Source organism: Bacillus sp. OK048, assembly GCF_900103525.1.
In the GTDB taxonomy this organism is placed as follows: Bacteria; Bacillota; Bacilli; order Bacillales; family Cytobacillaceae; genus Neobacillus.
Genome location: NZ_FNHN01000004.1, coordinates 230,686 through 346,028 on the forward strand (window position 1 = coordinate 230,686; position 115,343 = coordinate 346,028).

The window sequence follows — 115,343 nt, forward strand, 5'->3', positions numbered from 1 at the left end:
ATCCTCCTTTATTCTGCATCTGCTACCTATCATATGGTAATAGCGAGAGATCATGTCATTGCGTTTCTAAGACGACTCGACCATTCAATGATATTTATATTAATCGCAGGCACGTACACACCTTTTTGCTTTATTAGTTTGAATGGAACAACAGGCAATATTCTATTTTCTATTATTGCCGCGGTAGCTTTAGGCGGAGTTGTTTTTAAGATGTTTTGGTTTAATTGTCCACGTTGGATTTCAACAGCATTGTATCTTGTAATGGGCTGGATGATTGTGTTTGTCTTCTCTCCATTAGCAGGGAGCATGGACTCGAAGGGTTTATTTTTATTAATACTCGGAGGTATCTTTTATACAATCGGTGGTGTCATTTACGGGGCTAAGCCAAAATTCCTCCAATCAAAATACATGGGTTTTCATGAAATTTTTCACATCTTCATTATGTTAGGAAGTTTATCTCACTTTTTATGTGTATTCTTTTTTGTAATCTAATATGGAAAATGCCTTCTGCAACACCAGAGGCATTTTCCATTTTTTTATGAGTTCTTTTTATTATCTCTCGCAGCTTGTTTCCTAGCCTTTTTACTTAGCCCTTGTTCTGCACCAAATTCCGTATCACTAGCTTTGCTTCCACCTGTATGCGGTTGGTTACGATTGTTATTGCGGTTCGTCAATTTACTTCCTCCTCTTAAGTATTGTTGTAGCAACATCTTTATCCTGCATTACTTAATAGGGAAATATACCCAATTTATCTTTATTCTTTTATCAGAGTGAATCATTGTCATTAAAACTACATAATTATTCTCCTGAAATTAAATACTAAAAATAAAAAACAAAGAGGGTAAATAAAATGAAAAAGCTTTGTATATGCATATTTTTAATATTAATCTTTCCCCAAAATTCTCTTTTTCCAATAAATTCAATTCAAACTGCATTTGCACAACAAAAGCCAATCCCTCCATATGCTAAGTGGGGGCAAGTGGCCGTCAAAGAAACACAAAAAAAGTATCCGGATGCTCGAGTCGTCGATTATCTCCATATTGGAAAAGTAAGTGGCGAGCATTCATCAACGGAAAAATTCAAATTATGGTTAAAAGGATCCCAAAAGGAATTCGGCGTTTTTGTAGATATTGAATTTAACAATCAAACCGAAAAAATCATGAAAATTACATATCGAGAAACACCTAGATAAATCCGTCAACGATGGCATCCGGTGCTTTATCGGACACAAGATTCAAAACGACTTTATGCTCAAGCAGCGCCTTTAACCCACAGAGCACCATCGTATATCCTCCCATTGAATCAATAGCCCGAGCAACCATTTCATCGCCACTCCCTGAAAAACCTGTGTTCGTTATCGATACAAATGTTTCATTGTCTTTTCGGGAAGTGAAAACCCACTCTGTCTCGGTGCCGTCAGACCAAACGATCCTAATTTCTTTGTTTGGATCTAGTTTCTTTACATTTAAATCATCCCCAACACCGTACATCTCCCAATCCCACCTGATACGCTTACCCTCTTCTAATCTCCCGCTGCTTTTGGTAAACCAGAATTTTGTTGTTATGGCTGGGTCGATAAATGCTTCAAATACTTCTTCAACCGGTCTGCGAATGAGCATTTCTGCTGTTACTACTGGTATTTGTGTCAAAGTTTCCATCTTGATTTCTCCTTCTTTAAGAAAAATGCAAAAATAACCGCATGTGAACTTTGGATGTTATTCTATTAGTTTGTTAAGCTCTTCTTGCAACACGATCGCATGATTAAATACAGGATCCTTTGCTCCATATAAGAGTGTAACCATTCCTGTGGCTGCCATAGTTTTTATTTCATCAATAATCTTTAACTTTTGTTCATCCGTACGTAATTCCTCTAGATATTTCCTTCTAAATTCCTCAAACAACTCTGGCTTGTGACAAAACCACTTACGAAGTTCGGGACTCGGGGCAATATCCTTTTGCCAAGCCGTCAATTTTGCAACATCCTTCGAAATTCCACGTGGCCAAAGACGATCAACCAAAATCCGAAAACCATCAGATTCTTCATACGGTTCATAAACCCTCTTCAAGAAAAACTCACCCATTTAACCCCCTCCTTATCATTCTATTGAGAAAATTGTCCATACCAGGTGGACACTGTCCACGAGCGGTGACAGGCACCAAAATTAATCTAGTCTTCGTCCTTGATGTCGAGGTCTTCGGGGACGGGTTCGTTTAGGATTTCTTCGACTAGGTGTTTGTATTTTTCGATTTGTTTTAGGTGGGTGTTGAATTGTTCTTTGTTGATGATCCAGGTTTCGCCGTCATGGATGGCGCGGATTTTCTTTTGTTTAATTAGGTCTTCAATTGTTGAAACAGGCATGGATAAGTATTCTGCTGTTTCTTTAATGGTTAGGTACATATTTTTCATTCCTCGTCCGTTATGGTGATTTGATTTACTAATGTTAACCCATGTTTCTTTCCTTTATCTTAACACTCCTGGCCGGTGGTCGAGGAAGTTCTGATAAGCGAATCCTCTCACTTCATTCTCTTTGAAGTGCTTTAGTAATTCATTAATGAGATTTTGTGATTTAGAAGCGTCCTCTAAATTTTTGATAAAAACAGAAATACCATCAAAATCTGAACCTAGCCCAATATGGTTTACACCGCCTAATGTACAGAAGTGATCGATATGTCTCACAAGATCATTGATGGTGACTACTCCGGACTCTTTTACAAAAGGTGGATAATAGACCACATGAATCATCGCATTTCTCTTAAACATCGCCATCGCTTGTTCATCCGTTACATTACGTAGATGATTACAGAGAGTACGTGAATTAGAGTGGCTGGCAATAGGGTATTTAGCTAATTCAATTACTTCCCAGATTCCCTTATCACTTAGATGAGATATATCCGTTAAGATTTGGTGCTCGTTATTAAACTTTACAATCTCTTTTCCAAAAAGCGTCAACCCGCCACCGCGCGGTTCGCCAGCCCCATCGGCAGCTAAATTGGCATTATTCCAGGTCAATCCAACCGAACGAACTCCTAACTGGTAAAGTATATGAAGTTTGGTTATATCGTTTCCAATGGCATCTACACCCTCAAGCGTTAACATGGCGCCGATTTGTCCGATATTGATCTTTTCAAAATCGGACCATTCTTTAATATGAACCATATCGGGATTCTTCCCGAGGACTTCCTTGTAAAAATAATCAATTTGTTGAAGAGCTACCTGGAACTTCTGGTCTGATGGTATGTCTGGTTCAATAAATATCGCAAAGCACTGGACCTTGACTTGCCCTTTATGCAAACGAGCTTTGTTCGTTTGCAATTCTTTTGAATCCGCAAAACGGAGGGTGCCTTCTCCTTCAGAGAGTTTAAGTAATGCATCACAATGCAGATCAATTATTTTCATTTAAGCGACTCCTTTTTTTACAAATTTTATCATAAATACGATAGAAAGATTAAATTTTGCTCTTATTAGAAACACTAACATTCGTAGGAATCGAAAAACAGTTGCTTTCAATGGACTTACCTGTCAAACTTAGAGAATATTGACTTCAAAGAAAGTAAATGTAGGTGACGAACATGATAGAAGTAAAATCTTCAAAACTCAGCGATGGAGAGTTCAATAGAGGCATATTTGCAACACGTGATATAAAAAAAGGTGAACTTATTCATGAAGCACCTGTAATCGCTTATCCAAATGCGGAGCATGAGCATATTGAAAAAACATTGCTAGCCGATTATGCGTTTGAATATGGCATCAACCATACATGTCTTCTCTTAGGTTATGGCATGCTATTTAATCATTCCTATCAGCCAAATGCCACCTATGAAATAAATTTTCCAAACCATACCTTTGACTTTTTTGCTTACAAAGATATAAAAGCTGGAGAAGAGATACTTATCAACTATAACGGCGATGAAGAGGATCAAGAACTGCTTTGGTTTGATAAAGAAAAGCAAGACAAATAGCAGCCCTACTTGGGTTGTTATTTTTTTGTATTCCAATCATCTTTTTAGGTAAAAAGAACCATCTTTGGTATTTTTGTAAATATTTCAAAGTTTGTTCAATATTTCACAAACTTTCAATAAAAATCAATGTTATTATTAGTTTATCAAAGGCACAAGGAGTGATATGGCATGATGTTATGTGAATGGAGATCTTTTTCTACAGATTCTGAGACTTATACAAAAGAAGCATTTGAGAAAATTGTTGGCGACGAATTTGAGGCAATGATGATAAAGGATAATGAAAACATCCCATGTTATATTTGGACAGTAAATTTCGTCATCATTGTTAAAAGATTTTCAAAAGTCCTTACAGATATATCCTTTGAAAAAATACCACGAAATCCAGTTTGTGAATAACACTGTAAGATCCTCATAATTAGTTTGTTATTATTTTTTTATCTTTATTTGTGAAATATTTCACAAACTATCAAGTTATTGGAGGAATTAAAATGGCAGTGGCAGAAAAAACAGGCAAGGAAATGCACAGTGTAACATCCATGATTGATGTCTTGGTGGAAAACGGTCTAAATGCCTTAGAAGAATTCCGCAGCTTTGACCAAGAAATGATCGATACGATTGTGAAGCAAATGGCCTTAGCTGGTCTTGATCAGCATATGCAGCTTGCAAAACTTGCTGTTGAGGAAACCAAACGAGGTGTTTATGAAGATAAAATCATTAAAAATATGTTTGCAACTGAATATGTCTATCATAATATCAAATATGATAAAACCGTAGGCATCATTAACGAAAACGAACACGAAGGAATCATTGAAATTGCCGAACCGATTGGTGTGATCGCTGGTGTTACACCTGTAACCAATCCAACATCTACAACGATGTTTAAAGCACTGATATCCATCAAAACGAGAAATCCAATTATATTTGCCTTCCATCCCTCCGCCCAAAAATGCAGCAGTGAAGCGGCAAGAATCCTTAGGGATGCGGCTATAATCGCAGGTGCTCCTGAAAATTGCATCCAATGGATTGAAACGCCTTCAATTGAGGCTACACAAGCACTGATGAATCATTCAAAGGTATCGATGATTCTTGCAACTGGCGGCGCAGGAATGGTCAAATCTGCTTATAGCTCCGGTAAACCAGCCCTCGGCGTTGGACCTGGAAATGTCCCATGCTATATGGAGAAATCAGCCAACATTCAGCAAGCCGTGAATGACTTAATTTTATCAAAGACTTTTGACAACGGAATGATATGTGCTTCTGAACAGGCGGTTATTATTGATCAAGAGATTTATACAGCTGTCAAAAATGAGATGATTGCAAATAATTGTTATTTTTTAAATGAGGAAGAAAAAGAAAAAGTTGAAAAATTAGTGATTAACGAAAAGTCATGTGCAGTTAACCCGAATATTGTTGGGATGGCTGCAAGCAAAATTGCCTCTTTGGCAGGAGTAACGGTTCCTGAAAACACAAAAATTCTTGTGGCTGAATTAAATGGCGTCGGACCAGGGTACCCGCTTTCAAGAGAAAAATTAAGCCCTGTCCTAGCCTGTTACAAGGCAAGCAATCTTGAAGAAGGCTTAAAAAGAGCAGAAGAAATGCTAGAGTTTGGCGGTTTAGGACATTCAGCAGTAATTCATTCCCAGGACCAAAATGTAATTAAACAGTATGGCTACCGGATGAAAGCTGGAAGAATCATAGTCAATGCCCCATCTTCACAGGGTGCCATCGGTGATATTTACAATGCTTATATGCCATCTCTTACACTTGGCTGTGGTTCATATGGAGGAAATTCAGTTTCCACTAACGTTGGTGCGATTCACTTAATCAATATTAAAAAAGTAGCCCAAAGGAATGTTAATATGCAATGGTTTAAAGTTCCTTCCAAAATCTATTTCGAGAAAAATTCAACTCAGTATTTAGCTAAAATGCCGAAGATTTCTAAAGCATTCATTGTAACCGATCCTGGAATGGTGAAACTAGGCTATGTTGATAAAGTACTTTATTATTTAAGGAAACGTCCTGATTACGTACATTGTGAAATTTTTTCAGAGGTGGAACCAGATCCATCCATTGATACAGTAATGAAGGGTACCGAAATGATGGCTAAATTCCATCCAGATGTAATCATTGCCCTTGGCGGCGGTTCAGCGATGGATGCTGCCAAAGGTATGTGGCTTTTCTATGAGAATCCAGAAACAGATTTCTTTGGTTTAAAACAGAAATTTCTTGATATCCGAAAACGAATTGTGAAATATCCTAAGTTAGGAGAAAAAGCTCAATTTGTAGCGATTCCAACAACATCAGGAACAGGGTCAGAAGTAACGTCATTCTCGGTTATTACCGATAAAGAAGCAAATTTGAAATATCCACTTGCCGATTATGAATTAACACCAGACGTAGCGATTATTGACCCACAGTTTGTTATGACTGTTCCGAAACATATTACAGCTGATACCGGAATGGACGTATTGACTCATGCCATTGAGGCCTATGTGTCCTGTATGGCTAATGATTACACAGATGGGCTTGCGATAAAAGCAATCCAGCTTGTATTCGAATATCTGCCTAGAGCTTATCGAAATGGCAATGACGAACTAGCACGTGAAAAAGTCCATAATGCTTCAACCATTGCTGGTATGGCCTTTGCGAATGCTTTCCTTGGAATCAACCATAGCCTTGCCCATAAGCTAGGCTCAGAATTCCATATCGCTCACGGACGTGCAAATACAATCTTAATGCCACATGTTATCCGTTATAATGCGGCTAAACCAAATAAATTTACTGCATTCCCGAAATATGCACACTTTGTGGCAGATAAGCGTTATGCAGAAATTGCAAGAACCCTTGGACTGCCTGCGAATACAACGGAAGAAGGAGTGGAAAGCCTTGTTCAAGCAATCATTCGCCTTGCAAAAGAGCTTGAGATTCCGATGAGTATCGAGGCAAATGGTGTTGATGCAGCACTTTTCGAAAGCAAGGTTGACTACCTCGCAGATAAAGCATTTGAAGACCAGTGTACTACTGCTAATCCTAAACTTCCTTTAGTAACAGAATTAGCTGAAATTTATCGTAAAGCATATAAGGGAGTTTAAAATCGTTTAATGAAATCAATAAAAAAATAACAGCCAAATCGGGCTGTTATTTTTTTATGCCTTATGATGGGTTGTCCCCCTTCTAACAGAAGGGGGTCTCCTGCCCGTCAAGAGTGAGATGTAAGTCTTTGCTCCTGTTTGAGCAGGGTTCTGTTCTCTTCGTACTGTAATTGGATACTTTTCGTAAAACAGATGTCTTCACATAATGAACAATCTAAACATTTGGCTGGTTGGAGTGTAATGGATTGACAATTATTTTCGGTTTTCATTTTCAATGCATCTGTTGGACACAAAATCGTACAAGCACCACAAAAATTGCAATCAGCCGTAATAGTTGGAAGCCTGATATCCTTTTGTATTTGTAAGGCTTCATTTTCCTGCAATTGAGTCAAAAGAAAAGCTCGTTTATTCATATAAGGAAGAGCAGATTCATTTGTCACTTTCTCATATAAATGATGGGACACTTCCTCCAACTCTCTTTTAACCTTTGAAAGTGTAGTCTCCTGCCTTTTTTCTTGGTAGGATAAAACTTCAGAACTTCCTAATAGTTCTTTAAATGCTAACTTATTCGTTGCTTTGATTTCATTAAAAAAGCTGGATAGGAAAGCCCGTCGATCTTTATCAAACGGTTTTTGTTTCGTTGAATGAGTGATAGTAGAAGTGATGTTCATAGAAGAACCTGTCATCGTTTCTCCAACATGAAGCTCCTTTTTCCACACTTTTTCACCAGTTGTGATCTCACAGCCGGTACAACCCGAATCTGAATGGTAGATGGTAAGATTTTTACACTTACTTAGCATGGTCACCCACGCTTCTCTTGGAATCATCCCTAAGCAAGGCACCGTTACAGATATTACATCCTTATCTGAAACAGGCATTTTTTTACAATGCAGGTACACTTTTTCATTTTCATTTTGTTCGCACTTATGCACAAGTTCTGAAATGACTTGTTTGAGAGGGGGGCGATTAAATAGAATGGCATTGGTTGGACAAACAGTTGAACAAAGCCCGCATTCCAAACAATTTTCATCTATCTCAATCTGTTTTTTTGTTAGTGAAATACTCTTTGTTGGGCAATTTTCAACGCAGCTATGACACGAGCTTTTTGGTGAAATCAAATGCACACATAGATTGGGTTCCACATTCAATGACGTTACTTTTTGATCAATCACCCTAACCAATTTGAACAAATCCATTTTGTATCCCCCCTCTCATCTATCTTCCTACAAATGAATCGCTGTTACATAAAATAGAAATCTGCCTAAAAATTCACTGACGAGTAATACCGTAAAAGCTGCTGAATAGATGATTACATTTCTCCATTTGCTATTTTTATAGGATAAAAATAATAACGTAAAGCCTGCCACAAACGTCACAATCCTGATCCAAAAGAATACATGTTTGAACGTTAATGTAGCTGTTTCAACGGCCTCTGGCAGACCAGCAAGCAGTGATGAAAAATAACCAACCATCACAATCGCTGTGACAGCCAGCGTTAAAACCAAAAGACCAGAAATATTAACATTTAGTTCTCCTCTAATCGCTAAAATCGCAGCCACGAATAGTGGACCTAATAAAATTGATGTTAGAAAGAAAGCGAAAAGAGTACTAACTCCAGCCCAAGCAGGAATGGCCGGGATCATGTAGATTTTGGCGGATGAAAAGATCGCGATAACTCCGATAATAGAAGCGATCCCGCCAATCATGCTGCGCTTTGTGCGATCTTCCTTATACCAAAACCATGTATATAATAAAATCAACCCTACAAATGTTCCATAAAATGCTACCTCACGACTTAGCCATGAGACTCCAATATTTAATATTGCACGATATGCGAAGAAAGGTTGACCTAAGTGGAGCATGGAAACTACTAGTGAAAGACCACCAAGAATAAGGAAAGAAATTAATATCAGTAATCCTGTTTTTCGTGATATACCAGCTTTTTTTCGATCTATCCACCATAGTGTCACAAATCCGCCTAATATAAGCTGTGACAAAATGGTAAAGATCACAAGTGGAAGATCATGCATCATTATGCCCTCCTAAACTGTTTGCCTGGTTTTGGCAAAATGAATTGAGTAGTTGGATGAGTAATAGATGGATCGGCAAAAGTCGGCACCACGTTCACCGCACCAGAAAGTTTTGCTTCATTGTAATCCACAATTTCAATGGCCTCCATTGGACATTTCGATACACAAATGGGTGATTCCCCTACATCCAGCCTGTCATAACACATACTGCATTTGTCCATTTTCTTCTTAACAGGATTGTATTGTGGAACACCATATGGACAGGCCTTTCCGCACATTTGACATCCGATACAAAGATCTTGATTATGAACAACAATTCCATCCTCGTCACGTTTCGTATAAGCCCCAACTGGACAAGCCTTTTTACAGGCAGGCTCATCACAATGGTTACAAGCAGTTGATACAAAAGCACGGACGGGAGAACCTACAAGATCCTCCGGCAGCTCCCGTACCGTTCTCCTTCTCATAGATGGTTCAAGCTGATAAAAGCTTTTACAAGAAATTTCACAAGCATGACAGCCAATACAACGTTCAATATTTACTAAAAAACCTAGTTTTTTCGCCATTGTTTCTCCCTCCTCTTTACGCCTTTTCTATTTTGACAAAATTATCATGGAAGGCGATTCCGCGCTGGCCTTTTTTATAGTCACCCATATCGGAAGGCAATGCCTTTACATTAAAGTTCTCGGTATAATTCACATCTTTCCACCAGCCCTCATACATGACAACCGTATCCGTTGGAATGGTTTTTGTTAATTTGGCCGGCAGCGTCAAATACCCTGCTTCATTTCGGACGTTGACCATATCATTCTCGCGAATAGCATATTTCTTTGCCAAGTCTGGATGCATTTCAACAAACGGATGCTCATGGATCGCACCTAACCAATCGATATGTTGAAATTGACTATGAATGCCTAATTTCCAATGTGGTGACATGCAACGAATCGGATATTCTTTTGTTGTTTTATACTCCTCAACAAATACCGGAAGTGGATGGTGACCATATTCGACTGCCTTTGTAGAGAAAAATTCATACTTACCCGATGGTGTTCGGAACTTCAGGTCCTCCCAGGCAACAGTGACTTTCTCATTGGCCTTAACGGTTCCACCATTTCTTCGTAATTCGTCCCAACTTTTGACCCCGAATAACTCTCGAATGTCATCGTTAAATTCTTTTTCAACCCATTCAACTAGATTACCTGAAACTGGGAATGTACAAGAACCTGATTCTAACTCATTCAATTTCTTCGATAGCCCCATGGCAATCTCTAAATCACTTTTCGTTTCATATAACGGCTTGATTGCCTGCTCATTCACATTCATCCAATAATGCCAATAGCTCACGTTGATTCCAACTGTCTCAAATGGTGTAGTGACAGGCAGTACAATATCCGAATATTCCACTGTTTGATTCATATATAGATCAGCTGTTACAATCAAATCCATTTGATCAAATGCCTTCTTGACTACATTTGGCTCTGGGTCCTGAGCAATTGGATTACGGCAGGCAATCCACATCATCTTAATCGGAGGATCATTGGCATCAAGTACTTGCGCACCAAAATTATTCATATTAACAAATCGATCAGCTTCGCCTACGGTTCCTTCAGGTACTCCAAAGCTCATCGTGTGGTAATTAAATCCCCAGGTTTCTCCCCCGATATAATTAACACCGCCGCCTCTTTTACCGACATTGCCGGTCATGGCAGCAAGTGCATCGATGGCACGAACCATCGAACCTCCATTTGTATGGCGCTGCATCCCAAACCCAATCCAAATATTGGCTGGTTTCGCTGTGGCGTATTCACGAGCAATCCGTTCAATCAAGGGTTGTGGCACACCTGTTTTTTCAGAAGCCCATTCAACTGTAATATTCTTTTTTACATAAGACACAAATTCATGAAACCCTATGGAATGGTTATTTACCCATTCCTCATCAAATAAGTGTTGGTCGATAATATAACGAATCATTCCAAGTGCTAAGGCACCATCTGTACTTGGTTTAATTTGAATATACTCATCTGCCTTCGATGCGGTTTGTGTAATCAAAGGGTCAATAACAACAAGCTTTGTCCCTTTCTCTTTCGCCTGCTCAATAAAGTACATCGAGTGGGCAGACGTCCAAGCAGGATTGGCTCCCCAAAGAACAATATACTCAGCATCCATAAATTGCTCCGGATCATTGTTATAAGCCGTCCCCATATCAAAGGCTTGGGCATCCGAACCGGCTGGATCACAAGGTGTTCCTTGAGCACGTGTGGTATACCCGATACTTGACAGCATTCCTTCGGTTGCGTAGTTCAAAATATTGAAGTTTCCAGAATATTTATTCAAGCAAATTGGCAGCGTGTTTCCATACTCTTTTTTGATGGAGAGAATTTTCTTGGCAATGATTGTATAGGCTTCATCCCAACTAATTCTTTCCCAATTTCCAGTTCCACGCCCTTTTTGCCTCATAGGATATTTAATTCTGTCTGGAGAATAGACAACTCTTGGATACGTATTGCCCTTTACACAAAGTCTTCCTTTTGTGTATTGGTTTTTTTCGTTTCCAGTAATAAACGTAATCCTGCCGTCTTCTACCGTTGTGACAATCGAACATGTGTCATAACAATTTCGAGGACAGGCATTGTAAAATTGTTGTTTTTGACTATTAGACTGCGCAGAGACGTGCGGAACAAGTCCTTTCGTGGCTTTACTACCGATTGTCCCAAGTCCTAAAAGTGTACTTAATGCAGCAGAACCCTTTATAAAAGTTCGGCGAGAAAAATTTTCAGTTAACATCTTCATTCCCACCTTCCATCATTATTCTTTCAAGTTGTAAAAATTCTTTTAATAAAACAGCCATCGCGTGTGTGATGGGATTTTGACTATTTTCTATGATTTTTTTACAATGCTTGAATATCCATTGCATGAGATGCTTTTCTAAAAACATCTTGTAAATTTGTCTATTTTCTTGAATCGTTTGATCACTTAATACATGTAGAATGAATTCCAATTCAAATTGAATGTGATCATCGGGAATCTGCCCTTCATTCGCAACTTTAACTCCAACAAAATGGTAAAAGTTTCGTACGTTCAATGTTTCCTGTTGCAAAACGTTTCCTTCATAGTTCCGATAACTAGATTCAAATGGTGACGCTAATAACTTATTGGGACCCACAAATAACCGATTGTAATCATGTTCAAAAGTTTGAATCGTGTTCTCTTTTACTTCTTCTAATACTCGTAAGCTTTTCGCCACTTCGTCTATTAAACTAGTATTTTGATATTCTTTTATAATACGGACTACCTGTCCCCATTTTTCTGGGGGCAGTTGAAGTAAATCGCCCCGATAGTAATGACAAAACAACTGATAATAGAACAATCGTTCTTCTTGTTTCATTACGGTTTCTTGGATGATCGTCATATTATTCAACCTCGTTTTTTAACTGGATTTCCTTTTGAAGCTTCTCGAATTCTATTTTTTCTTCATACGTTAATTTCATTTCTTTCTTTACGGTAGGATTCGGGTTCCCCACATATTCTTCATTTGGAACCATTTGAATTTTTTCTTTTATGCTTTCTTCTGCTTGCTGTTCACAGCCTAACAGGGATACGGCAATCATTAAATTTATTAATAGGAAAAGAATAGTTTTCATATATCTTTAACTCCCTTCTAATTTCTAATTTAGAATACCATGTGAAATAGTGAGCAAGCATATAGGTGTAAACAGACTTTAAGCTTCACTGGTGTAGAAAAATGAAATCAGGACTTCTAGAAAAACAACATTATCCATAATTTCACAATGCATACAGTACATATTCCTATAAAACGAGTATATAGTAAAAGTCTTAATTCTAAGGACGAAATAATGGCAAAAAGGTGAAGATATTATGAAATAATTATGTATTTAGTTTAAGGATCTGTTGATTTTCGTGTAGATAAATTTTTAAGCGGAGAATTTCCGGCTAATGACGATAGTGGAGGCTTAAGGAGCAGATATAAGCGGAGATATTCCGACTAACTGTTCACAATAAGACAAAAGCCATCGTTTTGGAACGTATAACCGGAAAAACTCCGCTTATTTTAAGGGAAATATGGGGATTTCCCGAAATAAACGGAATTTCTCCGCCTATTTTTCAAATTGAGTGAAATCAACATTTACCTTTAACACAGCCTAGTTTAAAAAACCGCCCTCATTTTAAAAATGAGAACGGCAAAGTTGTTACTCTGAGTTTCCAGCCAACTGATTATAGTCAAATATCTAAGTTATACCATTATTTTACAAATATCATTTGTAAATTCTACTGGATCTTGGATTGGCAGGCCTTCAATTAGCAGTGCTTGATTGTATAGTAATTTTGTATAAAGATCTAATTTTTCCTTATCGTTTTCAAATGCTTCTTTTAACGATTGGAATACTTCATGATTTTTGTTGATTTCTAAAACCTTGTCCGCTTTGATATTTTGGTTATCAGGCATAGCAGCAAGAATTTTTTCCATTTCGATCGAGATATCACCTTCTGTAGCTAAGCAGACAGGATGAGACTTTAACCGTTTTGAAACCCTAACATCCTTAACTTTTCCAGCTAAAATATCTTTCATATAGTCAAAGATTTCTTTGTTTTCCTTCTCGTCAGATTCAGAATCGTCCTTGTTTTCTTCCCCTTCGATTCCTAAATCACCTGAGGAGATTGATTTGAATTCTTTCTCCTTGTAAGTCATTAACATTTTGATGGCAAATTCATCGATATCTTCAGTGAAATAAAGAATCTCAAATCCATTTTCAGTAACGAACTCTGCTTGTGGTAGCTTATCAATTCTGTCAATGGACTCACCGGAAGCGTAATAAATATATTTTTGGCTTTCAGGCATTCTTGAAACATATTCATCTAGAGAAACTAGCTTCCTCTCCTTTGAAGAATAGAACATAATGAGGTCCTGTAAAGCTTCTTTATTTGCACCAAATTCACTATAAACCCCGTATTTTAACTGACGGCCAAAAGATTGATAGAATTCCTCATACTTTTCACGTTCATTTTTTAACAGGTTTTGCAATTCGCTTTTGATCTTTTTGTTAATGTTTTTAGAGATTAGCTTTAATTGGCGATCATGCTGAAGCATTTCTCTTGAAATGTTAAGAGAAAGGTCCTCTGAATCAACCATCCCTTTGACGAAGCTAAAATGGTCTGGCAGCAGGTCTGCACACTTGTCCATAATTAACACGCCATTGGAATAGAGTTCTAGGCCTTTTTCAAATTCCTTTGAATAGAAGTCAAATGGTGTTTTTTCTGGAATATATAAAATCGCATTATAGCGGATTGCCCCGTCGACGCTGATATGGATATGTTTAATTGGCTTGTCAAAACCATAACGTTTTTCTGCATAGAAGTTCTCATAGTCAGCATCAGTTAGTTCACTTCTATTTTTTCTCCAGATTGGAACCATGCTATTGATAATTTGTTCTTCTACATAGTCCTCAAACTCATTTTCGCTGCCTTCTTTTGGTCTGCTGCTCGAAACATCCATTTTAATTGGATAGCGAATAAAGTCGGAGTATTTCTTAATAATTGACTTTAAACGATACTCTTCTAAAAACTCATCATAATTTTCATCTTCGGTATTTTCTTTGATTTTTAAGACAATTTCAGTTCCAACCGAATCTTTTTCGGTAGGGTCGATGGTATAACCGTCTGCTCCATTCGATTCCCACCTGTAAGCTTCTTCACTGCCTAATGCTTTACTGCTAACAGTCACCACATCAGCAACCATAAACGCAGCATAGAATCCTACACCAAACTGACCAATGATATCGTAGCCATCTTTTAATTCCGTTTCCTTTTTAAAGGCTAGCGATCCGCTTTTAGCAATGGTACCAAGGTTATTCTCGAGTTCTTCCTTCGTCATACCAATACCAGAATCAATAATTTTCAAGGTTCTAGTTTCTTTGTTGGGGATTACTTTAATAAAGTAACTTTCCTTGTCGAAGTTTAACGTGTCATCCGTTAATGCTTTGTAATAAATTTTGTCAATCGCATCACTTGCATTTGAAATTAACTCTCGTAAAAATACCTCACGGTGGGTATAAATAGAGTTAATCATCATTTCTAACAGCCTTTTAGATTCAGCCTTAAACTGTTTTTTTGCCATAGAAACCTCTCCTTACTCATATTGTATAAATAGCTTTTTGAGTCATTAGCACTCTCGACTTCAGAGTGCTAACATCAACATAATTTAAATAACATAAATCCTGTTACGATGTCAATAAAATAGCGACACACTTTTTGGTGTGCCGCCTACTCTTATTTTTGGCTTTGAAAGTCCAATTGTAAACCTAAACCAATATAAATGAATCCCACGACTTTTCCCTGCCAACGCGCCATCTTGTTATTTTTTACAAATAGCTTATTACCTAATGAACTAGCAAGAAAGGCTAAGGTCGAGGTGTACAAAATACTCATTAATACGAAAACTAGCCCAAGGCTTAAAAGTTGAAAGACCACTGGGGGACCATCTGTTTTTACAAATTGCGGAAGAAACGCTAGGAAAAATAATGCCGTTTTTGGGTTAAGTAATTCAATTAGTAATGCTTGGCGAAAGGATACTGCGGGATTCTCTTTTTTGGCTATAGGCTGTTCCTGTTCTTTTGTTTTTTCAAGCAAGGCCTTAATTCCTAAAAATATCAAATAGGCTGCTCCTAAATATTTTACGACTTCAAAGGCTAGTGCTGAGGTCATTAGGATGGCAGAAAGTCCAAGAACGGCTGCAAACGTATGAAGTAAGTCCCCTACCGCAATACCAACACCGGTAATAATTCCCGCCTTTAATCCGCCTTTAACGGTTTGAGTTAAGGTTAAAAAAACAGCTGGACCCGGGATAATAAATAAAACCAATACCACTAGAACAAAAGCCCACATATCCCTCTCTCCTATACAAGTGTTTACCAATATCTTATCACATTATTCTTAAATTTGGCTTTTTAATATTATTGAAGAAAGAATGTCCGAGAGCTAAATGCTCACCGGGCATACCAGACTTTCCGCATTGACCCATATGCCTTTTCTACATGCTCTTCGGTCGCTCCAGGCTCCCGGCATTGACCCGTATGCTTTTTCTATATGCTCTTCGGTCACTCCAGACCTCCTGCATTGACCCAAATGCTTTTTCTACATGCTCTTCGGTCACTCCAGACCTCCTGCATTGACCCATATGCCTTTTTCACATGCTCTTCGGGCACTCCAGACCCCCTGCATTGACCCATATGCTTTTTCTGAATGCTCTTCGGTCACTCCAGGCTTCCTGCATTGACCCATATGCCTTTTTTTCATGCTCTTCGGTCACTCCAGGCTCCCTGCTTTGACCTATATGCCTTTTTTTCATGCTCTTCGGTCACTCCAGGCTCCCTGCTTTGACCTATATGCTTTTTTTTCATGCTCTTCGGTAACTATGAACCTCTCATAGTTTCCCAAACTACTTATTATTCCATCTCGCGGTCACTATAAACCTCTTATAGTTACCCAAATACCTTATTTCTCCATCTTTTGGTCACTATAAACCTCTTATAGTTACCTAAACACCTTATTTTTCCATCTTTCGGTAACTATGAACCTCTCATAGTTACCCAAACTACTTATTATTCCATCTCGCGGTCACTATGGACCTCTTATAGTTACCCAAACCCTTTCATTTCCTATCTTGCGGTCACTATAAACCTACAGCAAAGAAACCGACGTTAACTATTGTCGGTTTCTTCTGTTTTTATGACGCTCAAACTATTTTCACTAGGGTTTTCAACAATATGCTTAAGGATCGAAAGTTTATTTGCCCAGAATTTTTCGTAAAAGGAGAGCCATTGTTTAAGTTCTGTTAACGGCTCTGGCTGCAAACGATAAATTTTTTCTCTCCCAACCTTTCGTCCGATTACTAATTCAGCTTCCGAAAGGACTTGCAGATGTTTGGCAATGGCCGTACGGCTCATCGGAAAATGAGATGTAATTTCTGAAATCGGTCGGTCTTTTTCCGCGAGCAATTTCAGTACTTCTCTCCGAGTGGGGTCAGCAATCGCTTGAAATACATCATGCTTTTGTGCTTCCGCTGTCACTTAGTTCTCCAAAAGCGTACGCAGTTTTTGAACGATACCAGCCCATCCCTGCGACATATTCTCGCGAATAGCCGATGCCTTTTGGTTGGCCTTGCCAATAATCGCATCAGATTGTGGCCAGCCGCCATGGATAAGAGTAAATTCTGTTTGACCGTCGCCTACCTCTTTTAAGCTAAAGGATAAAAACCAGCCATCCGTATCCCATATAAATGAAAGCCCATTAGGGGGATTAAATTCTGTTACTTTACAAGGAGATGGCCCGAATGGAGATTGGATATGGAATTCAGCTCCTACTTCTGGTTTAAAATCATTTGGCATGAGCCATGCAGCAATCCCTTCTGAAGTAGACACCTGATCCCATACCTTTTGAATGGGTGCGTTAATGACAACTGTTTGCTTAATATCTTGTAATATATTTTCCAATGATTTCTCCTACTTTCACTTTTTAATACAAAACCATTTGGTTTCACTTCTTAAATTATATAAAACCATTTGGTTTCATGTCAACGAATAAATTTCTTCATCTACTTTTCCCGTTACTGCCTGATTGCATCCAAAAAGACTTTTTACTATTTCGGCATTCAAAACAGATTCCATAGAACTTTCACTGTAATGAGGTATAAAAGTTACATTAAAATCTGCATTATTTCGGGCTTATTAGGGGTGTCCTTTATTGTTGTTATCGAAAATGGAGGAATTAGTGATATTTCAATCGGTGATATCTATGTGTTTCTTTCGATTCTAACGCAATCCTTCAGCTTTGTGATGATTAAAAAATTTCCAAAACCTTGGATCCCCGCTTAATGACTGGATATATGCTGCTGATAGGATCTTTTATTCTTTTTATCATTGGCCTATTTAAGGAGCCGCAAGGATTAAGCACGCTCACAAACGGGTCTCTAAGTGTCTGGCTGATTTTTTTAGGCTCCGCAATTATTGGAACCGCGTTCGGTCATACGATATATAACGATTCAATTGGAAAAGTCGGGGTGTCCGAAGCTGCTATATTCATTAACCTGAACCCCTTTTTTGCACTGATTAGCGCTGTACTTTTCCTCGGAGAGGTCATTATTCCTACTCAAATCATTGGGTTCGTATTCATATTATTTGGAGTCTTACTTGGATCAGGTGCAGTAGATGAGTTTATACGGCAGACAAAGCAGAAAAAGAAAATCCCATACAGCTCGGTTTAAGCAGTGATAACACACTGCTTTTTTTCACTGCCTAATACGTCTCAAGTCTTAGAAATAAATAAATCTTTAGTACATTGGTAGTTAATCAGGAAATCGCATATTATTAAACTATAAGAAGTGAAGGGCAGGGATTTAAAATGAAAAAAATTGTGATTCTTCTATTGATTATTACTGGGCTATATATTGTTTTTAATCAGTCGGTCCAGTTTGATGGTTTTACGGTGGGCGGCAGTAAAGAAGGCAGGGCTACTCTATCAAAAACAATAGACACCATAGAGATAAATGTGGGTTCCGTTCAGACCACGATAATTCCCGAGGACCGAAATGATGTAGAAGCGGTGTTATCTGGCAAAGGATCGCTTATTGTTAAAGAAACCGATAACAGGCTCTTAGTTGAGACGAAAAGCAAAATGTTTAATTGGTTCTCTTTTTCCGAAAAAAGACAACTAAAAATCTATATTCCTGAAGATTATAATCGGAATATGAACATTCAAATTGGATCAGGCAGCTTGAATTTCTCCGGAGAATCAATGAAATTAAATAAACTTTCTTTAGATATTGGTTCAGGAAATGTAAATCTCGATCATTTAGAAGTGGCAGAATTTACACATGATGGTTCTTCTGGCAATGTTAAAATTGACACTTTAACCACAAAAACAGGTACCTTTGACCTTAGTTCTGGAAATTTAGATATTAAACATTATTCCGGCGCCATTAATGCAGATGTATCATCAGGAAAGTTTTCTGTACAAATGGATAATTTAGAGGGTTCAATTGAAATTGACCTTAGTTCTGGTAATGTAAACCTTGATTTGCCTGATAACGCTGATTTCAGCTTAAATGGCCATGTAAGCAGTGGAGATATAAAGAGTGAGTTTCCTTTAACCACTACTAGTAGCGATAAGAAAAGTCTTAATGGAACCCATGGTTCAGGTAAACATAAGATTGATATTTCCGTTTCAAGCGGCGATGTAGATATTTTTTAGTACTAAAAGAGCGCAAGGATTCTAAATCCATGCGCTCTTTACATGTAACCAATGTAGTTCCACTATCATACCGTATATTGCCTTGTGTTTTAACTAAGGAAGGAGCGTTATGATGTATTATTACCATTATCCTTACCCACTACATCCTCGGCCACCTGTTTACTCGGATTATCAATATTATCATCCCCTGCCTCGGCAATATCCCCAGGTAGATGTAAAAATTTTCAAGAAGTCCATTAAATCCTATCGGTTATTAATGAACCAAGGGAGCATCCTTTTGGACAGATTAGGAGATTCAGATTTTGATGTTAAGTTAATGTCAGCTGCACAGCAGGGAAATAAAGCAGAAGTAGATTCCCTTATAAAATCAATTGGACTTAGCGTGCCTGTGAATACAAAATTTACGCCAACCGGTGTGACTTTTGAACTTACAGTACACACAGACCAAAATGCACCCATGAACTGCTGTACATTAAAAGTACAATTACAATGGGGAAACTAACAGACCTTTTCATCGAGGTCTCCTTTTTGGAACAAAAAAGGACGGCGAGTTCCGCCCTTTATCACCCCAATTGAGTAGGGAAATTACCTTTTAACAGAAATTCTTCCATCTTCTCTGCAGATAATGGTTTGCTATAGTAGTAGCCTTGTCCGATTTGGCATGCATTCCTAGTTAGAAACTTAACCTGCTCTTCTGTTTCGATCCCTTCTGCAATGACGGAAAATTTCAAATTCATACCCATATCAATGATGGTTTTCACCATCATTCCTTGATTCGAATGAGAGATAATGTCATCGACAAAGGATTTATCAATCTTAATTTTATCAATTGGAAGATGTTTCAAGTAGCTTAATGAGGAATAGCCAGTCCCAAAGTCATCCACCGATAACTGTACACCTAAATCCTTGAGTCGATTTAGAATAATGGTTGAGTTTTCTAGGTTCTGCATAAGACTTTCTGTAATTTCGAGTTCCAGATAATTTGCCTCTAGTCCAACCTCTTCGATCATCTCGGAAATGAATGGGATAATATTTTCATCTTGAAATTGCCGTACAGAAACGTTCACTGCTATTGGAAAATCCTCATATCCGGCATCCTTCCACGCCTTCCTTCGTTCAAATGCCTCTCTTAATATCCACTTTCCAAGTGGAACGATGAGGCCAGTCTCTTCTGCGAGTGGTATAAATTCAGACGGAGCAATATATCCATATTCCGGATGATTCCAACGAATTAATGCTTCCACCCCAACAATTTCACCTGTACCAAGATCAAACTGCGGCTGATAGTGAAGTGCCATCTGATTCTGTTCTATCGCTCTACGTAACCAGTTCTCTAATTTCATTTTCCATGTTGAAATGCCGTCAAGATTATTTGAATAAAATTGATAGTTATTCTTTCCACGGTCTTTCGCTTGATACATTGCTGTATCAGCATTTTTAATAAGTGCTTCCTCATCTCTTCCATCTTTTGGATAGATACTAATGCCGATGCTTGGAGTGACATAAAATTCATCTCCATTCACTTCAAATGGGTTGGAAAATTCATTTAGAATTCGTTTCGCCACTTGTGAAGCATTTTCTTTGTCAATATCTTCTAATAAAATAATAAATTCGTCCCCACCCTGTCGGGATACTAGTCCTTCATTTTGTACGGCATTCTCTAATCGTCCTGCCACCTTTTGAAGAATAATGTCGCCAACGGTGTGACCTTTCGTATCATTGATGATTTTAAACCGATCTAAATCTAAGAAAAAAACCGCGTGGGTTTTATTCACTTGATTGCGTAATACTTCATTTAGATGGTTTCTAAATTGATTTCGATTCGACAAACCCGTTAATGTATCATAATAGGCCATAAATTTGATCGTTTGCTCCGATTTCTTCCGTTGAGTGATATCCCTACCCACTACTTGAACAGCAAAGCGACCTTCATAGAGAATAGTTCTTGCTGCCATCTCGACATCAATACTTTCACCATCGATTCTTCTTACCTGAAACTCAAACATAAATCGCTCATTTTCCAATTTATCTGTAGAAAATACTTTACTCTTAATTAAATCTGTAATTTGTGAAGTAACAAACGTTTTAGCCGATTGGCCAATCACTTCCTCCAGGCTATCCGCCCCAATTAATTTACAGCCTGCTTCATTTATATATTCAATTTTTCCATTATATACAACTGCAATGATATCCGGTGACATCTCTACTAAACTTTGATAGAGTCCTTCACTTTCTTTCCGGTCAGTAATATCGAATAACACACTATTAAAGTCTATAAAATCTCCTTTTTGGTCAACAGTTGGAATCCCTCTATCCTGAATCCAGCGGACTTCCCCATCTGGTCGAATGATTCGATATTGGCTAGTAACTGCTTGTCCCATTGCAAGCTTCTGTGCTCTTTCCTCTAAAACATGTAAATCCTCTGGAAAAATCACTTCTTTCCAAAGATTTTTATCTTCGTAGAAATTTTCCATCTTATAACCATATAACTTTTCAATTCCTGGAGTAATGAGTAATCTGTCCGTCTTTAAATCATGTGACCAAATGGCAACATCGAGGGTATCAAAGATATTTTTCATTTTTTGTTGGCTTTTTTGATATTCATCCGCTTTCTTATCATATTGCTTTAATAGGTAGAAAATAATGAATAGCGTAGCTATATAAATGGCAATTGTAACGTAACTAACTATTTTGATAGAATGAATGACTTCAGGAAATACACTATCTGCTGCTTCAAAAGCAATTAATAAACAAAAAATGAGGATAAATATAAACCTATTTACATTTCCTTTTTTTATCATCTTTGTCTCCAATTTTTAGTATGTTATAAATTAAAAATAACAAATTACTTACTAGATAACAATTCAATTATTTTTCCATACAGTTTTTTATAATTTGGGAAAAGTCTATCATTGATAGAGCAGCTTTTAGGTTTGTGCTCTATTATATTTATACCCAGCTTATAGTAGCACGTTAAATTAGTGGTCAGCAATTTGACCTTGCCTTAAAACGTGGAATTAGCACATTAAAGATATCTATGCTTGCTTCAACCATTGCATCACTAGTCCTAGCCTATGGCGGGGAAACCATTTTAGCTTTATTTACTGAGGACCCATCCATCATTATGATCGGACTTCCAGTGTTATGGGCCATTGTCTTTGTTGAACCCGGAAGAGCAATGAATATTGTCTTAATGAGTTCGTTAAAGTCTACAGGGGATGTTCAATTTCCATTTATTATTGGAATTATTTCCATGTGGGGAATTGCAGTAACGCTAAGTTATATCCTTGGGATTCATTTTGGCCTGGGACTTTTAGGCGTATGGCTTGCTCAAGGTATAGATGAATGGTTGCGTGGCTGCTTTGCTTTAAATCGCTGGCTGAGCAAACCTTGGGAAAGGTTTACTAAAGCAGTACTAAATTAATTCCTGAAAAAGCAAGAGAAACCATAAGGTTATCCCTTATGGTTTTATTTAAATAGGTACACCCTTGTTTCATATGGCTTAAGAGTAACATCCTTCTTCAGCTTCTGATGGGCACCACTATAATTATGAAGTACAAGTTTAGAAGTTGAATAAGGCATACTGCCTGGAACACTGAATCTAGTTGGTTTTTCACTAAAATTATTAATGACAATTGCCTTGCGGCTTCCTAATTTACGCGCATAGACAAAAAGATTTGGATGGTTTGCTAATAACAATTCGTAAGATCCATAGACAAATAAAGGATGATCTTTTCTTAATTGAATTAACTTTTTATAGAAAGTTAAAATCGAGTCTGGATCATTCACCTGATTTTCTACATTGATTTCACGATAATTAGGGTTTACACCCAGCCAAGTTTGGTTTGAAATTGTAAAACCACCATTGGTGGTGGAATCCCATTGCATAGGTGTCCGTGCATTATCGCGACATTGATCCCAAATAATTTCCATGATTTTATCATGAGGTCGGCCTTTTGCAGTTTCAACCTTATAGTAGTTAACCATACCAACATCATTGTAATATTCTATAGAAGGAAATTGAACGTTGGTCATGCCTATCTCCTGACCTTGATAGATAAACGGAGTGCCTTTCATAAGGAAATACATGGCACCAAGCATTTTCGCACTTTCTTTCCAATATCTCTTGTCATTTCCCCAGCTTGAAACACGACGAGGCTGGTCGTGGTTTTCGATAAACAATGCATTCCAGCCCTTACCTTCTAATCCATTTTGCCATTTGGTTAAGTTCTTTTTCAACGCAGTGATATCGACTTTTCCCTCTGCATTTTTATCCCAAAGGCCTAAAAATTCAAATTGAAAGATCATGTTAAAATAGCCGTTTTCTTCACCGACCCATTTATCGGCATCATCTAGTCCCACACCATTAGCCTCGCCAACGGTCATGATATCATAGTTTTTTATTGTATTTTTGGAGAGTTCTGTTAACCATTCATCAATTCCATCGACATTCATCATGTAAGGAAAGCAAGGTACATAATCTAAATTTTCCGGATTAGGCATATCTGGGAAACTTGGTTTTTTTCTGATATGAGAAATCGCATCGACACGAAAACCGTCGATTCCTTTATCCAGCCACCAGTTCACCATATCGTATAAAGCATTTCGAACCTCAGGGTTTTCCCAATTTAAATCAGGCTGCCTTTCAGAAAAAATGTGCATGAAATATTCTTCAGTCATTTCATCATATTTCCATGCAGAACCACTGAAAATGGATTCCCAGTTATTCGGTTCCTTCCCATCCTCGCCCTCACTCCAAATGTACCAATTCCGTTTTGGATTGTTTTTTGAAGAGCGGGACTCAATAAACCAGGGATGTTCATCACTCGTGTGATTGATGACCAAATCGAGAATTAATTTCATACCACGTCTGTGAACTCCATCAAGCAGTTCATCAAAATCTTCCATTGTTCCGAATTCATCCATAATATCCTGATAATCTGATATATCGTACCCATTATCGTCATTAGGAGATTTGTACATTGGCGACAGCCAAATAACATCAATGCCTAAATCCTTTAAGTAATCTAACCTTGAAGTTACTCCCTTTAGATCACCAATTCCGTCACCATTGCTATCCATGAAGCTTCTAGGATACACCTGATAGGCGACGCTTTCTTTCCACCATTTTTTGTTCATGTCTGCACCTCTATGTTCTTGATGTTTACACCCACCACATTTGTGATACTGGTTGCTCAATCAAAACTGATTTCAAATTGGTTACGGCTCGTTTGAAGCCTTCATCAATTGACATTATTGGATCCTCATGCTCGATGCTGACCACATAATCGTAGCCATAGGTGCGTAGCGCACTCATCATGTCTGACCACTCTTTTAGGCCATGCCCGCAACCAACAGAACGGAATGACCATGCCCGCGTTCTTACTTCCCCATATGGCTGCATATCCGTTAATCCATACATATTCACATTTTCCTGATCAATGTATGTGTCTTTCGCATGAAAATGATGAATCGCATTTTCTTTTGCCAGAATTTTGATTGCCGCAACAGGGTCAATACCCTGCCACCATAGATGGCTTGGGTCTAAGTTGGCACCAATCGCATCACATGTTTCTTCACGCAATTTTAATAGTGTATAAGGCGTATGTACTAAAAAGCCGCCGTGAAGTTCAAGACCTATTTTTACATTATGCTCTTTTGCATACAGTCCAACTTCTCTCCAGTATGGAATCAACTTTTCTTCCCATTGCCACTTTAACACATCGCCATATTCGTTTGGCCACGGTGTAACCGGCCAGTTTGGATATTTTGCACCTTCATGATCTCCCGCCGTTCCAGAAAAACAGTTTACAACCTTTACACCTAGTAGGGATGCAAGTTGAATTGTTTTTAATAATGTTTCGTGAGAGTTTTTTGCAAATTCCACTTCAGGGGAAATAGGATTTCCATGACAACTGAAAGCACTTATGATTAAATCTCGTTCCTCGACTTTTTGAATGAATTGTTTACGGGCTTCTTCACTCTCTAGTAAAGCGTCCAAATCACAATGGCTATTCCCCGGATAACAGCCAGTACCGATTTCAACTGCATGGAGTCCAGCTTCTTTTACAGTGTCGAGCATTTCCTCAAAAGATTTCTCAGCAAATAAAACAGTAAATACACCTAGTTTCATAATAATCCCCTCACTTACCTATATTTGTAACGGAAACGTTCAATTCCGCTGGTTCCTTAAAAGTTTTATTAGTTTCTCACTCTTACAATCTGCTTCTTTTCATTCGATTCAAGCGCAGCCAAAATTACCTCCAAGGATTTCATGCCTTCATCACCGGTGACAGGCACCTCTTTATCCTGAATTACAGAATCAACAAAGTAGTCAATCACATGTGAGGTACGCTGCCCACCCTCTTCATTGGACTGAATTTTGCCGAGCTGATAATTGACCACGTCACCGTTTGCATATTGTACGACAAGAGAATTGGCCGGGTCATCCTCTAAACGAAGAATAGCTTTTTCCCCGTAAATAATCGTAGAGTTATCTTCCTTACCTACGTAAGTCCAGCTCGCAGCCAGTGTACCAATGATGCCGCTTTCGGTTTTTAGTACACAAACCGCATTGTCATCGACATCGGCGAAGTCCTTTGCACTTGTTGCCACAAAGGAGCCCACTTCAACAATTTCTTCTCCTAATACATATCGTAATAAATCTGTTTTATGAACACCTAAATCACCCATTGCACCGACAAATGCTTTCTCCTTTTGGAAAAACCAGCCCTCTTTCCCTTCAACGCTCCAGCCTTCTGGTCCACCATGTCCAAAAGCTGTGCGGAAGCTATAAATCTTCCCAATTTCTCCACTTTGAATTAACTTGCGAGCCTTTTGGTGAGAAGATACAAACCGCTGGTTATGCCCAATCATTAATTTCTTGTCGCTATCATTGGCTGCAGCAATCATTGCTTCCGCTTCTTCTTTTGAAGTAGCCATTGGCTTTTCACATAAAACATGAATCCCAGCTTTTAAGGCTGCAATCGAAATCGGCGCATGAAGATAGTTAGGTGTACAAACGCTGACAGCTTCCACCTCACCACTATCTAATAAATCTTGATAATCAGTATAGGAGAGAACTCCATATTTTTCAGCTACTTCTAATGCTCGTTCTTTATTAATATCACATACTGCAACTAGTTCAACATTTAGATTCCCTTGATATTCTGGTAAATGACGATGCTGGGCAATACTCCCGCAACCGATTACTCCAATTTTTAATTTCCCCATTGTTATTTCGCTCCTTTAATGGTTTCTAATGGTTTTGCATTCCCATATACTGGACGATCACGCTTCACTGGCTGCGCCCATTTTACTGCATTGGTTATCACACGCTGAATTTGTTTGTTGTGATAGGTCGGATAGGTTTCATGTCCTGGTCGGAAGTAGAATACCTTTCCATTACCGCGGATGAATGTACACCCGCTGCGGAATACTTCACCGCCTTCAAACCAGCTTGTAAAAATCACCTCGTCAGGCTGTGGAATATCAAAATGCTCCCCATACATTTCTTCTTGCTCTAATTCAATATATTCAGAAATACCTTCTGCAATTGGATGGCTCGGACTCACAACCCAAAGACGTTCCTTTTCATTTGCTTCCCGCCACTTTAAATCACAGCTTGTACCCATTAATGTTTTAAAGATTTTTGAGAAATGACCTGAGTGTAGAATAATTAGTCCCATTCCATCAAGAACACGCTGCTGCACCTTTTGCACAATTTCATCTTTTACTTCTCCATGTGCGAGATGGCCCCACCACACTAAAACCTCTGTATTCGCTAGTACTTCGTCTGTTAAGCCATGCTCTGGCTCATCAAGAGTAGCACTACCTGCTTCAAACCCTTCATTTTGAAGAAATTCAGCAATTGCACCATGAATTCCATTAGGATATATGTCCCTTACAATCGGATTTTTTTGTTCGTGACGATTTTCATTCCATACTGTTACTTTTACCAAAATCAGTCCACTCCTTTTTCTAACTTTTACTTTACCTTTTATTTTAAAGAATAAGAATTTTAATGAAACTGCTTACATTGACAACCAGGGTGTAAAATATTGAACTTACTTGGTGTCTTTCCCTTTTTCTGTCAACTGCCAATAAGTTACTTAACAGTGCTTTATTGAGATAACTGACAAATCCAACGCGCCATGATAACCAAGCTCTGCCACTTTCTTCAATGTGCCTGCAGAATCTTCCTGTGATTCTTTTCTTAAAGTGAACATTTGTACAGCTACTGGTATTTCTATCATCCATATCCCCATTCCTATAACATTAGGTTTTTGATTACATCTTATATTGTATTTTTGTAATTAAACATAGATGATATAATTAAAACATCTACTATTTTGCTATTTTTAGAAAAGGAAGATGGACGTTGACGAATATATTTTTTTGCGGCTATTCTTATCACTTAAACGGATATCATTCCCAACACAAATCGGGGTATCCGTACTATCTTTTTAGACTACAAATTGAAGGGCTTTGTGAAGTCGTGGTGAGAGGGAGAAAAATGGAGCTTGGGATAGGAGACCTTCTGCTCATTAAGCCGGGTGATCACTATGAATTGCTCGTTAAGGAAGGACAAAGTAGTGGAGACTATCACTTAGTCTGTGATGGAGCTTGGATAGGCGAATGGTGGAATCGTTCAGAGAAGCCAGCTGTCCACCGAATCGACCTTGATGAAAAGCTGATTTCCTTATGGCGCCATATCATGATTGAAAAACGCCGTCCAGCTTCTAGTGAAAATGTAGAACTTACGGGCTATTTGCTTAAAGCACTCTGTTTATCCTTGGAAAGGGCAGTCAGTGAAACCGTCGCCGCCTTCCATCACCCCTATCCTGTAACTAGGATGCTGCGCTACATTGAAGAGCATGCGACGGTAGCATTTAAAGTGGAGGAAGTGGCACAGCATGCAGGACTTAGCGTCTCTAGATCTGTTCATCTTTTCAAAAGCAGCGTTGGGAAAACCATAATGGAATACGCACATCAAATTCGCTTATCAGTAGCCCTCGAACGAATGAAATATACGAACATGAATCTCGAGCAGATTGCCGAAGAGTGCGGATTCAGTACCTATCCCTATTTTCACAGGGTTTTTAAAAAAAATTTCGGCGTAGCTCCTGGTGCCTACAGACGGCTGGAATAGATATTTTCTTTTTATAAACAAAAGGCTAGCAACACTTTTTTAGTGTTGCTAGCTGTTTTCAAATAGTAAATTTTCCTGCCAAATCAACTATGACTTCTTGTTTTATCAAATTCTTTGATGACTTCGTTCGTTTCTGCTGCTTTGAAAATCGTTTCAATTAATTGTAAGACACGTAACACTTCCTCATTTTTCACGATTGGTTCCGCATTTCCTTCCACCACTGAAACCACATTTTCATAAAAGCTTTCCATTGTCTTTTCTACTTTCGGTAATTCTGATGTGCTGACAGCTTTTTCTGAAGGGGGAGCCATTGTTTTCGTCAGCCCTTGCCCAGCTTTAATTGGTTTTGGAGCTTCAACATTCTCATCTAGATTATGAATCACGATTTTACCATTGATATCCCAATCATTGATGACAGCTGTTCCTTTCGTCCCTTTTGTGTACCATCGCGGCAGTTGAACAAAGTTTGTTGTTCCAACTTCCACTAAAGAAGTGACGCCGTTTTCAAAAGTGATAAATGCTTGAAATCCATCGTCTACCTCGTCTCCTAAAACATAACTTAAATGGGCATAGACACTCGTAATCTTACTATCAATCAAAAATAGTAATTGATCCAATAAATGCACACCCCAGTCTAGCAGCATCCCTCCGCCAAACTCTTTCAGGTGGCGCCAGTCTCCAGGAATTCCATTGGCACCTTGGACCCGTGATTCAATGTGAAAGACATCGCCAATAATCTGTTCATCGTGTATTTTTTTTATGGTAAGAAAATCTTCATCCCATCTGCGGTTTTGATGCACAATAAAATGACGGTTATTCAATTTTGCAGCCTGAATAATTTCTACTAACTCTTCACTATAAATGGTGACAGGTTTTTCACAAATGACATGTTTTTTAGCGTTTAGGGCCGCAATTGCGATTTCTTTATGCACATCATTAGGAGTAGCAATGAGAATAAAATCTACTTCATCATCGGCTAAAACGGCAGATAAATTTTCATATACCTTATAGCCATCCTTCACGGAAGCCTCTCTTCTTTCCTCCAATACATCATAGGTTCCAACAACAGTTATATGTTGGTTTTCTTTGAGCAAATGCTTCGCATGATAGCTTCCCATTCCGCCATAACCAATAATAACTAACTTATAGTCTTTATTTGTCATTATTTATTCTCCTTTTGTCTTCCTGCTTTTAAAAAATCCTTAATTGAATCCATTTTATAATGAAAATATGTTATAAAATATAGATGATATAATTAAAACATATACTATTTTGCTATTTTATTCTAAAAACTATTTCATAAATTTGGCACGATATTCATTCGGGGTAATACCTTCAACTTTTTTAAAAACCTTACGAAAATACTTGTCATCCTGATAGCCAATCATGCCCGCAATCTCATAGATTTTCAACTGACTATTCTTCAATAAAGTCTTTGCCTTATCCATTCTGATTCTTACAATGTAATCTGAAATGTTCTCATTGAATTCCTGTTTAAATTTCCTAGAGATATATTCTCTGCTGATATAAAAATTGTCTGAAATCTCCTGCAGCTTTACATCCCGGTCAAAATTTTCCTGAAGGTACTTTTCAATATCAGTAATGATATTATTGCTTTTAATAAGTGTGCTTTTCTTTACTTTTTTCATAAAAACAGCAATTTCACGCCTTTTTCTTTCTTTATACTCTTTAAGTCTAAACATTCCGTTTGAATCAAAGAATAAATCAACCCGCTGCTCAATATCTTCTGGTGCCCTAAATGAAAGATTGTAATGTTTAAACCACTTATTGCTAATGACCAAATACTCAGTTTCTAAATTCATCACCTGTTTTACTGATAAGTATTCCATTTCTGTAATGTCCTTTTCGATTCGATCCATTAATTCTTCAAAAGCCCAAATTTCTCCCGTTTGGATAGCAAATTCAATATCTGAAGAATATACAATCAAACTCTTTAATGAGGGAGCTTCCTCTATATTCGACATATAGACTCTATTTACACTATCATTCAATATATTTCTATTTAATAAAACTTTTCTCGCATGGTGATAAGAATCTATCAACTTGGAACTATTATTTACAGGTTTCCCGACAGCAATCGGGCAAGAGATATCTAACATATTTTTTAGTGTTTTATAGATACTTACTAAAATCTCTTCTACTAACTCGAACTTGTCCCAAAAAATTAGTACAATTTCAAGTTTTTTTGATAAGTAACGAAACCCAATTCCACTTCCATTTTCCTTCATGATTTCGTTAATAATATTCAAAATCGTAAAGTAGGTTAAATCTCGATCCCCTTCAAATGCATCCATTGTTTTTCCGTTAACTCGGACTAGGGCGACTATGTAATCTCGTGACTGTTTTAACCAGCCGAGTTCTTCAAATAAATCTTTCTGGAAATGATCGCTATTCACTAGCTGTGTTAGTTTGCGATCTCGATAAACAGGAGTCATTTCATTAAGCAGCAGTGAGCTATTTTCTTTCCTCTGCCTGTCAGCTTCTTCTTTCTTCCATTCATTAACCGCTTTTTCCAAGGTTTGATTTAAAATTTCCGGTTCGATAGGCTTTAAGAGATAGTCTGAACTGCCAAAATGGATCGCCTTTCTCATATAATGATAGTCATCGTAACCTGTCACCACAATACTCTTACTGTTTGGCTGATTTTCTTTAATCCACTCTAAAAGCTGAGTTCCATCCATTTTTGGCATCTTCATATCAGAAAAAATAATCTCAGGACGAATGGTTTGAATAAGCTCAATAGCTTCTTCACCGTTTCCTGCCTCATATATTTCTGTAATTCCATTTTGCTCCCACTGTGCGAGTATCTTAATTCCATCCCGGACATGCTTTTCATCATCAACAATTAACGCCTTCATGACTGTTCCACCTCTTTCGGCATTACCTTCGGGATTTGGATGGTAACCGTACAACCACCTTCCTTATTCCGGTTAACTGATAGGTTTGCCTGGTTATGGTAATAAATCTGTAATCGGTCATAAATATTTTTTAATCCAATCGCTTCTCTTTGCGTATCTGTTTTTGAAATGCCATGAAACAATTCCAAGCGGATTTTTTCAAGGTGATCATCGCTAGGACCCGTTCCATTATCCTTTATATTGATTTTGACCATAGTGTCATTCTCGAGAAATGCTTCAATTTTTATCCATGCTTTTTCAATGTGCTGATCAAAGCCATGCTTAAAACAATTCTCCACTACCGGCTGTAAAATCATTTTGGGGACGAATATCGCTTTGACCTCCTCTTCGATATACAGTTCAAATTCAAACTGCTCTTCAAACCGATGTTTTTGCAGTAATAAGTAGGATTTCAGATGGTTCAACTCGGATGTAAATGGAACAATATCATCCTTCATATTCATACTGTATCTCATAATCGTTGATAAGGAGGTCAGCAATGAATACACCGGAACCGCGTTTAACTTTAGTGCCAATGTACCAATAGACTGAAAGGCGTTATAAAGGAAATGCGGATTAATTTGCGATTGCAGCACCCGGAGTTGTGATGCTTTATTTTCTATCTCTAATTTATATTCACTCTCAATCAATTCATCTATTTTAGCAATCATTCTTTTAAAATGCCTTCCCAACATGCCAATTTCATCCGTACCTAATGATTCGAAATCAGCCTTCAATTCACCTTTCTCGACTTTCTTCATATTGTCGATTAACACTTTTATGGGTGCCGTTAACTTAAAGGAAACAAACATGGTCCCCAGTAATGCAAATAAAAGTGTAGCCAAACCAATCAAAATATTGATTATGACAGTTTCTCTTGCACCCTGATAAAGAACATCATAAGGGATTCGTTTTACGATAGACCAGTCCTTAAAGGAATCTGTGAATTTTTCATGAACGATGACACCCGTAAACTGCTTGTCCTTCCATTCGATACTTTTCTTGCCTTTCGGTTCCTTTCTCACCTGTTCAAACCACTTTTCTTTATTTTCCTTTCCAATCTCTTTTTCATTTGGAGAGTAAATAATCATTCCCTTTTCATTCATAATATAAAGGTCTTCGACGTCTTTCGTATATAATCTTTCGGAGATTGCACTAATTCTAGAAAGATTAATATCTATCGATAAAAAGCCTAAAACATCCGCTAATGGGACATCCCGAATTACATTATGGAAGCTTAATACATTCAACTTCTGCGAATTAGGAATAACCGAAATATTGTTATAGCTATAAATCTCGTGCGGAGGTTCAATAAGGGAATAGCCCTCTATGGCTGTTAACACCCCATAGTAAGGGTGTGAAAATATATTTTCATAAGATGCCCTTCCGCTGATTCTCGAATGATAATTGGTGTATGACTCCTTTCCTTCATGAATATATAAATGCATTTGTTCAATTTCGGGACGTGTATTAAATAAATATGCAAGCACTCTGCGCACTTCTTCTTGATTAACAGCCAAGTCGGAGGAGACCCCATTCCGCATTACATTCATAAAAGGGGTATATCGATAAGGGACCGATGACATTTGGGCAACATCGTTTAAATAAACAGTGATCTCTTCCTTGCCTTTTAATATCAAATCATGATTCGTTGAAACAGATTGCTCATTTAGTGACTTGGTCGTATAAAAATAAGTAACGGTGATGGCTGTCCCAAAAGGGAGAACTGTTACAAGCATTAAAAAGATAATAAGCTTTTTCCGAATACCCCATCCCATATAATATTGGTTAGCCTTGTTTTATTTAAAAAAACTAACCTGTCCTCCCTTGCAACATTTTTAGAACATTGTAGCACAACTTTAAGCAGCCTTTAAGAGTTCATTATTTTGACCTGTTCAATATTTTCCACCCTAGTGGTCAATGTAAGCCGTTTCATAATTTTCCACAATCACTAAAATAAAGTTATGGAGGTGCAGGGAATGAATAACGAAAGTAAACTGGATACAGGTAATGGGCCACCCCTCACAAATCAGAAAAGCACGAAAGTTTCTCATTCTGTTTCGTTTCTAAATAAGAAGAAATGGAAAGACGCTGGGTTATTTACCCTATTTGTTGGGCCAGTCCTATTAGCATTTATACTTATTGTTTTAATCCCCTTCTTTACAGGTATTTATTATGCATTTACCGATTGGAACGGGGTAACAGGATCCGTTAAATGGGTGGGACTAGATAATTTCAAATACTTATTTACGGAGGACAAGCAATTTCAACAGTCCTTCATTCTTACAACAAAATATACAGTTGTTGCCATCATCTTAACAAACCTAATCGGGTTTGGATTAGCTTTACTTGTGGCCCAGAAGTTGAAATCAAAAAACGTCTTACGTACCGTTTTCTTCATGCCAAACTTAATTGGTGGATTGATTTTAGGATTTATCTGGCAGTTTATTTTTGTAAAAGGATTTGCATCCATTGGAGAGTTAACCGGGATTCCTCTTTTTGAGCTAGCTTGGCTAGGAGATGCGAAGACCGCATTCTGGGGAATTGTCATTGTCAGTGTTTGGCAGGGTGCAGGTTATATTATGATTATCTATATTGCTGCCCTGCAGAACGTACCGCAGGAATTAATTGAGGCAGCAAGAATCGACGGAGCGAATCGATTCCAAATCCTCCGTCACATCACAATGCCGCTTGTTGCACCAGCCGTAACAATTTGTTTATTTTTAACAACCGCGTCATCCTTTAAAGTCTTTGATGCAAACCTCTCATTGACAAACGGCGGTCCATTTAAATCAACAGAGATGTTAGCGCTTAATATTTATACAGAAGCATTCGTTAATAACCGCTACGGAATTGGTGAAGCAAAAGCATTGATTTTCTTTATAGTTGTAGCAGCGATTACCGTCCTTCAAGTTTCGATTACAAAGAAAAGGGAGGTTGAATCCTAATGGGCAACAGGTATACATGGAGAACATCTATTGTTGAAATCCTTGCGATCCTGCTGGGTCTCGTCTTTTTAGTCCCATTCTATTATGTGTTTTCAAACTCCTTGAAACCATTTGCCGAGATTTTAACCAACACATCAGCCCTGCCAAAGGTGTTGATGTTCGATAACTATGTTAACGCATTCGAAAAATTGGAGTTTTTAACTGTATTTAAAAACTCGTTAATTATTACCATTGGGAGTAATATCGTTCTCGTTATCTTTTGTTCGATGGCTGCGTACATGCTCGTTCGAACCAAAAAGAAAATCAGCAATATCATTTTCATGACATTTGTTGCTGCAATGATTATTCCGTTCCAATCCTTGATGATTCCGCTTATTAAAACGGCGGGTAACTTAGGACTATTAAACAGCATATGGGGACTTGTCTTCATGTACCTTGGCTTTGGCTCTGGAATGACCATCTTCTTGTATCACGGTTTTATTAAAGGAATTCCATTAGAGCTTGAAGAAGCAGCAATAATCGACGGCTGTACTCGGTTTGGAGTTTTCTGGAGAATTGTTTTTCCACTATTAAAACCAATTACTGTGACCATCGTCATCTTAAACAGCCTATGGATTTGGAATGATTTCTTATTACCATCATTAGTGCTTCAAGATCCAGAGTTAAGAACGATTCCATTGGCAACTTTCTTCTTCTTTGGGCAGTATACAAAGCAATGGGATTTAGCACTTGCAGCTTTAGTAATTGGAATTATTCCATTATTAATCTTCTTCTTTACCATGCAAAAACACATTATTCAAGGAATTACCAGCGGTTCTATTAAATAGGAGTACCCTCTGCTGTCTGAATATCAGGCATTAGGGATATATATAATAAAATTTTACTAGGGGGATAACGAAATGGCATTTAAAAAGTATTCATTAGTAGCAGGTTTACTATCCGCATCACTTCTTTTAGGCGCATGTTCTAGCGACAGTACATCTGGAGATAAAGAAAGCACCGGTGGGAAGAGCGATAAAGTAGTTATTGATATTTTCCAAGGAAAAGTTGAAATCGCCGATCAATTTAAGGCGTTAACAGATGAGTATACAAAACAGCATCCGAATGTTACTTTTAACATTGAAACAGTCGGAGGCGGTGCGGATGGCGCTGCAGCTCTTAAAGCTAAATTTGCTTCCAATAAAGCTCCTGATATTTTTACAAATGACGGTGACCAGGCTGCTCAAGTATGGAAAGATAAATTTGAAGACCTATCTGATCAGCCTTGGATTAAAGATGCCTTTGAAGGTACTTTAGACGGTATGACAATCGATGGAAGAGTATACGGAATGCCTTTGAATATGGAAGGTTATGGGTTTGCCTATAATAAAGAATTATTTAAAAAAGCAGGGATTACAGAACTTCCAAAAACATTTTCTGAATTAGAAGAAGCAGCGAAAAAGCTCGATGCGGCTGGCATTACACCATTCTCAATAGGATATGCTGAGTGGTGGGTATTAGCTAACCACGGGATGAATGTTCCCTTCGCATACCAAGAAGATCCAGATGCTTTTTTCAAAGGTTTAAATGAAGGCAAAGCTAAAATTGAAGGAAATAAAGAATTCGATAATTTCTTCAAGCTATTAGATTTAACAATGAAATACGGAAACAAAAATCCTTTAACAACAGACTACAACACTCAAGTAACACTATTTGCTACAGGTAAAGCGGCAATGATTCAGCAAGGTAACTGGATACAGCCAATGCTTGATAAATTAGATCCAAACTTAGAAGTTGGTTTCATTCCATTAGCCCTTAGCGATGATCCAGCGCAGTCCGATAAATTAATGATAGACGTACCAAGCAACTGGGTGATTCACAATAAAGCACCTGAAGCAGACAAAGAAGCCGCTAAAGATTTCTTAAATTGGATGGTTACATCTGAAGAAGGTAAAACAGCATTAACAAAGGAATTCAAATACATTCCTGCCTTTAAAACAATTGATGCAACTCCAGAAGATATTGGGGCTCTAGGTGCGGACCTTCTTAAATATTCTAAAGAAGGCAAAGCATACCAATGGCAGTTCATGAAATATCCTGATGGAGCAGGCCAAGAATTTGGCGCAACTCTGCAGGCATATGTAGGCGGCCAAAAATCTAAAGAAGAAGCCATGAAAGCACTCGATGCAACATGGGCTAAATTCAAAAAGTAAGAATACTAAAAAGCACATCATTAAAACTTGATGTGCTTTTTTTTCAAGCTATCCGCAATTAAAATCATGCATCCGAAACTTAATTTAGCTATGCGCAACGAAATTCATCAAACTTTCAGGGAGGGATCTTTATCTATTATCTAAATGGCAGTATTGCATTAATTACAGGTGTAAGTCATGAAAATGGAATTGGAGCTGCTATTTGCAATAAACTAGCCTCAGTTGGTGCAGATATTTTCTTTACCCATTGGGGTTCAAATACCGTTTGGGTTAAAAATTTCGAAGACAATATCCGGGAACATGGTGTTCGTTGTGCAAACTATGAAGTTGATTTGGCTGACCCCAACGCACCATTTAATTTGATGGATGCCGTGACTGCCGAATTGGGTACTCCTGCCATTCTTATTAATAATGCAGCACATTCCACAAGAGATGGATATTTGAATTTAGCTGCAAAAACACTTGATGACCATTATGCAGTAAATATGAGAGCTACTTTCCTGCTATCTGTAGAATTTGCACGTCGGTTTAGAAAATCTAAAAATACAAATGGCCGAATAATTAACCTTACATCCGGGCAAGGGCTTGGACCAATGCCTGGTGAATTAGCTTATGCGGCAACGAAGGGGGCTATTTCTGCCTTTACCCTTTCCATATCCGCAGAGCTTGCACCACTTGGAATTACAGTTAATGCCGTTAATCCTGGTCCTACGGACACGGGATGGATGAACGAAGAAATTAGACAAGAATTGCTGCCTAAATTTCCATTAGGGCGTATTGGAATTCCAGACGATGCAGCTCGCCTCGTTGCATTCCTTGTCAGCGAAGAGGCACAGTGGATTACAGGGCAGATATTGAATTCAGAAGGTGGCTTTCTAAGAAGCTAAAGGATTTTTTATTCACCAAAAAAGGGTGCTTAATTTTTGGAAGGTACTTAAAACCTGTACAAGATCTGATGAGATCCCGATAATTGCTAAAAGAAGAGAGAGTGGTCACTCATAGGCTAGATGAGTAATCAAAGACTGGTAACCAAAAAGGTAGAAAACTAGAATTGTTTAAGATTTCTGGTGTTGAACTTTTAAGTACCCTCTAATTTTTGTGGATACCCTTTTGATCCTTTATTCTCTATCGGGGCTATTCACCATAATACCAGCAACTTGGGTTAAACGATCATAAAACGCAAGTCCAGCAGGTTGATCATAAAGCCCTATTTCTTGAAAGGCTTCTTTCATGCAACGAAGCCAGCACTGTGCTCTTCTTGGTGTGACTTCAAAAGGAAGATGACGATGTCTCATCGCCGGCGGTCCAAACTCCTGGCTGTATAGAGCAGGACCGCCTAAGAATTGTGGAAGAAACATCCGTTGCTTCCTCATAATTTCCTCCATATCCCCTTCGAATAATGGTCTCAATTCAGGATCTGCATATACCCGTGGGTAAAAAGCAGCTACAAGCTTATCAATCGTTTCCTGCCCGCCAATTTCACTATAAAGTGATTTAAAATTATATTCCATACCCACACCCCTTTACTTCATTGCCTTCTTTAGATTATAAAGATAAGCGTGATGGTAATTCGTGATTTATATCACACTTTTCAAAAGAAATACCCTAATTCAAGTTGGTGCAACTAGTTCTACTTTGATACGGTCTGGATCTTCAAAAAATGCAGCGTAATAATCATTTCCTCCGGCATATGGGTGCTTGTCTTGGTATAGGATAGGAATTCCTTTTTCTTTTAGTATCAAGGTAATTTCATCGACATGTTCCTTTGACTTTGCATGGAATGCAAGATGATTAAGCCCTACTCTGCAGCGGTGGTAAGCTATATCCATGAACCTCTCTTCGGTTTGAACAAATACTATATAGGCTTCCCCAAACTTCCAGCTAATACCGTGATCCCACTTCTGATATTGCATATAACCTAATTCCTTTAGAAACCATCCCCAGAATTCGATGGTTTTACTAAGATTTGAAACATAAATTTCAATGTGATGTAGCATACTTTGACTCCCCTTTAGTAAAAACACCGGCAGCCAATGGCTAACCGGTGCTTTTACTATATCTTATAGTTGTTCCCCATTTGTCGCAATAACATTTTTATACCAGTCAAAGCTTTTCTTTTTCATTCTGTTTAATGACCCGTTGCCTTCATTATCTTTATCTACATATATATAGCCATAGCGCTTTTTCATTTCACCTGTTGAAGCACTAATAAGGTCAATTGGTCCCCAACTTGTATACCCAAGGATTTCAACCCCATCTTTAATTGCTTCCGACATGGCTGCGATATGTTTTCTTAAGTAGTCAATTCGATAGTCATCATTGATTTTGCCTTCTGTAGTGACTTCGTCAACAGCACCAAGTCCATTTTCAACAACAAATAATGGCTTTTGATAACGATCATATAACTGATTCGCAGTAATTCGGAAGCCTTTTGCATCAATCGGCCATCCCCATTCTGATTTCTCTAAATAAGGGTTTTCAACAGACGCAAACACATTTCCACTTCCTATTTGTTTTAAAATTTTAGGATTTGTACTAGTTGCACGGCTTCCATAATAACTAAACCCAATATAATCAACTGTATGATTCTTTAAAAGGTCTGCATCCCCATCTTCCATCTCAATGGTTAGATTGTTGTCTTTAAAGAATCGCTTTGCATAGCCTGGATATTCACCACGTGACTGTACATCAATAAAGAAGAAGGACTCCCGATCTTTATCCATAGCTTCAAATACATCATCTGGATTACATGTGTATGGATATGTCATACCTGCCGCGAGCATACATCCAATCATGGCATCTGGGATAGTTTCATGGCAGGCTTTAACCGCTAATGCACTTGCTACAAGCTGATGGTGTGCCGCTTGATATTGAATTTGCATTTTGTTGTCGCCTTCTTTAAATACAAGCCCAGCACCAATAAAAGGCAGGTGTAAGAGCATATTTATTTCATTAAACGTCATCCAGTATTTCACCTTATCTTTATAACGGTTGAAAAGGGTTGTTGCATATTTTTCAAAAAGTCCTACAAGCTTGCGGTTTCTCCAGCTTCCGTACTTCTCAACCAAATGAACAGGTACATCAAAATGAGCAATCGTTACTACCGGTTGAATGCCGTGTTTTAATAATTCATCAAACACATCATCATAAAACTTTAAGCCCGCTTCATTTGGCTGCTCATCGTCTCCATTCGGAAAAATCCGCGCCCAGGAAATCGAAAGACGGAATGATTTAAAACCCATCTCCGCAAAAAGTGCAATATCCTCTTTATAATGGTGGTAAAAGTCAATCGCTTCATGAGAAGGATAAAATTCTCCTTCAAGCGGTTTAAAGGAATCCACATTCCCTGTTAAAACATCCCATCTATTTTTGCCTGTCGGCATAAGGTCAACTGTTGTCAACCCCTTTCCATCTTCTAAATAGGCGCCTTCAATTTGGTTGGCAGCGGTAGCACCGCCCCATAAGAAACCTTCAGGAAAACCATTCGTATTCTTTACCAAAACAATCTCCTCCTTTTATAATAAATCAGTGAGGAAAAATTCCTCACTGATCAATAATTTTTCTTATAAATTTTCTCCATTTGAAGAAATAACATCTTTATACCAGTAAAATGACTTTTTACGTTTACGTTCCAATGTGCCTGTTCCATCGTCATGCTTATCTACGTAGATAAATCCATAACGTTTTGAATATTCACCAGAAGATGCACTTACTAAATCAATACATCCCCAGCTGGTGTAACCCATTAATTCAACACCATCTTCAATTGCTTCGCTCATTTGTTCAATGTGTTCACGAAAGTAATCGATTCGGTAATCATCATTAATAGATCCATCTTCTTCTACTTTGTCATAAGCGCCTAGCCCGTTTTCAACAACCATTAGAGGTTTTTCGTAACGACCATACAGTTCATTTAAGGCAATTCTTAAACCTACTGGATCTATTTCCCATCCCCAATCACTTGCTTTTAAGAATGGGTTTTTAACTCCACCGATTAAATTTCCAGCACCCATCTCTTCAGGTGTTTTTTCTTTTTTATCAGTACGTGACATATAGTAACTAAATGAGATGAAGTCAACTGTTCCTTCTTTAATCGTTTCAAGATCTCCTTCTTGAATTTCAAGCTCAATATTATTCTCTTTGAAATATCTTTTTGCAAAGTAAGGATATTCTCCACGAACTTGCACATCCCCACAAAGGAAATTAAAGATATCTGCTTCCTGTCTAGCATGCATTACATTTTCAGGATTTGAATCATACGAATAAACTGGAGCATAAATCAACATACAACCAATTTGTGAACCAGGAATAATCTCATGCCCTATCTTAACCGCTTGTGCACTAGCAACGAATTGGTGATGTAAGCCTTGGAAACTATCTGGCAAACGCGTTTCCTCATTTTCAGGTGAAAATCCGAGTCCTAATAATGGCATATGAGTTGCACCGTTTATCTCATTAAAAGTAAGCCAATATTTAACCTTATCTTTATATCGTGTAAAAATTGTTCTTACATAACGCTCAAAGAAACCAACCAATTCACGATTTCTCCAACCACCATATTCTTTGATTAAGTGTAGTGGTGTTTCATAATGAGCTATTGTTACTAACGGCTCAATTCCATGTTTATGTAGCTCGTCAAATACACGATCATAAAAAGCCAAACCTTCCTCACTAGGCTCATGTTCATCACCATTAGGGAAAATACGACTCCATGCTATACTCAAACGGAATACTTTAAAGCCCATTTCTGCAAATAGTGCAATATCTTCTTTGTAACGATGATAGAAGTCAATCCCCTCATGATTCGGATAATTATATTTTGTTTTATCAATTTCGAAATCAAAACCAGTTTGTTTTAGTAGTTGGAGTCTTGCTTTTCCACCAGGTAAAACATCTGCTAGATTAAGACCTTTTCCACCTTCGAGGTAAGCTCCTTCAAGTTGGTTAGCAGCAGTTGCGCCACCCCATAAAAATCCTTCTGAGAATCGTTTTGTCATTATATATTCCTCCTAGATATTTGATAAGCCTGGCATTCGTCTTCTAAAGGCGAATGCCAGATTTACTTTTAGCGGAAAATAAATCTTATTTAATCTTTAATTCCAATAATGCGTCCTGAGACTTAACCACTGATACACTTGTTGGTGCAATCTCATAATTATCAGTGTTTGTTACCACTACAGGAGTTGTTAATGAGTAACCAGCCTCTTTAATTGCATTAATATCAAATTCAATTAATAGTTGTCCTTTTTCCACACTACTTCCTTGTGCAGTATGAGCAGTGAAATATTTACCTTCCAATTGAACAGTATCCAAACCAATGTGAACTAATATTTCTGCTCCATCATCGGATGTAATACCAATCGCATGATTAGTTGGGAATAATACTGAAACCGCTCCTGAAACAGGTGCATATAATTTTCCTTCTGTCGGTTCAATTGCAACACCTTTTCCTAGTGCTCCAGAAGCAAACGCTGCATCTTCAATAGTCGCTAATTTTTTTACTTCCCCATTTAACGGGCTGACGATTGTTTCAACTTTTAAGTTTTGTTTCGTTGAAGATTGTTTTATTTCAGATATGTCTTCTTGATTTTTGTTAATTCCACCGAAGAAGTAAGTCAATACAAAAGCTAGAACTGACCCAACTACAACAGCAATAATTGAACCGAAGAATGCTGTATTTAATCCTTCTTCAGGATGAATAAAGCTTGGCCACTGGAATACTCCAAGACCTGCCATTGTATAACCTTTCGTACCGAATATCCCTAGTAATGCACCACCGATTGCTGATGAAATAAGTGTGAAAATAAATGGTTTCTTTAATGGTAAGGCGATTCCGTACATACCAGGCTCAGTTACACCAAAGATAGCTGAAATAAATGCTGGTGCACTAAGTGATTTCATTTTTGTACTCTTTGTTTTAATCCAAATAGCTAGAATAGAAGCAGCTAATGCAAATGAATGAACAAAAATTAAAGCTAATATTGGGTCAAAACCACCAACTGCAAAGTTATTAATTGCAACTGGAACAAGTCCCCAATGTAATCCAAACATTACAAACACTAACCAGAATCCACCTAGGAATGCCCCCGCAATGACAGGACTTAAATCATATACCCAAACAGTTGCTTGACCTAATAACTGACTTGCCCAAGTTGCAATTGGACCAATAATAATAAATGTTAAAGGAACGATAATTAGCATTGTTAACATTGGAACGAAGAATGTTTTTATGACATCTGGTATAACTTTGGATAAACCTTTTTCTAATTTCGCAGCAAAATACGCAGCAACAATAATAGGAATAACAGACATGGCATATGTCATTAGAATCACAGGAATACCAAAGAACTCAATGTACACAGGAGATTCAAACATTGTTCCCTTAAATAAGGTGTATAGTGGTTCATATGTTCCTGGAATCCCTCCAAGCGCAGGATAAACTAGAGCCATAGCTATAACTACACCTAAGAATGGAGTTCCACCAAACTTCTTCATAGCCGTATAACCTAATAGAATCGGTAAGAAGTAGAATAGGCCGTCTCCAATTGCATTTAAAATTTGATACGTTCCACCTTGTTGATCAAGCCATTTTATTGCAACAAACAAAGCAGTAAATCCTTTAAGCATACCAGCTGCTACTAATACTCCTAGTATTGGAGTAAAGATACCGGAAATCATATCTATAAAGCGGTTTAATAAATTCCCTTTTTTACTGTTATCTTCAGCATCAACTGGGCTTGAAGACTGGAATCCACCTTCTGCTGCAACAGCTTTATAAACATCTGGGACATGGTTCCCGATAACTACTTGATATTGACCGCCACTTTTCATTACGGTGACGACGCCATCCATATTTTTTAATACATCTGTATTCGCCTTGCCTTCATCCTTTAACTTAAACCGCAGACGAGTAATACAATGAACAACACTGTTAACATTTTCTTTACCGCCGACATTTTCAATAATGTCTTTCGCCAATTGTTCGTATTTCATTTATTGACCCTTCTTTCTTTTAAAGTTTTTTATCAAATAAAAAACCTGAACCGATCTCAAACACACAGCAATAGCGTGTTGAAAGTCAATTCAGGTTATGCCCAGTAAGGTAACATTCCTTCACATTACTATTAAATTGATGAATATCGATCAAAGATCCACCTCCTAAAAAACAAAAAACCTAAATTGCACATCATAAGAAATGAAGGTGCAATTTAGGTTTTGCCTGCAAAATCAGTAACAATCCTAATGGAAATTTAATTATTAAGTTTATATTAATAGTTTAGCATACGCTTTCATAAAGTGTCAACGTTTTCACTATGGAATTTATTTCATCTTATGGCGATTTGTTACGCGATGAATATGTACGGTTAAATAAATTTCTTCATCCTTGGTTAGACTCCAATTAAATTGATGCTCCAAATAATTAGCAATCTTTTCAGTACAAGTATTTGCCTCTGGATATTTTAGTTTAATCTGCTCGGAAAAGAATTCATCCACCGTTTCTACCAATTTCTCTTTACGGGCAAAACGGATGGCAAAAAAGCGAAGATGTGTTAAAAACCGTTCATAATTAATGGATTTCTCGTCCAATTCCATTTTGAAATGGTATTTTACAATGTTCAGGATCGTATTGACCATCTCGGTAATTTGCACGGCCGCTGCCATATTCTCACCTGATAATTGACTATTGACTAAATGCAGTGCAATGGATGCTGCTTCATCCTCCCCTAGTGCAATAGCTGTTTCTTTTTCAATAATTTCGAGGGCCATTAAGGCAATTTGAAACTCCTGCTTATAGTATTTACGAATTTCCCAGAGCATTGGATTTTTCAAATGAATTCCTTGGTTATGCCTGCTTATCGCAAAGCTGATGTGATCGGTTAGCGCAACATATAAATATTCATCCAATTTGTAAGGAAGATGGGACTGCGCATATTCCAAAATTTTCGCAGAAATGTTTAAGTATTTCTCTGAGGTATCACGCAATAACTTTGCCAGTTTTTCAGACATTCCATGGGTCTCCAAAACGAATGTCTTCTCAATATTAGAAGGATCGATGGTCCCTCCTACTTTTTTCTGAAAAGCCAATCCCCTCCCCATCACGACAATTTCCTGATTCAATTCATTATGCGATACAATTACATTATTGTTTAAAATTTTCAGTATTTCCATTTCCACTCGCCCTTGATTGAATTATTTTGTAAACCAACCTTAAACATAAAAAACCTAAATTTGCCAGTAGAATACCATTAAAGATATTCTATCACAAATTTAGGTTTTGCCTGCCGAACAGTAACAACCCATTTATTATAAAACTAGTTACTATTATTTTTACTATTACATAATATACTTGTCAATAGGTGAGTTATGACCTAGGGTAATAGGATTGGAATAAATATGGAGACTCTTCTATAGATCCTCTGAAATTTTAGATTTCTTCCCCTTACCAATTTGCTTCCACGCCAAGACGACAGCTAGCGTTACAATCGTGCCAACAATCGCTTCAGGGATTCCACTTGTGATGGCAACCGTCCATGCCACTCCAGCTGCCATATAGCCTCTCACGACGGCCATAGTTAAAACAAGTACGGTATTGGTCAAGGTCCCTAAAAATGCAGCCGTACCAATAGCAACATATTCACTTTTTTTGCGAAGTCCAACATAGACAAGCCAGGCAATAACCCCAATAAAAAGACGTGGCAGAATGGCCACTAACGGATCTTTAAATAGGGGGACCGTTGCATTTAAGAAAGACGAAACACCAAAGATGAGTCCAACAATTGCCCCAACAACTGGTCCCTGCATAATCCCCCCAATAATTGCAGGAATATGCATGATGGTTGCATTTCCAGCTGCTGTTGGTACAGGAATATATCCGATTCGGGTTACTCCTAAAAGAATGGCAATCGCCCCAAGGACACCAGCAATAACAATATTTCTAACCGTTAAGGAACCCTTCATTAAATTTCTCCCCTTTTACTATTTCTAATAGGCTATTTTCTTGAACTTTGTTACTCCTTGTAGCCTTCTAATATGGAAACGGATAAAAAAGTAATAGAATTGATACGATCAACCCAATCACTAAAACGATATAATCCCGTCCGAGCGCTTTGTAAACAGAATAGGCACTTCTTTCATTCCCCGGTGTATAGCAGCGCGATTCCATGGCTAAGATAAGATCCTCTGCCCTTGATAATGCGATTGTAAATAAAGGAATAATAATGGGAAACATATCCTTTGTCCTCTGAATGATTCTCCACCATTCCCCTGAACCGAAGTCAGCCCCTCTTGAGGCTTGCGCCTTCATCATTTTTTCCATCTCAATCGCAAAGGTTGGCACAAAACGAATCGCAATCGTAATAATTAATGATAGTTCATGGACAGGAAATCTCACTTTCTTCAATGGGCTTAAGAGACTTTGGATGGCATGGGTTAATTCAGTTGTTGAAGTTGATAAAGTTAGAACACTGCTTAATAAAATGATTTCTACAAAACGCACAGCTGACACAATCACTAATCGAATACTTTCACTCGTGATCAAGATGAACCCAAACTTAAAGAATACAGTCCCGCCCGAAAAGACATTACCTTGAAAGATAAGTTGTAGCACACCTAAAATAATGATAAAGGGAATAGCCGGCTTGATGCCAGATAACCCATAACTGATTGGTATTTTGGATGCCCAGAATAAATAGATAGATAATAGCAGACCGAAAGCATTTCCTAAATAACTAGTGTTAAGTGCTATCGCTATAACCAGAATCGTGAACAGTAACAGCTTTATTCTCGGGTCTAGCCGATGAATAAAAGAAGCAGTCGGCACGTATTGACCAATCGTAATATTTCGTGATAAATCAAATTCACTAGCCATGATTCTCCACCTCTCCATTGGCGAGAACCTTTATGATTTCGTTCGCTGCTTCCGAAACCGTAAAGGCAGCAGTATTTACATTGTATCCCAGGTCTTTTAGCCGGTATAAAACCTGAACAGTCTCAGGTGTTCCAATTTGGAAACGCTGTAATTGATCCTTGTCCGTAAAAATAGTTTCTGGCGTACCTGATAATACATCAGAACCATCGGCCATTACATACACTCTGTCAGCTAAATATGCGACTTCTTCCATATTGTGCGAAACAAAAATAACTGTTAGGTTTTCCATTTTATTTAAGAACTTAATCTTATCAAGCAGCTCATTTCGAGACCTTGGATCTAGACCTGCTGTCGGTTCATCGAGAACTAAAATCTTAGGCTTTAGCGCTAGGATTCCTGCCAGTGCAACTTTACGCTTCTGCCCGCCGCTTAAGGCAAATGTTTGCCTATCTTTCATTTCCTCAAAATTTAAGCCAACCATATCCATCGCCCATTTAACCCGTTCCCTCACTTCCTTTAAAGGCAAACCAAGTTTAAAGGGACCATAGGCAATGTCATCGCCAATTAATTTTTCAAAAATTTGGTCCTCTGGATTTTGAAAAACAAGTCCAACTTTTCTCCGTAACGTCTTTATGTCAATTCGTTTTTTCGATAAATCGATGCCATCGATGATGACTTTCCCTGAATCAGGGCGAATGAGGCCATTAAAATGCTGGATTAGAGTAGATTTCCCTGAACCGGTGTGGCCAATAATGGCAATACATTCCCCCTCATTAACCACCATGCTTGTCCCCTTCAGGGCTTTATGCTCCATCGGGGTTCCTTTCATGTAGGTGTGAGATAAATTTTCTATTTCTATAACCGGATGCCTAGGCATCAGACCATCTCCCCGCTCCTTGCTTGTGATACTCTATTTACTTCATTAATAAGTTCATCCTCCTGGATTAACTCTTTTGAAAATGACGGAATTTGATTATGGATGATATCAGCCATCTGGCTAATGGCTGGTACATCTAATTGCAGATCCATAAGTACTTGTTTATGTTTAAAAATTTCTTGAGGTGTTCCGTCCATAACAATTTTCCCATCTTCAACCACAATAATCCGATCTGCTTCTGCTGCCTCTGACATCCGATGGGTTACGGTAATAATTGTCATCCCCATCTTATTCATTTTTCGCATTGCCTGTAGGACTTCATTTCTGCCAAAGGTATCAAGCATGCTTGTAGATTCGTCGAATACGATGCAATCCGGCTGCATCGCCAGGACTCCAGCGATTGCGACTCTTTGTTTTTGTCCACCAGATAAGTGGTGTGGCGGCCTTTTTCTAAACTCCGTCATTTTCACAACCTCTAACGCTTCGTCAATTCTTTGTTTCATCTCTGCTCTTGGTACACCAATATTTTCTAGCCCAAACGCTACGTCCTCCTCCACAATGGTCGCAACGATTTGATTATCAGGATGTTGAAAGACCATTCCAACCGCTTTCCGAATGGCTAGTTTCTTGCTCTCGTCCTTCGTATTGTGACCCTGCACCCAAACATCCCCTGAACCTGGTGTTAACAGCCCATTTAAATGCTTGGATAATGTTGATTTCCCAGAACCATTGTGACCGATAATCGCCACATATTCACCTGGATAAATTGAGAAAGAGACATTTTTCAGAACAGATACGGAAGAGTTTTCATTGATTTTATATGTAAATGATACATCTTTTAACGCAATAATGGGTTCCATCTAGTCCCCCTCACTTCTACTTTATTAATATTCTGAATATTATTCAATCATAGTAATGATTCATAAGAAATATAATAGCATGAAGTCTTAAGCGGGGGTATCCTGAAGTATAAATTTATTATAACATTGTATGAGTCTGGCGAGATTTCATTTTTACTTTTAGATTGTACAAAGGTAGGAAATTTATCCAATACCCTTCCATAAAGTAAACTTTATGGATATATTTGTGTAATACAATCTTTCCATTGACTAGTAGATTCATATATATTACTATAATATCTTGCCGATAAAACGTGGTTCGAGAACCTCCCACGTAAAAAAACTAAGGAGATACTAAATATGAAAATAAAAACACTTGTCGTAAACGCGATTTTGGCTGCTTTATATATTGCTGTATCCGGGCTAATCGCACCCTTCGGCTTCACAAATATTCAATTCCGTGTATCCGAAATGTTTAACCATCTAGTCGTGTTCAATAAAAAGTACATTCTCGGAATCATTTTAGGAGTATTTTTCAGCAATCTTTTCTTTTCGCCACTAGTCGCTTATGACCTAGTTTTTGGAGTTGGTCAATCCGTATTAGCGTTATCCATCACGATCATTTCTGCACGCTTTATTAAAGGTATTTGGGCTCGAATGATTGTGAATACGGTAGTTTTCACCATAACGATGTTCATCATTGCCTTTGAATTAAACCTGGCATTTGAATGGCCATTCTTATTTACTTGGCTGACTGTAGCTACAGGGGAATTTGTCGTAATGGCTATAGGTATGCCGATTATGTATTTTATTAACAAACGTGTTAATTTCGAAAAAAGAGTGTAGATAAATAAAAAGAAGAGCTGGGGCATGTGGGTAACCTTGTTCCAGCTCTTTTTAGATTCCTGAATCCACCGTTGAACCTCTATTTGTTTTACTTTCCCCCTTTTTCATATGGTTATTTCGAAACTCGGATGGTGAGCATCCCACTACTTTCTTAAAATTATTACTAAAGTAGGCTAGATCAGAATATCCAACTCTTTCTGCAATTTCAGACATTCTTAAGCTTGTATTTTGCAATAACCGTTTACCTTCTTCAATACGCAGTTCTGTAATATAATCTACAAACTTTTTATTAAGCTGTTGTTTAAACAGTTGGCTAAGGTAACTTGGATTAATATGAATACTCTCTGCTGCTTCTTTTAAAGTAATTTGATCGAGCGGTGTTTTCTTTATATAGTCCATGACTCTTTCAATCGTTGATAAAGGAAGGGTTTCTTTTTCAGGAATCGAAGTCTCGCTCATTTTAACTTGATTACCTTTTTTATTTAACCATTTCTCCAGACAAACTTTTATTTCTGTCTCTTCAATCGGTTTAAGAAGGTAGTCGGTGACACCGCTCCGCATGGCTTGTTGAATAAATTGAAACTCATCATGGACCGATATGACAATAACATCAAATTCACCATTTAAACCACTAAGTTCCTTAACCAAAGCAATACCGTCCATAATTGGCATTCGAATATCCGTTAGGATCAAATCTACTTCATTTATTTTAATCCAATCCAATGCTTCCAACCCATTATTGCATTCATGAACAACCTGTAAAGGAAGATTCAATTTATTTATTGTCCACTTTAAAGCAGTACGAACCCATCTCTCATCGTCCACTAACAAGATTTTTTTCATCCAATCACCCCTTCTGCGTTTATTTTTCCGTTATCGGCAGATACATCTCGACCACTGTTCCCCTACCCTCTTGACTCTTAATTCTTAAGCCATAATCCGCTCCAAACACATAATGAATCCTTTGATGGACATTTAAAATACCAATTTTATTCCCATCAGAGTTTGTAACTTTTTGGTCAGTCTTTTTTGTAAGTGCCGCTAAAGTATGGTTAGGAATTCCAGCACCAGTATCTTCTACTAAGATTGCATAAGTCGACTCTGAATGGAGAATAGCTGTTATCTTAATCTTGAACTTTTGGATCATTTGGCCATAGGCATGAACAAAGCAATTTTCCACTAAAGGTTGCAATGAAAATTTTACAATTTGAAAATCCATTGCCCACTCCGGTATATCAATCTCATACTCAAATCGGTCATCAAACCGAAATTTCTGTATCTGGAGATAGGTCTGACAAAACTTAATTTCTTCTCTTAAGCTAACGGTTGATGAATTATTTTTAAGATTGTAACGGAGAAGCTTTGCAAGGGAAAAAGACATGGTTGCAATATCTTCCTGACCTTCTTCTAAGGCCATTCCTCTAATGGAAATGCTGTTTTTTTAGAAGAATTTGTGATTTTTTTAGGGTTTTGATTTAAAGAAAGCCCTTTCTTTTATTTAGAAGTGTGGGAAATGAGGTAATCTCGTGTTTGTTTGTTTAATGAACTAATTTAAAAATCAGTTTAGCATTCCTGTTCGTTTTGGTCAATATTGCTTCAAGTTGATAAAAATAAAACGAGATTGCCCAAATTTGGACAGTCTCGTTTTATTTTGAAATATATAAGTGGACGTTTATTTTTTGTTATCTAAAGCCTTCCAAACCTGTTCATAAACCTTCTTTAACGGTACATCCTGGTGCTGTGCTATGCTCTTACATTCCTCATACTCTGGTGACCGTTGCACGACTTGTCCATTTAGGATTCCTTCTTTTACGGTGATCGGTCCCCACTCTGTGTTAGCTTGTGTAAATACTCTTTCCAAGCGGTGCACAGTTAACGGATAATAACGTACCCCCAGTGTTGTTGTCTCTTTAAAAAGGATTTCTTTCATCTTAGGTACATTTTCAAGGGAGCAGAGTAATTGAAGCAAAATTGCAGGTCGGTTTTTTTTCATATAAATTGGGGTGTAAAAGACATCATTAGCCCCCGCCTCGAAAAGTAAGTCCATCACATAACCCAGCCATTCTCCTGGGATATTATCAAGGTTTACTTCCATCTTGATCATTTGGTCATCTATGTGTTCATGATTAGGAGGGTGAGAATTCATTCGAGTAACTCCTCTCACTTGAGATTTTTCAAATGGATTTGGGTCACTATAAGGGGTCTATAGTTACCGAGTGCTTGATTCGAAATGGATTTGGGTCACTATAACAGGCCTATAGTGATCCAAATCTAAATGCGTTATTGAAAACGGCATTAAGTAGAGGCAACCAGTATGTAACCTTATTCACCGATAATAATCCGCACAACATTAGGATGGTCCTTAAATGTTTTGGTTCCTGCCCCATACCCAATTGAGCTTACTTTCATTGAAGGGATAGAGCAAAATTCTTCTGCTAGGACTGCGACGATCGCTGCACCAGTTGGCGTTGTAAGCTCAAATCTAACCTCCGAATGTTCAATCGGAACCCCCTTCAATATTTCGAGTGTTGCAGGGGCTGGTACTGGATAGATCCCATGGTCGATTTGAATTTTTCCCGTTCCAACTGGAATCGGAGATGATTTGATTACTGATATTTTTAATTGATCAATTAGAATCGCTGTTCCAATAATATCAATAATTGAATCTACCGCACCCACCTCATGGAAATGAACTTGTTCCAAAGGAACTCCATGTATAAGTCCTTCAGCTTCACCAATTTTTTTAAAAATCTTCAAGGAGGTTTCTTTTACTTGTTGAGAAAAGTCAGCCTCTTCAATTAATCTTACAATATCCTGATAGGAGCGGTGATCATGGTGATGATCATGGGTATGCGTGTGTCCATGGTCATGATCGTGGTCATGGGTATGTCCGTGTCCATGGTCATGATCGTGGTCATGGGTATGTCCGTGTTCATGGTCATGTCCGTGTCCATGGTCATGATCGTGGTCATGGGTATGCGTGTGTCCATGGTCATGGTCGTGGTCATGGGTATGTCCGTGTACATGATCATGATCGTGGTCATAGTGGTTATGCTGAAGTTGATTCAACAGCACCACATCAAACTTTGTACTTGTTATCCCGTTCTTTACAACCTTTTTCCATTTCAATTCATATTCATCTTCAATATGCAGCTTCTTTAATTCCTCTACCAATTTTACTGGGTCGGCACCAGCGTCAATGAGCGCGCCAATGACCATATCCCCGCTGACTCCTGAAAAACAATCAAAATAAAGTGTCTTCATTTCTTTCCCCTTTGTGCGCAAGTTGATGAATTAATACCGCGTTATATCCCCCGCCAAAGCCATTATCAATATTGACAACACTAATTCCGGAAGCGCATGAATTCAGCATCGTTAACAATGCTGATAGCCCGTTAAAATTTGCCCCATAGCCGACACTTGTCGGAACGGCAATTACAGGATGAGATACGAGTCCGCCAACAACACTCGGAAGCGCCCCTTCCATCCCAGCAACAACTACTGAAACGGTAGCATTTTGAATTTCTTCAGCATGATTCAATAGACGATGAATTCCCGCTACGCCCACATCATAGATACGATGGACGTTGCTTCCTAATATCTCTGCGGTAACAGCTGCCTCTTCTGCCACTCTTAAATCAGAAGTGCCTGCTGCGATTACAGCTATGTATCCATGAGAGTTAACTTTGGTGTTTTCTTGGTTTTTCCAAAAAAGTATTTGGGCAACTTCATGATAGGTAAAATCAGGACATTCAAGTTGAACAGCTGCTGCCTTTTCTTTCGAAATTCTTGTTACCATGACCTGATTATTTCTTGCCCTTAATGCCTGAATAATCGATATGATTTGTTCAGTTGTTTTCCCTTCACCATAGACAACTTCCGGAAAACCCTGGCGTTTCTTCCGGTGATGATCAACCTTTGCAAATCCCAGATTTTCAAAAGTTGCTAATTGCTCTTTTGCTTCCGCAATACTGAGGGCCCCTTTTTGAACTTGTTTTAAAATTTCTTCAAGCACAGTACTCCCCCTTTATTAATCTAGTTAGTGGTCTCACAGTTTACGTTTCCATTCACGGTTTAAGATTCAAAAACACCTCATGAGACCCATTTTCACTTTTTCATCAGCGTCTTAGGCTTCATGAACTCTTCATGAGGCCGGAAACACTTTGTAAACTCAGTTCACACGTACATCTTTAAAAAAACTTCACCATGTCCTTAACCAGCTTTTCATAGTTATCGTAGATAGCTTTGTATACTTTACTGTTTTCTTTATTTGGTAATACTGCATTTCCCATCGGAATGTTCTTCTTTATCTCTTCAAATGAATCCACTTTACCAATTCCCACTAAAGCAGTCCACGCAGCGCCCCATGCGGCACTATGATGGCTTTCAGAAACATAAATTTCTGCTTCAAAGATATCTGCCATCATTTGCAGCCAAAGTGGAGATCTAGCCAATCCACCGTTCACGTAGATTTTTTCCGGCTCACCGGCTAACCTTTCCAGCGCCTTACCGATTTGATAGAGATTTAACGTGATACCCTCAAGTACAGCTCGGATAAAATGTTCTTTTTTATGAGTAATCGAAACCCCATAAAAATTGCCCTTTGCCCGCTGATTCCAAATAGGAGCTCTCTCGCCATTTAAATATGGTAGAAATAGAATTCCGTCAGCTCCTGGAGCAACTTTTTCTGCGTCAGCCAGGAAATCCGTAAAACTTCTACTATCATTTAATAGATCCTTCAACCATTGTAAGACAATACCGCCATTGTTTGTTGGACCACCTACAATCGAGGTATCAGCTGTAAAGGAGTAACAAAATGTTTCTTGATTTTCATCAATTTTTACTCCTTTGTTAAATTGCCTAATCGCTCCGCTTGTACCAACGGATACGGCAACTTCCCCAGGAAGGATAGCGCCAATTCCTAGATTTGATAACTGACCATCCGCTGCACCCATAACAAACGGCATTTCTTGATTAATTCCCATTTCATCGGCAACTTCTCTTTTAAGACCTGATAGCACTTTGGTAGGGGGAACAATTTCAGAAAGCTGTTCTTTGGAAATTCCCGTCATCTCCAATACCTCTGGCTCCCAATCAAGTGTAGCGGGATTAAATAAGCCTGTAGCGGACGCCATCGAATAATCAATCATTCTTACACCAAACCAGGACAGGATCAAATATTCCTTGATTGACATAAAATAAACAGCTTCTTTGTAGGGCTTATAGCTTGTCTCTTTCATCCATAATAACTTACTAAATGGGGTCATCGGATGAATAGGTGTTCCTGTTTTAGAATAAATGCTGCTGCCAATAGTTTTTTTCACAGCTTCTGCCTGGGCATAACTTCTCCCATCTGCCCATATGATCGCTGGGGAAATTGGACTGCCATCCCCATTCACACATAAAAGTGAATGCATGGCTGCTGAAAATCCTAGTGTAATTAGTTCATCCTTACCAATGGAGGCTTTTTCAACAGCTTCCTTAATTGCCACAACGGCAGACCGCTCTATTTCAACTGGATCTTGTTCGGACCAGCCCTGTTCTGGATAATGAAAGCTGTTCATTTTTTCAACTTCAGAAATTAATTTTCCATTTATGTCAAAAATACACGCTTTCACACTTGTAGTCCCAATATCAAGTCCCATTACAAACTCTCTTGACATACTCATCTTCCTTTTCAACTTTCATTTATGCGAAAACAGCCTTAGTAGAAAAGGCTTTGGAAATTTCCAAAGCCTCCTGTTTTAAGTAATTACGTTAATACCTTGTTCATACTTCCGCTCTGATATCCAAGTAAATCTAAAGTAATATATTTGTATCCATACTCTTGAAGCTTTCGAACAATCAAATCATGATTTTCTAAAACAGTCTTCATGTCGTTTGGTTCTACCTCAATCCGAGCAATTTCATCATGGGTTCGAACACGCACTTGGCGGATTTGCAGGCTTTTTAAAAAGCTTTCCGCTTTTTCAACCTTCGTTAACTTTTCTTTCGTAATGTACTCACCGTAGGCAATCCTTGAAGATAAACAAGCAAAGGAAGGTTTATCCCATGTTGGTAAATCAAACTGCTGGGAAAGCTCTCTGATTTCCTGTTTAAATAAATTCGCCTCTAAAAGAGGACCGCGAATTCCCTTTTCCTTAGCTGCTTGCATGCCTGGTCGATGTTCATTCATATCATCAGCAATGACTCCATAAACGACATTTCGGAATCCCTTTTCTTCCATTACCGGAAGTAGATGATCGAATAAGCTACTCTTACAAAAGTAACAACGGTTTCTGTTATTCTCGGCATATCCAGGAATCGCTAATTCAGATGTCTCAATAACTTGGTGCCTGACGCCGATTTTTTCAGCTAGTACTCTTGCTTCTTCAAGTTCACTAGATGGATAGGTTTCTGAATCTGCAGTGACCGCAAGGACTCGTTCTGTACCTAATGTTTCAACTGCAGCCTTTAGTAAAAACGTACTATCCACACCGCCTGAGAATGCGACAACGACTGTTTCCATTTCACGGAGAATAGACTGTAATTTATTATATTTGTCTGTAAGCATTGTCTCATCTCCCTTACAACATTTCTATCTATATTCACTATTTAACATATTATATGGACAACTTTCATATGTCCAAGAATTAAATTGTCATGCTGCCAAATCCGCCATCTACGCGAATAAGGGAGCCAGTTACAAAGCTAGAAGCTTTATCAGAAGCGAGCCAAACAGTAGCTCCTTGAAGCTCCTCCGCTTCCCCAAAGCGGTTCATTGGCGTATGTCTCATAATAGATTCAATACGTTCTTTATCTAAAATTTTACGATTTTGTTCTGCAGGGAAGAATCCAGGGATAATTGCATTTACACGAATTCCGTTAGGAGCAAATTCCCGCGCTAAAAATTGTGTTACACTGTTGAGCCCTGCTTTTGATACGGAGTAAGTAAATACTCTTGAAAGTGGTGTAGTGGATGATACAGACGAAATATTTATGATACTGCCTTTTCGATCCTGTTCAATCATTTTCTTTGCAAAAATCTGACAAGTTAAAATGATGCCCTTTAAGTTAATATCCATGATTTTATCGTATTCATCCATACCCAGGTCAAAAAATGGTGTGGCGCTATTGGTTCCAGGAGCATTCAAAAGGATATCCCAGCCGCCAGACCATTGTTCAATTTCATTTGCAGCCTGTTCCAAAGAATCCTTAGAACTAACATCTGCTTGGAATGCCTTAGCTTCTCCACCATTCTCCTTAATTTCTTTTACGACTGCTTCAGCTGTTTCTAAATTACGACCAACAATCGCAACCTTGGCACCATGTGCAGCCAAGCCTTTTGCCATCGCTGACCCTAAAACTCCATTTCCCCCAACTGCTACCGCTGTTTTTCCCGCTAAATCAAATAAATTTGTCATGTTCAACTCTCCCTATTTTTAATATAAATTTCCGTTCTCATCAAACGGTAAATCATAAAGATCTGAAATTAGTTCCATATTTGGATGTTGTTTAACATATTCGACTAAGGCCTCTGATACTTCAATCTCGCTTAGCTCTAGCGTATTTTTAATCCGGACCATTTTTACTTTTGTAAAGTCCAAAATATTACTTGTTTTAACCGCCGCTTGGATGGCTTCACGATCATTCGGTAATGTTGTAGCGATTTTGGTTGGTGCTACAACCGTTGAGGTCAGGCCGTTAGCATAGGTTACTTCAAGGTCCATTCTGTCTACTAACCGATTAGTCGTAAAATCAGCCGTTCCAACGCCATTGGCATTTCCCTCCGTTTGTGGAGTGAGACCTAGAACAACCATTTTGTTAACATCTGGTCCGCCATGTGCATATGGAGTAGGATAACGTCCAGTTATATTCGGATCCATCCCATCACCAGAGATATTCTTGCCGATTTGATCAATGACTAGGACTTCTAGTTGTTCAAAAAATAGTTTTGGTAAAAGTTCTTTCGCTTTTGTCTGCAGATCAGCTTCTTTTTCAATAATTTCTTCTGGAGAAAGGACATCGACGGCTGCAATTTTATCAAATGCATTTTCAATTGTTGCCACTCCAAATAGCAATGGTTTTTTCTCCATAATCATTTTAGCCATTGCGGGAACATTCTCTGCCATATACTTAAAGCCCAGTTGATGACAGGCCTCTGCTCCTCGTTGCTTACCTAAACCAATACTAATCATTTTCATAATGCCGCTCTCTACTGGCCCACGGAATGCAGTATGCGGCTTCACACGATTAATCACCACAATACCATCTGCTTCTGAAGCAAACTTATCGACATAAACAGGTAGACCGTTTGGTAATTCCCCGAGTTTCACCACTTCCATCGACGAGCGGATCTCACAGCCGGCACTTTCTTCTGTCACACCAAGATGAGCCAGTACTTCTCGTTGCCCTTCCGCAGTCGCACCGCCATGACTTCCCATACTCGGTACAATGAACGGTTTAGCTCCAAGATCCTTTAAGAACTTAACGGTTACGGCAGTTAATTCAACAAGACGGTCAAGGCCACGACTTCCAACTGCAACAGCAATTTCCATTCCAGGTTTGACTGTTGATTTAATATGTTCTTGCTGTAACTTTTCTAACAATGCTGGTTCTAAATCATCAATTTTCGTATTATCAAACTTCACCTTCACTTTTGCCATCTTTGGTACTGGAATATCTTTTAACAAGTCTTGAAGAATGCCCATTTCATTACCTCACTTCTTTTTATACTTTTAAGTGTTCCACAAGGTAGTTTATTCCATGTATGGAAACAAATCTAGTTCCAAACTATTGTCCCCTTGTAATCCCTTTCATAATTCCTTATGTAATGAAAATTATTATCGCAAAACACTTTAATTTGTTTACCAAACAAACTAATTAATAGTATAATATCACTATGATAATATTTTCGTCAAATATTATCTATCGTGAAAAACAATTTTTTTAAAAATAAACAAGGAGGTACAATGTGGTTACTGGAGATGCATCTTTTATAAAAAAGATAAATAAATCGTTAATAATAAGTAAGATTATTGAACATGGCATGATCTCTCGAGCTGATTTAGCCAAAATTACAGGATTAAATAAGGCAACTATTTCTGTACAGGCAGCTGAATTATTAGCGGATGAATTAATTATTGAATCACAGCAAGAGCATAAAAATCTGGGGAGAAGACCCATCATGCTCTCTCTTAACCATCAGGCAGGATTTGCTTTAGGTATTGACCTCGACAAGAAAAATATAACCTTTACCTTATCTGATCTAAATGGTCATCCAGTTAGCATCGATGTGATGGAAATCCAAACATCCGACTACACCGATATTCTCGATTTATTAATAAATCAAATAGAAATATATCAGGAACGTTCGTCTAACACCCGTTACGGTCTTGTAGGAGCAGTGGTGGGCATTCACGGGATTGTAAATAACGATGAAATGATCTATTTTGTCCCCTATCATAAGTGGCATAATAAAAACTTAAAAGAGGATTTACAAAATGGTACCGGTATCAATATCTATGTAGAAAATAATGCGAATCTGTGTTCAGTAGCTGAACGTGTCTACAAACACCATCAAAGCGAGAACCTGCTGTCTGTGAGTTTGTATTCTGGAATTGGGCTTGGGATTATGGTAAAAGGCGAACTGCTCAAGGGATACCATGGATATGCAGGCGAGATTGGTCATATGATTGTAGTCCCTGATGGCGAACCATGCGGCTGTGGTAATTTAGGGTGCTGGGAGCAATATGCTTCAGAATATAGTTTTGTTACACATTTATCTGCGAAAAAAAATAACACCCTGCTGACGTACAGTGACATCTCAAAATGGTTGCTTGAAGCCGAACCTCTTACTTGCATGCAGATGGAACACTATATTAAACACCTATCCATTGGTCTTAATAACATTATTAACCTTTATAATCCGGAAATATTAGTATTGAATAGTGAATTACTGCGTTTATACCCAAATGCACTGAAAGAAATAAAAGCACATATTACCTCTACAGTCGGACATTATAGCGAACTTCTCATTTCTGAATTCGGAAAGAAGGCCTGCAGCATGGGGGCATGTGCACTTGCGATAAAAAACTTTTTAGATATCTCGGACCTTAGATTAACGGACAGTGAAGGACAAAGAGAAGCTTAAAATAGCTGAATCATCGTTTAGCCCTTACCATGATAAGGGCTATTTTTATTTTAAAACTAGGAAAAAAGTGACATTAGGCGAAAAATCGAGAAAAACGTTGAAATACTAAGAAAAAGGCGTATGATATTCGCTTTCATCTTAATTGTTCTCGTTTTCTTGCAGTTTGTTTCCGTTTTCAGCGGCTTTGTGAAAATTTCTCCTTTGCTGGATAATAAAGGTATCAAATAAGAGGAGGAAATTATAATGAAAAAGATACTTGCAGCAATTATTAACAGCATTGAGAAAAACGGAAAGTACATCCCATACGATATAGCTGAACCAATAATGACCAATTCACAAAAATAAAAGTGAATTGGTTTTTTATTTGTAAAAGAATCTTCGTCATTATCCCAATACTTTCTCATCCACAAAAAACCCCAGCAAATAAATGCCAGGGTTCTCCATTCAGATTATTCCATCCAGTTTGTATGGAAAATTCCTTCTTTATCAATCCTTTGGTACGTATGAGCTCCAAAGTAGTCACGTTGTGCCTGCAGGAGATTAGCAGGAAGTGTTTCAGTACGATAGCTGTCATAGTAAGCAATAGCACTTGCAAATGACGGTACAGGAATACCGCGCTCGATCGCTACAGCAAGAACTTGACGTAATGGCTGCTGATAGTTTTCAACGATTTCTTTAAAGTATGGGTCTAATAATAGGTTCCTTAATTCTGGGTCACGATCATACGCATCTTTAATTTTTTGTAGGAATTGAGCACGAATGATACAACCGCCGCGGAAAATCATCGCAATGTCGCCGTAACGAAGATTCCAATCGTATTCCTCTGACGCAGCACGCATTTGGGCAAAACCTTGTGCATAAGAAACAAGTTTGCTCATATACAAAGCTTTACGAACAGCTTCAATTAGTTCTTCTTTGTTGCCATCAAAAGCCTTAACTTCAGGTCCATTAAGAACCTTGCTTGCCTTAACGCGCTCATCCTTCAAAGCAGAAATAAAGCGGGCAAATACGGATTCTGTGATAATTGGAAGTGGAACACCTAAGTCTAAAGCATTTTGGCTTGTCCACTTACCTGTACCCTTTTGACCAGCAGTATCGAGGATTAGGTCAACCATTGGCTTACCTGTTTCTTCATCCACTTTTGTAAAGATATCTGCAGTAATTTCAATTAAATAGCTGTCTAGTTCACCTTTATTCCATTCAGCAAAAACCTCATGAAGCTCTTTCGCATCTAGACCAAGGACATTTTTCAAAATAAAATAAGCCTCACAAATTAATTGCATATCACCATATTCAATTCCGTTATGGACCATTTTTACATAGTGACCTGCACCATTTGGACCAATGTACGTACAGCAAGGGTCGCCTTCTACTTTTGCAGAGATGGCTTCAAGAATAGGCTGAACAAGCTCATAAGCTTCTTTTTTACCGCCAGGCATGATAGAAGGACCTTTTAACGCGCCTTCCTCTCCGCCTGAAACGCCAGTTCCGATGAAATGGAATCCTGCTGTTTCTAGTTCCTTATTACGTCTGATTGTATCCTGGAAGAAAGTATTTCCGCCATCGATTAGGATATCGCCTTCCTCAAGAAATGGCTTTAAAGAATCGATCGTTGCATCTGTTGCAGTACCTGCTTTAACCATTAATAAAATTTTGCGAGGCTTTTCTAAAGAATGAACGAATTCTTCTACTGTTTTAGAACCAACAAAGTTTTTTCCTTCTGCTTCGTTCTTTAAAAATTCTTCGGTCTTTTCATATGAACGATTGAAAACTGCTACAGAATAACCTCTGCTTTCAATATTTAAGGCAAGGTTCTTCCCCATTACAGCTAAACCGACTACACCAATTTGTTGTTTCGTCATTTTTTTCTCTCCTTTATTAGTTTAACAAGAATATTTCGTATTTGAGACAGCCCTTTAACATAACCATAAAATTTAGTTGAAGTCTACCATTAACGGTTACGTAAAATTTAGTCTACTACGCACTAGTGCTAGTTTGCTTCTACGTTATCTTGCTCTTTTTAAAAGAATTTTATATGTAAAAAGGATTGGGGCTATTGGAAACCCCTCCTTTTTTTACTTCTATCTCTGCAAAAAGTACTTTTCTGCATTGTAATAACCAATATTTCTAACCATTTGTTCCATAAACACCATGTCATTAGGTGCCTGCCCTTTTTCCACCCATTCACCTAAAAGGTTACAAAGGATACGACGGAAATAGTCATGACGAGCATAAGATAAGAAGCTTCGTGAATCCGTCAACATACCAATGAAGTGGCTTAATAATCCCACATTTGCAAAATCCTTCATTTGTCTTTCCATCCCATCGATATGGTCAAGGAACCACCAGCCAGAACCTAATTGAACTTTTCCTGGAACACCTTCCTCATAGAAGTTTGCCATCATTCCAGCGAGAACAACATTATCCTTTTGATTTAGGTTAAACAAAATCGTTCTCGGCAAAGCATCCTGTTGATCTAATCCATCTAAGAAACGCGCTATCCCTTCGGCGAAATTAGATTCACCTACTGAGTCAAAGCCAGTATCAGGACCAAGTAAGTTTTTCATTTTCGTATTCGTGCTTCGAAGGGCGCCCATATGAAGCTGCATGACCCATTGTTTTTCTGCATACATTTTGCCAAGCTCTGTTAATAAGAACCACTTATAAGCAGCCACTTCATCATTTGTAAGCTCTTCTCCGCTTAAACGTTTCGCATATAACGCTGCTATTTCTTCTTTTGAGGTTTCAACGTATTCGATTTTTGGAATATCATGGTCCGAAGCGCGTCCACCATTTTCATGGAAGAAATCTACCCGCTGCTTAAGAGCTGCTAAGTATCCATCTAAAGAATCTGTTTTTACTCCAGAAACTTGTTCAAGTTTTTCTGTCCATTCTCGATAACCAGGACGTTCAATGAATAGTGCCCCATCTGGACGGAAGGTTGGCGCAATGATGGTTTGGAATGTTTCATCATTTTTTAGTAATTGATGGAACTCTAAAGTAGAAATAGGATCATCTGTCGTTCCAATAAATTTTACATTTGATTTTTCAATAAATGCTCTTGATCTGTATTCAGGTTGTTGCAGCTTCTGATTACATTCATCAAAGATTTCACGGGCCGTTTCAGGGCTAAGTACTTTATCGATCCCGAAATACATTTTTAGTTCTAAATGTGTCCAATGATAAAGTGGATTTCCAATTAAATGGGGAACCGTTTCTGCCCATGCAGCGAATTTTTCCCAATCTGACGCATCGCCTGTTATAAAGCGCTCACCGATACCATGCATCCTCATCGTACGCCATTTGTAATGGTCTCCACCTAGCCAGATTTCGGTAATACTATTATAGGATTTGTTCTCCCAAACCTCTTGTGGGTTTAGGTGACAATGGAAATCAAAAATTGGTAAGCCTTTGATGGCATGATTGTAAAGATGAACAGCGGTGTCCGAATTTAATAAAAATTGGTCATCTAAGAATGTTTTCATTCAATATCCTCCTAAAATGATATAATATACCTGTAAACCCTTTCAATTGCCCAAAAAGCAAAAAATAAATAAACATTATATTAATTTGTTTATTAAACAAATTAATTACATCATTAACTTATCATGTTTAATATGTTTCGTCAATTAGCAGTTTATGAAAAAAATAAAACAATTACGAACATGCTTTTATTACCTGTTAGTATAGGATTATACATCTAGCATTGGTTCTGAATGGAGGATTTGAATGATTACTGGTGACTCATCTTATATCAAAAGTATTAATCGTGCCATCATATTAAGAGAAATTGTCAAGTCTGGGATGATTTCCAGAGCAGACATATCAAAAGTAACTGAATTGACAAGAGCAACAGTATCGGCACAGGCAGCCGTGCTCTTGGAAGAAGAGTTGATTGTTGAGACTCAGCTGGATCACTATACAGTTGGCAGAAAACCAATTATGCTTTCTTTAAATAAAGATGCAGGATATGCATTAGGGATTGACCTTGATTATGGACAAATCAATTTCACACTTTCAAATCTATTAGGTTGTCCCATCACAAGTTGTACGATTGAAATAGACACAAATGAATATTCAGAAATTCTCGCTATATTAATAGAACAAATAAAAAAATACCAGGCAGAATACACGGATACCCGCTATGGAATTGTTGGAGTAGTGATAGCTATCCATGGCCTTGTTTCGAAGGATGAAATGATTCACTTTGTACCTCGTTTAGGTTGGAATGGTATTAATTTGAAAAATGATATTGAAAAAGAAATTGAATTAGATATATATATAGAAAATAATGCGAATTTAAGCTCCTTTGCAGAGAGGGTCTTTTCCTATCATGAGACAGATAACTTATTATGTGCCACCCTTTATTCTGGTATCGGTTTGGGTATGATGATGAAAAATGATTTTTTTCGTGGACATAGTGGTTATGCTGGAGAGATTGGACATATGATTGTTGTTCCTGAGGGGAAGCCATGTAATTGTGGAAACAAAGGCTGTTGGGAAAAATACTCTTCGGAATCAAGTATTTTTCTTTATTTATCTGAGAAAAGACAAATTAAAAACCTTACATATGAACATATTCAATCGTGGCTGGATGAAGGCGATGAAGAAGTTCACCAACTAATGGAACAATTTATCTACTATCTAGCAATTGGGTTAAACAATATGATTAATATGTATAACCCTGATGTGCTTGTCCTTGATAGTAAGCTGCTCCATATGTATCCAGGTGCGCTTGATAAAATTAAAGAAAACTTAAATTCCTCGATTAGTCATTATCGGGAATTATCACTCTCTTCCCTTGGTAAAAAGTCATCCATCCTAGGTGCCTGTGCACTTGCCATCAAACATTTCTTAAATGTTTCGATGTTAAATTTGCCCATTGAGAGCAGATAAACTTGCAATCGTTTTCTATTTTACATCGAAGAGTTATCGCAAAAAAGGTTGTTAGGCCGGAGCTTAACAACCTTTTTTATTTATGATTTTATGCTTTTCTTTTTTCTGCAAGATCAATTGCAAGTTGTGTAGTACGCTTTTTGTTTAATGGATATAGGAATACAAGGATTAAGAACACTGTGCCAAGTACAACTGCGGGTACTAAAGTACCAAGGGTATGAATTCCTTGTAACGTTTCCGCTGATTGTGCTTCTGCACCTGCTTTGTAACCTACTGCTGCGATAACCGCACCACCAACACCACCAGCAACAGCTTGTCCGATTTTACGAGCCATTGAGTAAATGGAGTAAACGGTACCATCTTCACGTAAACCAGTTAAATACTCATGGTAATCGATTACATCAGTAACAAATGCCCAAACAACAAGGTTGAAAACACCATAACCAACCATGGCTACTGTTAAAATACCGATAAATTGCATTGATGATAAATTTGGAAGGCAATATAGAGCCGTGTAAACTACAGTCGCTAATAATAAGCCGCCTGATGCCACTTCTTTTTTACCAAATTTCTTAACTAATGGTTGAATGAATGGCATAGCCACAAATACCGCTACTGATTGAAGTAAACCAACCATACTTAACGCTTTGGCATTTCCAAAATAATCCTTAAATAGAAATACGTTTACTGTTCCAATTAACATAAAGACAATCATGAAGGTTAATGCAGCTACAAGGAACACCATTAATGGTTTGTTTTTAACAAGACCCTTCAGCGTTGTACCTATGTTCACCTTTGGTTTAGCTGTTTCATCCATAGTAATACGTTCGACAGATAATTTATAACAAGCCATGTAACAAACGATTGCTAGCCCGCCGAAAAGTAATGCAGCGATTAAGAAGCGATTTGCATCTGGTCTATTGTTAACAAACAAAATCATTGGACCAACTACGTTGATAATTAAGCCAGCTAGGTTAGCACCTAATGTTCTCCAGCTTGATAATGCGGTACGTTCAACTGGATTAGCCGTGATAACAGAAGCCATTGAGCCATAAGGAATATTAACAGTAGAATATAATGTTCCCCAAATAATATACGTTATATAGGCATAAGCAAGGTAAAATCCATCAGACATGCCAGGTATTGTCACGAACATCAAGATACCAGAGATAACTAGCGGGAAAGACATTCTAAAAATCCATGGTCTAAATTTCCCTTGAGCCGTTGCCTTTCTAGTATCAATGAAACGACCCCATGTTACGTCAGCAAAAGCATCCCAAAGGCGGGCGATCATAAATAATAGACCTACTTGAGCTGGATTGATATGGAAGACATCTGTATAGAATACCATCAAAAATGCTGCTACTAGAATAAAGAAGAAATCGTTTCCAAAATCACCAAACAAATAACCTAACTTATCTTTCATCCCAAATGGACGAACTTCTTTTCCTACTGTCTGTGGGGAATCTACTTTCTTTTGTAATGCTTGTGCCATTGTTAACCCTCCCATAAAATCAATCTAAAATAAGAAATGTAAGCCCTTAAATAATTGCAAAAACGTTGTGACGCTATTTTGTGAAGCTGGGTACCAAAATAATAATTAATCTTTATCACTCGCGATTGGATTTATTAACCAGTTAGTTTGTTTAATGAACTTACAAATTAACTGTAAACATAGAATATCACCGCCGACATTTTTCGTCAACAATTTTTTGTAAGCGTTATTAAAATTTTTTTTCGACATTTTAAGAATTTTCCATCTTTAAACAATCCCTGCATTTGATTAACCATTTTACCAGCATGATTATTGTGATAGGATAAATTAACAAGAGAAAATGTTACCAAGTTTATTTTGAGAGGAGAGTAATTTATGCTTCATCACCCAGCAGAAAATGAATACCCTGTATATTATAAGCCATATATTAACCTAGTCCCAAAAGGTAATCTCGTACAACTTTTAAGGGAGAATCTTAATGAGGTTGTAAATCTTTTTGCAGGTATTTCCGAGGAGAAAGCTCACTATCGTTATGCTCCAGGGAAATGGAGTGTGAAAGAGCTTCTAGGACATATTACCGATACCGAGAGAATCATGTGTTATCGGCTATTACGGGTTGGACGCGATGATCAAACACCTCTTGCAGGATTTAACGAGAACGACTATGTCCAGGCTGCAGAAACAAACAACCTGCCGATTGAAGCGATAATAGAAGACTTTAAAGCAGCACGTAACGCCACCATCACCCTAATCCAAAACCTCCCTGCCGAAGCATGGACAAACAAAGGAAACGCAAATGGTACAGAAATCACCACAAGAGCCATCGCCTATATCATCGCAGGCCACCAAATCCACCACTGCAAAATCGTCAAAGACAGGTATTTATAATACGGTGCCTGTCACCGCTCGTGGACACTGTCCACCCCAGGTGGACAGTGTCTTAGAAAACCTACTTCAAGTAAAGTAAAAAACCGCTGAATTCAGCGGTTTTTTGTACTTTATCCCAATCTTGTTCGTGTAGCAGCTGGCTGGTATTTTCTCATGGGACCATTTTCAAGTACTTCTTGAAGATAGAGGTTTCCATTTGGGCTTGTTTTTTTGAGCAGGTCCAATAGGTATGTAATATCGTCAAGTGCTCTATGTGTTTGGTGGTTTGTAATTTGATGAGCTTGTAAAAGTGTTAGTAGTTTACCATTAGGAAAGCCATAGTTTTTCCATTTGACCCCGCGCATTGTACAATACCACTTGAGATCATTAACTTCTGGGTACATATGGTAAAGAAAGCTTCTGTCAAAGGAGGCGTTATGGGCAAAAACCGAATCCGCTCGATGAAAGTAGGTCTTGATCTTTATATCAGTGAAACTCTTCCCTTCAACTAATTCATAGGGAATACCGTGGATTTGGTAGGCCCGCTCATAATTTCTTCTGGCTGAACTGGTAAGGGGTTCTCTCAAAAAAGAATCTTCTTCAATAATTTCTTGGATTTCACCGGTATCTGTCCGGTAAGAAAACAATTTCAGCGCAAGTTCGATCACTTCATCGGTAGTCGGTCCTAACCCTGTTGTTTCAACGTCCACTACTAAACCTAATTTCTCAAGTTTCCGCATATATTTCATTCCTTTGATCGAGATAATACTAACATTATACCATCTAATCAAAAAAAGAGACTTGCCAAATGGGAAGTCCCTTACCAAAAATCCAACAAAAAACTAGCCATCACGCATCCCTTTAATAAACGCTTTGATAATAATCTCTAGACTCTCATCCAAATCCAATGCCATTTTAAAGCCTCCGCTCTGCTCCAAAGAGGAAAAGCCATGTAAAATGCTGCGGATTCCTCTTACCGCATGCAGGGCTCGCTCTCCTTGCAAATCAAATGCTTGTAAAACACGTACGGAAAGTTCTACAATTTTTGCCCCTGCTTGCTGCACGTCCTCATCTTCCATATCTGGTGCCAATAAGGTCGCTTCATACAAACCTGGATGTTTCCGAGCAAATTCTACATAAGCTTTACTAATCGCTAATACAGCCGCTTCTCCCGAAACTCCGATAGCCTCATAAGCCATTTCCTGATAAAGCAAATCAATCCCATATATCGCCATTTTCTTCCTTAACCCACCTAACCCCTCAAAATGGTTATATAAGGAAGGCGGCCGGATATTCAGTCTTTTTGCAAGGTTTGCTAGCGTTACCTCGCGCATTCCATGGACATCGGCAATCTCACCAGCTGCTTCAAGAATCTCATTTATTTCAAGTCCTACTTTAGGTCTTGGTGACATCTAATAAAAACTCCTCTATTTTAATTTCTGCTCTAAATTTCGAATTGCCTCTTCCATTGCCCCAATAGGATTTCCCAACATTTCCCCATGTCCAACAGCCAGGAGACGAGGTTGATAGCCAACGATTTTCTTAGCACTGACAACCGCTGTTTGTTTACTCCATGTACCAAAAGCCGGAAATGGAAACCATGGCTTTACGTCTCCTGCCACGGCAATCCCACCTCTTGTCTGAAACGTATCCCCAGCAATTAAAGCATGAGTGCGAATATCAAAAAAGGACATTGATCCTGGTGTATGACCAGGAGTTTCAATTGCTGCTAGTGATCCGACTAGATCTCCCTCTTTCAAAAGGACATTCGCTCTCGTTTTCATCTTTTTAGGTACCCCGCCTTTAATCGGGGTTTGGTGCTCATGCACGTCAAGTGAAGTGTCCCCTTGCATGATTCTGTTATCTCGTACTGATATATACACGGGTACATCCGGAAGAGCCTCTTTTATCTTATCAAGGGCACCGACATGATCCTCATGAGCGTGAGTCAAAACAATTTTAGTAATTGGTTTCCCAATACTCTTTGCTGCCTTAAATATCCCCGTCATACTATATGGTAGAGCTGCATCAATCAAAGTTAACCCTTCTTCTTCTTCAACCAAATAACAATTCACCGGGAACACACTAGCCATAAAGGTAACCTGAAATAAAAACCCATTCTTAATTAATCTCACTTTTACCACCCCTCTTTTAACTACTATCATTAGTTTTATTTTAACTAATAATAGTAGTTTTATCAAGTAAAAAATACTTAAATTTCAGGTCCCAATTAACAGTTTCATAAACCTAATACTTATTCCTCTGATTAAGTCCTAGATAAAAAATAAACCCACTTTTTTTGTTGTTCACCTTTTGTTCAAAACTTTTTTACAAACATGTGAAATAGTGAACAATTTACACTCAATTCAAGATTGATTTGTTATATTAGCAATGTAGCAATTATATAAAACTTATTAACGAGGAGATGCTTCAAAATGTTTATGAACTTATTAAGAGAAAATAAAATCGTAGCAGGTATTTTGACAATCTTACGTTTATATCTTGGTTATGCTTGGTTTACTGCAGGACTAGGAAAAATACAAAGTGGTGCTTTTAATGCTTCTGGTTTCTTAGGAAATGCTGTGGCAAATCCAGTTAAAGGGCCAGATGGCTCTGTGGTTTACGCTTGGTATGTGAAATTTCTAGAAAGCTTTGCGATACCAAACGTGGATATCTTCAACTTTATTGTTCCTTGGGGCGAAACATTAGTTGGTTTAGGACTTATGTTAGGATGTTTAACAACAGCTGCCGCGTTCTTTGGTTTAGTGATGAACTTCTCTTTCTTCTTAGCAGGAACAGTTTCACATATTCCAACTGACCTTTTCTTAGGCTTTATCATATTAGCAGCAGGTTACAACGCAGGCCGCATTGGTCTTGACCGCTGGGTGGTTCCATTCATCCGTAAAACAGTTCTCAAAGGTAAAGAACCAGCAAAACAACATGCGTAAAAAGAAAAGCGCAAGCGCCCTGGTCAGCGGCGTATGGCCTGGAGCGCTCCAATCAAGATAAAGGAAACACGAAGAGCCGGAGGCGATTCGATGTTGACTTATCGAAGTGCGGAGAGCGAAGGACACTAGCCGCTAGGGCGCTGGAGCTAGACAGTAATCTAAGTTTAAAAACTTATACCTTTTAAAATAGAAATGCCTCAGTCACAGTGTGATTGAGGCATTTTTATTTTAATAGATATCTTCTTCACCGTGTTCAAAACCGACTCGATCTTGATACCAATTTGTAATTTGAGTTAGGATAGCAAATACAAAAAAGAAATTCATAGCCCATACGTTAATAAAAGGTGCTAAACCTCCAAATTCAATTCCATGGTACCCTTTAATTTTCATGACAATCATCGATTCTATAAAAATTAGAATAAAACCCAAAACCCCAGCAACAGCCATTCTAATCATTTTGGTTCCCCTCCCAATTCTGTCCATTATGTTTATTCTATTTCCATTATTTCCAAGGTATAAATTTGTCTATTTTGTGAACATCTATACTCCTATTATAGGGCAAAGCTAACGTAAACAACAAATAAAAAAGGTTATATTTTAAAAAGATTTTTTTAAAAATGAAATCCTGAATGAAGGTTTGGACTTGAAATTTTAGAAACAGTCAATAATCGTAACCAGACCATAAAAATCGGCATACAAATTCAGTATTTTTACAAAAAAACTTGAAATAACCTCAGAAAACGAATATTATAATAAGGTTGCAAAAATAACGTTCGTGTTTTGGAGGAACCCTAATGTTTAAGCTTAAAGAAAATCAAACCAATACAAAAACAGAATTACTCGCTGGGATAACAACTTTTTTTACAATGGTTTATATAGTTGTGGTAAACCCGGTGATCCTCGCTGATGCAGGAGTACCATTTGAACAAGTCTTCACGGCAACGATCATATCTGCCGTTGTCGGGACACTTTGGATGGCTTTATTTGCTAATTATCCCATCGCTATTGCACCAGGAATGGGTCTTAATGCTTACTTTGCTTATTCTGTTGTCGGTGGTCATCAAAATATTAACTATGAGACAGCCTTTGCCGCTGTGTTTATTGCCGGAATCATATTCGTCATCTTGTCTTTAACACCCTTTAGAGAAAAATTAATAGATGCAATTCCAGATAACCTGAAGCATGGAATTTCTGCAGGGATTGGCTTATTTATTGCTTTTATTGGAATGCGGATGACTGGGATTATTACTGCTCATCCTTCTAATCTTGTTGGTCTAGGTGATCTTCAATCGCCTTCCGCCCTGTTAGCGATTGTTGGGCTTGCTGTCACACTAATCTTAATGGTACTTCGCGTAAATGGAGCTTTATTTTTGGGAATGATTATTACCGGACTCATTGCCTTTTTTACCAACCAACTTTCGTTTGATCAAGGCTTTATTTCGCTTCCTTCTCTACCTGATGGATTAATAATAGACAACCCAATTACAGCGTTGACAGACGTCATTCAGCACAGTCTTTATGCTGTTGTGTTTTCATTCATATTAGTAACAATTTTTGATACCACTGGTACAATGATTGGCGTTGCTAATCAGGCTAGCTTAATGAAAAACGGCAAATTGCCGCGTGCACGTCAAGCCTTGCTTTCCGACTCTGTTGCAACCTCAATCGGTGCTATGTTTGGTACAAGTCCAACAACTGCCTATATTGAATCCACATCAGGAGTTGCAGCGGGAGGCCGTACAGGATTAACTTCCCTTACAGTGGCTGCCTTGTTTATTCTTTCAGCATTTTTCGGACCTTTGGTCAGTGCTGTGTCAGGGATTTCTGCGATTACCGCTCCTGCCCTTATTATTGTAGGCAGCATGATGATGGGGAGCATTGCGAAAATTAAATGGGACGAATTGGATGAAGCCTTTCCCGCATTCCTTGTTATTTTGAGTATGCCGTTAACCTCTAGCATTGCTACCGGAATTGCACTGGGTTTCATCAGCTATCCGATTTTAAAAATTGTAAAAGGAAAATGGCGTGACGTACACCCGCTTCTCTATGTATTCGCGGTATTGTTCTTTTATCAACTTGCATTTTTACCACATTAATAAAAATGGAGCCCAACCACTAAGTTGGGCTCCATTTTTTAGGGCTCTTTTCTTAAACCTTGATGTTTTTTTATATCAAAATTTTAATAAGAAAAGAGCTTGCAAACTAAATTCCAAGGAGCAAAATAACTATTGCCACGTTAAAATCGGCTTTAAGATTTTAACAACAATTGTTACAAAAACAGCCTTTGTTAAAACTTATTAGGGAACTGCTTGATGATTCCGTTTGAAAGGAAATCTGCCATATGCAGTAAATGTGCCTCATTTTTATCAAAAGCTGCAATATCCGCATCCCAATCCTTTTTAAGCCTTGCAACCGCTATTTCTGTGACTAATTTTAAATGCGTGTACATCATTTCATTTAATTCTTTTTTATTGTAATGTGGATTTGCAGCAGTTAAAAAATTGGTAATATCATCTGCGTTTTTAAACCACTCTGCATTGTATTTTTTTAAATCGGCCTGATTTCCACTTTTGGCTGCAGCTACCACTTTTCCAGCAAGAAGGATATGTTCCCTTAACAGCTGACCTAGCTTGTTGCCTGCAACCTCCCCATAATAGGGCTTAATCGCATTTCCTGTATCATCCTGGTTTCTCAATAATCTAGCCAATACCTTTTCTTGATCTTCCAGTCCGGCTAAGGTACTAACTATATACTTATCAGTCCATAATGAATGCTCCATCCATAGCACCCTCATGTCTGCCTTAAATTGAGCTGCTTTTTGGCTTATTTGCTGCGTTTGGTGGACTGCCTGTTTGTTCTCCTCCGCATTTGTGAAAGCTGGGAAGATTAATACAAATGTAAGAAACACAAGTATGTATCTGAAAAAATATTTGTTCAAAAAATCATCTCCTAATAATAAATTAAATCTGACAGATTTATTATTGGATTTTTTATCCATTTTCACTCTTAGAAAGAAAAATTCATCTTCATAAATTCCACATAACTTCTCTATAACTTCTACAAATGTTTATCTTATGATAAAGATAACTTATTTGAGACTTAGGTTTTTGGAACCTTATTTCTTAAAAACTTCCCATAATTTGATCGGTACTTCGCGTACCGATCCTTTTTTTGTCTATTTTTATAGAGCTCGTCATCTTCATAACTTCCACACAACTTCTCTACAACTTCTACAAATGTTTATCTTATGATAAAGGTAACTTATTTAAGACTTAGGTTTTAGGAACCTTATTTCTTAAAAACTTCCCATAATTTAGCTTGGTACACGGGTACCAGGCTCTTTTTTATTCTCCAGAAGAATCTAAAAAAAGGCTGGTGCGAGTCGCACGAACCCTTTACTTAATAAAACTAACTTGGTTCCTTCCTTGGTCTTCTTCCTGATCCATTGGGATATTTTCATTATGGCTGGTGGAAGCTGTTGCATGCGGCAATACTCGATCCTCTCCTTCTCCTTATATTGTTAGGCTTTTATAAGTGGATTTGTAATTTAGAAAAAACTGCTTGTTTAAAAAGAAGTGGATAACTCAACGTGTTCTTTCTAATAGCGTTTTTGATGACTACAGGTAAACATTGTTTTGACTTTCATGAATTTATACATGATATTTGCGTGCCTGCCTTTTTGAGTTCGCGGATTTATCTTGGAGTAAAGGCATTCCATAAATCGCTTATCACAGTAACAAGGTGAGTTGCCACGTTTAAGACATATATCATGTTTATTACAACAGGAATCCACATCATTTATCGGGGCCCCAGGTCCGCTGCACCCAGGTCCACACCATTTGTATCCTGGAAAAATACAGAAAGAAGGACGACTTTTTCGACATCTCATATTTTCTCATCTCCTTTATATAAAATATGAAGATGTTGGAAAACGGAGACAGCTCGTACATAAAAAAACTACTATAGCTTAAATATTTTATTAATTACTCTCATCGTTTCTGGGCTGCAAAAACCAGTAAAATGATCTTTATCATCATATGTATGCACTTTATAATCCAGCATCCTAAGCCAGCTCCCAAAAAAGTCTATCGACTTCATCTTGTAACTCTGTTAGTAAATCAAAAGTGGATTGGGTTCCCAAACTATCTACTACATTGGTGTAATACCACTTTTGCTGTTCTTTCCCGGCATTAAATCTCGTCCAAACTTCCTCACCAATTTTTTCATAATCGCGAATGATAGAACGGATGTTGTGTAGTTTATCGGCACAGACAACAGCACGAATTTCTTCTGAAGCTGTTTTTAAAAATTCAATCGTATGCTCCTTCCTATCCTTCCATGGAAGTGATTTATCAGGTTCAGAACTACCTTCAACCATTTTGGCTATGTTAGCTCCAAAATCCTTTTTTATATCTTCAAGTGTAAGCGGCGTATCCTCAACCGTATCATGAAGAATTCCTGCCGCAACGATTTCCTCGCTGTATCCTGCTTCTAATAACATCATCCCCACAGCAACAGGATGCGTAATATACGGAATATCAGTGTTCTTCCGATATTGACCTTCATGACTTTTACTTGCTGTTTGCAGTGCCTTTTCAATTATATCCATAGCTTAATCCCCTCCAAACTGTTTGTTCTATTTTTAACTTAATTCAACATAATAGATCAAATCTCCTTGGCAGGTGAAATATTAATTTGATACAAATTTGTGTAATTGTCCAATCACTTATTTTGGTACAAGCATATTTTATTGTATAAGAGTGAAAGGGGGGATATGGAATGAGTAATGAAAGAAGACACGAAGAAGAAGATCGCAGAAGAGTCAGAAGAGTCTTTATTGATGCAGAAGAAGTTATTATCCGCACTGAAAGAGTAAGAATTGAAGGCGAAAATAACAGAAATGAGCACAGACATGATGACAGACATGATGACAGAAGACGACCATTCTCGTGGATCTAATTGATTCGACAAGGGAATAAGTAATATTCCCACAGGCTGGTGAGACAAGCAATTCTCACCGGCCTGTTTTTGATTTAACATTCAGACAAAATATGGTAAATTAGTGAGATAGAAACTAGAGATTAGTAGGTGAAAAAATGCTAGAAAAATTTAATGTTTTTATGTCATCCTTTGAACAAGAAAGAATGATAAGAGTATATCTGCCTGTAAATTATACAGAATCCGACAAACGCTACCCAGTACTTTATATGCATGATGGACAAAATGTTTTTGAAGATGAAGGTGCTATTAAAGGAGTATCTTTAGGATTGAAGGATTACTTAGATAAAAACAGACTAGAAATAATCGTAGTGGCGATCGATTTAAACCCTGAAGGGGAAGAGCGCGATAATGAATACTGCCCTTGGGTAACAGGTGCCACCGCAGAAAAAATAATCGGACACTCAAGCTCCTCCGGCGGTAAAGGTGAACAATACTTAGACTTTATTGTCAATGAACTTAAGCCACTGATAGACAGTAAATACCGAACGCTTAAGAATCAGACTTCGATGGCCGGAATCTCGTTAGGAGGCCTTATTTCTACATATGCTGTCTGCCGGTATCCTCATATATTCAAGCGAGTTGCAGCAATTTCTCCAGGATATTATCGGAACCAAGAGGAACTCGAAGTATTCATAAGAAATTCCGACTTATCAGGGGTCGAGAAGTTTTATATGGATTTTGGTACCAATGAAATCGCTAATGATAAAGAACTTAATGATGAATTCATGGAAATGATTCTATGTATCTATGAAATCTTAGACAGCAAAATAGTCGATAGCCACTTTCAAATGATTGAAAATGGCGAGCATAACTATACATCGTTTAAAAAAAGACTTCCTACTGTATTAGCTTATCTCTACTCTGATTTTTGAGCTGATTGGGAAGATAGAAACAGTGTGTATGGTGGTCCTTGTGGGATATTACTTTCAAGTAGGTGAACTCTGATTAGAATTGCCGAGGATTTATCCAATGAAGGACATTTCGGGCTGAGTGAACAAGTCAATTGTCTTTCATCAAGGGGTTGAAGGATATTTCGGGCCGGGTGAACAAGTGAATTGTCTTTCATCAAGGGGATGAAGGACATTTCGGGCCGGGTGAACAAGTGAATTGTCTTTCATCAGGGGGATGAAGGACATTTCGGGCCGGGTGAACAAGTGAATTGTCCTTCATCAAGGGGATGAAGGACATTTCGGGCCGGGTGAACAAGTCAATTGTCTTTCATCAGGGGGATGAAGGACATTTCGGGCTGGGTGAACAAGTCAATTGTCTTTCATCAAGGGGTTGAAGGACATCTCGGGCCGGGTGAACAAGTGAATTGTCTTTCATCAAGGGGATGAAGGACATTTCGGGCCGGGTGAACAAGTGAATTGTCTTTCATCAGGGGGATGAAGGACATTTCGGGCCGAGTGATCAAGTCAAATGTCTTTCATCAAGGGGATGAAGGACATTTCGGGCCGGGTGAACAAGTGAATTGTCTTTCATCAAGGGGATGAAGGACATTTCGGGCTGGGTGATCAAGTCAAATGTCTTTCATCAAGGGGATGAAGGACATTTCTCCTCTCTAACGACAAAGTTCTGTCCTTCACACCCAACTTTTAAAATTTAAAATGGTTTTAAAATCATCAAGGCAATGATAATGATGAAAATGACGTTTGCTAGGTGTTCATAACGAAACAGAATTCGTGATAATCGGAAATATTCTTCTGGAATTTCCTCGCCCGTATGAGATGCTAGCAATTCCTTTACCGGTTTGGACCTTGGTGATAATAAAATCGGTCCACTCGCAAGTGCTACTAAAAATAATACCAGGCTTACTACATACCAGCCCATCCGAAATAGACTTGGATTCATTAAGCCCATTAGTAATCCCGTGACGAGCAAAAGTGTCCCGCCAACCATAACAAAGATATGCAGCTTATGTCTAAGAGCGTAAGAATGTCTTAACTCTGTCATTGTTTTTCCGGATTTTACAACAGTTGTTAGGATAAAACCTGGTCCCATTCCTAAAATTGCTGAGAAAATATGAATAACTACAATAATCTTATAAAAAGTAATCATTTTTACGATCAACTCCTATCTTCTAGACACCAGTATTTTAACATAATGGTGGTTGAAACGGTTTTTATGTACTTAATTTGTCACCAAACTTCCTTTTTCTTTAATGTTATAATAAAGAAAAAACCTACCGAAGGAGGCAAACAAATTGAGTAAAATTGTTAAATTTCTATATATTATTATTGGATTCATTGCCCTCGGTTTAGGTGTTTTAGGCATAATTCTACCTGTACTACCGACAACTCCATTTTTACTTTTAGCTTCCTACTGCTTTGTAAAGGGGTCAAAAAAGTTTGAACATTGGTTTAAGGGGACAAGACTCTATAAACGTCATTTGGAGACATTCGTAAAAGAGAGGTCGATGACGTTAAAACAGAAACTAGCAATCTTGTTATTTGCCGATGTGATGATTGCCATTCCCTTCTTCATACTAGATAGCTTTATCGTCAAGGTTTTGCTCGTATTGATTGTAATTTATAAATATTATTATTTCATTAATAAAATAAAGACTGTTCCTGAAGCGGCGGTTACGAACGATTAAAAAACACTTGTCATGCAATCATGAAAGGTTAGGTTTTGAGGTGCTCTTCTAAAAATATGTGCAGAAATGACTGTAGTATTGGCAGCGTTATTCGTATATAACAAAGCAAAACTCACTCTCTTTTAAATTAGATGTCTTGTCCTTAATCGGGTAACCAGCAACAGAAAAATAAGCGGAGGGTTTCCGGTTAGTTGCAGAGTAGAGCTCGTTTTTGGGGAAATAAGGGGAGGTTTTCCGGTTATGCAAATCAAAATCTCCTATTTTCGAATTTTTCGAGTCAATAGACGGAATCTCTCCGTCTATTTAAGCCTTTTATACTAAGAATTACTAAATAAGCGGATTTCCTCCGGCTATTTATCAGCTCAGGTACTTTACCTGATCCCTCAACCGTTAAGCGTGGACCCTCTTAATTTTAAATGCCGGAATCAGCAGCTTGTTATCGACCAGCTTATAAAGATCAATATAATTGGTACTCAAAACGGTACTGAAATTGTCAGAAGTTTTGGCCCTCATTTTTAATAATAATAAAAATTGTCCATCACAATAATGATGTCAATTGCTAGGTCAAAGGTATGGAATTTCGTAGAACCCTTGATTAATAAAGAAAAGACGTATGCCAATTCATACCCCTTTTCTTGTGTCTTTTAATAAGAAACACCCGATAACGGAACCCTTTAATACAATCATGACAAGTGTTTTTATTTCAATTAAATTGAACGACAATACCTCAAAGATAAATAGTTTTCACCCTCTTCATTACTGTACCCATGTTGTTCATGTTGAAAAGTAAATCCTCTTGCTTCATAAAAAGGAATACCTTTGTTATTCCCTTTTTGAATAGAAACCCACTGCTCTCTGGCATGAAATTCATCTTTCTGTTGTTTCGTAATTGCAACTAACAGTTTGGTTCCAATCCCGCAATTACGCCGGTTAGGATCCAAATACAACACAAAAACTTCACCTACTGAATCGCTAATCATACCTCCACCGCCGGCACCGATTACTTCGCCATTTTCAACTGCGACAAAGTAACCTCCCCAATGCCTGCTTGTGTTTACTACTTCATTTCGTATTCTTTCTGTGTTATAAAACTCTTTGATGATTCTCTCAATATATTCTTGTGTATGTGTTACACCATATGTAGCCCGGTAACCATCCGAACAAACCTTGGCTATCCCTTGCACATGTTCTGGATTTGCTTTACAAATTTCGATCATACCATACCCCTACTTATTTAAAAGTGAGCCGATAAGCTTTAACAATTAGTCCATCGTCAGCAGGTTCAAAGTCGTATTGTGGTAATCGTTCAAAACCAAACCGCTCATATAATCTCATTGCATTTTTCATAAAATCGCCTGTATGAAGACCAATTTCGTTATGCCCTTGCTCCTTTGCCCGGTTAATACATTCTGAAATCAAAGCAGCAGCTACCCCTTTACCTCGTGCTGAAGGAGATACTGCCAGCATTCTTATTTCTGGATAATCCAGCTCTTCAACTTGCCCTTCATAGGCATCGGTTTTTGCTGGAAACAAAGTGACACTTCCTAGAATCCTTCCGTCGACTTCTGCTACGAGTAGCACAACACCTGCCTGTGTATCTGCCTTTGAAGAAATCCCCTGCTTCAGAGCCTGCCAATGTCCTTCTGGGATTTTTGCCGCATGCTCTTCATAAGAGCTTACTCTTTGTTCACGAATAAAAGCTAATTCACTTTCCACAGCTTCACGAATAACCATCAACTATTCTCCTTTGAGGATAAATTTTTCTGCCTTCTTACTTATTTCTTGGCGGTTATGTTGAGAATGAAGTCCGGATAAATCTGGCCCCTTTGGTAGAATGCTATTGTGTCCCTTTTGATCATTACTTGCGATATGATTTGAAAGATGATAATGCCTTTTAATGGCATCAAAATCAGTAGTATCACCAAAACCAGGTGTTTGATATAAATCTCGTAAATACCCCCATAAATTTGGAAAATCAACGATCCGGTTTCTATTTGTTTTAAAAGCTGCGTAATAAGCAGCGTCAAACCGAATTAATGTAGCATAGAGCCGTACATCTGCATCTGTAATGTAATCCCCAAATAAAAACCGTTTTTTCGATAAGCGCTCATCCAATTCATCTAATCTTGCAAATAAGGTATCATACGCCATCTCATAAGCTTCCTGTGATTGAGCAAATCCACATTTATATACGCCATTGTTCACATCATGAAAGATAACATCATTAAGAGCGTCAATCTCTTCTCGCAAGGATTCAGGATACAACTCTGGTGCATTTTCCTTGTGAAACGGACTCCAAACAGTTTCAAGATAGTTTGTTAGTTTAAAATAATCATTATTCACTGCCTTTTCCCCCTTCACATCTACCATGACAGGGACCGTGGGTCTACCAGAATAATCGGGATCCGCATTCTTATATATTTCACTCATATAGCGAATACCTAATACGGGGTCTACCCCATTTTCATCTAATGAAAATTCCCAATCTACGTGCGGAAGCTTTGGTCGCATGGGACTGGCAGTGCCTAAACTGATTACTTCCTCTAATCCAAGAATTCTTCGGACGATGACGGAACGATGTGCCCACGGGCAGACTGCAGACCATAACAGGCGATATCTTCCTGTTTCAACTGGCAGCTCCCCTTCACCAAATCCAAATGGAGTGTCAAATCTATTTTTCTGGCGCTTAAATGAACCATCTGCTTTGATTTCTGCTGCAACGCTTCCTTGCTTATTTTTTGTCATTATATTTACACCTCACCTTTTTTTAGCTTCATTTTATATGTAATACCCGATGTTCATCATCCAAATAGACACCCTTTAGTTTCATGGCTTTTTCTTCAAGTCCATATACTTTAAAGCCTAGACTTGTATATAGCTTTTTTGCAGCCTCATTCGTTGCAACCACCGATAAGTTAATTTTCTCAATCACTTCAATTGATTTTGCTTTATTAATCGCTTCTGTAAGCAAGGCCTTGCCCACACCTAATCCCTGTTTCCTTGGTGTGACATACATGGCATAAATGTTCGCCCGGTGCTGTATTTTTTCCGCCTTTTCTTGCAAGAGGGTTACAACACCTATTAGCTCGTCACCCTCGAAAGCCCCAAACGTATAATTCCCTTCCTCTGTGAAGTTCCGTGCAACCTGGGAGATAGGATTTTCTCTCTTTATAGCGTCTTCATAGCTAGTTAAAAATGCTTCCGGGCTTTTCTTTAAGGCTTCTAATCTTAATGCCCAATAGCTTTCAGCATCCGATGGGAGCAAAAGTTTAATTTTCATAACTATCCAACCTTCTTTTCAAATGTCTTCCTTCTATATTACTAAAATTTCAAAAAATTTGACAATAATATAAATCAGCTCAACTTGAGCAAAGAAAAAAGAGGCCTCAAGCTTTTTGACGAGTTCACTTTTGGGGTGCAAAACAATAAATCACAGGTAAAACCTCATCACTATTCACAAATTTTCCGCTAATGAATTCATAGTATATTTCACATAAAAAATAGCTCGGAGTTTCTCACCGAGCCGTTTTTTTATTAAATTTCTGGTTTTTTGCTAAAGTACCCGATTAAGGAAAATAGTAATTTATGAATAATTTTCTTCTTTATTGCTGTAAATTTCATAAGCAAAATATCCAAATAATAAACCTATTCCAGCTCCCAAACAAATTGTAGATAATAAAGTGATTGGGAAAAATATGCTAAGAAGTATAGCAACAGCACAACCAATCATCATTCCAAGTGGTATTAGACTATCTAATAAATTTTGAGCACCTTTTGACTTTTTCTTACCCAGGGTGCCTTTCTTGTATTTATGTTTCATTCTTATAACTACAAAAACTGCAATCCCGCCCACTAGTACAACAGGTAGTAAAATACGAACAATTTCCAAAACTAAGCCCATATTAGAACATTCCTTTCTTTCGCTTCATTAACATCTTATAAATAACTAACCTCCTTCGTTCGTTTAATAACTTCAACAAAAAGGTACGTAATCCTTTTCGGATCTACACACCCTTTAATGAAAAATTGAAAAGATTATCCCCTTATTCCTCGATATTTTCATCTTGTCGTTTTGTTCGTAGATTATAAATATAAACTATTGGAATAAGACCGCAAATAAATAGTATTCCACCTATAATTACCCCATTGATTATTGTAAAGCCATCAGTAATAGATACAAAAAATCCGACAACTGTTGAAATTAAAATAAGCACAACCAGTGAAATTCTTAGACTCTTTTGCGGGTTAATTTTATTACTTTCATGGTCTGCACCAATACTCATTGATAAATATGCAGAAATAACTGTGGTTATCATAAATACAATCCATAGGGGATTTTCTCTCATTCCGTCTAACCCTTTTGTAACTAAGTCATATCCTAAAATTCCAAGAATACCAACAGTTTGAACGATATACGCAATGCGGATGTTTTTTAAATTTTGTAATATTAAACGTTCATCTGTAATTTTTTTCATTTTTAATCATTCTCCTTTCCTACCCAAAATACTTCATCTAATGTTTTATTAACTGCATAGCAAATATCCAGACACAACTTGAGGGTTGGATTATATTTTCCCTTCTCAATCAAACTAATAGTTTGCCGAGTGACACCTATCTTTTCTGCCAGTTGTTGTTGTGTCAAACTTACTTGAGTACGAGCAATCTTAACTTTATTCTCCAAATGTTGTATCCCTCCTTAAATGAATTGTAACATATACATTACATAATTCAATGTATATGTTACATTTAGAGCGAAGTTCTTATGCAACTCCCTGACCGTTAGCTCAATAAGAAATGCTGCTAAAAATGGGGCTCGAAAATCTTGCAACCATTAGTTAAAAAATCACGTTCTTTGTTGTTCCATAATTGAATCGAAAGCTGACGTAATTCCGTAATTGTTACACCAAAATTATAACTAAAGAGTGATTGATTTAATATTTTCAAAATTCCATACTTGTCCATTTCAGATTTATCATCATTCCATAATATATATAGAATCTATAAAGAGGTGGTGATACATTATGTCAAACCAAGGCGGATATAGCGGTGGATCTAGAATGAATTTCGTTCTAATCGTGGTTCTATTCATTCTTTTAGTTATTGTTGGTGCAAGTTTCATGAGCGGGTACTAACCTTGTAAAAGAATCACAGAACAAAACACACTACTTCTTTAGTGTATAGAAGCGTCAACCGACGCTTCTATTTTCTTTTTTAATCTCTTTATCCACATTAAGTTTTTATTAAGAAGAAAAAAGCGACTCATTCTGATTTTTCAATCAGCATTGGATTTGAGCTTTTTAAAAAAGCGATTAAAAAAAGGGCTGATTTCTTTAATTATTGGTTTAAATTGTTTAGATGTTGTAGCAAACATATCAATCGTTTCCATAAGCAATTCAAGATCGACTTTTTGTAGAGTATTTTCTATCTGGTTTACAGTGGTGTGAGATTTCTTTTCTGGCACTTTTCTCCTATTCCCCAATAGCCAATCATCGAACCCATATGATTTCCTAACGAAATTGGAATTGTTTTTTTGTTCGGACCTGACTTGTGAATGATCGTCGTTTTCATCTAAGAGGTCTCCCTGTTTACTGTTTCTAAACATTAATCTTGTAAATCGGTCATTTTCTCCATTCGGTTTATGATCTTTAACGTTCTCTGCCAATAACTTCACCCTCCTAATTTCTTTACCATAAACTATGAATGGAGTTTTCCCAGGGTGTGGACAATATTATGAATAAAAATAAAGACGTTTTGGTTAATTGTCTAAGCTATTTCTTAAATTTTTCATATTATTATTTAGACTGTTGGATATTCATAATTTGCCTTCCTCTTTTGAAGCATCTTTTAGATGCTTCCTTTTTTTTCGCAATATAAGTCAAATGCAAAATAAAGCGGAATGAATAAGCCCTCTCCTACAACAAACCTCACCCGTTACTTCAATAAAAATGCTTTACTCTTTATTCATGTAACGCACCCGTGTAGTCGGGGTATGTTTTTTAATGTTTAAACTCCAAACTGTTTAAAATGATGGTCAAGGTGCTTGTATATTCCTTTACCCCATTGCTCAGAAGTAAGCTTTCCAAAAAAAGGATGCGGATGAGTTGTGCACTTCTCTGGTCCGTTATTTTGGAATGTGATAATTTTTTGTTTAAGCTTTTCTTTTTCTGCGTCAAATTCTCTATCATCTGCAATCAAAATGGTTGGAATAGTAGACATATTATGGGGCAATGTCTTGTCATTGTAAATGATTTGTTTTGCAAACCTCCCTACTATTATTCCTAACCAACTCCTTGGTGGAAAAGAATTTCCCATTGCAATGTCTTGGAAAGATGAACAGTGCGCTAGCATTTGGGCAACATCCATTTTTCCCCATTGCGGTTGTGAATTTGGACTCAATTTGTCAATACGCTTTAAAACTTCTGCTGTATGCATATGATTAAAAATATTTTTCATTAGTGCATATCCCCTTTAATTATAATGAGTCAACCTTCTTAACTTATTTGGTCCGATTACTGAACAAGCATGGATGGAGAACACCGATTTAGCCACAAACTTAACTTTTTTATATACCATCTCCCGTCTCCTGGTCAATCTCGAAGGGATAGGTTACTTTTGGCGCACTAAAAAAGCCATGACTTTACATCATGACTTTGACTAACTTTACTTTTCAATTGTTTCTAGAAGTTCTTTTAATTCGGGATTAAAGCCTTTAATTGCTTTATCTCCAACTACGGTAACAGGTACACCCATAAAGCCAAATTTTTCGACTTCCTGTTGATATTCCACACTTGACATTACGTCTCTTACTTCAAATGGAATTTTTTCCTCTTCTAGCATTTGTTTAACATAGTTGCATTCTACACAACCAGGCGTGGAATAAACGATGACTTGTTTGCTCATGCGTTCAGAGCCTCCTTGATCGAATCTCTTGTAATTTTCCAATGAGAAGTATTCCAAGAAACTTTTCCATCATCAAATAGCAAGATTTGTGGAGATTCATGTTTAATTTCAAATTCTTCAGCAATATGATTTGATACAGGCCGATCTTCTATTACCAAGACCATTGCAGCAGAAGTCGTTTCATTTTCATTAACAAATGAATGAAATTCTTCATTCGCTTTGGCACTGATTGGGCAAGTTGTACTATGTTTTAATAGCAAATGTTTCCCAGGTTGTTGAACAAATTCATTTAATTCTTCAATACTTTTAAGTTGTTTTATTGACATCATCTACACCATCCTGCTTTTCAATATAATATTTTCGTTCATAAATTTATCATAAAGGAAGATACTTTACTAATGATGTGACTCGTCCACATAGGAACAACCCTATTAACAAAAACATATGTCTATTGTAAAACACTGCTATTAAAAGGATTATGAGTTGATGACAAAATTACAATTACGAAAAATTTCCATTTTAGTACTTTCTTTAAGGCTTGTTTCTAAGAGATTGTTGCTTTGAAAACGAAAACTGTTGAAGGTTGATTGGAACGGATTGCGAGACCCCTTTAATTATTGTACTAGTGTTAATGCATTTTTATATCGTGGGTTTTATTTACTATTTCTTTATATGTACCTATGCGTACAAAAGATAAAAATAAAAAAGCCCTTTTTAGGGGCTTGACTTTAATAATCAGCACTTGTCCCATTCAGTTTTATTCTGAGTGCATATGTTATTATTAAGCCAGCCAGACATATATAATTACCTCCGAAAAGGCGTTTGCATGTATTGCAGACGCTTTTTTATTTTTAGAAATTGTTTAAGCAAAGTCAATTGACATAAGAATAGTTGGGGGTGCTATATATGGGTGATGGAATGGGAAGTGGTTTTGCGTTAATCGTTGTATTGTTCATTCTACTGATCATTGTCGGAACTTCTTTCATGAGCTACTAAAATGCACAGAACAAAGGGCCAGGTTAAGTTAATCTGCCCTTTGTTCTAGAGACTTCTGAAATGAAAGGAGGATGAAGCAAATGCCATTTAATCGAAGAGATCAGTTTTTACTGACGACTTTAGAAGAAGAAGGTTTTTCCCCTTTTTTCCATTCCCCCCTTTTTCCCTTTTGAATTCGAAAGAAAAAAGCGATCTTCGTTATTAATGTATCGCACCCTTTTAGCTTAAGTACATCGCTTCACAAACTTTGCTCTGTTACTGGAGTCCTGCCCTAATTTGCAATAGGGTTGGGTATCAGAAAATAAGAGTCAATTAGTATTATCAAGGATGAAAAAAGGTGCACTATCCTTCTTGATTAGATGCACCCTTAAAGCAAGAAAGATATTTGCTAGATAAAGTCATTTTTTTATAATTTTAATTTCATTTATCGGATAGTAAACAATTTTCGTTGTTCCTATTACCTTCTCTAACGGAATAGCTCCAATACGACGGCTATCGTTACTATGCCTTCTGTTATCGCCTAACACGAACAGTTGACCTTTAGGAACCGTTTCACTACCTACTGCCGTTTCCTTTAATGTAAAGGAATATGTTAGGGACCCTTGACTGATTTTTTCCTTATAACTTTTTAGATAAGGTTCATCATATGCTTTGCCATTTACATACAAAATATCATTTTTATACTCTATCCTGTCGCCTGGAAGTCCAATTACACGTTTGATGTAATCCTTGCCGTCTGGGGCGTGAAACACAACAATATCAAATCTATTCGGTTCCCCGATTTTTGTTACAATCATACGGTCCCGGTCCTGAAGAGTAGGGTTCATTGAAGCACCATCAACAACAATGGGAGTAAAGAAAAAAGAGCGAATAATAAATGCTAATACAAGTGCACCTATTAATGATTTAATCCATTCATACGTTTCATTTTTCTTCTTTACCATTTCTCAGCCTCCATTAATATTCTTCCAAATTATACCCTCATTTTACCATATGTAAGTAGAATATTTATCACTTTTTCTTCAGCTAACCTTCCCCGATAGTTCAATAACAAAAAAGCGTTACCTATTCACCCAAGAGCTTTATAATGCTAACTTTTTTCTAAAAGCCCAAATAACATTATTTTTTGGAAATCCATTCATATTGAATATCTGGTAAATTTTCTTCATTTTCATGTCCTCTACTTATGATTTCAAACCCATGGTTTTCATAAAACCGTTGTGCTTTTTCATTTACTTCAAATGTGTACAATGTCAATTTCCCACTTGATTGTGCTTTTGCTTTTTCTAGTAATGTCCGACCTATACTGATCCCTTGGTACTCTAGATGAATATATAGTTGGCTTATTTCCCTATCGTTATAGGCAATCATTCCAACAACTTCTTCACCAATTAACGCTAAATCTATTTGAAACTGTTCAGGTAATATATGATTTAAAAAATATAAGTGATTTTCAAAGTCGTGAATTTCTTTTTGGCCAATAGCCTGTTCCTTACTATCTCGCCACATATCCACTGTTTGTTCTGCGTATTTAGAGCTATACGGAGTAATTCTGATGTTATATTGTTTCATGCTATGCCTCCTAAGAATTCGTTACTATACCCTTGCAATGATAGTCGCCAAGACTACCCATTTACCTATATTAGGATTTTCTTCCACACAATTAGCCACTTTATTTTTTTCTATTACGGACGCTCGAAGTGATAAACAACAATATAAATATAAATGCCAATATTAGTGGGAATAAGGTTAAAATCCAAGATACTGTAGATATTTCGCCACTTCCTATTGGACCAACCTTTGGGCGATTCAATTGATAAATATTAAAAATAAATAACGCTATAAGGAAAATTGAACCTAAAAAAAATACATTTTTTCTCACTATTTCCCACCTCTAATCATTTATCTATTTAGGTAATTCTCCAAAACAGATTAGTTTTCCTTTAACATCTTATTAACCTGCTCCCATAGTTTAAGTACAAATCTTCACAATCCATTAGTTATTTTTAACATAAATATCCAATTTACTTAAAATAAGCATCAATATTTTAAATTTCAGACTTAAATTCACAACGTAAAAATAATTATTTCCACCTTGCGATTTGGCAAGCGATTTACATTGAAATTCACTTGCTAAATTACCATAAACTTGATATAACAACAAAAAAATGGGATGCGAAACCGATTGCGATTTCACATCCCATTTAGCGTACCTATTAGGTTATTTGAACCTCAAAAGAGAACCCGTTAGCCTCTTTATTAAACACTATTCAAATCTTCAACGACCTACCGATCATCATTTTTTTCATGAGTAGAATGGTTACTTTTCTCTTCTGTAATAACACGGTCAATATCAAGATACGGTTTACCGCGCAATACATCATTTGAAATGATCGTTGAAGTTTCATTATTTTTATTCACTTTGACTACCTCCAGATTTTTTCTCTCAAGAGGTAGTTTGTGCAATTATAGTGAAAAATAGTAAAAAAAATTGGATTCTCTCTTAAAACCTATTTTTTCATACAGACTCTGTGCAGTCACATTATCGTGACCTGTCTCTAATAAAATTCCTTTTGCACCTGTATCCTCTGCATATTCAATTGCTTTTTTAATTAATTTTTCCCCAAAACCTTTTTTACGTGCAGTCACATTTACAAATAAATCGTTTAAAACCCAGGATCTTTTCATACCTACAGATGAAAAGGAAGGATATAACTGAACAAAGCCAATCGGATTACCCTCATCATAGGCAATAAAAACGACTGAATCTTCGTTTACTAATCTATCTTTTAAAAATTTCCTCGCACCTTCAAGATTCGATTCCTGATGATAAAACACACGATAGGAATCAAAAAGTTCTATTAAGGAATTAAGTTCATTTATAGTTGCCTTTTGAATACTCATGGTCTCCCCCATTTTTGTTAGCTATGAATAGTAACGGATTTAGTATTAATGCGGATTTCATGCGCATCTCCCCTTTTATCATCCTATTATCAAGAATAACTTAATTTACCAATTTAATGATACTCAGAACACTTCCGTCGAAAAAAAATTCCAAAATACCAATAGGGCTTCGCTTACAACACAGTGTAAGTAAAGCCCTATATTAACATCGATTATAAAGCGCCTAACATGATTAATAATTGACGCAGCCCCTCAAGTGCAAATCTCCCTATATAGCTATAAGCGATGATCGCAATGATTGGTGAGAAATCAATCATTCCTAGTGGCGGGATAAATTTCCTAAAGACAGATAAATAAGGGTTGACGAGTCTGCCCACCAGCATTCCAATCTTAGATGCTTGGAATTGCGGGAACCAGGAACCGAAAATATTAATCAAGATTAACCAATAATAAATATCATAGATATACTTTCCTATTACTAAAATAATTGCGCCCAATTTTCTTCTCCCTATTAATAAATAATTTTTTCAACTTCACTATTTACATATACGTATTATACTCAATTTGGTTTCAAATATATCACTATTTTTAACTAAATCAAATTTATTTCAAAGAAGCGTGAAAAGTCTAAAAGGTTCGAAAAATGTTCACCGCCTTTCTACTGACTTATTAGTATTATTAAACTATGAAATATGCTTAAGTTTTATTAATTTTCTAGGAGGAATTACCTGATGGTGAAAGCAATTAAAGAGTATTCTTTAGCAGACCTTATGGAAAGAATCGAGGAGATTTTCAATCAAAACCCTGGACCTATTAATGGATTTAACGCTGTCGTTCAGTATGACGTTTACGGTGAGGAAAAAGGTACCTATCAGCATTTTTTCAAAAATGGTAATTTAACCATAAAAAAAGGTGTAGAGACAACCCCAACTTGTACGATGCAGCTATCGTATGATAATTTCAAAAAATTTGTCTTAGGAAAACAAAGTGGTACCATGGCACTCCTCACTGGCAGAGTAAGAGTTTTAGGTAATTTAAGTACTGCCATGAGGATTGAAACCATTTTACGCCGATACAATATTAGAGAACCTTTTTAAATTCCTTTTGGGAATACTATCTGATAATCATGATGCCTACTTGGCATCTTTTTTATTTGAAGTTTTTTGAATGAAAAAGAATGTTTTTGAATTTTTATGATTGATTTATTTGGTTTGTAGTTGTAAAATGAAAATAGAAGAAAATGAAAGCGTTTTAGGAGGCGGTAATCATGTTAGAGCCAGAACGCCATCAAATTATTTTAGATGCATTAAAAGTTAAAAATTCAGTAAAACTTCAAGAACTCGTGGAATTAACAAATTCCTCTGAGTCCACAATTCGACGAGATCTTATACAGCTAGAAGAAGGAAAATTTCTCAAGAGAGTTCATGGAGGTGCTGCAAGACTGCAAGGAAAGCTCCAGGAACCAAGCATGATTGAGAAATCCTCCAAAAACCTTCAACCAAAACGTCAAATCGCACAGTACGCTGGAAGCTTAGTGGAGGAAGGCGATTGTATCTATTTGGATGCAGGTTCCACTATTTTCGAAATGATTCCTTACCTTCCAGAGAACATCGTGGTAGTAACAAACGGATTAACACACGTAAATGAACTACTTGAAAAAAATATAAAAACTTTTTTAGTAGGTGGATATGCTAAGCCAACAACAAAAGCATTAATCGGACGCGGGGCATTAGATAGTCTAGAACATTATCGTTTTGATAAGTGCTTTATGGGAGTGAACGGAATCCACTCACAATTTGGCTATACCACACCCGACCCTGAAGAAGCAATGGTCAAAAAATTAGCGATTTCATTATCACGTGAAGCATTTGTGGTTTCGGATGAATCAAAGTTCTCGGAAATTGCTTTTGCAAAAATTGCTGACTTACATCTGGCAACGATTATTACAAATGAGTTAGACCCTGATACACAGGAGCATTATCACAGCAAGACAAAAATAAAGGTGGTTACATCATGATTTATACTGTTACTTTAAATCCATCACTTGATTACATCATAGAAGTAGAACAGGTAGCGCTCGGTGAGTTAAACCGAACAAAAAACGAAACCAAATTTCCAGGCGGAAAAGGAATTAATGTTTCTCAAGTTTTAAAAAGATTAGACGTAGACAGTCATGCTCTCGGATTTTTAGGCGGATTTACTGGTGATTATATTGAAGGCTTCTTAACCTCACACGGTATACACACCGACTTTGTGAGAGTCGAAGAAGATACAAGAATAAATGTAAAAATCAAGTCTGACAAAGAAACTGAAATTAATGCTAAAGGACCTAACATTACAGAAGAAAACTTGAATGCCTTGAAAGGGAAAATTAGCGAATTAACAAGTGAGGATATCCTTGTGCTTGCTGGCAGCATTCCATCCACTATGCCAGAAAATACCTATGAAGAGCTTGTAAAACTATGTAATGAAAATGGCACAAAATTTGTGGTTGATGCGGAAGGAGAATTACTGAAAAAAGTTCTTCCTTTACATCCCTTCTTAATAAAACCAAATCATCATGAGCTTGGCGACTTATTCAATACTGTTATCAATTCTTGTGAAGGTGTTATTCCATATGGTAGAGAGCTTGTTAAACAAGGTGCCCAAAACGTGATTGTATCTCTTGCCGAAAAAGGAGCAGTCCTCATCAATAAGGACATAGCCCTAATCGCCACGAGCCCTAAAGGTGATGTAAAAAGCTCAGTAGGTGCAGGAGATTCCATGGTGGCCGGTTTTATCGCAACCTATGAAAAAACAAAATCGATAGAAGAAGCTTTTCGGTTTAGTGTGGCAGCTGGCAGTGCGACAGCCTTTTCCATCGGATTATGCACACGCGAAAAAATGGAAGGCTTGCTCCCTCAAGTAATAATAGAAAAGTCAAACCTAAGAGGAGAATGATGATGAGGATTACAGAACTATTAACAAAAGAAACCATCAACCTTTCATTAACTAGTTCAACAAAAACCGGTGCTATTGAAGAGTTAGTAAGTGTTTTAGATCATGCGGGCAAATTAAATGATCGTGCAGAATATAAAAATGCCATTATTAAAAGGGAAGAACAAAGCACAACTGGAATTGGTGAAGGTATTGCCATTCCCCATGCTAAAACAAACGCGGTTAAACATGCAGCCATTGCATTTGGAAGATCAAAGACTGGTGTAAACTATGAATCTCTTGATGGCCAGCCTTCCCACCTCTTCTTTATGATTGCTGCCACAGAAGGAGCAAACAATACACATTTAGAAGCACTTTCTCGACTTTCAACGATTCTATTAAAAGATGAAGTACGCAAACAGCTTTTAGAAGCTAGTAACGCGGATGAAGTATTAACTATTATTAATTCTTATGACCAAGAGGAAAAAGAAGAAGAACAATCCATGGCTGGCAAGAAACAATTTATTGTTGCTGTAACAGCTTGTCCTACTGGTATTGCTCACACGTATATGTCTGCAGATTCGCTAAAAGCCAAAGCGGCAGAAATGGGTGTTGATATTAAGGTTGAGACAAATGGTTCCGGTGGTGCCAAAAATGTTTTAACAGCGGAAGAAATCAAAAATGCTGTTGCTGTGATTGTGGCAGCTGACACAAAGGTTGAAATGAACCGCTTTAATGGCAAACATGTAATCGAAACTGCTGTAGCGGAAGGGATTCGTAAACCAAAGGAACTAATCGAAAGAGCCTTGAAGCAAGATGCTCCTATCTATAGCGGCAGCGGAAAATCCAGCCAGGAAAGCGAACAAACCGGCGGAAGAGGAATTGGCGCAACCATTTATAAGCACTTAATGAATGGTGTATCCAACATGCTTCCGTTCGTTGTCGGCGGCGGTATCTTAATCGCAATCAGCTTTATGTTCGGAATTAATTCAGCAAATCCTAATGATCCAACCTATCATCCTATTGCTGAAGCATTGATGACAATTGGCGGTGGAAATGCTTTTGCCTTAATGGTTCCTATTTTAGCAGGATTTATTGCCATGAGCATTGCGGACCGCCCAGGTTTTGCTGCCGGTATGGTCGGCGGTATGCTGGCTACCAGTGGCGGCGCTGGATTTTTAGGCGGATTAGTTGCAGGTTTCTTAGCAGGTTATTTAGTAGTTGGTTTGAAAAAATTACTTGCTGGAATGCCTTCATCCTTAGAAGGAATTAAAACTATCCTTTTATACCCACTATTAGGGATCACTTTTACCGGATTTATTATGTTGTTTGTTATCAATAAGCCGGTTGGTGCGTTAAATACAGCCATTTCTGAGTGGTTATCTGGTTTAGGTACAGGAAATGCCGTTTTACTTGGAATTATTTTAGGATTAATGATGTCATTTGATATGGGTGGACCAGTTAACAAAGCAGCCTATGTTTTTGGTACAGGTTTGTTAGCCAATGGAGTTTATGAGCCTATGGCTGCGATCATGGCTGCCGGAATGGTACCTCCATTAGGGATTGCGCTTGCCACTACTCTATTTAAGAAAAAATTCAGCATGCAAGATCGAGAAGCTGGTAAAGTAAACTATATTATGGGATTATCCTTTATCACGGAAGGAGCGATTCCATTTGCCGCAGCAGATCCACTTCGTGTTATTCCTTCTGTCATGGCAGGTTCAGCCGTTGCCGGTGCTTTATCGATGATGTTCAGCATTGGACTCCGTGCCCCACACGGTGGAGTATTTGTCATTCCACTTGTTGACGGCAGTTGGTTGATGTATTTACTAGCAGTTGTGATTGGAGCAATTGTTTCTGCATTATTAATGGGATTCTTGAAAAAGCCCGTAACCAGTTAAAGGATAAAAGCCCAATTTCCTTAAATTAATCGGAAATTGGGCTTTTTTTATTTGGCTGTGTTAAACAAGACTGTTGATTTGCGCTCCACTAAGGAAAGCTTCATTGAATAATCACCGCAGGGACAGGCGTTCTTTGCCTGTCACGAGGCACTTCGCTTTCCGCGGGCGGTCGGTGAGCCTCCTCGCCGCTGCGCGCCTGCGGGGTCTCACCCTGACCTGCTAGTCCCGCAGGAGTCTCGTGCCTTCCGCGCAAAACAACAGGCTATAAAATCAACAATAACCCTTAACACAGCCTTTTATTTTACGATTGCTTCTGTTTGAAGATTTAGCAAATGACGGACCGCATGGGCAAATCCATCTTCATCATTTGACTTTGTAATGATGTTAGCTTTCTCCTGCACATGGAGCGGTGCATTTGCCATAGCAACAGAAGTCGTTGCCACCTCGAACATAGCAAGATCATTTCCGCCGTCCCCAAAAGCAATAATCTCTTCAAAATCAAGATTCATCATTTTCTGGTATCGCAATAATGCTTTTCCTTTATGCGCTTCGTTAGAAGTGATTTCTACATTATTAGGGAATGAAGATGCCATTGAAATATCAAACTTACCCTCAAGAGCGTTCTTAACCTCTTCGACTTTTTCTAATTCATCATGGTGAGTTAAAGCGATTAATTTATAGATTTTCAACTGATCTTTTTCAAGAATTTCATCATAGTTAAATTTTTGAAAAAGAGTATTGAGTTCTTCTTTAGTTTTTTTATGCAGCGGTGGTAAAGTGGATGGAAAGCCTCCATAATTGGTATAGACGAGAATTCCTACACCTAGGTCCCTTAGGATCGGAAAAATTTCTTTATAGGTGGAGAGCGGAATGGTCGCTTCATACAAAAGTTCTTTAGATTTTGAAAATAAAACAGAACCGTTCACACAAAAAATAGGAATCTCTAAATTTTGTAATGCGTTTATTTTAACAACATCGGCATAAGCCCGCCCTGTGTTTAAAATAACCGCATGACCTTGCTCATGCAATTCATTGATGGTTTGTAAGTTTACCTCTGAAATTTCATGTTCAGAATTTAATAGCGTACCGTCTAAATCTATTGAATAACATTTCATTGTATAGTCTTCATTCCTTTCTCAAAGACTACTATATCAGATATTCTACGAATAAAAAAAGTTTAATTTTGGGAGTAATGCTAATTACCCCCTAGCTTTAGCTAGGGGGATACTCATAAAAAAGAATGAATTAAAAATAGAATTGCAAAAGCAACGCCAGACCGCAAATGCCACTTCCGGTCCATCCGCTGATATCGAAATAGTCCTGATATAGGAACTGGAAGTAGGACTAGCAAGGAAAGCAATCCACTTATATTACTAAAATCAAATTTGAAGCCGTACATAAAGACAGCTACCGTATGAACGATAATAAAAGCGATGGCGATAATCGCTGCTGGAGTATGCCATTTTCGGGTAAAGCGCAGCAAAGTGGACAACCATTTTTTCACCTTGGCTTGACCTTTCAATTTACGAAGCCTAATAACACGAAGAAGCACATAATAAGCAAGTACAAAAAATAAGGCAAGTCTTGCATTGGAGCCAAAACCTTTAAATGTATGTTCGAACTGCTTGCTGTGCAGAGTGGTTAATGAAAGCTGTAATAGTCCCTTAATTTCCCAAAGCATTATCGAAGCACCGATAATAATCGCCACTATTACCCATATACGTTCCTTCTTAGGAATCCAGCCTTGTTTTTGGACCTTGATTTCCCGTGTATTCATGGATCTGTCCTCCTATAAATAACAGTAGTGTATACACTTTTATTATTGAAAACACCTAAGGCTTGAAGCATTAAGAATGGTGTAACTTTTTCCTTTAAAAATCATCTCCTTTAGTCACTTCATTAAAGCCTACATTAATTAATTTTAATGAATATACATAAGGTGAATTTAATTTAATTTAATTTAATAATGACATTACATAAAAAAAAATTCAAATTGAGGCATGCTTTTTCTTCAACTAACCTGACCATTTCGTTCAAATAAAAAAAGATCGCCACAGCGATCGATCCCATCTATTCAAGGACTTTACTGTTACTATTTCATTAACCTGCCAAAAAAACCTCTTTATTGAACTAAAGTGGCCCAGTTTAGTTCAATAAGAAAACTGCTACCGAGAGCAACCCTTTGTATAGCTCAAGCTACAGGTAGTTGAAGAAGGAACTGATCCCTAAAAACTTTATTGTTCAATATATAGATGGTAACTAGGGTTACAGTCCACCACCTATATATTGAAAACTATTAATGGGGGTCCACTATAGTTTTTTAGTTAATGGAAATAAAACACAATCCTTAATTGAATCACTATTCGTTAGTACCATTAATAAGCGTTCAATGCCAAATCCCCATCCAGAAATGGGTGGCATTCCATATTCCATAGCTGTCAGATAATCTTCATCCATCTCCATAGCTTCTAAATCTCCATTACTTTTAAGCTGGGCTTGGGTCTCCAATCTTCTTCTTTGTTCAAGCGGGTCAACCAGTTCCGAATAGGCATTGATGATTTCCGCACCATTGACCACTAATTGGAACCTGTCTGTAAGAGCAGGATTTTGATCATTGGCTCTAGCTAATGGGGATAAATCTATCGGGTGCTTGATTAAAAATGTCGGTTTAACTAGTTGTGGTCGACACATTTTCTTGTAAAGAAGATCAATAAAATTACCTCTCCCTAAAGATTCAATGTCGGAATGTTCTAAGTTGATATTTTTCCTCAACGTTTCTTGATATAAATCTTTAACATCAGGATAAAGGTCTATATCAATCCCTGTGTCTTTTAAGATTAAATCCCTGAAAGAGGTAATGTCCCATTCTTGTGAGAAGTTTATCGTTTGACCCTGGATGGTGATGGTAGTTGTATGAAAGGTTTGATCGAGAACAAACAGAACCATTTCCCGCATTAATTTCATTGTATCCTGATAATTCCAGTAGGCTGCATACCCTTCAACCATTGTAAATTCTTGAAGGTGCTGAGGACTAATCCCCTCGTTTCTAAAACACTTTGCAAATTCAAATACTTTGGTAAAACCACCTACAATTAACCTTTTTAAATAGGTTTCCGGTGCGATTCGTAAATTTAATTCAGTATCTAAGGAGTTATGATAAGTTCTAAACGGTTTAGCTATAGCCCCCGATGAAGTATGCTGTAAAACTGGTGTTTCTACTTCTAAGAATTCCTGGTCCTCAAAGAATCTGCGAATGGCACGTGCCATTTTGGTTCTGGCTAGTAAACGACTTTGTGTGTCTTTTGTCATCATTAAATCTAAATATCGCTGTCTATATCGAAGTTCAACATTACTTAAACCGTGCCATTTTTCTGGAAGAGTCCGCAACGCCTTCCCAAGAAACACAAAGCTTTCGATTCGAAGTGTTTTCTCATTCGTTTTAGTCGAATACATACTCCCTTCCGCACCGATAAAATCACCAATATCCACTAAATTATGAAATTGATTAAAAGGTTCCTCGCCAATCTCATCCTTTTTCAAAAGAAGTTGTAAGCTTCCTTGTATGTTTGAAATGGTAATAAAGCTTAATTTGCTGAAGTTTCTTATACTCATAATTCTTCCGGCAACTCGAACTCCAGAAGTTCCGTCTTCCAGTTGAGAGGCTTCAAAAAGTTCATAATTTGTTGAAAACCTTTCAGGATATACTGGAATCCCCTGCAATTTTAATGTCTCTAATTTCTCTATTCTAAGCTCTCTTTGTTCATTACTCATACTTTTCACTCCAGTCATCTATTTGGATTTCTTTACTACTTCAAAACAACAAAAAAACTCCCACCCCCAAGATTATTCATCTTGAGGACGAGAGTTTATAGCTCCGCGGTACCACCCCAGTTTATTGATATGTCACCATATCAACCTCTTCGGGTACGGCAATTTTTTAATAATTGATGATACCCTATCTCTTTAACGGGAGATCCCGTCGCAGTATCACTAAGAACGCTCTTAGATCCGTGCGAAGCTCCGAGCCTTTTTTCATTAGGATCATTATTACTCCTTCCCACCTACCGGAGCTCTCTGGAAATAATTAATCAAAATTACTCTTCTCTTCATAGCCGTTTATGCCGTATTAATTGAAAATATCTTAGCCTAAATAAATGGCTTAGTCAATTGCTAGATGCAGAATTAATTAGCTTGTTCGACTATTCTGACCCTTAACGAAACAAGGCAAGCGATGCCTAACGTGTTAGGATCACCAAGCATCTTGCTTATAGAATAACTATTTACTCTCCTTCATTAACGCTGATTTTATATCCTTCTTGTTGGGGACCAGCTTCGAAAACTTCCCTTGATACAATATAATAAGTTTCCTCATTCTTGTCAGTGATAACCATTTCACTTGGGCTCTTATCAACTGCGGCAGCCTCCAGGCTAAAATACCCCATACCTAGCATTGAAATATCAAATTGCACGTGTACATCCCTCTTTCCTAGTTTTATTGAATTTTACCTTTTTTCTGAAGTGGCGACAAGCTTTAGTATTTGATTATTTTGAAACCTTTTGAATCCTCTTCCGTAAGTATATCGAGGAGTCTTTAACTGGAGGGATAATAATGAGCGAAAAAGGTTGTATAAAATGCGGCGCTAGAGATACTGGGCAAAAAGAAGTGGCGATGACTGGAACAGGCATATCGAAAATACTTGATATCCAGCATAATACGTTTATCGTTGTCTTTTGTAAAAAATGCGGTTATTCCGAATTCTATAATAAAAAATCATCCAAAACATCCAATATCCTTGATTTATTTTTTGGTTGATAATTCTAAAAAATAATCTGTACTAAAAAAACGAAATGAGTAAATTTTTGACATAAAAATTGTTCTATTAGCATGCAAAAACTCGCCGATTGGTGAGTTTTATTTATTTGGCCGTTGAATCCCAAATCCCTTCGGTAATCAGGGGAAATGGTTATCATAAGCGGGAGGATGACCAAGTCCCTTCGGAAATTCGGGGGAAATGGTTATCATAAGCGGGATGATGACCAAATCCCTTCGAAAATCAGGGGAAAGGGGTTATCATGAGCGGAATGATGACCATTTCCCTTCGAAAATAAGGGGAAAGGGGTTATCATGAGCGGGATGATGACCAAACCCATTCGAAAATTCGGGGAAAGTGGTCATCATAAGCGGGATGATGACCAAACCCATTCGAAAATTCGGGGAAAGTGGTTATCATAAGTGTGATGATGACCAAGTCCCTTCGAAAATAAGGGGAAAGTGGTTATCATAAGCGGAATGATGACCATTTCCCTTCGAAAATAAGGGGAAAGTGGTTATCATGAGCGGGATGATGACCATTTCCCTTCCAAAAATCAGGGGAAAGTGGTTATCATAAGTGTGATGATGACCAAATCCCTTCGGAAATTCGGGGGAAATGGTTATCATAAGCGGGAGGATGACCAAACCCCTTCGGAAATTAGGGGAAAGTGGTTATCATAAGCGGGATGATGACCAAACCCCTTCGAAAATTAGGGGAAAGTGGTTATCATCGCAAAATGGTGCTGACATTGCTTCTACCGACGTCTGTCTCTCACATATGCTCAATGAATGGTCATTTGCTTTTCAAGCATACTATTACTTGGAGGTGGAAAAAATGTCAAAAAATAATCCTATCGAATATACAGGGAAAGTTCTAAATGAAAGGAACCAGCTTACTGGTCCAGATGATTCAGGTAAGGCATCCTATCCAGAACGTCCAAAGAATGTTTCAATTCAGGATCCAGGCACTAAAAAGTAGTAGTAGCGAATAATGCAATCACAAATTCAGCTGGCTGCCATTACGGCAGCTTTTATTTTACAATTGTTGCCATTTACCCAACGTCGTTCTTTTGGTACTTTTAGTATGATGCTAGATTCATAGGTTGAGTGGAAGTATGCTTTTTAGTTCTTTTTGGAAAGAAGGATTTTTATGAAAGTGCAATGGAAATTGCTGTTTCAAATTTTTTGGACTTTTTTTAAGATTAGTCCGGTAACCTTTGGTGGTGGCTTTGCCATGATTCCATTAATGGTAAAAGAAATAGTAGAAAAGAGAAAATGGTTAACACATGAAGACATTACTGAAGTAATTGCTTTATCTCAAACCGTTCCAGGAGCGGTTGCGGTAAATTCAGCAACATTTATTGGACACAGAATTAGCGGGATTAGAGGGGCACTAGCCGCTATGATTGGGGTTTCGCTGCCTACATTTATCATTGTCCTATTACTAGGGGCTTCCTATTTTTTCGTTCATGATAATCCAAAATTAGAAGCTGCGTTTGTGTCAATACGAGTTACCATTGTAGCGATCATTGTGTATGCTGCAATTAAAATAGGCCAAACCGCCATTTACGACACGACTACATTCTTCATTATGGTGGTCGGTGTCCCAGCACTTTTTTTTATCCATCCCATTGTTGCCATTATTTTTGGAGCCATTGCTGGATTAATCGCAATCCCAATTAAAAGAAAATTAGGCTACACGATTAAAATGAAAACAAGTAAGGCAGAAGATCCAACTACTAACCCCGATTATTACATGGGTTCTGGTATTTAAGCGCTAGGAGGTTTATCGGAATGGTATTGTGGGAACTTTTTCAAACATTTTTTTTAATGGGCTTTGTCTCCTTCGGTGGGGGCTATGCGATGATCCCTATTATTGAAACCGCCGTGACGGCATACGGCTGGATGCCTGCAGAACAGTTGACCAATATGATCGCGATTGCCGGAATGTCACCCGGTCCTGTTGCTGTGAATAGTGCAATTCTAATAGGATATTCAGCGGCAGGCATAGGTGGGGCCAGTGTATCTGCCTTTGCTATTTTGCTTCCTTCTCTTATCTTGGTCATCACAGTAGCAGCCTTTTTTAGCAAACTTCACCATAATCCAGTAGTTGAACGTATGTTTTATGGACTAAAGCCTATCATTATTAGTTTAATCATTTTTGCGGCAATTAAATTTGCACTAAACAATCACATGCTTAGTGTACATATATCATTTCGATCCATAAGCATATTCTTCATTTTTTTCCTATCCTTATTCGCCTTACTAAAACTACGTTGGAATCCTGTCTATGTTATTTTGCTATCCGGGTTGGTGGGTGTAGCCCTCTATTCTTAGCCGACTTTCGTTACCCTTTTCTAACATAACCTAAGATAACCAATAATCGGTTATCCTAGGTTTTTTTTATTAAATTTTAGTATTAACAAATTCTTTTTTAGTAATCGTTATCTGAATCTCTATTCAACATGCCTATAGCAGCATTAAATGAAAAGGCATCCCTCATATTCCCTTCCGGTGCAATTTATCAATCAATAAATGAAACGTTAAAAAAAGAAGAGCATGAGGCCAAAATCCAAAAGAGGCACCAAATCTTCCCATGCATTTGCATTGGAGATTAGGCACCTCGTTTTTTCTGCTTCTTTTCATTGGATGTTTGTTCTAGGGATCAAAAATAATTAGTGGGCTTCTGCCTTTTTAATTTGTTTGCTTCTTAACTGTCCGCACGCGGCATCAATATCGGTCCCATGTTCTTGGCGGATTTTGCAATTGATCCCCCGCTTTTTCAAGGTATCATAAAAAGTCAGGACCGATTCATGCTCACTTCTTTGATATTGACTATGTTCATCTACAGGATTATAGGGAATTAAATTAACATAAACTTGTGGACTCAGATCACTTAGAAGATCACCAAGTTGCTCGGCTTCCTCCTTATGATCATTGACATCCTTCAAGAGAATATATTCAATAGTAATTCTACGGTTTGTTTTTTCTACATAGTACTTCATCGATTCCATTAGCTTTTCAATCGGAATCGCGCGGTTTATTTTCATAATCCGCGTCCGCAGTTCATTATTTGGCGCATGCAAGGAAATGGCCAAGTTTACCTGCAATTGGGTATCAGTAAATTCATAAATTTTGTTGGCAAGACCGCTGGTTGATACGGTAATGCGTCTAGCAGCAATCGCAAGTCCTTTATGATCGATGATTACCTTTAAAAAGTTTAACAGATTTTCAAAATTATCGAATGGTTCACCAATTCCCATTACCACAACATGACTCACGGTTTCGCCTTGACCCATTTGATCGAGATGAAGTTGAACATTCATAATCTGCTCGACAATTTCCCCACTTGATAAATCCCTGCTTTTCGCTAATAATCCACTCGCACAAAAACTGCAGCCGATGTTACAGCCTACTTGGGTGGTGACACAAACTGATAGACCATATTTATGTCTCATCATCACCGTTTCAATTAAATTACCATCCTGTAATTTAAATAAAAACTTTATGGTTCCATCCGCTGATTCCTGCTTTATATGCTGGGATAAGGTTTGGATGGAAAAGTGTTCTTCTAGTAATTGCACACAGTCTTGATTCAAACCGGTCATGTCAGCGAAATTTGTGACACGCTTGCGATAAAGCCAATCCCAGACTTGTGATGCCCTAGACTTTTTATGACCATGATCTAAAAGCCATGCAGTCAATTGCTCTATAGTTAATCCATATATGGACTCTTTATTCATAGGTTTCAACTCACTTTTTATGATAAAATTAATTTTTCACTACCGTGTAGCTTTATTCATACACGTTATTTGTAGTCATCTTACCATTTTACCATGAATCCTTGGTTCCTCATAACCTGCAGTGTCACCATGGTAAGAATTTCCTCTAGAACTTTACAGCCTCTCGACCAGAATTAGCAACACATGTTGATTAGTCTAATCCATAATTATAGGAAATTTGTTAAAACAAAGCAGAAAATAAGATAGAATTACAAATAAGAATTCAGCTAAAGTTGAAAGGAGCAGAACCGATGAACTACAAAATTATCGAAAAAGAAAGCTTTAAAATCGTTGGTGTAAAGCGTGAGTTTTCATGCGTCAATGGACAAAATCAAGTTGAGATACCAAAAATGTGGAATGATGTTCATGCAGATGGAACCAACGATTTATTATTCCAATTGAATACTGGCCAAATTAAAGGGGTACTTGGCGTATGTGTGGATAAACGAGATTCACAATCTCAATTAATGGATTACTGGATTGCAACAGATCATACCGGCAACACACCTGAAGGTCTTTTGGAGCTAAAGATCCCTGCTTCCAAGTGGGGAGTTTTTGAAGTTCACGGAGCCATGCCTGATGCGATGCAAACCGCATGGAAACAAATATTCTCAGAATGGTTTCCATCCAGTCAATACAAGCATGCGGGTACCCCTGACTTGGAAGTATATACAAACGGAAATCCATCAAGCCCAGACTACTATTCTGAAATTTGGATCCCATTAAAATAAGAAAAAGAGAGGGAGAAATCAAGTTGATTTCTTCCTCTCTTTGGTTAACTAATTTCTTGATGATCTTTCAATTGCTCATAAATTTTTTGATAGGTCACTGCTTCCTTCACCATTCCTTTAAATTGATACATTTTACTGATTTTCCAAACAGGCGAAGGATTCAGGGGCTGGAGCTCCATTTCCCAGAAGAAGCAATCGATGGCCTGATCATACTGTTTAAATTCCGCATAATAATCGCCTAACTCCATCATCCGATCAGGATCCTCTAGCAATTCAACCATTTTACCGATTTTTCTAATGACGTCTAAATTAAAGTTTTGAATAGGTAACAGTTTTTCGTATACGGATTTTAGTCCATGCCTTTCGAGCAGGACTACCACAATTTGAAAAATCTTTTGATCTAATTCCTTTGGCGTTTCACCCTCTGGCAACTGTTTTAGCAATGAAATGAATTCTTCTAAGTGCGCAATGACAAATCTAGAATCGGAATTTCTCCATATTTTACTTAGAATTTCATCATAAGATGCCGGTAGATCAGCTATAAAGTTCAACAAAGTCAAGGCTGCCCGTTCATAATGACCATTTTTAATCATTTTTTCCAATATCCCTTTTGATTCAGGTAACTCCAGAAATGGATTGATTTTTACCTGGGCTAAGATTTGCACCCATTCCTCCATCGTGACAAATCGTAATGCACTAGCCGTGTACTTTTTAATGGATTGAACTTTCTGAAGCCTTGCTGCATCTTCTAACCAAAGTAATAACTCAACTAGACTATCTTGCTTACTTAAGATATCTTCTAAAATGATTCTTTTTTCAGGATTAAATCGATCCTTGAAGCATTGTATTTCAACAAAAAGTGGATCTTTGTCAAGGATGGAAGGTAAATGTGAGGTTTGATAAAAATCGCGGTACTTGTGGAAATCATGTAAGTTTAATCGTTCCTGCGCTGATTTCAAGACTGGAGAAAAATCATGTAAAATTTGAATGACCTGAAAAGACTTCATAAAACTGCCGTTTCTTCTAAAGTGAAAATAGAAATTGTCAATGATCTTAATTAGCTGATCTTTTTCAAAAAATGAGTCAAGTGTGGTGGCGATATAGGCGATTTCCTCGAGAGAATGATGAGTTTCGAGCTGGGAGAAGAGTTTATTTTTATTCGGAATTGAAAGTGATAGATTGGGGATTAATGCAGTTACTAATGGATGTGGAGCGTTGATAACCAAGCCTTCGTTAAAAGCCTTGTTGATAAATGTGCCATTCTCCACCTTTTCAAGCTTGTTACCATAAACAAGGGAATTTTTATAGTAAATGAAATAATAGCTATCGTGGTCCTCAGTTACAACATCTACTACCTTGCTTTTTGCAAATATGGCGGCACGAACGACCTTCCCTTTAATGGTCCTATTTTTATCTTTTATTGAAAGTTCGGTTGGCATAAAAAGTTCAATATCCATATCATTTAGCCCCCTGTCATATTTTCAGCAATCCGTATGATTTTTTCAAGCTTTTACAAGTTAATTATATCATACCTTCTAAAAAAGCGTGCTTTGACAAGGAAAAGAACTCTGGTTAACAGGATTAGGCTGTTGTCAGAGTTCCTTCTATGTTCAGCTAACGTACACATACCAAATCTTTACGGCGATAAACACTTAACACAACACCTATGATCACGGCATTCAGAACCGTTGGCATCAAACCGTAACTCATGAATGGCAAAGACATCGATGTTAATGGGAATAATCCCAAAGCCATACCAATATTGCTAACTAGCTGCACACCATAAAGGGCCAATCCGCCAATCAGAAGAAGCCTTCCATAGGAATCCTTTACCTTTGGAAGGATAACCACCATTCTAGCCACAAAAAGGGATAGGATTGCCACTAGTACGATCGCAAAAAGCCAGCCATAGTAATAGGTAAAGCTCACAAAAACCAAATTTGTATGTGCTTCAGGAATAAACTCCCCCGATGTAGTACTTCCAAACCACCCAGCTTTTGACAGGAATTCCTGGATCTTTAGAATGGTGAATCCAGCACCATCAGCATAGTTTTCTGGGTCCAAAAAGGCAAGAATTCTTACCATCTGATATGGTTGTACCAATTGCCAAACGAGAAAACTAGCAAGTACGATTGATCCCACTATTGCCGTCGAGATTGTTATAATCACTTTCCTGCTGAATTTACTCCACCAAAGCATTATAAATACCATCACAAAGTAAATATAAGATATGGGTATACTCCGTAATGAAAAGAATAAAAACATTGGGATACAAAGCAATAGAACAAACTGCCAAATTTTAAACTTTTCATTATTAAAAAACGCCGCCCATGCAAGAAAAAATAGCGGTACAGCCATCATGCTTTCGATGGTAACAGGTCCAAGCTTAAAAAGCGGCAGACCATTAATTACGACATTTGGGAATTGTAAGATAAGCAGCAAGAAAATACCCAATATATAAAACAACCAACCATGTTTTTCCCATTTTCGATAATCAATCAACATCAAGATGGCCACTGCAGCAATCCCAACAATGACTATAAGTATCTTAAAAATTAAAAAGTGACGACTTTCCATATAACCCAGAGATATCATAGGTAAGAAACTAAGTCCTAAAGCGACGGCTAATAGAATAACCAGCCACCAATCCACCTTTGGGCGATGAAGCTTATTCATCTGGATACCCAGTTTGGTCGGACTGCCCATTTGCTCGACCGCTTTTTCTTCCGCCTCACCCTCGGGTAATCCTTTCTCCACCCATATCCTTTTTGCTTCCTTTAAATGATAATTTAATTCGTTCGCCACATAATTTTTGGCTTCCTTTGACCGTATTTGGTCAGTGACCTCATTTAAGAAAATCTGTTTTTTATTATTCGTCAATGATCGCTCACCCCTCAAATAATTCCTTAAATACAAATCGTCGTTTTGTTCGCTTTTGTTCGGCTTTGTTTAATAACTTCCTACCTTTATCTTTTAACCAATAATATTTGGCTCCAGTTTTATCCCATTTAGTTTCGATGCAGCCAGAATGCTCTAAGCGATGTAACAAGGTATACAAGAAACCTTCATTATTTTCAAATTTTTGAATCCCCCGCCCTCGAAGAAGCCCGGTTAATTCATGCCCTGTTTTTTCTTGAACAAGAAGCTGCATAACGGCTAACAAAATTTCCTCATCGCTTACTTCCAATTGGCTTATTTTTTTTCGTATTGCCTTTTGGTGCTGCTCTGAAAAACTCAAGCCATCGAATGTCCTTTTATCCATTTCTTTCTTTAAATTCTTTAAACGTTCCTCCACACCTATTCCTCCAATTCTGCTTTCAGAAGTTCTTTGGCCCGTCTTAGTCTGGTTTTAACGGTATTCACCCCTGCATCAATTACCAGTGCGATTTCTTTGAGCGGCAGTTCTTCATAATAAAAGAGATAGATCACTTCCCGATATTTAATCGGAAGTGTCATAATCGCCGTTATTAATTCATCATCATCTTCCTTTTGAATCACTGCCTGCTCTACTAGTTCTCTTTTGGTACCATTACTAGGTAACTCTTCACCCGCTATCACGACATTCCTGTTGTACCAGCTTCTGTGAAAATCCTTGCAATGATTGATGGCAATCCGCCACAGCCATGTTCTTAATTTAGATTTCCCACTATATGTATGGAGGCCTTTATAGCATTTAACGAAGATATCCTGCGTTAAATCCTCCGCAATCGCTCTATTATTCACATAGGAATATGTCAGCTGTAAGATCTCTTGTCCATATTGATGCATAATCTCATCCATTAAGAGTTCTTTATCCTCTGATAAAAATCCATGTATACTCAATTCTTCCACTTCTTTCACTCCTTCCTATAATTAGACGATGTATCCGTTTAGGAAGTTTTTAAGATCTTCTTTTTTTCAAAAAAAAGAAGCCTAGCATAAGTTAACCTTAAAAAATTATCAAGACCTAACCTTTCGTACTAAAAGGTAAATAAGTGTTAATATGGAAATATCTATATTTTTTAGGAGTGTATAATTTTGGACAGTGAGGATAAGTCGTTTAAAGAAGAAACAGTAGGTAAGAAGTTTTTGATCGTGACTGTTATTTCAGTATTAATTATTTTTCCAATTGCGTTTGTATTTGGTATCTATTATTTTGGTATTTTAGGTGTTTTTAATTTATTGGGAGTGGAATACGAGTCTTTATACTCTTTATTTCTATTTGTAATCTTTTATTTTCTTCTTGGTTTAATTGGTGAGATTGTGATAAAAGCCTTAATGATATTGGTTTCAGCATTTTCTATTAATAATATTGCTACTATGTTAGTTGAGTTTTTGATAAACTTTTTAGTCAATTGGTCCATAATTTCTTTTTTAAATCTCTTGATGCAATCAATTCATATTAGCATGGTAACCCAAGTTATAGCAGCGTCTATAATCGCAGTGATTGAGATTACCTTAGAAAATTACACTAAGAAGAAACCTAGTTAATTAGTCTTATTCCATTAAATACCCAAAGGACGCTTTCTAATTAAAGAATGGCGCCCGTTTGCCCATTTTACGATATTTCTTTACCCTTCAGGATCTTTGTTGAAAGATAGTACGATAAACCGAATAAGATAACCGAAATGAATAAACTCGGGTGAAAATGGATCTCTAAGAACCCTGATGTCTCCCGAATGGTGATGATGAAAATGATCAAGGCAACGGGAATAATCATTCCTGCTTGTTTAAAAAATATTCCAACCGGCAAATAAATCGCGCTAAAAAATAGGAACAGAAAAAATATGGTCATCAATAATTCAAATGTAAAAAATCCCATTCCTTGATCCATAATAAAGGCAAGGAATGTTGTAACTATCGTTGCGAAGAAAAACCAGATAACCACAAGAAGATATATTGCCCTAATATATTCGTTCTTCGTAATGGGTAAGCTAAAGATGGTCCGCTTTACTTTTTCGTGTTTTTTAGGATCGATGGAAATTCTAGTTAGGCCAAATGTTAAATAAAATATCCACATATAATAAGGATGAATGAAATTCGGGCTTGCTATAAATGCAAGGAAAAACATTGCTGGGGTGATCATCATCACTTCCCAAATTTGGATACTCCTTATGTTCATCTTTATTACATTAAGCATATGTTAGTCCCCCTTACAAATCCTTTTTCTCAAAAATAACAACTGACAACTTATAAGAAGCGATTGTAATCATCATGCTCACAAGAATAAATAATAAGTAGAACAAAAGATTCTCCGTAAGAAATTGATCTAACTGTAAAATCCTGTCATTTTCGTCATACATTACCGTCGAGAAAGTTATCCCGAAAAAAGCCAACGCGGGAATACCCATCGTGATTCCTGCCGCCACTTGATAACCAAATACAAAATATAGAGGATAGAAGACAGAGATGATGATGAAGGATGAACAAAGCGATAAGACCAAACTAACGATCGTTCCCCAACCAAGAGTATTATTTGTCCATATAAAAATAAGAAAAGCAATCGTACCGTAACTGATTAGGCTAATCCCCCACCACATGAATGCAGCATAGTATTTCGCTTGAATTAGGTTTTTTCTTGTAACCGGAAGGCTCAATATCAGCTTTAGCCCCTGTCTGTTTGAAGCAGCCGCGCCAAAGTTGGAATATACAGAAAGCCAAATGGAAACATACGTAACATAAATAACGATATAGTTAACACTATTTAAAGAACTCACATAAAAAGGCATAATAAATAACAATGGAAATAGATAACCAAATAACCTTTGCGTTTGTAGATCTTTTAACAGTAACTGCTTCATAAGGTAATCCCCTTTACCGTGTAATACATGATGTCTTCGAGCGTAGGTCGCTCGACATGGACGCCTTCGGGAAGTAAGGGCTTAGCATTACGTACGTCGGTAATGAGCGCTTCAATACTTACATCGCTTTTTCTCATACCCACTGGATTGAGGCTTTGGATCTTCTCGGCAAGTTCTCTAGGTCCCTTCACAATCAGATAATCTTCAAAAATAGCTTCCTTTTCCTTACTAAAAATGATTTCTCCATTATTAATAAACGTTATGAAATCAGCAACCTGCTCTAAATCAGTCGTAATATGGGTCGAAAAGAAAACCGATTTCTTTTCGTCCTGGATGACTTCAAGGAGAATATCAAGCAATTCTCTTCTGAAAATGGGGTCAAGACCAGCCGTCGGTTCATCCAAAATAATCAGTTCGGGATGATGGGCCAGAGCAATCGCGATTGCAAACTTCATTTTCATACCTTTCGATAATTGTTTAACTTTCTTCTTTAGTGGCAGATCAAATTTTTTTGTATAGGTATAAAATGTTTCGTCATCCCAGTTATTATAAAAAGGCGCAAAAATCCGCTTGTTTTTCTCCAGCGAAAACTCTTCATAAAAATGACTTTCATCATAAACGAAGCCAATTCGTTGCTTAATTTCTTTCGTGTTTTCCCTGTGCGTCATTCCAAACAAGTTTATTTCCCCTGAATCGATCTTGGCTAAGTCCATCAAGCAGCGAATCAACGTGCTTTTTCCAGCTCCGTTTGGACCAATCAATCCCATAATATAGCCTTTTTTGAAATCAAATGAAATATTGCTCAGTTGAAAATCTTTGAGCCTCTTGGAGACACCGTTTACTTCCATGATATTTTCCATATTTTGATCACTCCTCGTACAGCAGCTTAAGTATTTGAATTAATTCATCCCCACTAATATTAAAAGCCTTGCTATGTTCGATAATTTCACTTAACTTCTCTTCAATTAGCTTTAGTTGTTTTTCTTTTAGCAACTCGTGATTTTGGGATGCAACAAAGGAACCTTTTCCAGGAAAGGTTTCAATAAACCCTTCCTTTTCCAATTCATCGTACGCCCTTTTTGTTGTAATTACACTGATTTGTAAATCCTTTGCTAGTTTGCGGATAGAAGGCAGGGGCGTTTTCTCTGCCAGATCTCCCCGCAAAATCTGCTCCTTAATCTGTTCTTTGATTTGGTTATAAATTGGCTGATCATTACTGTTAGAAATGATGATATTCATCTAAACACCTACATTTTCCCATTAACTTAACTGTTAATAACGATTATATACGGTATGAACACACTTGTCAATTGGTGCAAGAAATGGATAGTGGTTTATATCCCTGATTCGAGTAAAGGAGTTTTAATCAACAATAAAAAGAGCTGCCAAAATGACAGCCCCGAACTTACGCTAACACACCAATTAGCTTAATAGGATTAGATTATCTCCCTAATTATTCGTGTTATCCCCCAAAATACAAAACGGTATACAAATGCAAGGACAGCAAACAAATAAGCAAATTCGAAAAGAGAGAAGGGTTCATAATCGATTAAATAAGAATTAACAAAAATTAACATTAAAGACAACAGCTCCATTAAAGAGTCTTTAAATCCGTTTTTTTCGTACAAGTACTTCGTTTTGTTGAAATTAAAGACATCTTTAATTCCATCGCTTAAAAATCCTTTGACAATGCCTAAAACTATTAAATAAATTCCCATGGCAGGTCCATAGTCTATATTCACAATCTGTGTTATTAAACAATAAATCATGGTGAATAGAAGTAAATACACTTTGCTCTTCCCCTCTCTTCATAGAATAAGTAAGGTAAAAAAGTGAGTCACACCCATTTTATAGGGGGGTTACGCTGCTTTTTGATAATTATGACAAACCCTAACATATTGTCCTAGCTGTACTTCATATCTTTAAAATGGAATAAAGTTCATGTACAGAGGAGGGATGATTTTGGTCGTTAAGTATAAGGGGAATTGGATCCCAACAAAAACGGTGGAAGAAATGGCCAAGACTGATTACGATGTCCTTATCGTAGGATCAGGGCCAGGAGGGGGAGCAGCACTATACCGATTGTGTGAACTTTGGAAAAATCAAGGGGCAAAAAAAATTGGGATTATTGAGAAGGGAGATAAACTATTCCATTCACACGCGCTCAATATTCCTACCCAAAATTCTAGTACCGAAAGAGACCAGCTGCTTCCTGACAATTCAACCCCACTTGGCAAGCGCTTGCCACAATTTTCCGGAGCGACCATGGTATATGCCCTTGGTGGGAGGTCCTTATTTTGGAATGCGGCGACTCCTAGGCCTATTCAATCTGAACTGAATAAATGGCCGATACATCGCAGGGAATTAAATGTCTATTATGGCATGGCAGAGAAATTATTACATGTTACAAGGGACTATGCAAAAGGTTCATCGATGCAAAATAAACTTATGAAACAGCTTCATGGCGAAGGTATTCTAGAAGCAGATGATATGCCGCTCGCTTTCGATATGACACCGTCCCGGCAAGGAGAAGTCCATTCAAATCCATGGTATAGTTCAATCAATGCACTCGCGGCTGCCATGTTCGACCGGCCTTATGACCTGGCGGTAAACGCTTATGCATCCCGCGTACTTACATCAAATGGGAGAGTATCTGGCGTCGAAGTCTTTACAGCAGACAAGAAAGCCCACACAATACGTGCAAAAAATGTGATTGTATCAGCGAGTACTTTAGAAACTCCACGTTTACTGCTCAATTCCGGAATTCAGGGGCCTGCAATAGGTCATTATTTAACCGGACATGTCTCGATTATTGCTGTAGGTACAATTAGTAGAAGAAAATTTTCTGATAAACTTGGCAATTTAGCGATTTTGAAATTTGAGACCAGCGATTCGCCTTATCAAATTCAAATTCTTGGGCCTGATCAATATTTTTCATACCAGCAATTCGAAGATAAGGAATTAAAAGATCAGCTCATAATAGCCTTTGCTTCCTTCGGTAGAGTTGAACCTCGTGCTGAAAATAGAGTATTTATTGATCCGTCTGCAAAAGATGAATTTGGTGTACCATTACAGCAAGTTCAGTATTCTTTAAGTAACAAAGACCGGCAAACAGCAGACCTAGTAGCAAAAGGAATTCGAGAATCCGCAGATGCAATGGGTGTGACTCTGATGGAGGAAACTATGGCTGTGAGGCCGCCTGGTGCTGACATGCACGAAGCGTGTACATGTAGAATGGGTGAAGATCCTGCTACTTCGGTGACAAACCGTCATGGTAAAGTACATGGTGTTGAAGGTTTATTTATAGCCGATAATAGTGTCCTTCCTAGCCTAACATCAGCGGGCCCAGTTCTCTCAAATACTGCTTTAGCTATAAGACTAGCCGATCACATTGTCCGGCAGTCCGGATGAGCTTTTGCTGCCTAAGTTCTTTAGAAAAATGAACAGATTAATGGTGTTTTCCATTTAGTTTTTCTTTAGAATTAGTAAAGTATAAAGCTGGAAAAATTCATATTTTACTATCAGCTAAAAAACTCGCACTTGGGGTGCTTATAGACAGCCCAAGATCCGAGTTTTTTTAATTAATTTCATAGCGTCATGATGATAGGAAGAAAAATCCCACCACAAATCTACTATTTACTTCTTCCCATTTTTCAAATAATCATGAATGATTTCTTTCTGGATAGCAGGATGGCATGTTAAAGTTGCTTCATTCATCAACATATTGACGGGATTCCCATCCAATTTGGTTGTAACAGCCCCCACTTCATTGGCAATAATCATTCCTCCTGCTATATCCCATGGCGCAAGTTTCTTGGTCAAATAACCATCGACAATCCCTTCTGCAACATATGCAAGTGCTAAAGCGGCACAGCAATACGATCTTGCTCCGCGAATTTTTTCCACTAACAATTGCATGACACGCTCATCAATTACTTCATTTTCACATAACAAATAATGATTAAAATCAAGAATTGATTCTTCAAGCGTAAGATTTGGGACTAAATCAGGTAATCTTTCACCATTTTTATACGCTCCATTGCCCCTCAAAGCTGTGTAAAGATTACCAGCCATACAATCATAGACCAAACCAATTTCACCAATTCCGTTTTCAAAAATCCCAATCGAGATAGCGAAATTTCTTTTTTGCTTTACAAAATTCATCGTGCCATCGATAGGATCCACAATCCAGACGACGCCGTCTAATGTTTTTAAATCCTCGCCATAGCCTTCTTCACTAAATAAAAAATGATCTGGGAACGTGCTCTTGATATTTTTTGCCAGAAAATATTCTGTTTCTCTATCAATTGCTGTAACGAGATCCTTCGGATTTGATTTTGTCTCAACTATCAATGGATCATTTATTTTCTTGCGGATTAATTCTCCCGCCTCTAAAATCCATTTTTTAGCATGACGGTAGATCACTTCACGTCTTTCTTCTTTCATATTATACCTCGCAAATAATACTCTTTTTAACTAACCTTCTCTTCTTGCTCAGACTCTTTCCAACCTTTACAAACATCTACCCATTCTTTTGCATATGAATAACGATAAAGTTCCTCATTCGTTAGTTCAATCGCTGAATTGGCGCTGCCACATGCTGGGAAAAGAGTATCGAACCTTTTCATTGAAACATCTAAGTAAACATCTAGCTCATTTTGTAATCCAAATGGGCAAACTCCACCGATTGCATGGCCGGTCTGCTCCAGCACTTCTTCCGGAGTCAGCATTCTGGCCTTGAACCCAAAGGTATGACGAAATTTCTTGTTATCAATTTTCACATCTCCGGCAGCGACAATCAAAAGGGCTTTTTCCCCTTCACCTCTAAAAGATAATGTTTTTGCAATGCGGGCCGGGATAACCCCAATTGTTTCGGCTGCTAAATCCACTGTTGCACTTGAAGTGTCAAATTCCATCACATCTTGTTCTTTGTCCCATTGCCTGAAATGGGCTTTTACACTTTCGATTGACATCCTGTCCATCCTTTCCTAATTGATATTATGGAAAATAATAACACACTTTAGTTAGGAAAAGCGAAAAAATGCTTACTACTCCATTTCTTGTGTAGCGGCTGCATCTGCTTCTTCTTGTCACCACACAACCTAGTTTTATCTACTCAAGTATTAAAATCCCTATGGTATTTTTGTTACTAGGTAACTTAATATAACCATATTAACTTTTTTAAATATAGCTATCAATTTATATGTGTCAAATTCGTGAACGAATAAGAACAGATTCTATTTAATTTGGTAATTTTGTCCCAGTAATACTTTATTTTTATATTTGGTTTTGCTAATATTAAAATAAAGTTATTAATAATAACCAAGTAACCTTAGGGGTGTTTATAGATGGATACAGAAAACAAATTATGCAGCAAAGTTGAAGAGTGCTATCACATTATGGGTAAGAAATGGATTGGCCTCATCATTCATACATTAATGGAGGAGCCAAAACGGTTTAGTGAAATTCATTCCTTTATACCAGATTTAAGTAAAAGAGTATTAAATGAACGGATGAAAGAGCTTGAGGAAAATGGAATTGTGTTAAGAAATGTCATTGCAGACCGTCCGGTACGGACCGAATATTCGTTAACAAAAAAGGGTACAGAACTTGGCCGATCACTCAAAACTTTAGAGGAATGGGCAGATAAATGGTTATGATTAAAAGACCTCTCTACTTTTCATAGAGAGGTCTTTCATTTCATTTTTTAAACCTTTTCGTTATTCACCATAGCTTTGAATTAAATTTGCAAGATGAGCATATGCTCCACCGGCAAGCAAAGCGGACGTAACCAGTACTGCTTCACCAAGCTCCTCATTTGTACTTCCAAGCTTTATTGCATTTTTCGTATGGACATCTATACAATATGGACATTGAGTTGCATGAGCAACGGCCACAGCAATGATTTCTTTAAACTTTCCGCTCAACGTACCTTCCTTCATCGCGGTTCTACTAAAAGCAGAATAACTCCTAAAACCCTCGGGGGCGAATTTATTTAATTGAATAAGATTTTTAAGATTTGATCGTCGATAAAGGGAATCATCTGCTTCCGGGTCCATCGCATTATGTATATGTGTACTATGAGTTACAACTCCACCAGCTTCTATACCAGCTACGACAAAGACTGCTTCCACTAATTCTTCTAGTGATGCTCCTTCTGCTTTTGCACGACGAGTATGTGAATCAATACAATAAGGGCATTCTGTTACATGGGCAATGGCAACCGCTATGATTTCTTTTTCCTTTTTACTAAGTACGCCTTCTTTCATCACTGCGTTATTAAATTCAGAGAAAGCTTGCAGCTGCTCTGGCGCTAATTCTTTAAGTTTACTAAGATTTTTTAGATTTTCTTTGTCATATAAATGGTTGGTCACAATAAACACCCTTTCATTCTAGTCCAAAACATAAACTAAAGGAGCTTGGTATCCAAGCTCCTTTAGTTTTATCTATTATTGTTTATTTCATTAAAATTAAACAGCTACCGGTGCTAATTTTTTTGCAACTTCTTTTACTTTTTCTAAACCTTCAGCAATAATCGTTTCAGCTTGAGCTGGCATCATAGCATGACCTTCAATAATCACTTCGTCTACGATTTCCATACCGAATACGTGGCCAACTACGTTTTTAATATAAGTAGCAGACATTTCCATTGGTGCTGCTTCTGGTGTTGAGTAAACGCCGCCGCGAGCACTTAGAATGATTGCTTTTTTATGTGTCATTAATTGGACTGCTTGACCATTTTCATCGTACTTGAAAGTGAAACCAGCTTGGTATACATAATCAATGAACGTTTGTAATGGTGCTGGAATTGTTAAGTTCCATAATGGGAATGCGAATACAACTAAGTCAGCAGCTGTAAGAGCATCCATTGCTTTTTGTTTTGCTGCAAGAAGACGTTTTTCTAAATCAGTCATTTCCTCGCCAGATTCTAATTTACCAAAAGCGTTGAATATATCTTGACCAAAGTAAGGCATATCTTCAGCGAAAACATCAAAAGTTGTTACATTTACACCTTCTAAGTTTTCCATAAAAGTTTCATACATTTTACTTGAAACAGCTTCGGAAGCTGGACGATTATTTGCTTTAACTACTAATACATTCATTTATATAAATCTCCTTTTTATCTTAGGTTTTAATATCTCTAAATAAGATATCTTTAATTAATAATATATTAATCTAGTATTATTGTCAATGAAACACTCTTAGTAGTTATTTCCTAGTTTTCCTTTTTGTTATGAAAAAACTCTCTTATAATTCATTGTTGATTTTCGTGTAGAAAAATTTTTAAGCGGAGAATTTCCGGCTAATGTCGATAGTGAAGGCTTAAGGAGCAGATATAAGCGGAGATATTCCGACTAACTGTTCACAAAAAGACAAAAAGCCATCGTTTTGGAGCGTATAACCGGAAAAACTCCGCTTATTTTAAGGGAAATATGGGAATTTCCCGAAATAAACGGAATTTCTCCGCCTATTTTTCAAATTGAGTGAAATCAACATTTACCTTTAACACAGCCTAACTTTAAAATGGACGTTTTTAAATAACTTTATTATCAGTCAACACTCCTATCATTGTGTTGATTATTAACAGGTTGCACTAAAATGGACATACAAAAAAACCGAATAACGGACTTTTTTGTATGTCCATTATTCGGGTTATCGTTCATTTCCCACTTTTTATATTCATTCCAGTGGGTAATCACT

125 protein-coding genes, 1 pseudogene, 1 riboswitch and 1 other annotated feature (2 of these 128 only partly in view) are annotated in these 115,343 nt (G+C 37.6%); of the genes and pseudogenes, 37 read left to right on the forward strand and 89 right to left on the reverse strand.

The features are described 5' to 3' along the window. Positions 1-492, forward strand: partial view of a PAQR family membrane homeostasis protein TrhA gene (locus BLR86_RS09690; protein WP_090760750.1) — the 3' portion only. Its footprint begins 156 nt before the window's first position; the window shows 492 of its 648 coding nt (coding positions 157-648); its start codon lies beyond the left edge, outside the window; it ends in the stop codon at positions 490-492. 44 nt (positions 493-536) lie between these two features. Here BLR86_RS09690 and BLR86_RS26005 read toward each other — a convergent pair whose 3' ends face one another. Further along, entirely contained in the window at positions 537-674 is a 138-nt protein-coding gene (locus BLR86_RS26005) for a hypothetical protein (protein WP_165903230.1), read from the reverse strand. A gap of 176 nt (positions 675-850) precedes the next feature. Here BLR86_RS26005 and BLR86_RS09695 point away from each other — a divergent pair, with 176 nt between their 5' ends. Next, positions 851-1,192, forward strand: coding sequence for a YqzG/YhdC family protein (locus tag BLR86_RS09695; protein ID WP_090760752.1), 342 nt, complete (start codon positions 851-853; stop codon positions 1,190-1,192). Here BLR86_RS09695 and BLR86_RS09700 read toward each other — a convergent pair. From BLR86_RS09700 to BLR86_RS09715, 4 genes are all read right to left on the reverse strand, one after another. Continuing rightward, positions 1,185-1,658 (reverse strand): SRPBCC family protein, encoded by a 474-nt coding sequence (locus BLR86_RS09700; protein WP_090760754.1) that lies wholly within the window; start codon positions 1,656-1,658, stop codon positions 1,185-1,187. The genes BLR86_RS09695 and BLR86_RS09700 overlap by 8 nt on opposite strands. 57 nt (positions 1,659-1,715) lie before the next feature. Further along, entirely contained in the window at positions 1,716-2,081 is a 366-nt protein-coding gene (locus BLR86_RS09705) for a DUF488 domain-containing protein (protein WP_090760756.1), read from the reverse strand. An 86-nt stretch (positions 2,082-2,167) separates the two neighbouring features. Then, entirely contained in the window at positions 2,168-2,398 is a 231-nt protein-coding gene (locus BLR86_RS09710) for an excisionase family DNA-binding protein (protein WP_139185596.1), read from the reverse strand. A gap of 63 nt (positions 2,399-2,461) precedes the next feature. After that, positions 2,462-3,397, reverse strand: coding sequence for a dipeptidase (locus BLR86_RS09715; RefSeq protein ID WP_090760760.1), 936 nt, complete (start codon positions 3,395-3,397; stop codon positions 2,462-2,464). A gap of 173 nt (positions 3,398-3,570) precedes the next feature. Here BLR86_RS09715 and BLR86_RS09720 point away from each other — a divergent pair, with 173 nt between their 5' ends. From BLR86_RS09720 to adhE, 3 genes are all read left to right on the forward strand, one after another. After that, a complete protein-coding gene (locus BLR86_RS09720; protein WP_139185588.1) occupies positions 3,571-3,960 on the forward strand; it encodes an SET domain-containing protein in 390 nt (129 codons plus the stop codon). A gap of 168 nt (positions 3,961-4,128) precedes the next feature. Continuing rightward, complete coding sequence (locus BLR86_RS09725; RefSeq protein ID WP_090760764.1) at positions 4,129-4,356, forward strand: hypothetical protein; 228 nt, start codon at positions 4,129-4,131, stop codon at positions 4,354-4,356. A 92-nt stretch (positions 4,357-4,448) separates the two neighbouring features. Further along, positions 4,449-7,052, forward strand: coding sequence for a bifunctional acetaldehyde-CoA/alcohol dehydrogenase (gene adhE / locus BLR86_RS09730; protein ID WP_090760767.1), 2,604 nt, complete (start codon positions 4,449-4,451; stop codon positions 7,050-7,052). Positions 7,053-7,159: 107 nt separating this feature from the next. Here the strand turns inward: adhE and BLR86_RS09735 are convergent, their stop codons facing one another. The 10 genes from BLR86_RS09735 to BLR86_RS09780 all read right to left on the reverse strand — a co-directional run bounded on the left by BLR86_RS09735 (position 7,160) and on the right by BLR86_RS09780 (position 17,589). Next, positions 7,160-8,248: a 4Fe-4S binding protein gene (locus BLR86_RS09735; protein WP_090760769.1), complete on the reverse strand. Its 1,089-nt coding sequence runs from the start codon at positions 8,246-8,248 to the stop codon at positions 7,160-7,162. A 27-nt stretch (positions 8,249-8,275) separates the two neighbouring features. Then, positions 8,276-9,085 carry a dimethyl sulfoxide reductase anchor subunit family protein gene (locus BLR86_RS09740; RefSeq protein WP_090760771.1) on the reverse strand — a complete coding sequence of 270 codons (810 nt, stop codon included), beginning with the start codon at positions 9,083-9,085 and terminating at the stop codon, positions 8,276-8,278. Further along, on the reverse strand, positions 9,085-9,648 hold the full coding sequence (locus BLR86_RS09745; protein ID WP_090760773.1) for a 4Fe-4S dicluster domain-containing protein: 564 nt from the start codon (positions 9,646-9,648) through the stop codon (positions 9,085-9,087). The genes BLR86_RS09740 and BLR86_RS09745 overlap by 1 nt, the downstream gene beginning before the upstream one ends. A gap of 16 nt (positions 9,649-9,664) precedes the next feature. Then, positions 9,665-11,866, reverse strand: coding sequence for a molybdopterin-dependent oxidoreductase (locus BLR86_RS09750; protein ID WP_090760775.1), 2,202 nt, complete (start codon positions 11,864-11,866; stop codon positions 9,665-9,667). Further along, positions 11,856-12,491: a TorD/DmsD family molecular chaperone gene (locus tag BLR86_RS09755; protein ID WP_217642375.1), complete on the reverse strand. Its 636-nt coding sequence runs from the start codon at positions 12,489-12,491 to the stop codon at positions 11,856-11,858. The genes BLR86_RS09750 and BLR86_RS09755 overlap by 11 nt, the downstream gene beginning before the upstream one ends. A gap of 1 nt (position 12,492) precedes the next feature. Then, positions 12,493-12,723 carry a hypothetical protein gene (locus BLR86_RS09760; RefSeq protein WP_090760777.1) on the reverse strand — a complete coding sequence of 77 codons (231 nt, stop codon included), beginning with the start codon at positions 12,721-12,723 and terminating at the stop codon, positions 12,493-12,495. Positions 12,724-13,334: 611 nt separating this feature from the next. Then, on the reverse strand, positions 13,335-15,215 hold the full coding sequence (gene htpG, locus BLR86_RS09765) for a molecular chaperone HtpG (RefSeq protein WP_090760779.1): 1,881 nt from the start codon (positions 15,213-15,215) through the stop codon (positions 13,335-13,337). A gap of 152 nt (positions 15,216-15,367) precedes the next feature. After that, positions 15,368-15,982 carry a LysE family translocator gene (locus BLR86_RS09770; RefSeq protein WP_090760781.1) on the reverse strand — a complete coding sequence of 205 codons (615 nt, stop codon included), beginning with the start codon at positions 15,980-15,982 and terminating at the stop codon, positions 15,368-15,370. Positions 15,983-16,797: 815 nt separating this feature from the next. Further along, positions 16,798-17,166 (reverse strand): ArsR/SmtB family transcription factor, encoded by a 369-nt coding sequence (locus BLR86_RS09775; protein ID WP_090760783.1) that lies wholly within the window; start codon positions 17,164-17,166, stop codon positions 16,798-16,800. Continuing rightward, a complete protein-coding gene (locus BLR86_RS09780; RefSeq protein ID WP_090760785.1) occupies positions 17,167-17,589 on the reverse strand; it encodes an SRPBCC family protein in 423 nt (140 codons plus the stop codon). A 365-nt stretch (positions 17,590-17,954) separates the two neighbouring features. Between BLR86_RS09780 and BLR86_RS09785 the strand changes: the two genes are divergently transcribed. The 3 genes from BLR86_RS09785 (at position 17,955) to BLR86_RS09795 (ending at position 19,847) form a co-directional block, all read left to right on the forward strand. Beyond that, positions 17,955-18,359 (forward strand): DMT family transporter, encoded by a 405-nt coding sequence (locus BLR86_RS09785; RefSeq protein ID WP_302847212.1) that lies wholly within the window; start codon positions 17,955-17,957, stop codon positions 18,357-18,359. Positions 18,360-18,496: 137 nt separating this feature from the next. After that, a complete protein-coding gene (locus BLR86_RS09790; protein WP_090760790.1) occupies positions 18,497-19,345 on the forward strand; it encodes a LiaG family protein in 849 nt (282 codons plus the stop codon). A 109-nt stretch (positions 19,346-19,454) separates the two neighbouring features. Then, positions 19,455-19,847, forward strand: a complete 393-nt coding sequence (locus BLR86_RS09795) for a YuzC family spore coat inner layer protein (protein ID WP_090760792.1) — start codon at positions 19,455-19,457, stop codon at positions 19,845-19,847. A gap of 61 nt (positions 19,848-19,908) precedes the next feature. On the opposite strand, the gene BLR86_RS09800 is transcribed toward BLR86_RS09795, so the two are convergent. Then, on the reverse strand, positions 19,909-22,146 hold the full coding sequence (locus BLR86_RS09800; protein ID WP_090760794.1) for a sensor domain-containing protein: 2,238 nt from the start codon (positions 22,144-22,146) through the stop codon (positions 19,909-19,911). 152 nt (positions 22,147-22,298) lie between these two features. On the opposite strand from BLR86_RS09800, the pseudogene BLR86_RS09805 reads away from it, so the two are divergent. Then, positions 22,299-22,769: pseudogene (locus BLR86_RS09805) on the forward strand (MATE family efflux transporter); the annotation flags it as partial. A 44-nt stretch (positions 22,770-22,813) separates the two neighbouring features. On the opposite strand, the gene BLR86_RS09810 reads toward BLR86_RS09805, so the two are convergent. The 5 genes from BLR86_RS09810 to BLR86_RS25640 form a co-directional block, all read right to left on the reverse strand. Continuing rightward, a complete protein-coding gene (locus BLR86_RS09810) occupies positions 22,814-24,484 on the reverse strand; it encodes a glycoside hydrolase family 13 protein (RefSeq protein ID WP_090760797.1) in 1,671 nt (556 codons plus the stop codon). Between the two features lie 25 nt (positions 24,485-24,509). Further along, positions 24,510-25,478: a sugar phosphate isomerase/epimerase family protein gene (locus BLR86_RS09815; protein ID WP_090760799.1), complete on the reverse strand. Its 969-nt coding sequence runs from the start codon at positions 25,476-25,478 to the stop codon at positions 24,510-24,512. A gap of 68 nt (positions 25,479-25,546) precedes the next feature. Continuing rightward, positions 25,547-26,578 (reverse strand): Gfo/Idh/MocA family protein, encoded by a 1,032-nt coding sequence (locus tag BLR86_RS09820; protein WP_090760801.1) that lies wholly within the window; start codon positions 26,576-26,578, stop codon positions 25,547-25,549. 2 nt (positions 26,579-26,580) lie between these two features. Beyond that, positions 26,581-27,306 carry a ThuA domain-containing protein gene (locus BLR86_RS09825; RefSeq protein WP_090760803.1) on the reverse strand — a complete coding sequence of 242 codons (726 nt, stop codon included), beginning with the start codon at positions 27,304-27,306 and terminating at the stop codon, positions 26,581-26,583. Between the two features lie 150 nt (positions 27,307-27,456). After that, positions 27,457-27,612, reverse strand: a complete 156-nt coding sequence (locus BLR86_RS25640) for a hypothetical protein (RefSeq protein WP_368086776.1) — start codon at positions 27,610-27,612, stop codon at positions 27,457-27,459. Positions 27,613-27,725: 113 nt separating this feature from the next. Here BLR86_RS25640 and BLR86_RS09830 point away from each other — a divergent pair, with 113 nt between their 5' ends. After that, the gene (locus BLR86_RS09830) at positions 27,726-28,496 is read left to right on the forward strand and encodes a helix-turn-helix transcriptional regulator (protein ID WP_175492841.1); all 771 of its coding nucleotides are present in this window, start codon (positions 27,726-27,728) and stop codon (positions 28,494-28,496) included. Between the two features lie 83 nt (positions 28,497-28,579). Here BLR86_RS09830 and BLR86_RS09835 read toward each other — a convergent pair whose 3' ends face one another. The 3 genes from BLR86_RS09835 to BLR86_RS09845 all read right to left on the reverse strand — a co-directional run bounded on the left by BLR86_RS09835 (position 28,580) and on the right by BLR86_RS09845 (position 33,192). Continuing rightward, positions 28,580-29,659: a Gfo/Idh/MocA family protein gene (locus BLR86_RS09835; RefSeq protein ID WP_090760807.1), complete on the reverse strand. Its 1,080-nt coding sequence runs from the start codon at positions 29,657-29,659 to the stop codon at positions 28,580-28,582. Positions 29,660-29,788: 129 nt separating this feature from the next. After that, positions 29,789-31,375, reverse strand: coding sequence for a response regulator (locus tag BLR86_RS09840; protein WP_090760808.1), 1,587 nt, complete (start codon positions 31,373-31,375; stop codon positions 29,789-29,791). After that, positions 31,372-33,192 (reverse strand): sensor histidine kinase, encoded by a 1,821-nt coding sequence (locus tag BLR86_RS09845; protein ID WP_090760810.1) that lies wholly within the window; start codon positions 33,190-33,192, stop codon positions 31,372-31,374. Before BLR86_RS09845 ends, BLR86_RS09840 begins: the two co-directional genes overlap by 4 nt. A 201-nt stretch (positions 33,193-33,393) precedes the next feature. Here BLR86_RS09845 and BLR86_RS09850 point away from each other — a divergent pair, with 201 nt between their 5' ends. The 4 genes from BLR86_RS09850 (at position 33,394) to BLR86_RS09865 (ending at position 37,441) form a co-directional block, all read left to right on the forward strand. Beyond that, on the forward strand, positions 33,394-34,362 hold the full coding sequence (locus BLR86_RS09850) for a carbohydrate ABC transporter permease (protein WP_090760812.1): 969 nt from the start codon (positions 33,394-33,396) through the stop codon (positions 34,360-34,362). Continuing rightward, complete coding sequence (locus BLR86_RS09855) at positions 34,362-35,189, forward strand: carbohydrate ABC transporter permease (protein WP_090760814.1); 828 nt, start codon at positions 34,362-34,364, stop codon at positions 35,187-35,189. Before BLR86_RS09850 ends, BLR86_RS09855 begins: the two co-directional genes overlap by 1 nt. 72 nt (positions 35,190-35,261) lie before the next feature. After that, a complete protein-coding gene (locus BLR86_RS09860; protein ID WP_090760816.1) occupies positions 35,262-36,554 on the forward strand; it encodes an ABC transporter substrate-binding protein in 1,293 nt (430 codons plus the stop codon). A 131-nt stretch (positions 36,555-36,685) separates the two neighbouring features. After that, positions 36,686-37,441: an SDR family oxidoreductase gene (locus BLR86_RS09865; protein ID WP_090760818.1), complete on the forward strand. Its 756-nt coding sequence runs from the start codon at positions 36,686-36,688 to the stop codon at positions 37,439-37,441. Between the two features lie 231 nt (positions 37,442-37,672). Here BLR86_RS09865 and BLR86_RS09870 read toward each other — a convergent pair whose 3' ends face one another. The 10 genes from BLR86_RS09870 to BLR86_RS09915 form a co-directional block, all read right to left on the reverse strand. After that, positions 37,673-38,065 carry a globin domain-containing protein gene (locus BLR86_RS09870; RefSeq protein WP_090760820.1) on the reverse strand — a complete coding sequence of 131 codons (393 nt, stop codon included), beginning with the start codon at positions 38,063-38,065 and terminating at the stop codon, positions 37,673-37,675. A gap of 99 nt (positions 38,066-38,164) precedes the next feature. Next, on the reverse strand, positions 38,165-38,551 hold the full coding sequence (locus BLR86_RS09875) for a VOC family protein (RefSeq protein WP_090760822.1): 387 nt from the start codon (positions 38,549-38,551) through the stop codon (positions 38,165-38,167). A 63-nt stretch (positions 38,552-38,614) separates the two neighbouring features. Next, complete coding sequence (locus tag BLR86_RS09880; RefSeq protein WP_090760824.1) at positions 38,615-40,054, reverse strand: 6-phospho-beta-glucosidase; 1,440 nt, start codon at positions 40,052-40,054, stop codon at positions 38,615-38,617. Positions 40,055-40,117: 63 nt separating this feature from the next. Next, positions 40,118-41,551 carry a glycoside hydrolase family 1 protein gene (locus BLR86_RS09885; RefSeq protein WP_090760826.1) on the reverse strand — a complete coding sequence of 478 codons (1,434 nt, stop codon included), beginning with the start codon at positions 41,549-41,551 and terminating at the stop codon, positions 40,118-40,120. An 85-nt stretch (positions 41,552-41,636) separates the two neighbouring features. Beyond that, positions 41,637-43,547, reverse strand: a complete 1,911-nt coding sequence (locus BLR86_RS09890; RefSeq protein ID WP_090760828.1) for a beta-glucoside-specific PTS transporter subunit IIABC — start codon at positions 43,545-43,547, stop codon at positions 41,637-41,639. Between the two features lie 327 nt (positions 43,548-43,874). After that, the gene (licT, locus tag BLR86_RS09895; RefSeq protein WP_090760830.1) at positions 43,875-44,723 is read right to left on the reverse strand and encodes a BglG family transcription antiterminator LicT; all 849 of its coding nucleotides are present in this window, start codon (positions 44,721-44,723) and stop codon (positions 43,875-43,877) included. Between the two features lie 237 nt (positions 44,724-44,960). After that, on the reverse strand, positions 44,961-45,512 hold the full coding sequence (locus tag BLR86_RS09900; protein WP_090760832.1) for an ECF transporter S component: 552 nt from the start codon (positions 45,510-45,512) through the stop codon (positions 44,961-44,963). Positions 45,513-45,579: 67 nt separating this feature from the next. Beyond that, complete coding sequence (locus tag BLR86_RS09905; RefSeq protein WP_090760834.1) at positions 45,580-46,422, reverse strand: energy-coupling factor transporter transmembrane component T family protein; 843 nt, start codon at positions 46,420-46,422, stop codon at positions 45,580-45,582. After that, positions 46,415-47,299, reverse strand: coding sequence for an energy-coupling factor transporter ATPase (locus tag BLR86_RS09910; RefSeq protein WP_090760835.1), 885 nt, complete (start codon positions 47,297-47,299; stop codon positions 46,415-46,417). The genes BLR86_RS09905 and BLR86_RS09910 overlap by 8 nt, the downstream gene beginning before the upstream one ends. Further along, the gene (locus tag BLR86_RS09915) at positions 47,299-48,159 is read right to left on the reverse strand and encodes an energy-coupling factor transporter ATPase (protein WP_090760837.1); all 861 of its coding nucleotides are present in this window, start codon (positions 48,157-48,159) and stop codon (positions 47,299-47,301) included. Before BLR86_RS09915 ends, BLR86_RS09910 begins: the two co-directional genes overlap by 1 nt. 287 nt (positions 48,160-48,446) lie before the next feature. Continuing rightward, positions 48,447-48,491, forward strand: a riboswitch (PreQ1 riboswitch). Positions 48,492-48,498: 7 nt separating this feature from the next. Here BLR86_RS09915 and BLR86_RS09920 point away from each other — a divergent pair. Continuing rightward, the gene (locus BLR86_RS09920) at positions 48,499-48,984 is read left to right on the forward strand and encodes a QueT transporter family protein (RefSeq protein WP_090760839.1); all 486 of its coding nucleotides are present in this window, start codon (positions 48,499-48,501) and stop codon (positions 48,982-48,984) included. A gap of 51 nt (positions 48,985-49,035) precedes the next feature. Here the strand turns inward: BLR86_RS09920 and BLR86_RS09925 are convergent, their stop codons facing one another. From BLR86_RS09925 to BLR86_RS09965, 9 genes are all read right to left on the reverse strand, one after another. Beyond that, a complete protein-coding gene (locus tag BLR86_RS09925) occupies positions 49,036-49,827 on the reverse strand; it encodes a response regulator transcription factor (protein WP_090760840.1) in 792 nt (263 codons plus the stop codon). Positions 49,828-49,846: 19 nt separating this feature from the next. Beyond that, positions 49,847-50,401 carry a sensor histidine kinase gene (locus BLR86_RS09930; protein WP_090760841.1) on the reverse strand — a complete coding sequence of 185 codons (555 nt, stop codon included), beginning with the start codon at positions 50,399-50,401 and terminating at the stop codon, positions 49,847-49,849. A gap of 255 nt (positions 50,402-50,656) precedes the next feature. Further along, positions 50,657-51,130, reverse strand: coding sequence for a nickel pincer cofactor biosynthesis protein LarC2 (larC, locus tag BLR86_RS09935; protein ID WP_090760843.1), 474 nt, complete (start codon positions 51,128-51,130; stop codon positions 50,657-50,659). Between the two features lie 176 nt (positions 51,131-51,306). Further along, a complete protein-coding gene (locus tag BLR86_RS09940; protein WP_090760845.1) occupies positions 51,307-52,248 on the reverse strand; it encodes a nickel pincer cofactor biosynthesis protein LarC in 942 nt (313 codons plus the stop codon). Beyond that, positions 52,229-52,999: a nickel pincer cofactor biosynthesis protein LarB gene (larB, locus tag BLR86_RS09945; RefSeq protein ID WP_090760847.1), complete on the reverse strand. Its 771-nt coding sequence runs from the start codon at positions 52,997-52,999 to the stop codon at positions 52,229-52,231. Before larB ends, BLR86_RS09940 begins: the two co-directional genes overlap by 20 nt. 175 nt (positions 53,000-53,174) lie before the next feature. Continuing rightward, a complete protein-coding gene (locus BLR86_RS09950; RefSeq protein WP_090760849.1) occupies positions 53,175-54,647 on the reverse strand; it encodes a gluconokinase in 1,473 nt (490 codons plus the stop codon). Between the two features lie 89 nt (positions 54,648-54,736). Beyond that, the gene (gene larE, locus BLR86_RS09955) at positions 54,737-55,537 is read right to left on the reverse strand and encodes an ATP-dependent sacrificial sulfur transferase LarE (RefSeq protein WP_090760851.1); all 801 of its coding nucleotides are present in this window, start codon (positions 55,535-55,537) and stop codon (positions 54,737-54,739) included. A gap of 79 nt (positions 55,538-55,616) precedes the next feature. Continuing rightward, positions 55,617-56,387 (reverse strand): SDR family oxidoreductase, encoded by a 771-nt coding sequence (locus BLR86_RS09960; RefSeq protein ID WP_090760853.1) that lies wholly within the window; start codon positions 56,385-56,387, stop codon positions 55,617-55,619. A gap of 18 nt (positions 56,388-56,405) precedes the next feature. After that, complete coding sequence (locus BLR86_RS09965) at positions 56,406-57,674, reverse strand: nickel pincer cofactor-dependent isomerase, group 22 (protein ID WP_090760855.1); 1,269 nt, start codon at positions 57,672-57,674, stop codon at positions 56,406-56,408. A 263-nt stretch (positions 57,675-57,937) separates the two neighbouring features. Between BLR86_RS09965 and BLR86_RS09970 the strand changes: the two genes are divergently transcribed. Beyond that, a complete protein-coding gene (locus BLR86_RS09970; RefSeq protein WP_090760856.1) occupies positions 57,938-59,116 on the forward strand; it encodes an ROK family transcriptional regulator in 1,179 nt (392 codons plus the stop codon). A gap of 449 nt (positions 59,117-59,565) precedes the next feature. Here the strand turns inward: BLR86_RS09970 and gndA are convergent, their stop codons facing one another. Further along, entirely contained in the window at positions 59,566-60,978 is a 1,413-nt protein-coding gene (gene gndA / locus BLR86_RS09975; RefSeq protein WP_090760857.1) for an NADP-dependent phosphogluconate dehydrogenase, read from the reverse strand. Positions 60,979-61,197: 219 nt separating this feature from the next. Then, positions 61,198-62,601: a glucuronate isomerase gene (uxaC, locus tag BLR86_RS09980; RefSeq protein ID WP_090760858.1), complete on the reverse strand. Its 1,404-nt coding sequence runs from the start codon at positions 62,599-62,601 to the stop codon at positions 61,198-61,200. Positions 62,602-62,845: 244 nt separating this feature from the next. Between uxaC and BLR86_RS09985 the strand changes: the two genes are divergently transcribed. After that, positions 62,846-64,012: an ROK family transcriptional regulator gene (locus BLR86_RS09985; RefSeq protein ID WP_090760859.1), complete on the forward strand. Its 1,167-nt coding sequence runs from the start codon at positions 62,846-62,848 to the stop codon at positions 64,010-64,012. A gap of 88 nt (positions 64,013-64,100) precedes the next feature. Here BLR86_RS09985 and BLR86_RS09990 read toward each other — a convergent pair whose 3' ends face one another. Beyond that, entirely contained in the window at positions 64,101-65,507 is a 1,407-nt protein-coding gene (locus BLR86_RS09990) for an MFS transporter (RefSeq protein WP_090760861.1), read from the reverse strand. A gap of 375 nt (positions 65,508-65,882) precedes the next feature. On the opposite strand from BLR86_RS09990, the gene BLR86_RS09995 reads away from it, so the two are divergent. Then, on the forward strand, positions 65,883-66,395 hold the full coding sequence (locus BLR86_RS09995; protein WP_090760863.1) for a DinB family protein: 513 nt from the start codon (positions 65,883-65,885) through the stop codon (positions 66,393-66,395). Between the two features lie 110 nt (positions 66,396-66,505). On the opposite strand, the gene BLR86_RS10000 is transcribed toward BLR86_RS09995, so the two are convergent. From BLR86_RS10000 to BLR86_RS10010, 3 genes are read right to left on the reverse strand one after another with little or no spacing between them, the layout of a single operon-like run. Then, positions 66,506-67,165, reverse strand: coding sequence for an exonuclease domain-containing protein (locus tag BLR86_RS10000; protein WP_254782289.1), 660 nt, complete (start codon positions 67,163-67,165; stop codon positions 66,506-66,508). Positions 67,166-67,216: 51 nt separating this feature from the next. Beyond that, complete coding sequence (locus tag BLR86_RS10005) at positions 67,217-67,786, reverse strand: TetR/AcrR family transcriptional regulator (RefSeq protein ID WP_090760867.1); 570 nt, start codon at positions 67,784-67,786, stop codon at positions 67,217-67,219. 15 nt (positions 67,787-67,801) lie between these two features. Further along, on the reverse strand, positions 67,802-68,509 hold the full coding sequence (locus BLR86_RS10010; protein ID WP_090760869.1) for an MBL fold metallo-hydrolase: 708 nt from the start codon (positions 68,507-68,509) through the stop codon (positions 67,802-67,804). A gap of 300 nt (positions 68,510-68,809) precedes the next feature. Between BLR86_RS10010 and BLR86_RS10015 the strand changes: the two genes are divergently transcribed. Beyond that, positions 68,810-69,322, forward strand: coding sequence for a DoxX family protein (locus BLR86_RS10015; RefSeq protein WP_090760871.1), 513 nt, complete (start codon positions 68,810-68,812; stop codon positions 69,320-69,322). A gap of 228 nt (positions 69,323-69,550) precedes the next feature. On the opposite strand, the gene BLR86_RS10020 is transcribed toward BLR86_RS10015, so the two are convergent. Then, on the reverse strand, positions 69,551-69,778 hold the full coding sequence (locus tag BLR86_RS10020; protein ID WP_090760873.1) for a hypothetical protein: 228 nt from the start codon (positions 69,776-69,778) through the stop codon (positions 69,551-69,553). 338 nt (positions 69,779-70,116) lie between these two features. On the opposite strand from BLR86_RS10020, the gene BLR86_RS10025 reads away from it, so the two are divergent. Next, on the forward strand, positions 70,117-71,418 hold the full coding sequence (locus BLR86_RS10025) for an NCS2 family permease (RefSeq protein ID WP_090760875.1): 1,302 nt from the start codon (positions 70,117-70,119) through the stop codon (positions 71,416-71,418). A 191-nt stretch (positions 71,419-71,609) separates the two neighbouring features. On the opposite strand, the gene BLR86_RS10030 is transcribed toward BLR86_RS10025, so the two are convergent. The 3 genes from BLR86_RS10030 to BLR86_RS10040 all read right to left on the reverse strand — a co-directional run bounded on the left by BLR86_RS10030 (position 71,610) and on the right by BLR86_RS10040 (position 73,931). After that, positions 71,610-72,260: a glycosyltransferase gene (locus BLR86_RS10030; RefSeq protein WP_139185589.1), complete on the reverse strand. Its 651-nt coding sequence runs from the start codon at positions 72,258-72,260 to the stop codon at positions 71,610-71,612. A gap of 660 nt (positions 72,261-72,920) precedes the next feature. Continuing rightward, entirely contained in the window at positions 72,921-73,211 is a 291-nt protein-coding gene (locus BLR86_RS26630; RefSeq protein ID WP_090760880.1) for a phospholipase, read from the reverse strand. Positions 73,212-73,385: 174 nt separating this feature from the next. Next, on the reverse strand, positions 73,386-73,931 hold the full coding sequence (locus BLR86_RS10040; protein WP_090760882.1) for an HD domain-containing protein: 546 nt from the start codon (positions 73,929-73,931) through the stop codon (positions 73,386-73,388). Between the two features lie 170 nt (positions 73,932-74,101). On the opposite strand from BLR86_RS10040, the gene BLR86_RS10045 reads away from it, so the two are divergent. Both BLR86_RS10045 and BLR86_RS10050 read left to right on the forward strand, forming a co-directional pair. Then, positions 74,102-74,281, forward strand: a complete 180-nt coding sequence (locus tag BLR86_RS10045) for a hypothetical protein (protein ID WP_090760884.1) — start codon at positions 74,102-74,104, stop codon at positions 74,279-74,281. Positions 74,282-74,418: 137 nt separating this feature from the next. Beyond that, positions 74,419-75,195 (forward strand): alpha/beta hydrolase, encoded by a 777-nt coding sequence (locus tag BLR86_RS10050; protein WP_090760886.1) that lies wholly within the window; start codon positions 74,419-74,421, stop codon positions 75,193-75,195. A 730-nt stretch (positions 75,196-75,925) separates the two neighbouring features. On the opposite strand, the gene BLR86_RS10055 is transcribed toward BLR86_RS10050, so the two are convergent. Further along, complete coding sequence (locus BLR86_RS10055) at positions 75,926-76,381, reverse strand: DUF2269 family protein (RefSeq protein ID WP_090760888.1); 456 nt, start codon at positions 76,379-76,381, stop codon at positions 75,926-75,928. 145 nt (positions 76,382-76,526) lie between these two features. Here BLR86_RS10055 and BLR86_RS10060 point away from each other — a divergent pair, with 145 nt between their 5' ends. Further along, the gene (locus BLR86_RS10060; RefSeq protein ID WP_090760890.1) at positions 76,527-76,919 is read left to right on the forward strand and encodes a YbaN family protein; all 393 of its coding nucleotides are present in this window, start codon (positions 76,527-76,529) and stop codon (positions 76,917-76,919) included. Positions 76,920-77,626: 707 nt separating this feature from the next. On the opposite strand, the gene BLR86_RS10065 is transcribed toward BLR86_RS10060, so the two are convergent. The 7 genes from BLR86_RS10065 to BLR86_RS10095 all read right to left on the reverse strand — a co-directional run bounded on the left by BLR86_RS10065 (position 77,627) and on the right by BLR86_RS10095 (position 81,600). Continuing rightward, positions 77,627-78,136, reverse strand: coding sequence for a GNAT family N-acetyltransferase (locus BLR86_RS10065; RefSeq protein WP_090760891.1), 510 nt, complete (start codon positions 78,134-78,136; stop codon positions 77,627-77,629). A 13-nt stretch (positions 78,137-78,149) separates the two neighbouring features. Next, a complete protein-coding gene (locus BLR86_RS10070) occupies positions 78,150-78,653 on the reverse strand; it encodes a GNAT family N-acetyltransferase (protein ID WP_090760892.1) in 504 nt (167 codons plus the stop codon). Between the two features lie 3 nt (positions 78,654-78,656). Then, positions 78,657-79,664, reverse strand: a complete 1,008-nt coding sequence (locus BLR86_RS10075; RefSeq protein ID WP_090760894.1) for a glutathione S-transferase family protein — start codon at positions 79,662-79,664, stop codon at positions 78,657-78,659. 28 nt (positions 79,665-79,692) lie between these two features. Next, complete coding sequence (locus BLR86_RS10080; RefSeq protein WP_090760896.1) at positions 79,693-80,199, reverse strand: GNAT family N-acetyltransferase; 507 nt, start codon at positions 80,197-80,199, stop codon at positions 79,693-79,695. Between the two features lie 303 nt (positions 80,200-80,502). Then, positions 80,503-80,808 carry a hypothetical protein gene (locus BLR86_RS10085; protein ID WP_175492851.1) on the reverse strand — a complete coding sequence of 102 codons (306 nt, stop codon included), beginning with the start codon at positions 80,806-80,808 and terminating at the stop codon, positions 80,503-80,505. A gap of 154 nt (positions 80,809-80,962) precedes the next feature. Continuing rightward, positions 80,963-81,394 (reverse strand): hypothetical protein, encoded by a 432-nt coding sequence (locus tag BLR86_RS10090; RefSeq protein WP_090760900.1) that lies wholly within the window; start codon positions 81,392-81,394, stop codon positions 80,963-80,965. A gap of 2 nt (positions 81,395-81,396) precedes the next feature. Then, positions 81,397-81,600: a helix-turn-helix transcriptional regulator gene (locus BLR86_RS10095; RefSeq protein ID WP_090760902.1), complete on the reverse strand. Its 204-nt coding sequence runs from the start codon at positions 81,598-81,600 to the stop codon at positions 81,397-81,399. Between the two features lie 340 nt (positions 81,601-81,940). Here BLR86_RS10095 and BLR86_RS10100 point away from each other — a divergent pair, with 340 nt between their 5' ends. Next, positions 81,941-82,051: a YjcZ family sporulation protein gene (locus BLR86_RS10100; RefSeq protein ID WP_090760904.1), complete on the forward strand. Its 111-nt coding sequence runs from the start codon at positions 81,941-81,943 to the stop codon at positions 82,049-82,051. Between the two features lie 140 nt (positions 82,052-82,191). On the opposite strand, the gene BLR86_RS10105 is transcribed toward BLR86_RS10100, so the two are convergent. The 4 genes from BLR86_RS10105 to ytxJ form a co-directional block, all read right to left on the reverse strand. After that, positions 82,192-82,581: a hypothetical protein gene (locus BLR86_RS10105; protein WP_090760906.1), complete on the reverse strand. Its 390-nt coding sequence runs from the start codon at positions 82,579-82,581 to the stop codon at positions 82,192-82,194. 341 nt (positions 82,582-82,922) lie between these two features. Then, on the reverse strand, positions 82,923-83,372 hold the full coding sequence (locus BLR86_RS10110) for a DUF1569 domain-containing protein (protein WP_090760908.1): 450 nt from the start codon (positions 83,370-83,372) through the stop codon (positions 82,923-82,925). Positions 83,373-83,579: 207 nt separating this feature from the next. Beyond that, positions 83,580-83,819, reverse strand: coding sequence for a glutaredoxin family protein (locus BLR86_RS10115; RefSeq protein ID WP_090760910.1), 240 nt, complete (start codon positions 83,817-83,819; stop codon positions 83,580-83,582). After that, positions 83,816-84,145: a bacillithiol system redox-active protein YtxJ gene (gene ytxJ, locus BLR86_RS10120; protein ID WP_090760911.1), complete on the reverse strand. Its 330-nt coding sequence runs from the start codon at positions 84,143-84,145 to the stop codon at positions 83,816-83,818. Before ytxJ ends, BLR86_RS10115 begins: the two co-directional genes overlap by 4 nt. Positions 84,146-84,725: 580 nt before the next feature. Here ytxJ and BLR86_RS10125 point away from each other — a divergent pair. Then, the gene (locus BLR86_RS10125; RefSeq protein WP_090760914.1) at positions 84,726-84,815 is read left to right on the forward strand and encodes a YjcZ family sporulation protein; all 90 of its coding nucleotides are present in this window, start codon (positions 84,726-84,728) and stop codon (positions 84,813-84,815) included. Between the two features lie 398 nt (positions 84,816-85,213). On the opposite strand, the gene lepB is transcribed toward BLR86_RS10125, so the two are convergent. The 5 genes from lepB to BLR86_RS10150 form a co-directional block, all read right to left on the reverse strand. Beyond that, the gene (gene lepB, locus BLR86_RS10130; RefSeq protein ID WP_090760916.1) at positions 85,214-85,759 is read right to left on the reverse strand and encodes a signal peptidase I; all 546 of its coding nucleotides are present in this window, start codon (positions 85,757-85,759) and stop codon (positions 85,214-85,216) included. Between the two features lie 175 nt (positions 85,760-85,934). After that, positions 85,935-86,387, reverse strand: coding sequence for a GNAT family N-acetyltransferase (locus BLR86_RS10135; protein WP_090760918.1), 453 nt, complete (start codon positions 86,385-86,387; stop codon positions 85,935-85,937). Positions 86,388-87,101: 714 nt separating this feature from the next. Beyond that, positions 87,102-87,281: a hypothetical protein gene (locus tag BLR86_RS26405; protein WP_139185590.1), complete on the reverse strand. Its 180-nt coding sequence runs from the start codon at positions 87,279-87,281 to the stop codon at positions 87,102-87,104. Next, entirely contained in the window at positions 87,282-87,719 is a 438-nt protein-coding gene (locus BLR86_RS10145) for a GNAT family N-acetyltransferase (RefSeq protein ID WP_090760922.1), read from the reverse strand. 212 nt (positions 87,720-87,931) lie between these two features. Then, entirely contained in the window at positions 87,932-88,216 is a 285-nt protein-coding gene (locus BLR86_RS10150) for a YggT family protein (protein WP_090760924.1), read from the reverse strand. Between the two features lie 234 nt (positions 88,217-88,450). On the opposite strand from BLR86_RS10150, the gene BLR86_RS10155 reads away from it, so the two are divergent. From BLR86_RS10155 to BLR86_RS10170, 4 genes are all read left to right on the forward strand, one after another. Continuing rightward, positions 88,451-88,816 carry an SCP2 sterol-binding domain-containing protein gene (locus tag BLR86_RS10155; RefSeq protein WP_090760928.1) on the forward strand — a complete coding sequence of 122 codons (366 nt, stop codon included), beginning with the start codon at positions 88,451-88,453 and terminating at the stop codon, positions 88,814-88,816. A 170-nt stretch (positions 88,817-88,986) separates the two neighbouring features. Further along, positions 88,987-89,736 carry a DeoR/GlpR family DNA-binding transcription regulator gene (locus BLR86_RS10160; RefSeq protein WP_090760930.1) on the forward strand — a complete coding sequence of 250 codons (750 nt, stop codon included), beginning with the start codon at positions 88,987-88,989 and terminating at the stop codon, positions 89,734-89,736. Beyond that, entirely contained in the window at positions 89,733-90,659 is a 927-nt protein-coding gene (pfkB, locus tag BLR86_RS10165; protein ID WP_090760932.1) for a 1-phosphofructokinase, read from the forward strand. The genes BLR86_RS10160 and pfkB overlap by 4 nt, the downstream gene beginning before the upstream one ends. 2 nt (positions 90,660-90,661) lie before the next feature. Continuing rightward, a complete protein-coding gene (locus BLR86_RS10170; protein WP_090760934.1) occupies positions 90,662-92,536 on the forward strand; it encodes a PTS fructose transporter subunit IIABC in 1,875 nt (624 codons plus the stop codon). 296 nt (positions 92,537-92,832) lie between these two features. Here the strand turns inward: BLR86_RS10170 and BLR86_RS10175 are convergent, their stop codons facing one another. From BLR86_RS10175 to BLR86_RS10190, 4 genes are all read right to left on the reverse strand, one after another. Then, a complete protein-coding gene (locus tag BLR86_RS10175; protein ID WP_090760937.1) occupies positions 92,833-93,651 on the reverse strand; it encodes an HAD family hydrolase in 819 nt (272 codons plus the stop codon). Between the two features lie 113 nt (positions 93,652-93,764). Beyond that, on the reverse strand, positions 93,765-94,313 hold the full coding sequence (locus BLR86_RS10180) for a hypothetical protein (protein ID WP_090760939.1): 549 nt from the start codon (positions 94,311-94,313) through the stop codon (positions 93,765-93,767). Positions 94,314-94,846: 533 nt separating this feature from the next. Further along, positions 94,847-96,307, reverse strand: a complete 1,461-nt coding sequence (gene lysS / locus BLR86_RS10185) for a lysine--tRNA ligase (protein WP_090760940.1) — start codon at positions 96,305-96,307, stop codon at positions 94,847-94,849. A gap of 80 nt (positions 96,308-96,387) precedes the next feature. Next, positions 96,388-96,655: a binding site (T-box leader), on the reverse strand. 161 nt (positions 96,656-96,816) lie between these two features. After that, on the reverse strand, positions 96,817-97,005 hold the full coding sequence (locus tag BLR86_RS10190; protein ID WP_090760942.1) for a hypothetical protein: 189 nt from the start codon (positions 97,003-97,005) through the stop codon (positions 96,817-96,819). Between the two features lie 140 nt (positions 97,006-97,145). On the opposite strand from BLR86_RS10190, the gene BLR86_RS10195 reads away from it, so the two are divergent. The 4 genes from BLR86_RS10195 (at position 97,146) to BLR86_RS10210 (ending at position 99,686) form a co-directional block, all read left to right on the forward strand. Beyond that, a complete protein-coding gene (locus tag BLR86_RS10195) occupies positions 97,146-97,349 on the forward strand; it encodes a zinc ribbon domain-containing protein (protein WP_090760944.1) in 204 nt (67 codons plus the stop codon). A gap of 637 nt (positions 97,350-97,986) precedes the next feature. Continuing rightward, entirely contained in the window at positions 97,987-98,328 is a 342-nt protein-coding gene (locus tag BLR86_RS10200; RefSeq protein WP_090760946.1) for a hypothetical protein, read from the forward strand. A gap of 171 nt (positions 98,329-98,499) precedes the next feature. Beyond that, positions 98,500-99,123, forward strand: a complete 624-nt coding sequence (locus tag BLR86_RS10205) for a chromate transporter (protein ID WP_090760948.1) — start codon at positions 98,500-98,502, stop codon at positions 99,121-99,123. 20 nt (positions 99,124-99,143) lie between these two features. Continuing rightward, positions 99,144-99,686 (forward strand): chromate transporter, encoded by a 543-nt coding sequence (locus BLR86_RS10210; RefSeq protein WP_090760951.1) that lies wholly within the window; start codon positions 99,144-99,146, stop codon positions 99,684-99,686. A 338-nt stretch (positions 99,687-100,024) separates the two neighbouring features. Here BLR86_RS10210 and rlmN read toward each other — a convergent pair whose 3' ends face one another. Next, a complete protein-coding gene (gene rlmN / locus BLR86_RS10215; RefSeq protein WP_090760952.1) occupies positions 100,025-101,092 on the reverse strand; it encodes a dual-specificity RNA methyltransferase RlmN in 1,068 nt (355 codons plus the stop codon). A 290-nt stretch (positions 101,093-101,382) separates the two neighbouring features. Here rlmN and BLR86_RS10220 point away from each other — a divergent pair, with 290 nt between their 5' ends. Then, the gene (locus tag BLR86_RS10220; RefSeq protein ID WP_090760953.1) at positions 101,383-101,862 is read left to right on the forward strand and encodes a GyrI-like domain-containing protein; all 480 of its coding nucleotides are present in this window, start codon (positions 101,383-101,385) and stop codon (positions 101,860-101,862) included. A 44-nt stretch (positions 101,863-101,906) separates the two neighbouring features. Here the strand turns inward: BLR86_RS10220 and BLR86_RS10225 are convergent, their stop codons facing one another. The 4 genes from BLR86_RS10225 to BLR86_RS10240 all read right to left on the reverse strand — a co-directional run bounded on the left by BLR86_RS10225 (position 101,907) and on the right by BLR86_RS10240 (position 105,693). Then, positions 101,907-103,319, reverse strand: coding sequence for a hypothetical protein (locus BLR86_RS10225; protein ID WP_090760955.1), 1,413 nt, complete (start codon positions 103,317-103,319; stop codon positions 101,907-101,909). A 157-nt stretch (positions 103,320-103,476) separates the two neighbouring features. Beyond that, a complete protein-coding gene (locus BLR86_RS10230) occupies positions 103,477-104,742 on the reverse strand; it encodes an FtsW/RodA/SpoVE family cell cycle protein (RefSeq protein ID WP_090760956.1) in 1,266 nt (421 codons plus the stop codon). Between the two features lie 7 nt (positions 104,743-104,749). Then, the gene (locus BLR86_RS10235; protein ID WP_090760958.1) at positions 104,750-105,157 is read right to left on the reverse strand and encodes a PadR family transcriptional regulator; all 408 of its coding nucleotides are present in this window, start codon (positions 105,155-105,157) and stop codon (positions 104,750-104,752) included. A gap of 2 nt (positions 105,158-105,159) precedes the next feature. Beyond that, positions 105,160-105,693, reverse strand: coding sequence for a sigma-70 family RNA polymerase sigma factor (locus BLR86_RS10240; RefSeq protein ID WP_090760960.1), 534 nt, complete (start codon positions 105,691-105,693; stop codon positions 105,160-105,162). A gap of 186 nt (positions 105,694-105,879) precedes the next feature. Here BLR86_RS10240 and BLR86_RS10245 point away from each other — a divergent pair, with 186 nt between their 5' ends. Beyond that, positions 105,880-106,332 carry a YrvL family regulatory protein gene (locus tag BLR86_RS10245; RefSeq protein WP_175492842.1) on the forward strand — a complete coding sequence of 151 codons (453 nt, stop codon included), beginning with the start codon at positions 105,880-105,882 and terminating at the stop codon, positions 106,330-106,332. Positions 106,333-106,399: 67 nt separating this feature from the next. On the opposite strand, the gene BLR86_RS10250 is transcribed toward BLR86_RS10245, so the two are convergent. From BLR86_RS10250 to BLR86_RS10270, 5 genes are all read right to left on the reverse strand, one after another. After that, on the reverse strand, positions 106,400-106,981 hold the full coding sequence (locus BLR86_RS10250; RefSeq protein ID WP_090760964.1) for an ABC-2 transporter permease: 582 nt from the start codon (positions 106,979-106,981) through the stop codon (positions 106,400-106,402). A gap of 13 nt (positions 106,982-106,994) precedes the next feature. After that, the gene (locus tag BLR86_RS10255) at positions 106,995-107,642 is read right to left on the reverse strand and encodes an ABC-2 transporter permease (protein WP_090760966.1); all 648 of its coding nucleotides are present in this window, start codon (positions 107,640-107,642) and stop codon (positions 106,995-106,997) included. Further along, the gene (locus BLR86_RS10260; RefSeq protein WP_090760968.1) at positions 107,639-108,502 is read right to left on the reverse strand and encodes an ABC transporter ATP-binding protein; all 864 of its coding nucleotides are present in this window, start codon (positions 108,500-108,502) and stop codon (positions 107,639-107,641) included. Before BLR86_RS10260 ends, BLR86_RS10255 begins: the two co-directional genes overlap by 4 nt. Before the next feature lie 7 nt (positions 108,503-108,509). After that, entirely contained in the window at positions 108,510-108,881 is a 372-nt protein-coding gene (locus tag BLR86_RS10265; RefSeq protein WP_090760970.1) for a GntR family transcriptional regulator, read from the reverse strand. Positions 108,882-109,078: 197 nt separating this feature from the next. Further along, complete coding sequence (locus tag BLR86_RS10270) at positions 109,079-109,432, reverse strand: hypothetical protein (protein WP_090760971.1); 354 nt, start codon at positions 109,430-109,432, stop codon at positions 109,079-109,081. A gap of 172 nt (positions 109,433-109,604) precedes the next feature. Here BLR86_RS10270 and BLR86_RS10275 point away from each other — a divergent pair, with 172 nt between their 5' ends. Next, a complete protein-coding gene (locus BLR86_RS10275) occupies positions 109,605-111,053 on the forward strand; it encodes a GMC oxidoreductase (protein ID WP_254782290.1) in 1,449 nt (482 codons plus the stop codon). A 225-nt stretch (positions 111,054-111,278) separates the two neighbouring features. Here the strand turns inward: BLR86_RS10275 and BLR86_RS10280 are convergent, their stop codons facing one another. After that, a complete protein-coding gene (locus tag BLR86_RS10280) occupies positions 111,279-112,088 on the reverse strand; it encodes an inositol monophosphatase family protein (protein ID WP_090760975.1) in 810 nt (269 codons plus the stop codon). A gap of 26 nt (positions 112,089-112,114) precedes the next feature. After that, positions 112,115-112,615 (reverse strand): YbaK/EbsC family protein, encoded by a 501-nt coding sequence (locus BLR86_RS10285; RefSeq protein WP_090760977.1) that lies wholly within the window; start codon positions 112,613-112,615, stop codon positions 112,115-112,117. 375 nt (positions 112,616-112,990) lie between these two features. Between BLR86_RS10285 and BLR86_RS10290 the strand changes: the two genes are divergently transcribed. Beyond that, a complete protein-coding gene (locus tag BLR86_RS10290) occupies positions 112,991-113,302 on the forward strand; it encodes a winged helix-turn-helix transcriptional regulator (protein WP_090760979.1) in 312 nt (103 codons plus the stop codon). 60 nt (positions 113,303-113,362) lie between these two features. On the opposite strand, the gene BLR86_RS10295 is transcribed toward BLR86_RS10290, so the two are convergent. The 3 genes from BLR86_RS10295 to BLR86_RS10305 all read right to left on the reverse strand — a co-directional run. Beyond that, on the reverse strand, positions 113,363-114,016 hold the full coding sequence (locus tag BLR86_RS10295) for a carboxymuconolactone decarboxylase family protein (protein WP_090760980.1): 654 nt from the start codon (positions 114,014-114,016) through the stop codon (positions 113,363-113,365). Between the two features lie 96 nt (positions 114,017-114,112). After that, positions 114,113-114,745 (reverse strand): FMN-dependent NADH-azoreductase, encoded by a 633-nt coding sequence (locus tag BLR86_RS10300; RefSeq protein ID WP_090760981.1) that lies wholly within the window; start codon positions 114,743-114,745, stop codon positions 114,113-114,115. Between the two features lie 593 nt (positions 114,746-115,338). Then, positions 115,339-115,343, reverse strand: the end of a protein-coding gene (locus BLR86_RS10305) for a hypothetical protein (protein WP_090760983.1). The gene runs 271 nt beyond the window's last position; the window shows 5 of its 276 coding nt (coding positions 272-276); the start codon falls outside the window, past its right edge — the gene reads right to left on this strand; it ends in the stop codon at positions 115,339-115,341.

Excerpts from the sequence above, each read along its gene's own strand:
- BLR86_RS09725 (WP_090760764.1), top strand. The coding sequence starts at position 4,129 with ATGATGTTATGTGAATGGAGATCTTTTTCTACAGATTCTGAGACTTAT.
- BLR86_RS10250 (WP_090760964.1), bottom strand. The coding sequence starts at position 106,981 with ATGCTTAATGTAATAAAGATGAACATAAGGAGTATCCAAATTTGGGAA.
- BLR86_RS09700 (WP_090760754.1), bottom strand. The coding sequence starts at position 1,658 with ATGGAAACTTTGACACAAATACCAGTAGTAACAGCAGAAATGCTCATT.
- BLR86_RS09900 (WP_090760832.1), bottom strand. The coding sequence starts at position 45,512 with ATGAAGGGTTCCTTAACGGTTAGAAATATTGTTATTGCTGGTGTCCTT.
- BLR86_RS10300 (WP_090760981.1), bottom strand. The coding sequence starts at position 114,745 with ATGAATGTATTAGTAGTTAAAGCAAATAATCGTCCAGCTTCCGAAGCT.
- BLR86_RS10200 (WP_090760946.1), top strand. The coding sequence starts at position 97,987 with ATGACCAAACCCCTTCGGAAATTAGGGGAAAGTGGTTATCATAAGCGG.
- BLR86_RS09710 (WP_139185596.1), bottom strand. The coding sequence starts at position 2,398 with ATGTACCTAACCATTAAAGAAACAGCAGAATACTTATCCATGCCTGTT.
- BLR86_RS09820 (WP_090760801.1), bottom strand. The coding sequence starts at position 26,578 with ATGGGGAAATTAAAAATTGGAGTAATCGGTTGCGGGAGTATTGCCCAG.
- BLR86_RS10065 (WP_090760891.1), bottom strand. The coding sequence starts at position 78,136 with ATGATCGAAATTTGTAAAGCAAATCCAGAACATGTGCAAGGGATAGCC.
- lysS (WP_090760940.1), bottom strand. The coding sequence starts at position 96,307 with ATGAGTAATGAACAAAGAGAGCTTAGAATAGAGAAATTAGAGACATTA.
- BLR86_RS09770 (WP_090760781.1), bottom strand. The coding sequence starts at position 15,982 with ATGTGGGCTTTTGTTCTAGTGGTATTGGTTTTATTTATTATCCCGGGT.
- BLR86_RS10135 (WP_090760918.1), bottom strand. The coding sequence starts at position 86,387 with ATGAAACAATATAACATCAGAATTACTCCGTATAGCTCTAAATACGCA.
- BLR86_RS09695 (WP_090760752.1), top strand. The coding sequence starts at position 851 with ATGAAAAAGCTTTGTATATGCATATTTTTAATATTAATCTTTCCCCAA.
- BLR86_RS09715 (WP_090760760.1), bottom strand. The coding sequence starts at position 3,397 with ATGAAAATAATTGATCTGCATTGTGATGCATTACTTAAACTCTCTGAA.
- rlmN (WP_090760952.1), bottom strand. The coding sequence starts at position 101,092 with ATGAATAAAGAGTCCATATATGGATTAACTATAGAGCAATTGACTGCA.
- BLR86_RS09850 (WP_090760812.1), top strand. The coding sequence starts at position 33,394 with ATGAATAACGAAAGTAAACTGGATACAGGTAATGGGCCACCCCTCACA.
- BLR86_RS09860 (WP_090760816.1), top strand. The coding sequence starts at position 35,262 with ATGGCATTTAAAAAGTATTCATTAGTAGCAGGTTTACTATCCGCATCA.
- BLR86_RS09740 (WP_090760771.1), bottom strand. The coding sequence starts at position 9,085 with ATGATGCATGATCTTCCACTTGTGATCTTTACCATTTTGTCACAGCTT.
- BLR86_RS10070 (WP_090760892.1), bottom strand. The coding sequence starts at position 78,653 with ATGGTTATTCGTGAAGCTGTGGAAAGTGAATTAGCTTTTATTCGTGAA.
- BLR86_RS09720 (WP_139185588.1), top strand. The coding sequence starts at position 3,571 with ATGATAGAAGTAAAATCTTCAAAACTCAGCGATGGAGAGTTCAATAGA.
- BLR86_RS09950 (WP_090760849.1), bottom strand. The coding sequence starts at position 54,647 with ATGTCAAGAGAGTTTGTAATGGGACTTGATATTGGGACTACAAGTGTG.
- BLR86_RS10050 (WP_090760886.1), top strand. The coding sequence starts at position 74,419 with ATGCTAGAAAAATTTAATGTTTTTATGTCATCCTTTGAACAAGAAAGA.
- licT (WP_090760830.1), bottom strand. The coding sequence starts at position 44,723 with ATGGAAATACTGAAAATTTTAAACAATAATGTAATTGTATCGCATAAT.
- BLR86_RS10090 (WP_090760900.1), bottom strand. The coding sequence starts at position 81,394 with ATGAAAAAAATTACAGATGAACGTTTAATATTACAAAATTTAAAAAAC.
- BLR86_RS10115 (WP_090760910.1), bottom strand. The coding sequence starts at position 83,819 with ATGAGCAAACAAGTCATCGTTTATTCCACGCCTGGTTGTGTAGAATGC.
- BLR86_RS10220 (WP_090760953.1), top strand. The coding sequence starts at position 101,383 with ATGAACTACAAAATTATCGAAAAAGAAAGCTTTAAAATCGTTGGTGTA.
- htpG (WP_090760779.1), bottom strand. The coding sequence starts at position 15,215 with ATGGCAAAAAAACAGTTTAAGGCTGAATCTAAAAGGCTGTTAGAAATG.
- BLR86_RS10265 (WP_090760970.1), bottom strand. The coding sequence starts at position 108,881 with ATGAATATCATCATTTCTAACAGTAATGATCAGCCAATTTATAACCAA.
- BLR86_RS10170 (WP_090760934.1), top strand. The coding sequence starts at position 90,662 with ATGAGGATTACAGAACTATTAACAAAAGAAACCATCAACCTTTCATTA.
- BLR86_RS10155 (WP_090760928.1), top strand. The coding sequence starts at position 88,451 with ATGGTGAAAGCAATTAAAGAGTATTCTTTAGCAGACCTTATGGAAAGA.
- BLR86_RS09800 (WP_090760794.1), bottom strand. The coding sequence starts at position 22,146 with ATGATAAAAAAAGGAAATGTAAATAGGTTTATATTTATCCTCATTTTT.
- BLR86_RS10175 (WP_090760937.1), bottom strand. The coding sequence starts at position 93,651 with ATGAAATGTTATTCAATAGATTTAGACGGTACGCTATTAAATTCTGAA.
- BLR86_RS10280 (WP_090760975.1), bottom strand. The coding sequence starts at position 112,088 with ATGAAAGAAGAAAGACGTGAAGTGATCTACCGTCATGCTAAAAAATGG.
- BLR86_RS09790 (WP_090760790.1), top strand. The coding sequence starts at position 18,497 with ATGAAAAAAATTGTGATTCTTCTATTGATTATTACTGGGCTATATATT.
- BLR86_RS09985 (WP_090760859.1), top strand. The coding sequence starts at position 62,846 with ATGATTACTGGTGACTCATCTTATATCAAAAGTATTAATCGTGCCATC.
- BLR86_RS09875 (WP_090760822.1), bottom strand. The coding sequence starts at position 38,551 with ATGCTACATCACATTGAAATTTATGTTTCAAATCTTAGTAAAACCATC.
- BLR86_RS10260 (WP_090760968.1), bottom strand. The coding sequence starts at position 108,502 with ATGGAAAATATCATGGAAGTAAACGGTGTCTCCAAGAGGCTCAAAGAT.
- BLR86_RS10040 (WP_090760882.1), bottom strand. The coding sequence starts at position 73,931 with ATGGATATAATTGAAAAGGCACTGCAAACAGCAAGTAAAAGTCATGAA.
- BLR86_RS26630 (WP_090760880.1), bottom strand. The coding sequence starts at position 73,211 with ATGAGATGTCGAAAAAGTCGTCCTTCTTTCTGTATTTTTCCAGGATAC.
- BLR86_RS09735 (WP_090760769.1), bottom strand. The coding sequence starts at position 8,248 with ATGGATTTGTTCAAATTGGTTAGGGTGATTGATCAAAAAGTAACGTCA.
- gndA (WP_090760857.1), bottom strand. The coding sequence starts at position 60,978 with ATGACGAAACAACAAATTGGTGTAGTCGGTTTAGCTGTAATGGGGAAG.
- BLR86_RS09960 (WP_090760853.1), bottom strand. The coding sequence starts at position 56,387 with ATGACAAATTTATTTGATTTAGCGGGAAAAACAGCGGTAGCAGTTGGG.
- lepB (WP_090760916.1), bottom strand. The coding sequence starts at position 85,759 with ATGGTAAAGAAGAAAAATGAAACGTATGAATGGATTAAATCATTAATA.
- BLR86_RS09890 (WP_090760828.1), bottom strand. The coding sequence starts at position 43,547 with ATGAAATACGAACAATTGGCGAAAGACATTATTGAAAATGTCGGCGGT.
- uxaC (WP_090760858.1), bottom strand. The coding sequence starts at position 62,601 with ATGAAAACATTCTTAGATGACCAATTTTTATTAAATTCGGACACCGCT.
- BLR86_RS09760 (WP_090760777.1), bottom strand. The coding sequence starts at position 12,723 with ATGAAAACTATTCTTTTCCTATTAATAAATTTAATGATTGCCGTATCC.
- BLR86_RS09965 (WP_090760855.1), bottom strand. The coding sequence starts at position 57,674 with ATGGGCATTCTTCAAGACTTGTTAAAAGATATTCCAGTACCAAAGATG.
- BLR86_RS10080 (WP_090760896.1), bottom strand. The coding sequence starts at position 80,199 with ATGAAAATTAAACTTTTGCTCCCATCGGATGCTGAAAGCTATTGGGCA.
- BLR86_RS10255 (WP_090760966.1), bottom strand. The coding sequence starts at position 107,642 with ATGAAGCAGTTACTGTTAAAAGATCTACAAACGCAAAGGTTATTTGGT.
- BLR86_RS10210 (WP_090760951.1), top strand. The coding sequence starts at position 99,144 with ATGGTATTGTGGGAACTTTTTCAAACATTTTTTTTAATGGGCTTTGTC.
- BLR86_RS25640 (WP_368086776.1), bottom strand. The coding sequence starts at position 27,612 with ATGGGGATATGGATGATAGAAATACCAGTAGCTGTACAAATGTTCACT.
- BLR86_RS09705 (WP_090760756.1), bottom strand. The coding sequence starts at position 2,081 with ATGGGTGAGTTTTTCTTGAAGAGGGTTTATGAACCGTATGAAGAATCT.
- BLR86_RS09915 (WP_090760837.1), bottom strand. The coding sequence starts at position 48,159 with ATGGAACCCATTATTGCGTTAAAAGATGTATCATTTACATATAAAATC.
- BLR86_RS09925 (WP_090760840.1), bottom strand. The coding sequence starts at position 49,827 with ATGAAAAAAATCTTGTTAGTGGACGATGAGAGATGGGTTCGTACTGCT.
- BLR86_RS10075 (WP_090760894.1), bottom strand. The coding sequence starts at position 79,664 with ATGACAAAAAATAAGCAAGGAAGCGTTGCAGCAGAAATCAAAGCAGAT.
- BLR86_RS09885 (WP_090760826.1), bottom strand. The coding sequence starts at position 41,551 with ATGACAAAACGATTCTCAGAAGGATTTTTATGGGGTGGCGCAACTGCT.
- BLR86_RS10125 (WP_090760914.1), top strand. The coding sequence starts at position 84,726 with ATGGGTGATGGAATGGGAAGTGGTTTTGCGTTAATCGTTGTATTGTTC.
- BLR86_RS10110 (WP_090760908.1), bottom strand. The coding sequence starts at position 83,372 with ATGAAAAATATTTTTAATCATATGCATACAGCAGAAGTTTTAAAGCGT.
- BLR86_RS10015 (WP_090760871.1), top strand. The coding sequence starts at position 68,810 with ATGTTTATGAACTTATTAAGAGAAAATAAAATCGTAGCAGGTATTTTG.
- BLR86_RS10100 (WP_090760904.1), top strand. The coding sequence starts at position 81,941 with ATGTCAAACCAAGGCGGATATAGCGGTGGATCTAGAATGAATTTCGTT.
- BLR86_RS09870 (WP_090760820.1), bottom strand. The coding sequence starts at position 38,065 with ATGGAATATAATTTTAAATCACTTTATAGTGAAATTGGCGGGCAGGAA.
- BLR86_RS10195 (WP_090760944.1), top strand. The coding sequence starts at position 97,146 with ATGAGCGAAAAAGGTTGTATAAAATGCGGCGCTAGAGATACTGGGCAA.
- ytxJ (WP_090760911.1), bottom strand. The coding sequence starts at position 84,145 with ATGTCAATAAAACAACTTAAAAGTATTGAAGAATTAAATGAATTTGTT.
- BLR86_RS10145 (WP_090760922.1), bottom strand. The coding sequence starts at position 87,719 with ATGAGTATTCAAAAGGCAACTATAAATGAACTTAATTCCTTAATAGAA.
- adhE (WP_090760767.1), top strand. The coding sequence starts at position 4,449 with ATGGCAGTGGCAGAAAAAACAGGCAAGGAAATGCACAGTGTAACATCC.
- larC (WP_090760843.1), bottom strand. The coding sequence starts at position 51,130 with ATGAATTCTCACCCTCCTAATCATGAACACATAGATGACCAAATGATC.
- BLR86_RS10225 (WP_090760955.1), bottom strand. The coding sequence starts at position 103,319 with ATGGATATTGAACTTTTTATGCCAACCGAACTTTCAATAAAAGATAAA.
- BLR86_RS09940 (WP_090760845.1), bottom strand. The coding sequence starts at position 52,248 with ATGAAGACACTTTATTTTGATTGTTTTTCAGGAGTCAGCGGGGATATG.
- BLR86_RS09995 (WP_090760863.1), top strand. The coding sequence starts at position 65,883 with ATGCTTCATCACCCAGCAGAAAATGAATACCCTGTATATTATAAGCCA.
- BLR86_RS10020 (WP_090760873.1), bottom strand. The coding sequence starts at position 69,778 with ATGATTAGAATGGCTGTTGCTGGGGTTTTGGGTTTTATTCTAATTTTT.
- BLR86_RS09910 (WP_090760835.1), bottom strand. The coding sequence starts at position 47,299 with ATGCCTAGGCATCCGGTTATAGAAATAGAAAATTTATCTCACACCTAC.
- BLR86_RS09745 (WP_090760773.1), bottom strand. The coding sequence starts at position 9,648 with ATGGCGAAAAAACTAGGTTTTTTAGTAAATATTGAACGTTGTATTGGC.
- BLR86_RS10025 (WP_090760875.1), top strand. The coding sequence starts at position 70,117 with ATGTTTAAGCTTAAAGAAAATCAAACCAATACAAAAACAGAATTACTC.
- BLR86_RS10045 (WP_090760884.1), top strand. The coding sequence starts at position 74,102 with ATGAGTAATGAAAGAAGACACGAAGAAGAAGATCGCAGAAGAGTCAGA.
- BLR86_RS09990 (WP_090760861.1), bottom strand. The coding sequence starts at position 65,507 with ATGGCACAAGCATTACAAAAGAAAGTAGATTCCCCACAGACAGTAGGA.
- BLR86_RS09905 (WP_090760834.1), bottom strand. The coding sequence starts at position 46,422 with ATGGCTAGTGAATTTGATTTATCACGAAATATTACGATTGGTCAATAC.
- BLR86_RS09835 (WP_090760807.1), bottom strand. The coding sequence starts at position 29,659 with ATGACAAATAAAGACTATAAGTTAGTTATTATTGGTTATGGCGGAATG.
- BLR86_RS09755 (WP_217642375.1), bottom strand. The coding sequence starts at position 12,491 with ATGACGATCATCCAAGAAACCGTAATGAAACAAGAAGAACGATTGTTC.
- BLR86_RS10290 (WP_090760979.1), top strand. The coding sequence starts at position 112,991 with ATGGATACAGAAAACAAATTATGCAGCAAAGTTGAAGAGTGCTATCAC.
- larE (WP_090760851.1), bottom strand. The coding sequence starts at position 55,537 with ATGCTTACAGACAAATATAATAAATTACAGTCTATTCTCCGTGAAATG.
- BLR86_RS10055 (WP_090760888.1), bottom strand. The coding sequence starts at position 76,381 with ATGATTACTTTTTATAAGATTATTGTAGTTATTCATATTTTCTCAGCA.
- BLR86_RS09750 (WP_090760775.1), bottom strand. The coding sequence starts at position 11,866 with ATGTTAACTGAAAATTTTTCTCGCCGAACTTTTATAAAGGGTTCTGCT.
- BLR86_RS09840 (WP_090760808.1), bottom strand. The coding sequence starts at position 31,375 with ATGAAGGCGTTAATTGTTGATGATGAAAAGCATGTCCGGGATGGAATT.
- BLR86_RS09795 (WP_090760792.1), top strand. The coding sequence starts at position 19,455 with ATGATGTATTATTACCATTATCCTTACCCACTACATCCTCGGCCACCT.
- BLR86_RS10205 (WP_090760948.1), top strand. The coding sequence starts at position 98,500 with ATGAAAGTGCAATGGAAATTGCTGTTTCAAATTTTTTGGACTTTTTTT.
- BLR86_RS10285 (WP_090760977.1), bottom strand. The coding sequence starts at position 112,615 with ATGTCAATCGAAAGTGTAAAAGCCCATTTCAGGCAATGGGACAAAGAA.
- BLR86_RS10005 (WP_090760867.1), bottom strand. The coding sequence starts at position 67,786 with ATGTCACCAAGACCTAAAGTAGGACTTGAAATAAATGAGATTCTTGAA.
- BLR86_RS09815 (WP_090760799.1), bottom strand. The coding sequence starts at position 25,478 with ATGAAACTAGGTGTATTTACTGTTTTATTTGCTGAGAAATCTTTTGAG.
- pfkB (WP_090760932.1), top strand. The coding sequence starts at position 89,733 with ATGATTTATACTGTTACTTTAAATCCATCACTTGATTACATCATAGAA.
- BLR86_RS09810 (WP_090760797.1), bottom strand. The coding sequence starts at position 24,484 with ATGAACAAAAAATGGTGGAAAGAAAGCGTCGCCTATCAGGTGTATCCT.
- BLR86_RS09855 (WP_090760814.1), top strand. The coding sequence starts at position 34,362 with ATGGGCAACAGGTATACATGGAGAACATCTATTGTTGAAATCCTTGCG.
- BLR86_RS09845 (WP_090760810.1), bottom strand. The coding sequence starts at position 33,192 with ATGGGATGGGGTATTCGGAAAAAGCTTATTATCTTTTTAATGCTTGTA.
- BLR86_RS09930 (WP_090760841.1), bottom strand. The coding sequence starts at position 50,401 with ATGGCCTTAGAAGAAGGTCAGGAAGATATTGCAACCATGTCTTTTTCC.
- BLR86_RS10180 (WP_090760939.1), bottom strand. The coding sequence starts at position 94,313 with ATGAATACACGGGAAATCAAGGTCCAAAAACAAGGCTGGATTCCTAAG.
- BLR86_RS10160 (WP_090760930.1), top strand. The coding sequence starts at position 88,987 with ATGTTAGAGCCAGAACGCCATCAAATTATTTTAGATGCATTAAAAGTT.
- BLR86_RS09920 (WP_090760839.1), top strand. The coding sequence starts at position 48,499 with ATGAAAATAAAAACACTTGTCGTAAACGCGATTTTGGCTGCTTTATAT.